The organism is Sphaerisporangium sp. NPDC004334 (assembly GCF_053602655.1).
Genome location: NZ_JBSGDZ010000002.1, coordinates 85,433 through 200,775, shown reverse-complemented (window position 1 = coordinate 200,775; position 115,343 = coordinate 85,433). Strand labels below are relative to the sequence as shown.

The following is a 115,343-nucleotide window of genomic DNA, read 5'->3' as shown; positions in this document are numbered from 1 at the left end:
ACGTGATCCCCGTCACCCACCGGGACGGGCACCGGGTCTGGATCGCGGCCACCTTCAACGGCGTCGCCGACCCCGACACCGGCCGGCGCCGCGTCGTGGGCACCCTGCACGACGTCACCGCCGAGCACTACCTCGTGCAGCGCGAGAGCGCCCTGGCCGCGCTCAGCATGCGCCTGTCCCAGGCGGACACCGTGTCCGACGCCCTGAGCGGGGCCCTCTCCTCGCTGCGGGAGGTCTGGCAGGCCCGCCGCGTCGTGGCCGCCGTCTGGAACGGCGAAAGCCCGCCACCTGTCGTCGCCGCGCCCTCGGAGGGCGGGTGGCACGACCTGCCGGAGGAGGTGCGCGAGGATCTGGAGGGGCTGCGCGACCGGCCGCCGCTGCGCCCGGCCGCCTCGGAGGCGGGCGGAGCCGGCGTCACCCTCGAGCACCCCGAAGGGCTGCTGGCCATCTGGGTCGATCTCGGCCAGAACCGGCCCTTCACCGACGAGGACCAGACGTTGCTGGCACTGCTGGCCGGCCATCTCGGTCAGGGCCTGCACCGGGTCCAGCAGCTCGACCAGCAGCGCGAGGCCGCCGTGGCCCTCCAGCGCGCCATCCTGGGCCCGTCCCAGCTCCCCGACGGCTTCGCCGTGCGCTACGAACCGGCGGGCCGGCCGCTGGAGGTCGGCGGCGACTGGTACGACATAGTGCCGCTGGCCGAGGAGCGCATCGGCATCGTGGTCGGCGACTGCGTGGGCCGGGGGTTGAAGGCCGCGGCCGTCATGGGGCAGTTGCGCAGCGCCTGCCGCGCCCTGCTGCTGCAGGACGCCGGTCCCGCCCAGGCGCTGACCGCCCTCGACCGGTTCGCCGCCCTGGTCCCCGGCGCCAAGTGCACCACCGTGTTCTGCGGCGTCCTGGACACCGCCACCGGTGACCTGGTCTACTCCAGCGCCGGTCATCCCCCCGGCATCGTCGCCCACGCCGACGGGACCACTCTGCTCCTGGAGGAGGCCCGCTCCGTCCCGCTGGCCGTACGGCCGGGGCTCGCGCGGCCCGAGGCCAGGTGCACCATGCCGGCCCGGTCGACCCTGCTGCTGTACACCGACGGCCTGGTCGAGCGCCGCCGGCGTCCGCTGACCGCCGGCATCGGCCAGGCCGGCGGAGCCCTCCAGGCGGGCCGGTCCACCCCGCTGGAGGACCTGGCCGAGGACGTCATGTCCCTGCTCGCGCCGGACGGCGGCTACACCGACGACGTCGCCCTGCTGCTGTACCGCCAGCCCGCCCCCCTGGAGGTCGCCTTCCCCGCCGAGTCCAGCCAGCTCGCCCCCGTGCGCAACGCGCTACGCGACTGGCTGACCCGCTGCCAGCTCGCGCCCTCGATGATCCAGAACGTGCTGGTCGCGGCCGGGGAGGCCTGCGCCAACGCGATCGAGCACGGGCACCGCCACGCCCCCGGCCACATGATCCGCCTGCGGGCCGTCGCCACCGTCAGCGGCCTGCGGCTGACCATCGCCGACACCGGCCGCTGGAAGACCCCGCAGCCCGAGGCCAACGCCCATCGCGGCCGTGGCGTCGCGCTCATGCGCGCCCTGATGAACGAGGTCTCCATCCACCCCGGCGCCGCCGGGACCACCGTCGACATGCATGCGAGGATTCCCTGATGGCCACCCCCCTGACACTGGTCGCCTCAGAGCGGTCCGACGGCACCCCGGTCCTCGCCGTCACCGGGGAGATCGACATGAGCAACGCCGGCGACCTGGACGAGGCGCTGACCCGCTCGGCCGCCGACGGCCCGCTGCTCGTCGACCTGAGCCAGGTGGACTACCTCGACAGCGCCGGCCTGACCGTCCTGTTCACCCACGCCTCCAACATCCGCCTGGTCGCCAACCCCATCCTCACCCCAGTCCTCACCATCTCCGGCCTCTCCGAACTCACCACCATCGAACGGAACCCGTCAGACCCGTCCTGACACCCCACCGCAGCCGGCCCTTCCAGCAGCCGCCCGCGGAAGGCCACGGCCGCCCGGCCCTCCGGTGCAACAGTTCGCCGCCGAGTCGCATCTGGGAGGTGACAGACACGACGAAGGGCGAACGCAGGTGGAAGCAGATCCGCGGTTCGCGGGGTTCGTCGCCGAGCGTGGCGAGGCGCTGTTGCGCTATGGCTACGTGCTGGCCGGGAACCACCACGACGCGGCCGACCTGGTGCAGGAGGCGCTGCTCAGGTTGCGCGCCTCCTGGCCGAGGTTGAGGGCCAAGGACAATCCCGAGAGTTACGTGCGCACGACCATGGCCAGGTTGCACACGGCCACCTGGCGGCTGCGGCGGCGCGAGCTGCTCGCCTGGGACCTGCCGGAGCAGGGCCACCACGACGTGCTGCCCGACGGCGACGAGCAGGCGATGTGGCAGGCGTTGGCGGGGCTGCCGCGCAGGCAGCGGGCGGTGCTGGTGCTCCGGCACTACGAAGGGCTGAGCGACGCCGAGATCGCGAAGACCCTGGGGATCTCCCGGGGGACCGTACGCAGCCAGGCCTCGCGAGGGCTCGACAAGCTGCGCTCGGCCATACCGGCGGGCGGTCCCGGCATTCCTGAAAGCACCAGGCGGGAGTACGAGGAGCGGCGATGAACCACCACGTCGAGGACACATTGCGCAGGACCTTGGAGAGCGCCGCGGAGAAGGCGCCCGAGTTGCCGGGCACGCTGGCGGGAGAGCTGGACATCCGCTACCGGCGGCGCAGGCAGCGCTCCCAGGCATTGCTCGCGGCGGCGGGCGTGGTCGTGGTGACCATGGGGGTCGCCGTGGGCCTGCGTCCGGGCGGCGACGGGACGACACCTCCCGCCGTCCACTCCTCCTCCACCCCCTCCGCCTCGGCCATCACCGCCGAACCGGTGGAGAAGGTATGGCCACAGGCCGTGTGGAAGGTACCCGCCAAGGCGCCGGACGGCCGGGAGCTGCGGCCGGTGGGGTTGATCGACGACCGGACGCTGCTGATGCAGGCATGGCGCGAGTTCGGCAGGACCGAGGCTCTGTACGTGTACAACAAGGCGGGTGGCGAGCCACGGAAGATCGTGGACGTGCCCGCGCCGAAGGGGACGACGCGGTACGCCTCCGACTTCAGCCTGGACGGCGGGCAGGTGGCCTGGTGGACGGCGACGAAGCACGCCGTGCGCATCTGGTCCGCGCCGCCGGACGACGGCGCGGCGCGGACGGTGGCCGTCCACAAGATCAAGGACGCCGACGCCTCCGGCGTGGACGGCTTCGGCGCGACCGGCGGCAACGCCGTGTTCTCCCTGTCGACCGGCGGGGTGTTCACCGTTCCGCTGACCGGGGGGCCGGTGACGGCGGTCCCGCGCGGTGCCGGACTGCACCTGCTGTCCTGGCCGTGGGCGGGAACACCGGACAGAAGCGACCCGATGGCCGGGCCGCCGTTCACCCGGCTGGTCAACCTGGAGACCGGGCAGACCAGCACGGCCGTCTCCCACGAGGGCGAGCGGGTGTACGCCTGCGGCGTGCGGTCCTGCATGGGCACCACCGCCGACGGCAAGGGCTTCACCAGGGGCCGCGACGGCTCGCGCCAGAAGAGGATCCCGGTCGGCTACCTCATCCCGGAACCACCGGTACAGAGCCGATTCTACGTCCGCGACCTGGCCGAGAACGGCGGCGGACTCGGCCTCTACGACGTCACCAGAGGCAAACTCGCCGACACGGGCATCCGCGATGAGGTGGCCACCCGCGGCGAGATCCCCGTCCCCGACCGCACCGGCCGCCTGATGACCTACCGCCTTGAGAACACCTACTACGTAATAGACCTCTCCAAGATCCCCTGACCGGTCGGCGGTGGCGCCACCGCCGACCGTTCCTGTCGTCGTCCGGCAGGCGATCAGGACTTGAAGGCAGGGCCCCACGCATGCCAGTTGTCGACCGATGCTACCGGCCGCGAGCTTCGCGCTCCGCGAACCGCGACCACGACCGTCACCGTCACCGTCACCGTCACTCAAGCGTGCTTTCGGCGCACCATCTCGGTGATCCAGATGGGCGCGAACGGAGACGTGCAGCCCGGAGGGGTCGGATAGTCCTTGAGCACCTCCAGGCGCTCACCGATGTCGATGGCACGGGCGCGGTGCTCGGCGTGCTCGATCCCGATCTGAGCCAGGCAGTGGTTCATCTCCCACTGCAGGCGATACGGGGCGTCTTTCATCTCCGCCTCGATGATGTCGAGTAGCCCGCCGAGGTCGAGGTCCTCGGGCCTCCTCGTCACGCGTTCGGCGGTCAGCGCCCAGCCGGCACTCGCGACCACCGCGTCCGGATCGGCGAACCAGGCCAGGCGCAGTTCCTCGGAGTGCGGGTTCTTCTTCACCACGTAGTTCACGAGCCAGTCGCGCACCTTGGGCGCGTGCGCCTCGCGCACCATGACGTCCAACTCGTCACGCCGGAACGCCTTCGGGCGGCAGATCAGGATCGCGAGCAGTCTCGCCGCGGTGTCATCGGTCTCCCAGAGCCGGCACGCGAGTTCCTGCTGCACCTTCAGCCGCTTCGCGAGCGCGCGCAGCTTGCCGAGGTTCACTCCGTGATCGTCACCGCGTCTCTCGTTCACCTCGCGTATCTTCGGGTCCTCGAGCTCGGCCAACTCGGCCAACACCTCGGCCACCCTCGTCTCACTCAGCGTCGTGTCGGCCACCGCGGCTCCTGTCCATCACCGGCGAGTTCACCCTACGCAGGAAGTCCGCCTCCTGTCAGTGCATACCGGTTCACCGGCGACCGCCCCGCCTGGGTGACCGGGTCGCGGGGGGGTGAGACAGTGACGGCATGTCTCACGGGGCGGAATCCACGGTGTGTCTCACGTTCGACTTCGATGCGATCTCCTCATGGTTGGCGCGTGGGCAGGCGTCGCCTGGGCCGGTCTCGCGCGGGGAGTTCGGGGCGCACGCAGTGCCCCGCATCCTCAAGATGCTGCGCGAACGCGCGATCACCGCCACGTTCTTCATACCGGGGCACACCGTCGAGACCTATCCCGAGCAGTGCGCCGCGATCGCTGAGGCGGGGCACGAGATCGGTCTGCACGGCTACCTCCACGAACCGGTCTCGAAGCTGGACCCCGAGACGGAGCTCGCGACGGTGCGCCGGGCCCGTGACGCGATCCGCGAGGTGACCGGCTATGAGGCCGTGGGGAACCGCACTCCGAGCTGGGACTTCACCACCTCGACCGTCGACGTGCTGCTGGAGGTGGGCTGCGAGTACGACTCCAGCCTCATGGCGGCCGATCACACCCCGTACTACGCGCGGCGCGGGGACGTGGCCGCCACCGACGGCCCCTACCGGTTCGGCCCGCCCACCTCGCTGGTCGAACTGCCGGTGGCGTGGTCCCTGGACGACTACCCCTACTTCGAGTTCCGGTCGACCGACAGCGGGATTCTCCCCGGGTTGCGCAGGCCGGACGACGTCTTCGCGAACTTCCTCGACGACATCGACTACATGCTGCGCGAGGCGCCCGGCGGGGTGTGCGTGCTCACCTTCCACCCACAGGTGATCGGCCGTGGCCATCGCATGCTGGGTTTGGAACGCCTGCTGGACGCCTGCCTTGAGCGGCCGCTGGCGTTCCGCACGTGCCTGGAGACGGCCCGCGCGTTCAGGTCGGCGACGGGAGGAGGGCCGGAAGAGGCCACGTGAGGGCCGGAACAGGGCGGCTCGTGATTGCCCGCTGGACGGGACATCGTCTGCCGCCGTGCGACGGTCCATCTCGCTTTCCGCCCAGGCCGCGAAGCGGTCAGATGCCGCGCATGCGGAGGACGTGGAGGGCGAGGGTGAGGTTGAGGCGAAGATGGGGGTCTTCGGTGAAGTTGCCCAGCATGCGTTCGAGTTTGCCGATGCGGTAGCGCAGGGTGTTGTAGTGGAAGTGCAGGCGGCGGGCGGTCTCGGCGACGTTGAGGTTGGTCTCCAGGAGCACCTGCAGCGTGCGGCGCAGGTCGGCGTTCTCGGCGTCGTCGTCGGAGGCGAGCGGGCCGAGGGTCTCCTTGACGAAGGCATGCAGCTCGGCGGTGTCGTTGACCAGTGAGAGAAGCCGGTAGACGCCGAGCTGGTCGAAGTGGGCGACCGCGCCCGGCCCATGGAGCTGGCGGCCGACGCGCGCCGCCTTGAGCGCCTGGCCGTAGGCGTCGGGCAGCGAGTCGGCGCCCTGGGCGACCCTGCTCATGCCGGTGGAGAAGGTCGCGGGCCGGCAGTCGGCGAAGGACGCCACGGCGTCCTTCGCCAGGCGCGCCATGTCGACGCCCGAGCCGACGACGGCGACGACCTCGTGGGAGAAACCGGCCACGGCCCCGTTCGCGTCGTGGCGGCGCAGCGCGGTGACCCAGGCGGCGAGCAGCCGGTCGGGCGGGATGTCCCACTCGGGGTCGATCTCGGCGACGAGCACGCCGACGGGCCGTTCGAGGTCCCATCCGAACGCCCGGGCGCGGGCGGCGATGCGCGGCCCGCCGCGGCCGGTGAGGACGTCGCGCAGGAAGTCGGCCCGATACTTGCTCTCGACGGCGGTGACGGCCTCCTGGCGGGTGACGACCAGGGCGGCGACCGTGGCCGCGCGCTCGAGGATGCCGATGTCGCCGTCGCGCAGGACCCCGGTGGGGCTGTGGGCGACGATGCGCCCGTGGTGGTGGCCGCCCGCGACGACGGGGACGACGGTGTGGTCGCCGCCGGACACCGCGGGCGCGGCGCGCAGCGCGGCCTCGTCCCCCGCCGCCGACAAGATGTGCCCGGAGGGATCGACCACGGCCACGGCCACGTCGAGCAGCCCGGCGACCTCGGCGACGACCTCGCTCAGCCCGCCGCCGGCGAGCACGATCTGCACGAGGGCCTTGTGCGCCTCCTCGGTGCGGGCGAGCAGCGCGGCCTGGCGGTTGAGGATGTCGGTGAGGACCTGGTTGAGGATGTCGTCGAAGCCGACGTCGTTGGGCAGCAGGATGAGCGGGAAGCCGAGCCGGTCGGCCTGCTCCACCATCTCGGCGGGCAGTTCGTCGACGTACCGGCCGAGCTTGATGCCGAGCGCCGCCAGGCCGCGCTCGTCGAGGTCGGCCACGAGCCTGCCGAGCGACTGAGGGGTGTTGCGCAGCGGGTATCCGGTGGTGAGCAGCAGTTCATGGGGTTTGACCCAGGCCAGGATGTCGGGGACCTCCATGACGTTGAGCCGTTGCACGATGCGGTCCAGGCCCTTTTCGCCGCCGATCAGGCGGGCTCCGGCCAGGGTGGAGACGCCGAGCACCTCTCCCACGGAGATGCCGTGAATGATGGTGCCCGTGGAGGCCGAACGCATCGCCGGGGGTGATGGGTCAGCAGTCATGGTCATGCTCCAGGGTGAAACGCCTTTTCAGTGATTCTGACGGAACACTTCTCCTGTCAACAAGAGCCAACTACAAGCGGAAGTGTTGTCAGCTTTCTCCGTACGTCGGGCTTCGGGACCGTTCTACGTTCTCCCCAGACTCGCGGGGAGGCCGAGTAGTGACAGTGGGGACGCGCACATCGATCCGACACCGCCCGCCGGCGCCGTCCACGGTGTTCGGGGCGGCGAGCACGGCGTTGCGCCCTGCGCTGGAGTCGCCGCGGCGGCCGGCCAGGGTGCTGGCGGCCTTCCCGCTCGGCCTCTACCTGGAGATCCGCACCGACATCGAGCCGCTGGTGGTGGCCGTCGTCGCCGGCGACGCCACCCGGCTGCCCAACGCCGTGGTGGTGGGCGACCCCTTACCCGCGGTCTCCGGCGGCGACGAGGCCGCCGTGGGCGACGGCTGCGTCGAGATCGGCCGCGTCACCGTGCACGTGCGCCGCTGGTGGGATCCGGCTCCCGCGCTCGGGCCCGTGGGCCTGGACCGGGTGGCGGCGGCGCTGCCCGCGTTCGGCGAGGTGTGCCGGGCCGCGGGCAGGCAGCCCGGCCTCGATCCGGAGGGCGCGGGCGCCCTGCTGGCCGAAGGCTGCGCCTCGGGCTCGCTGCTGAGCGCCATCACGGCCGCCGAGCGCCTGATGGGACTCGGCCCTGGCCTGACGCCCAGCGGCGACGACATGCTCGCGGGCATGCTGGTCGCGCTGCGGCGCCTTGGCGGGGCGGCGGACGTGGAGCGGGCGGTGTGGCTGGCCGACTGGCTGGCGGCGACGGTGGCCTTCGACGCGCGCACGCGCACCACGCCGATCTCGGCGACCCTGCTGCACTGCGCCGCGCAGGGCCAGGCGTGCGCGGAGGCGCTCGCCGTGCTGCGCGCGGTGGCGGGCCACCAGTCGCTGGAGCCGGCGGTGCGCGGGCTGCTGCGGCTCGGCCACACCTCCGGGGCCGATCTGGCCTGGGGGCTGCGGGCCGGCATGGCGGCGGTGCTGCGCCTCGGGGGCGCGGCGCCGTACGCGGACGATTCACCACAGCGATAGACGAGCACCGGCCGGCGGCGGGCACGGCCGCGAGCGCCGGAACCGGCAGCCGGTCGGCGGTCGATCGGCCGGACGGCGGTCAGCCGGTCAGCGGTCAACCGGTCGTCAGTCGGCCGGCTGCGACATCGGCGCGGGGTCTGGACGACCGGACGACCACGTGCCACAGAGCCTGTCAGAAACCGTGTGAGAAAACGCCTGAGATGCGGTGAGTGAGCATTGAGAGTAGAGCGGACGTCATGCGAGGGGCGGTGAGCGACCGTTGACGACGAGCACCGATCGGGTCGAGGTGCGCGCCGGGCTCTATCACGACTCGGTGAGCCTGATGCGTGTCAGCCAGGCGCTGAGCTCGCGCCCGGGCGTCACCGTCGCCGTGGTGGCCATGGCCACCGGCCTGAACGTCGAACTGGCCAGGGACGCCGGCTTCGCGGTCCCCGCGGCCGGTCCCACCGACCTGCTGGTGGCCGTCCGCGCCGAGAGCGCGGACGCGCTGGAGGACGCCGCCGAGGAGCTCGACCGGCAGTTCGCCGCGCTCGCCAGGGGCGGGCGGGCGGCGGACGCGCCCGGTGAGAGCGCGCCACGCACCACACGTGCCGCGGCCCGGGCGTGGGACGCCTCGCTCGTGCTGGTGTCGGTCCCCGGCGAGCACGCCTTCGCCGAGGCCATGGACGCCGTCGAGGCCGGCCTGTCGGTCATGATCTTCAGCGACAACGTGCCCGTGGAGCAGGAGGTCCTGCTCAAACGCCGGGCGCGGGAGCGCGGCGTGCTGGTCATGGGCCCCGACTGCGGCACCGCCGTCGTCGGCGGCGCCGGGCTTGGCTTCGCCAACGTGCTGCGTCCCGGGCCGGTCGGCGTGGTGGCCGCGTCCGGCACCGGCGCCCAGCAGGTGACGTGCCTGCTCGACCACGCGGGCACGGGTGTGAGCCACGTCCTGGGGGTCGGCGGCAGAGACCTGTCCTCGGCGGTCGCCGGGGCCTCCACCCTGGCGGCGCTGTCCGCCCTGGACGCCGACCCCGCCACCGAGCTCATCGTGCTGATATCCAAGCCCCCGGCCCCCGAGGTGGCCGAGGTCGTGCGCCGGGCCGTCGACGGGCTGTCCACCCCGGTCGTCACCGCCCTGCTCGGCCCCGGCCAGGACGATCTGACCGCCGCCACCGAGAAGGCCCTGCGCGCCCTCGGCGTGCCGGTCCCCGAATGGCCCTGCTGGACCACGCCGCAGCAGGCCCGCGACGCCGGGCTGCGCGGGCTGTACTCCGGCGGCACCCTGTGCGCCGAGGCGGGCATCATCGCGGGCGACGGGACGTTCACCGACTTCGGCGACGACGAGTACACCCTGGGCCGCCCGCACCCGATGATCGACCCCACGGTGCGGCTGGAGGCGCTCGAACGGGCCTCCGGCGTCGTTCTGCTCGACGTGGTCCTCGGCCACGCCGCCGACCCCGACCCCTCGGCCCGGCTGGCCCCCGCGATCGCCCGGGCGGCCGGGCGGGGCGCGGCCGTGGTCGTGGCCCTGGTCGGCACCGGCTCCGATCCGCAGGGGCTGCACCGGCAGGCCGGTGCCCTGGTCGAGGCCGGGGCGTCGGTCTTCACCTCCAACGCGGCGGCCGCCCGGCACGCCGTGAGCCTGGCCAGGAGGGCACTGTGAGGCTGTCCATGCTCGACGGCGAGCCCCGGGTGATCACCGTGGGCGCCGCGGTGCTGGCCGAGTCGCTCGACCAGCAGGCCGTCCCGCGCCTCGGCGTCGACTGGCGGCCCCCGCTGCCGGGCACGTCGCAGGCCCTGGCGAAGGTCCTGGCCGACCCCCGCCGCGAGCGGGCGAACGAGGCCGCCGTCGGCCGGCTGCTGTCGGCCCGGCCCCGGCTGGTCGGGGTGCGCCCGGCCCGCGAGGTGCTCGACCTGCCGCCCCGCACGTTCCTGCACGCCGGGCCGCCCATCGAGTGGGAGCGCGCCTCGGGGCCGATGCGCGGCGCGCTCATCGGGGCCGCCGTCTTCGAGGGCCTGGCCGCGGACGCCGAGGAGGCCGAGCGCCTGCTGGTCTCGGGCGGCGTCCGGCTCGACCCCTGTCACCACCACCGCACCGTGGGCCCGATGGCGGGCGTGGTCAGCCCGTCGATGTGGATGTTCGAGGTCGTCGACGAGGAGCACGGCGGCACGGCCTACTGCTCGCTGAACGAGGGCCTCGGCAAGGTGCTGCGCTACGGCGCCTACGGGCCCGAGGTGGTCGAGCGGCTGCGCTGGATGGGCGAGGTCCTCGGCCCGGTGCTCGCGGCGGCTCTGGCGCTCACCGGCCCGGTCGACCTGCGCTCGCTCATCGCCCAGGCGCTGCAGATGGGCGACGAACTGCACAACCGCAACCGCGCCGCCACCTCCCTGTTCGCCCGCGAGCTCGCACCGTCGGTCGTGGACGCCTCACCCGCGCACGCCGCCTCGGTGCTGCGCTTCATCAACGGCAACGACCACTTCTTCCTCAACGCCGGCATGGCCGCCGGCAAGGTCAGCGCGGACGCGGCGCGCGGCGTCCCGGGGTCGTCGCTGGTGGTGGCCATGGCGCGCAACGGCACCGACTTCGGCATCCAGGTGTCCGGGCTGGGCGACCGGTGGTTCACCGGCCCCGCGGGGGTGCCGGACGGCCTCTACCTGGGCGCCTACGGGCCCGATGACGCCAACCCCGACATCGGCGACTCCACGATCACCGAGACCTCGGGCCTCGGCGGGTTCGCGATGGCCGCCGCTCCGGCGATCGTCCGCTTCGTCGGCGGGGACGTGTCGGACGCCGTCGCGGCGACCCGCTCGATGTACGAGATCACGCTGGCCGAGCATCCCGCCTACCAGATTCCCGGGCTCGGCTTCCGGGGCACGCCCACGGGCATCGACGTCGCCCTGGTGGCCCGCACCGGGCGGCTTCCGGTGGTCAACACCGGCATCGCGGGCCGCGTGGCGGGGACGGGGCAGGTCGGAGCGGGTCTGGTCACTCCGCCGGCCGAGGCGTTCACCAAGGCGCTGGCGGCCCTTGTAGAACTTTAAAGGAAGACCGAATTCCCATTGACCCTTCCTTGACCCTAATATCAGTGGCCAGTCTCACAGTCCAGATGATGCCGATGATCTTTACATGATCCATAACTGGGGATATGACGCGGACGAGCGTGAATTGGGGACCGCGGTATGACGACCGATGGCGCGGTCGGGAGGGCGCCCTCCATGGCCGAGGGTAAGAGCCCCCTGGGGGATGCCGGCGTCGCGCCGGAGGGGCAGGGGCGACTGGTGGGCCGGCGATACCGCCTGCTCTCGCCGGTCGGCCGCGGCGGCATGGGCATGGTGTGGCATGCCCATGACGTGCTGCTCGATCGCGACGTCGCGGTGAAGGAGCTGATCCTGCCATTCGGGCTGGACAGCGCGGGCAAGCAGGTCGCCCACCGGCGCATGCTGCGCGAGGCGCGCTCGGCCGCCCGGCTGAGCCATCCCGGCATCGTCACCGTCCACGACGTCGTCGAGGAGGACGGCCGTCCCTGGATCGTCATGGAGCTGGTGCGCGCCTGGTCGCTGGAGCAGGCCGTGCGCCAGAGCGGGCCGCTGCCGGTCGTCCAGGCCGCCGAGATCGGCATCCGCGTGCTCGACGCGCTGCGCCACGCGCACGCCGCCGGCATCCTGCACCGCGACGTCAAGCCGGGCAACGTGCTGCTGACCGCCGACCGCGTCGTGCTGACCGACTTCGGCATCGCCGCCATCGAGGGCGACGTCACGATCACGCAGACCGGCCTGCTCATGGGCTCGCCCGCCTACATCCCGCCGGAGCGGCTTCAGGGCCGCCCGATCACCCACGCGGCCGACCTGTGGTCGTTCGGCGCCACGCTGTACGCCGCCGTGGAGGGCCGCCCGCCGTACGAGGGGCCCGACGCGGTGGCGGTGCTCGGCGCCGTGCTGACCCAGGAGCCCAACCGCCCGCAGCGCGCCGGCGCGCTGCTGCCGGTCATCGAGGGGTTGCTGCGCAAGAACCCCGCCGACCGCATGCCCGCGGCGCAGGCCGCCGACCTGCTCGAAAGGGTGCTGCGCACCCACGGCTCCGGGCTGCCGCTGCGGGGCGGCGAGCGGCCGAGCGCCGTCCTGCCGGCGCAGAACGAGACCACGCCGGTGCACATGTTGCCCCCGCTGGACACCCCCTCCGGGCCGATGCCCTCGCGCATCATCGAGACTCCGTCCGGCCCGGTGCGCGTGCCCGTCGACCGCAACGCCGCGGCCCAGGCGGGCGACCGTCCCGACCTGATCCAGCCCGGCGGCACCGGCCCGCACAGCGCGCCCTACCCCGCCCGGCCCGGGTACGACGCGCTCGCGAGCCCGTCGGGCGGGCGGCCCAACCCCTACGACGCCCTGCGCAGCCCCTCCGGCGCGCAGCCGTTCGACCCGGGCAGGGACGCGACCGGCCCCCGGCCCAACCCGTACGACGCGCTGCGCAGCCCCTCGGGCCCGCAGCCCGACCCTTATGACGCTCTGAGAAGCGGCTCGGGCGCGCAGCCGGCGGGCCCTTACGACGCCTTGAGAAGCGGCTCCGGGTCGCAACCCGCAGGCCCATACGACGCGCTCAGAAGCGGTTCCGGGTCGCAACCGGCGGGGCCCTACGACGCGCTCGGGAGTGGTTCGGGGCCGCAGCCCGCCGATCGGTACGACGTCCTGCGCGGCGCCTCGGGGCCGCGGCCGGCCGACCCCTACGACGCGCTCAGGAGTCCGTCGGGCGCGCAGCCCGGCGGCTCGTACGACGCGCTGCGCAGCCCGTCCGGCCCCCAGACGGGGGCGCGTCCCGGCGGCCCCAAGCCCGACCTCTACGACGCGCTGAGAGGGCCTTCGGGGCCGCAGACGGGCGACGGGTACGACGCGCTGCGTCCCCCCGATCACCCGTCGGGGCCCTACGCCGCGCTGAGCGAGCTGTCCGGCGCCGACCCGGGCGAGGAGTCCCTGGTCGCGGGGACGCCGGGGTCGCGGGTCTGGCCGCCCAGCGCCTCGCCGAACCTGGCCGCCGAACTGGCGAAGGACCTCGCCGGCGGCGACCCGTTCCCCGGTCCCGGCGGCAGGCCCTCGGACGGGCGGCCGGAGGGCGGCTCGTACGGGCGCGGGCGCCGGGGCAGGCCCGAGAACGGCCAGGACGACGACGCCCGCGAGGGCCGCTCCCCCGTGCTGCTCGTGCTCGCGGGCATCGGGGTCATCGGCGTGGTGGCGGCGCTGCTGTTCGTGCTGTGGCCCGCCGGGTCCCCCTCCGACGACAACGTCGCGGCCCCGTTGGTGACCTCCGGCGGCGACACCGGCGCGGCCTCGCCGGCGCCGGTCGAGAGCGCCGACACCCTCGACGCCCCGGCGATCCCCGACGGGTACCGCACGCAGACCGCCGCCGGGGTGTCGGTGTCGATCCCCAAGGACTGGACGACGTCCGCCTCCGACGCGGCGGTGACCTACACCGGGCCGAAGAACACCGGGCGGCGCATCCAGATCAAGCGGGTCGCCCCGACCGGCGACGACGGCCTGGACCTGCTCACCAAGGCCAAGGACGAGGCCACGCTCACCGACTACGCCCAGACGCGGCTGGAGTCCTCCGCGCTCGGCGACGGCAAGTGGCAGGGCAGCGTCTGGGAGTACACCTACACGGCGCTCACCAACGTCACCACGCACGCGGTGACGCGGTACGTGGCGCTGGACGACAAGTCGGCCTACGAGGTGACCTTCACCGCCCCGGACGCCGAGTGGGACGAGCCGGACAACCGGCAGGCCATGTCCGTCCTGTGGAGCAGCTTCAAGCCCGCCGGCTGACCCCGGACTCCTGGGCTCCCGGCCGCACGACTCCGGGAGCCCACCAACGCCAGGCCCACGTCACGCACCGGCCGCACGCCCCGGGAGCCCGTCAATGGTGCGAGGGTCAGGCGCCGCCGGCCGGCGGGAGCGGGGTGAGCGGGATGGCGATCTCGTCCTCCAGCGGCGGCTGGATCTCCTGGGGGCGGCAGCCGGTCGCCGCGAAGCAGCGGATCTTCAGCACGCCGGCCTCGACGGACACGTGCAGGAAGCTCTTGAAGAACGGCGGGGTGTCCCAGTCGGACAGCTCGGAGAACCACCGGTGGAAGGTGCGTCCCACCGGCAGGCGGAACGGCATCGAACGGCCGCCGAGCAGCCTGGCGGCCCACTTCATCCGCGCCGTGATGGGCGGCACGGGTTCGGCCGCACCCACGCCACCGCCCGCCCCGCCGGCCGTGCTCGCGGCGTCCGCCGCGCGCCGCGCCGTGCCGCCGTCAGCCGCCGTAGCAGCGCCGCCGGTCATGCCTGCGCCGCTCGCCGTGCCCGCGTCCACGACCGTGCTCGCGCCGGTCGCCGGGGTGCCGGAGCCCGGGGGGACGGGGTCGCCGGCCGTGCCGTCGCCGGTGCCGACCGGGCGCGGGGGCAGGTTGCCGATCTGGTCGGACATCAGCACCAGGCCCTCGTCGGGCGTGAGGTACAGCCAGCGCATGCCGTACCGCTCGCTGTAGAGCTTGCTGTAGAACGACAGCGAATCACCGCGCAGCGGGTAGCACTTGAAGTCGTCCTCGTGCACGCCGCCGACGTCGACGCGCGGGATGGTGTGGGTGGCGTGCATGAACGCCCCTCCGCCACCGGCCACGATGTACTGGATGACACGGTCGCCGACGCGCACCGGGTAGCGCTGGTAGTTGTGGGTGTCCCCGCCGATCGCGGCCACGTAGTTGCAGGCCGGGTCGCGGACGATCTCGTCCACCGTGCCGCCGCCCTCGATCGGGCAGGGGTGGTGGTCGTTGCGGTCGTAGATCGGCTTGCCGGTGATCAGCACCTTGGGGCGGGGGTCGGCGGAGACCCGTCGCAGCCAGGCGCCCTGGTCGCGGTCGATGGTGCCGCGGATGCCGGTGTCGATGCCCACCAGCAACAGGCCCGGCAGGTCGATCACCCAGTACGGCCCGGGCTGCGTCGCACGCTGGCCGGGCAGGGAGCGACGGCGGCGCGCTTCGGCCAGGCGCGGCTCGTCGATGGTCTGCGGCCGCTTCCACAGCAGCCCGCGCAGGCCGGAGGGTGAGAAGGAGAACCCGCGGCGCTCGGCCTGGAGCGCCGGGGCGTCGCAGAACACCCGCATGAACCCGCCCAGCCCGTCGTACCAGTCGTGGTTGCCGGGAATCGCGTAGATGGGGCCGGGATAGTCCTTGTACGCGCGGAAGAACTTGTCGTCGTACTCGTTGCCCGATCCGGTGGGGTAGATCACGTCGCTGGCGATGACGGCGAACGACGTGCCCGCGCCGACGTTGAGCATGCCCGGGACGACGGCGTACTGCGAGGCGTCGCCCTCGCCGGTGTCGCCGAGCAGCAGGAAGCTGTAGTCGGGCCCGGGGTCGATCGCGATGCGGCGGTCGGGGTCGGCGCCCTGGCCGGCGCGGGAGGCCATCCACCGCCGGCGCACCTCGTTGGACGGGTCGCCGAACAGCTGGGCCAGGACCTCGTTGCGCGAGCGGATCAGCGTCGCGATCTTGAGCCAGGAGAACGACCTGGTGTCGGGACGCAACTCCTGGAACGTGCCGACCTCCTGGCAGGACCATCCGGCGCCCTCTTCGGAGACCCGGGACGACGCCCGCCTGCCGCGTTCGGCCGCCCGATCGACATCCACCATGTCCCCCATCTTTCCGGATCATGCTGGACGGCGCGGCGGAATCGCCGACCGGAATGGACCGGGACACAACGGGCCGCCGCAGAACGAGAGGCGCCCACGACCGGACCCGATCCGCCCCCGGCGAACCGGACGCCGGGCGGCCCCGGACCGCGGCGACCCGGGGGCCGGGCGGGAGGGGTGGGGGTCAGGGGATGAGGATGCCGGGGTTGAGGATGCCGGCCGGGTCCAGGCGTTGCTTGACGGCGCGCAGGATCTCCACCCCGAGCTCGCCGATCTCCTCCGCGTAGGCGGCGCGGTGGTCGGTGCCGACCCCGTGGTGGTGGGAGATGGTGCCGCCGGCCAGCACGATGGCCTCGTTGACCGCCCGCTTGGCGGTGGCCCACTGCCCCACCGGGTCGTCGTTCTGCGCGGCGACCACGGTGAAGTACAGCGAGGCGCCGGTCGCGTACACGTGGGACAGGTGGCACATCACCAGCGGAGCGGCGGCCTCGCCGGCGGGGTCGGCCGGGCCGAGGGCCACGCTGAGCACCAGCCGCACGGCGTCGTACAGCCGCGGGATGCCCGACCAGAAGCACGCCGTCTCCAGCGTCTCCACCGTCGCACCGGCCGACAGCAGCGCGTCGCGCAGGTACGGGGCGGCGAAACGGCCGTGCGCCCACGCCTCGCCCGGCTCGGGACCGAGGTAGACGCCGCCCAGCGACGACAGCGTGCCGGCGGTGCGCTCGCGGCGGTGGGCGACGTCGTCGTCCTCCCCCTCGTACCCCAGGATGGCCAGGCAGCCGGCGTCGGCCTGGACCCCGCCGATCTCGCCGGGCTTGGCCAGGCCCACCATGGTCTCGGTCTCGTCCGACAGGCGCAGCACGGTCGGCGTCGGCCCGTCCTGCGCCAGGCGCCGCAGCGCCGCCGTGCCGGCCTTGAACGAGGCGAACCGCCAGCCCTCGTACACCTTCGCGACCGGCGCCCGCCGCACCCGCAGCCGGAGCGAGGTGATGACCCCGAAGGCGCCCTCGGAGCCGAGGACGAGCTGGCGCAGGTCGGGCCCGGCGGCCGACTTCGGGGCGCGGCCGAACTCCAGCGTGCCGCGCGGGGTCGCGACGGTCACGCCGACCACCATGTCGTCGAACCGGCCGTACCCGGCGGAGGCCTGGCCGCTGGACCTGGCCGCCGCGAAGCCGCCGAGGGTGGCGTACTCGTAGGACTGCGGGAAGTGCCCGAGGGTGAGCCCGTGACCGGCCAGGAGCTGCTCGGCCTGCGGGGCGCGCAGGCCCGGCTCCAGCTCGGCGATCATGGACTCGGTGTCCACCGACACCAGGCGGTCGAGCCGGGCGAGGTCCAGGGCCACCACGCCGGCGAAGCCCCGGCGGTCGGCGGCGAGCCCGCCGACGACCGAGGTTCCCCCGCCGAACGGCACCACGGCGACCTGGTGGCGCTCGCAGACGCGCAGCACGTCCAGCACCTCTTCGTGCGAGCCGGGCAGCAGCACGGCGTCCGGGGCCTGCGACCCGTCGCCGGCGCGCATGCGCAGCAGGTCGGGGGTGGACTTGCCCCGCGTGTGGCGGATGCGCGTGTCGTCGTCGAAGCGCACGTGGTCGGCGCCGACGGCCTTGCGCAGGTCGGCCAGCACCAGCGGCGACAGGGCCACCGGCCCCAGCCTGACCTCGCCGAAGCTCGCCGGGGGCGCGGCCGGCTCGCGGACGCCGAGCAGCTCGCGCAGGAGCTTGCGGACGGACTGCGGCAGCTCGGCGGCCTTGGCGGGGTCGCCCCAGCCGGACCAGAGCATCGGTTCGGCTGCGGTCTTGGGAGTTTCCACGCCCTACACTGTGACACGCCCGGCCGTGGCATCCCGGCGGGCGCCCCTCTCGGAGGTGCCGCACCGTGACGATCTCCCCCGGCTCCCCCGGCTCCCCCCGCTCCGGCTCCCGGGGCTCCCGGCCCTGGTCTCCGTCCGCGGGTGTGGTCCCCGGTTCGTCGCTGAACGCGGCGCGGCGGGCGCGCGAGCTGGCCGAGGCGCGCGAGAGGGTCGTCGACCTGCTGGTCGTGGGGCTCGGCGCGACCGGCGCCGGGGTGGCTCTCGACGCGGCGTCCCGGGGGCTGTCGGTCGCGGCCATCGACGCCCACGATCTGGCGTTCGGCACCTCCCGGTGGAGCTCCAAGATGATCCACGGAGGGCTCCGCTACCTGGCCAAGGGGCAGGTGGGCGTGGCGTGGGAGAGCGCGGTCGAACGGGGGGCGCTGCTCGCGCGCACGGCCCCGCACCTGGTGCGCGCCCAGCCGTACCTGCTGCCGCTGACGCCGGAGGTCTCCCCCGCCCAGGCCGCGACCCTGATGACCGGGTACCGTCTCGGCGACCTGCTGCGGGCCTCGGCCGGAACCCCGCGCGCGCTGCTGCCCGGCCCCTCCACGGTGACCCCGGCCCGCGCCCGCGCCCTGTTCCCGGCGCTGCGCCCCGGGGGCCTGCGCGGCGGGCTCGCCTCGTTCGACGGCCGGGTGATCGATGACGCCCGGCTGGTGGTCGCCATCGCGCGCACGGCCGCCGCCCACGGCGCGCTCGTGCTCACTCGGTGCCGTGCCTTGTCGCTGCGCGGCGACGGCGCCGAGGTGCGCGACGAGCTGTCCGGCGAGGTCTTCGCGATCCGCGCGCGAAAGGTCGTCAACGCGGCGGGCGTGTGGGCCGGAGAGCTTTCCCCGTCGGTGCGGTTGCGGCCCTCCCGGGGGACGCACCTGGTGCTGCGTCCGGGCGTCCTCGGCGCGCCGCGGGCGAGTCTGCACGTGCCGATCCCGGGACGGGGCGCGCGGTTCGCGCTCGTGCTGCCCCAGGCCGACGGCCGGGTGTACGTGGGGCTGACCGACGAGCCGCTGGACGGGCCGGTCCCGGACGTCGCCGAGGCGCCCGAGGCCGACATCGCCTTCCTGCTGGACGTGCTGAACTCCGTCCTGGCGACGCCCGTGTCCCGCGGGGACGTGGCGGGCGCCTACGCGGGCCTGAGGCCGCTTCTGGGCGGCGATGGGCGCACGGCCGACCTCTCCCGAAGGCACGCGGTCGTCGCGGCTCCTGACGGCGTTCTGACCGTCGTCGGGGGCAAGCTGACCACCTACCGGCGCATGGCGCAGGACGCCGTCGACGCCGCGTTCCCAGACGCCCCGCCGAGCCCCACGGCGCGGCTGCCCCTCGTCGGTGCGCCATTGCCGGGCGGCGGCACGCCCGGCTTCGACGCCGCGGGCGGGCCGCCGCGGCGGCTGGTGGAGCGCTACGGGGCGGAGGCGGCGGCGGTGCACGCCCTGGCCGGGCGGGACCCGGCGTGGGCCGAGAGGCTGCCGCTCGGCGTGACCGTCGCCGAGCTGGTGTGGGCGGTGCGGCACGAGGGGGCGCTCGACGCCGGCGACCTGCTCGACCGGCGCACCCGCATCGGGCTGGTGGCGGACGACCGCGCCGCCGCCCTCCCCGCCGCCGAACGCGTCCTGCGCGACCACGCGGAGCGGACCGCCTCCGGCTGAGGCCCCCGGCGGGCCCCGGCCGGCCCCCGGCCGGGCGTCGCGCCCGAACGGCTTGCCGGGATGCCGGCTCGGGGTGTCAGGCGAGGATGCCGCGCGGAGGTGGCGGTTAACGCGTCGCGGCCCGCCCAGGCAAGCCGGCCGAGGAAATCGGTCCGTGATGAATCTCACACCGACAAAGCTGTATATGTCCTCCCGAATCGGACACCGGGCGTACCTGACCCCTCGCATGAAGGGTTCTACGCCGTTAGGTTAGTCTTACCTAAGTGATCGGGGAGGAAGCGTGACGACAGAGCGGGCACGGGGGTGTGACCACCCCGCGGGCTGCCATACGGGCGGGGTGCCGGTGCTCGCCAGCGCCACCACCGGCGCGCGGTTCTGGCTGCTCGTCGAGCATTCAGGTCCCTGGGCTTCCCATCTTCCCGACTGCGAGCTGCCCGAGGCGGTCCACGCGCTCATCCGGCGCGCGGCCGATCTGGGCGTGCGCGCCCAGCTCATCCGCCGTCCGCTGCACCGCCGCGCCGCTCCGGGCCCGGTCCACGTCATGGTCGCCGACAGCACGGCCGAGGTCCCGTGGCTGGCCGAGGGCCACTTCGACGACCCGAGCGATCTTGACCTGGGATCTCTTGTGCGCGGAGTGGTTCCGGAGTCCTGCATACTGGTGAAGGAGCCGGTGTTCCTGGTCTGCACGCATGCCAGGCGCAACGCGTGTTGTGCCCGCATTGGCCTTCCCATCGCGCGGGTTTTGGGTGAGAGCCAGCCGGGAAGAGTGTGGGAAACCACTCATGTGGGCGGCGATCGCTACGCCGCCAACCTCGTGTGCTTGCCACACGGGCTTTACTACGGCAGCATGTCTCAGGCTGCCGCGATCGCGGCGGCAAACGCGTACCGGCACGGCGAGATCGTTCTCGACCGTTTCCGGGGACGCGCGGGCATCCCTGAGCCATCGCAGGCCGCCGAGCATTTCGTCCGGGTACAAACGGGCGAGCTCTCGGTAGGCGGAGTGGCCGTGGAATCCACCAGGTCGGACGGTGACGTCACCGAGGCGATTGTGCGCCACGGGGACGTCCGGTTCCGGGTTGTGGTCGAGCGCGCGGCGTTCACGCCGTGCGGTACGGCGTGCGCCGACACGATCGCGACCTACAGGCTGGCGGCGCTGGAGCTTTTCCGGTGCGGCACGCCCGTTCTGACCTGAGGCTCCGACGGAGCCGGGAACACCGCGGCCTATCACGGCGTTGGAACGAGGGACGTCATATGCGTCCAATGCGGCACAAACACGAAATACCTCTCACCTACTCACCTAAGGTGGTTTCTCATGTCTCAGGTACGTCGGCAGATCGCCCGCCCGCGCCCCAGCTGGGGTTGGCAGGATGACGCCGCGTGCCGGGGAGAGGACCTTGTGCTGTTCTTCGGCCCTGACGGCGAGCGTCAGCCGGAGCGCGACATCCGTGAGCGCAAGGCCAAGGCCATCTGCGCCCAGTGCCCCGTCCGTGCGGAGTGCCTCGACTACGCCCTTTCACGTCCCGAGAAGTACGGCACGTGGGGTGGGCTCAACGAGGACGAGCGGGCGTCCGAGCGCCGTCGGCGCATGCGGCGTGCCGCCAGCGCGGGCATCAGTGCTGCCTGACCCTCCACCGGCATGATCCCTCCAGCATGATCATGCGGCTTTTCCGCTCCTGTACGCCTCCAGGGCCGCAATTGCCGCATGATCGTGCGGATGCCCTTCCCCCGGAAGGCATCCCCCGCTCCACCGCCCCCTGACAAGGGCACCCCTCGCGAAGCATCGCTCTGGCGGGGGCGCCGCGCCGCCGCCCCCGCCGAGCCCTCGCTCCCTGCGCTCCAGCGTGACGCCACCGCTCGACGCGAGCACCTTCCGCGAGCGTCCAGACCTCACCGCTCGACGAGCCTCCCGCTCCAGTCCCGCATCGTCACCGCTCGCGTCTCAGCAGGGCCAGGACGTCGGCGTCGGTGAGCTGGTCGAAGCGCTGGTACCACTGTCCGACGGCGTAGAAGCCCGCCGGTGTGGCGAGGGCGACGACCTGGTCGGCCTCCTCGCCGAGCGCCTTCACCGTCCGCGACGATCCCACCGGCACGGCGAGCACCAGCCGGCGCGGCCCGCTCGCCCGCACGGCGCGCAGAGCCGCCCGCGCGGTTCCCCCCGTGGCCAGCCCGTCGTCCACGACCACGACGTCCCTCCCTGCGGTGACGGGCGGCGGTCGATCACCGCGATAGGCCCTGACCCTCCTGGCCAGCTCGGCCCGCTCGCGCGCGACGATCGGCTCCAGCTCCTCGACGGTGGTCGTGAGCTGGGACAGCAGCTCGGCGTCGAACACCGGCTCGCCGCCCTCGGCGATCGCCCCCATGCCCAGCTCCGGCTGCCAGGGGTGGCCGATCTTGCGGGTCACCAGGACCTCCAGCGGCACACCGAGGCGTTCGGCGACCGGCGCCGCCACCGCCACGCCTCCGCGCGGCAGGGCGAGCACGACCGGATCGGACAGACCGGCCTCGGCCAGCGCGTCCGCGAGCAGGACCCCCGCCTCCGCCCTGTCGGCGAAGGGCAGGAAGACCCCCCTGCCAGCGCCCATACCTCCAACCTACGCCTCGGCCGACCCACGCCTCGACGCCGTCCCGGGGAGGGCCCTCCCCGGCGGGAGGGGCGGCCCGCCCCCGTCCTGCGGGGCGGGCCGCCGTGAGCCGCCACAAGGATCAGGGGCGTCCCCGGCCGCGCACCGACTTGTGGATGATCTTCCACTTGCGCGTCTCCTCCGCGCGGAGCCGGGCGTCGCCGCGCCTGGCCATCCACGCGGCCTCGCGCTGGAGCTTGCGCCAGCTCTCCAGGCGGCGCTCGGGCAGCTCGCCCGACTCCAGCGCCGACAGGACCGCGCAGCCGGGCTCGCTCTGGTGCGCGCAGTCACCGAAGCGGCAGCTCTCCGCCAGTTCTTCGATGTCGGAGAACACCAGGTCGACGCCCTGGCTCATCTCGTACAGACCCACCCGGCGGATGCCGGGCGTGTCGATGATCAGGCCGCCGCCGGCGAGCGGGATCAGCTCACGGTGCACCGTGGTGTGCCGGCCCCGGCCGTCGCCCGCGCGGACCTGCTGGGTCTCCATGACCTGCTCGCCCGCCAGCGCGTTGACCAGCGTGGACTTTCCCGCGCCCGACGCCCCGAGGATCACCGCGGTGCGGGAACCGGCGAGGTGGTCGCGCACGACCTCCACCCCCTCGCCGGTGATCGAGCAGACGGCGTGCAGGTCGACCCCGGGCGCCGCGGCGGCCACGTCGTCCAGCAGACCGGCCAGGTGCTCGCCGACCAGGTCGGCCTTGGTGATCAGGACGACGGGCCGCGCCCCGCTCTCCCAGGCCAGCGCGAGCAGGCGCTCGACCCGGCCGAGGTCGGCGAAGTCGGTGGCGTGCAGGGCCGGCTCGGCGACGAACACCACATCGACGTTGGCGGCGAGCACCTGCCCCTGGGAGTCGCCGGACAGCCCGCCCCGCGAGTCGCGGCCCACCCCGCCGCGGACGAGGCTGGTCCTGCGGGGCAGGACCGCCTGCAGCTCGTGGCGGCCCTCGGGCAGCCGGGTGAGCGCGGCCCAGTCGCCCACGCAGGGAAGGGCGACGGGGTCGGCCGCCGCCGCGCGGCGCAGCGGGGCGGCGTACTGGGCGTGGTGGTGGCCGTCGGCGGTGATGACGTCGGCGGCCCCGCGGTCGACGCGGGCCACGCGGGCGGGGACGGCGCCGCCCGGAAGATCTGCGGCCAGGGAGTCGTCCCAGCCCAGAGAGAAAAGATCATGACCTGAGGCGGTCAACTGAGGCACCTTTCGAAGACCGGGCGCCTCGCGGCTTCAGCGCGCGACGGCCACCCGGAGGGAATCGGACACGGGCATGCCTAGAAAGACCCGCATGATCCTCACCTCCATTCGAACGATGCCGCCGTCCTGCAACGGCGAAGCCGGGCCCACCTTATCGCGGGCCCGGCTCGCCAGGGCAACACATTTAACCTCCGGCGCCGCGCGGCGCCGGAGGGCGGCTCAGCTCAGCCCGGGGGCCGGGAACTTGGCGGTGAGCTCGCTGACCTCGCCGTGGACGCGGGCGATGACCTCCTCGGCGTCGCCCTTGGCCAGGGCGGTGACGACCTCGTCCATCCACGCGCCGATCTGCCGCATCTCGCTCTCGCCCATGCCGCGGCTGGTGATCGACGGGGTGCCGATGCGCAGGCCGGAGGGGTCGAAGGGCTTGCGCGGGTCGAACGGCACGGTGTTGTAGTTGGTCTCCAGGCCGGCCCGGTCGAGGGCCTGCGCGGCCGGCTTGCCCGCGACGCCCTTGGAGGTCAGGTCGATCAGGATGAGGTGGTTGTCGGTGCCGCCCGAGACCAGCTCGAAGCCGCGGCCCGCCAGCTCCTCCGCCAGCGCCTTGGCGTTGCGGACGACCTGGTGGGCGTAGGCCTTGAAGTCCTCGCCCGACGCCTCGCGCAGCGCGACGGCGATGGCGGCGGTGGTGTGGTTGTGCGGGCCGCCCTGCAGGCCCGGGAACACGGCCTTGTTCAGCGCCTTGGCGTGCTCGTCGTCGGTGGCCATCAGCATGGCGCCGCGCGGGCCGCGCAACGTCTTGTGCGTGGTGGTGGAGATGACGTCGGCGTGCCCCACCGGCGAGGGGTGGGCGCCGCCGGCGACCAGGCCCGCGATGTGGGCGATGTCGGCGGCCAGGACGGCGCCGACCTCGCGGGCGATCTCGGCGAAGGCCGGGAAGTCGATGGTGCGCGGGATGGCGGTGCCGCCGCAGAAGATGAGCTTGGGACGGTGCTCGAGGGCGAGCGCGCGCACCTCGTCCATGTCGATGCGGCCGGTGTCCTGCCGCACGCCGTACCTGACCGGGGTGAACCACTTGCCGGTGGCCGAGACCGACCAGCCGTGGGTGAGGTGGCCGCCGAAGGGCAGGCCCATGCCCATGACGGTGTCACCGGGGTTCAGGAAGGCCATGTAGATGGCGAGGTTCGCCGGGGAGCCGGAGTACGGCTGCACATTGGCGTGGTTCACGCCGAACAACGACTTGGCGCGCTCGATGGCCAGGGTCTCGATCTGGTCGATCACCTGCTGGCCCTCGTAGTAGCGCTTACCGGCGTAGCCCTCGGAGTACTTGTTGGTGAGAACGGTGCCGGTGGCCTCGAGAACGGCCCGGGAGACGTAGTTCTCCGAGGGGATCAGCTTGACGGTGTCGGCCTGACGGCGTTCCTCCGCTCTGATCAACTCGGCGATCTCCGGGTCGACGTCCGCAAGAGAACTCATGGCCCTACCCTTCGTTGGCTCCGGCGGAGACCCAGGCGCCCGGCCTCCGACCTCTTCGCTCCCTGGTGGTAGCCCCCACCCAGACGCGCCGGTCACGTCGCGTTCCGACGGTTAGACGATAGCGGACTCGCCGTTTCTGCCGAGCCCGCCACCCGGCCACGACCGGTCGACCTCGGCGTTCAGCGTGGCCCCGATGAGCACCGCCAGCGCCGTGATGTAGAGCCACAGCAGCACGGCGATGGGCGCGGCCAGCGAACCGTAGATCGACAGCGGCGTGAACCACGCGGCCAGCACCTCGCGCAGGACCGCCGCGCAGGCGATCCAGATCACCAGCGCCAGCACCGCCCCGGGCACCTCGCGCCACCAGCGGGTGCGCACCGGCACGCTCACGTGGTACAGCAGCGTGAGCACCAGCACCGACCCGATGGTGACCACCGGCCAGTACAGCACGCTCACCAGGCCGCTGTACTGCGGCAGCGCGTTGGACAGGATCGTCGGCCCGACCACCAGCACGGGGATGACGAGCAGGCCGATGAGCAGCGCCGCCAGGTACAGGCCGAAGGACAGGATGCGCGTGCGGATGATGCCGCGGGTCTCGCCGAGCCCGTAGGCGATGGAGATCAGGTCGACGTAGACGAACAGGGCGCGCGAGCCCGACCACAGCGCGAGCAGGAAGCCCACGGAGATGAGCGACACCTGGCCGCCGCGCAGCACGTCGTCCAGCAGCGGCCGCACCACGCGCTCGATGGTGTTGCCGGTGAACAGCAGCCGCGACTGCTGCAGGACCCATCCGCGGGTCTCGGCCACGGTGCCGGGACCGAGCACACCGCTCATGTGCCCGAGCAGGCCGATGAGCCCGAGGACGAACGGAGGGAGCGACAGCAGCGCGAAGAACGCCGCCTCCCCGGCCAGGCCGGTGACGCGGAAGTTGAACCCCGCCACGGTGGTCGCGCGCACCAGCGCCCACAGGCGCGACTCGCGCAGGCTGCCCCAGGTCTTGGATCCGCGCACGGCCGAGAGCCCGGCGGCGGCGTTCCGCTTGGCCCGGGACCTGACCAGCCTCCAGCGGGGCGTGCGGCCGGAGGGTCCGGGCGACCTGGCAGGAGCGCCGGTGGACGTCATGGCATCCAAAGGTATTCGCAACATGGCCCTACCACGACCCCACCGTGTAACGATCGCCTTGCGTGGCGTCTACCCCGTGAAGTGCCGTCCTATCTGCCCCGGCATGGGCGACCTTCAATGGTATCCGGCGAATCTTCGGAAACGGCGGTGAAAGCGCAGGTCAATGGCCGGTCAAGCCCTCGCGGAGATCGGCGGATCACGGCGAGGATCATCCGTCCAGCGCGATGGCGTTCTTGGCCAGGTCGACGGACTCCTGGGAGGCGGGGCCGCCCGGGTTCTCGGTGGCCAGCGCCTGGTTGCGCTCGGCGAAGGGGCGCATGCGCCGCTCGTACTGGGCGAACGCCCGCCGGTGGTCGCCGTCGGCCGCGGCGAGCTCGGCCGCCAGGACGTACGCGCCCACCAGGGCGAGGCTGGTGCCCTGGCCCGACAACGGCGAAGCGCAGTAGCCGGCGTCGCCGGCCAAGGTGATCCGCCCGCGCGACCAGGACGGCAGGTGGATCTGGGCCATCGCGTCGAAGTAGAAGTCGGGCGCCTTCCACATGGCCGAGAGCAGCCGCGGGATCTCCCAGCGCATGCCGCCGAGCCGCTCGGCGAGGATCCGGCGCTGCGCGTCGAGGTCGCGGTGGTCGAAGGCGAGCGGCTCGGAGGCGAACCCCAGGTTGACCCGCAGCTCGGTGTTGCCGCGGGCCGGGTAGATCCCGCCGCCGGCGTCGCCGTCGCGGATCCACACCTGCCAGTCCGCGAGGCCCAGCAGGTTCTCGGCGGAGAAGACGGCCACGTACATCCCGAGGTGGCGGGTGAAGCCCGCCTCCGGTCCGAACGCGAGCCGCCGCACGGTGGAATGCAGCCCGTCCGCGCCGATCACCAGGTCGAAGGTGCGCGGTGCGGCTCGCTCGAACTCCACGCGGACGCCGTGCTCGTCCTGCTCGAGCGCGGCGATCGAGTCGCCGAACAGGTACTCGGTGCTCGCGGCGGTCCGCTCGTACAGCAGCCCGGTGAGATCCTCCCTGAGCACCTCGATGTCGTCACCGTCCAGCGGGCCGCTGCTGTAGGTGTGCTCGGTCGTGCGCATGATCTCCGCGCCGTCGCCGTCGAGCACGGACATGCCGCGCATCCGGGTGCGCACGCGGCGCAGCGGCTCCAGCATGTCCATGCGCTCGGCCACGTCGAGCGCCACGCCGCGGACGTCGATCGCCTGGCCGCCGGGACGCGGCGCGGGCGCGCGCTCGACCACGGTCGGGGTGAGGCCGTGGCGGTGCAGCCAGTACGCCAGCGCCGGGCCGGCGACGCTCGCCCCGGAGATGAGCACGGTGGTCATCTGATGTCTCCTCGTCGTGTCGTCACGTTGTACGCAAAAGTGAATGTACAACGTACGCATGAGAACACACAAGCCTGTGACCTGTGATTATGTACTAGTACAGCAGGTATGGCAGTCGCGGTCTGCTAACGTCTGTCCTAGTACAGATAGGGAGGTGGCGGGGCCGTGACCGTGGAGCCGCCGTACCGGCGCATCGTCGCCGACATCCGCCGGCAGATCGCCGAGGGCCGGCTCACGCCCGGCGACCGCGTGCCGTCGACCCGGCAGATCGCCCGGCAGTGGGGCGTGGCCCTCGCCACCGCCACCAAGGCGCTGACCACGCTGAGGCAGGAGGGGGTGGTCAGCGCCCTCCCCCGCGTCGGCACGGTCGTGGCCCCCCGCGCCGGCGAGGACCCGCCGCCCGGCCCGGCCGCGGCGCGCGGCTCCGGCGGGGACGGGGCCGAGGGTGCCCACCAGGGGCACGAAGACGCCCTGCTCGAAGCCGGTCCGGCGCATGACCGCACCCTGCTCGAAGCCCGTCCGGCGCATGACCGCACCCTTCGCGCGGCCCGTCCAGGGCATGACCGCATCCCCCGCGGGGGGCGGTCGTCCCCCGCGCCCGGACAGGCCGGGCACCGCGAGCCGGAGCTGACACGCGAGCGCGTCGTGCGGGCGGCGATCGAGATCGCCGACGCGGAAGGGCTGGACGCGCTGTCCATGCGGGGCGTCGCCGCCCGGCTCGGCGTGGCCACCATGTCGATCTACCGTCACGTCCCCGGCAAGGACGAGCTCACGCTCCTGATGGCGGACGCCGCCTTCGGCGAGCACTCCTACCCGCCCGAGCGCCCGGCGGGATGGCGGGCCCGGCTGGAGGAGAGCGGCCGCGCCCTGTGGGGCCTGCACCGCCGCCACCCCTGGCTGGCCCAGCTCAGCCCGCTCACCAGGCCGCTGCCGCTGCCCAACCTGCTCACCCACGGCGAGCACATGCTCGGCGCGCTCGAAGAGCACGGCCTGACCGCCTCCACCATGCTGGACCTGCAGGTGATGCTCTACGGGTACGTCCAGGGCCTGGCCGTGCACCTGGAGCGGGAGGCCCACGCCCTGGCCGCCACCGGGCTGTCGGAGGACGAGTGGATGGATCTGCACGGCCCCGCCATGGGGTCCATCGCCGCCGACGGGGGGCATCCGGCCTTCGCCAGGCTCATGGCCGCCTTCGCGGATGGCGGGTACGACCTCGACCTCGACGCGATCTTCGAGCTCGGGCTGCGCGTGCTGCTCGACGGGCTGGCCGTCTTCCTCGGGCGGGCGCCGGGCTCCGATGACGGCACACGGGACGCGGGGGCCCCGGGCCGGAACGCGCCGGGCGCGGGGGCCGCGCGTTAGACCACGCGGAACGCGCCGGGCGCGGGGGCCGCACGTTGGACCACGCGGGACGCCGGAGCCGGCGGGTCAGGGCTGGGCGCACCGGGGCCATGTGCTAGCCAGTGCGGTGACCACATACGTTCACCGGGCGCGGCTCTCCACCCCCGGCCACGTGCTGCAGTGTCGGCGCCGGGTCGGCGGGTCGTGGTACGGCGATGCCGCGCCTGCTACGGCGCCCGAGCCGGTGAACGTCCGTGGACAGCGCACTGGCTAGCTGGTGTGGGACCAGACGAGAACGCTCTCGTGCGGCTCGTCGGCGGGCCGATGCTGGCAGTCGCACCAGGAGCCGCCCCGGCAGTCGTCGTGCCGGTGATCTTTGCACTCTTCGCAGATCACCCGCCCCATTCTCCTCCTGTTCCTCCCAGAACAACACTCGGTTACGCTGACGCCAGCACATGCGAAGCGGAGGTGCCCGTGGCCGTCTCCATGCCCGAGCTGCTGGCCGATCTCCGGGCGGAGGGCGCGGAGCTCACGGCCATGATCCGGACGCTGGACACGGCGGGCTGGGAGCTGCCGACCCCCGCCGAGGGTTGGGCGGTCCGCGACCAGATCAGCCACCTCGCGTGGTTCGACGACGCGGCGACCACGGCCGCCACCGATCCCGAGTGCTTCCGCGCCGCGCTGCCGGCCCTGACGGCCCGCGGGGACACAGCGGTGGACGAGATCGCCGTCGCGGCGCGCAGCCTGTCGCCCGGCCAGGTGCTCGCCTGGTTCCGCGCGGCGCGCGCCCGCAGCCTCGACGCCTTCGGGAAGCTCGACGCCAAGGAGCGGCTGCCGTGGTACGGGCCCGACATGTCGGCCGCGTCCTTCGTCACCGCCCGGCTGATGGAGACCTGGGCGCACGGCCAGGACGTGGCCGACGCGCTCGGCATCGCCCGGGTGCCGACGGCCCGGCTGCGGCACGTGGCCGCCCTCGGCGTGCGCGCGATGCCGTACGGCTTCACCGTCCGCGGTCTCGCGCCGCCGCGGGACCCGGTGCGGGTGGAACTGACCCTCCCGGACGGCACGCCGTGGACCAGCGGTCCCGAGGATGCGGCCGACCTGGTGCGCGGCCCGGTGCTGGACTTCTGCCTGCTGGTCACCCAGCGCTGCGACCTGGCCGACACGTCACTGGAGGTGCGCGGCGACACGGCCGGGGCCTGGACGGCGGTCGCCCAGGCGTTCGCCGGCCCGCCCGGCGACGGCCGCCCGCCCGGCCGGGCGCGGGCCCTCACGTGACCGGGGCCGACGGGGACCCTCGCGTGACCGGGATCCAAGGGGGGCCCCGCGTGACCGCGGCGGGCACCCCTTCTGGGGTGGGCGGCAACCCCTACCTGGGGACGGACACCCCAGCCAAAAGGGGCACCATATCCCAAAGTGTGGACCCGATATTGGACATCGCCCACACGCCGGGTATCGTTTGGGACATGCCAGCGGACCCGCTTCTCGTCGTGCGACGTCACGTCGATTTCCTGCGTGTCCGCAGTGCCATCTGTTGTGACGCTTGTTGACCGTCGCCCCCTGTTGACTCTCGCCAGCTCGGGCCCGTGACAGGCGTCCTTTTTCATGCGCTCACGTCTCAAATCATGAGACGTCAGGCGGCCTGCTCACGAGCGTCCGTGCGATCCGACGACCATTCTCGGCAAAGGACGCCCCATGACCAGCCCGCCCCGGCCTGCCAGCCGCCACCACAAGCGCCCGCGTGGTGAAGGTCAATGGGCTCTCGGTTACCGCGAGCCGCTCAACAAGAACGAGGAGAACAAGAAGAACGATGACGGGCTGAACGTCCGTCAGCGGATCATCGACGTCTACTCCAAGCAGGGCTTCGACTCCATCGACCCCGCCGACCTGCGCGGCCGGTTCCGCTGGTTCGGCCTCTACACCCAGCGCAAACCGGGCATCGACGGCGGCAAGACGGCGATCCTCGAGCCCGAGGAGCTCGACGACCGCTACTTCATGCTCCGCGTCCGCATCGACGGCGGCCAGCTGAGCCTCGAGCAGCTCCGCACGATCGCCGACATCGCCAACACCTACGCCAGGGGCACGGCCGACGTCACCGACCGGCAGAACATCCAGCTCCACTGGATCGAGGTCGAGGCGGTCCCGGCGATCTGGGAGGCCCTGGAGGCCGTCGGGCTGTCGACAACCGAGGCCTGCGGCGACACTCCGCGCGTCATGCTCGGCTGCCCGCTGGCCGGCATCGACGCCGACGAGGTGATCGACGCGACGCCGCAGATCGACGACACCGTCGCCCGCTACATCGGCGACAAGGCGTTCTCGAACCTGCCCCGCAAGTTCAAGTCGGCGATGAGCGGCTGCCCTGCCCACTGCACGGTGCACGAGATCAACGACATCGCCTTCGTGGGCGTCGTCGACGAGCAGGGCGACAGGGGCTTCGACCTGTGGGTGGGCGGCGGCCTGTCCACCAACCCGATGCTCGCCAAGCGCCTTGGCGCCTTCGTCCGCCCCGAGCAGGTCCACGAGGTGTGGGCCGGGGTGATCGGCATCTTCCGCGACTACGGCTACCGCCGGCTCCGTCACCGCGCCCGCATCAAGTTCCTGGTCAACGACTGGGGAGTCGAGCGGTTCCGCGAGGTGCTGGAGAAGGAGTATCTCGGCTACCCGCTGCCGGACGGGCCCGCCCCCGAGACGCCGCGCGGCGGCCGGCGCGACCACGTGGGCGTGCACCCGCAGAAGGACGGCAACTTCTACGTCGGCTTCGCGCCCAAGGTGGGACGGCTGGACGGCGACAAGCTGCACCTGATCGCCGACATCGCCGAGCGGTACGGCTCGGCCCGCGTCCGCACCACCGTCGAGCAGAAGATGGTCATCCTGGACATCGCGCCGGACAAGGTCGAGGGCATCGTGGCCGACCTGGAGGCCGCGGACCTGCAGGTCAACCCGAGCACCTTCCGCCGCCAGACGATGGCCTGCACCGGCATCGAGTTCTGCAAGCTGGCCATCGTGGAGACCAAGGGGCTGGCCTCGGACCTCATCGACGAGCTCGAGCGCCGCCTGCCCGATTTCCGGGAGCCGCTCACGATCAACGTCAACGGCTGCCCGAACTCCTGCGCCCGCATCCAGACGGCCGACATCGGCTTGAAGGGCCAGCTCGTCGTCGACGCCGGCGGCAACCAGGTGGAGGGCTTCCAGATCCACCTCGGCGGGTCGCTCGGCGTCAAGCCCGGGTTCGGGCGCAAGGTCCGAGGACTCAAAGCGACGGCCGACGAGCTGCCGGACTACATCGAGCGCGTCCTGAAGAACTACCAGAGCCAGCGGGACGACGAAGAGACCTTCGCCGACTGGGTCCAGCGCGCCGAGGAGGCGGACCTCACGTGAGGGCCCCCGGCGCCCCCGCCGCGGGTGAGGGGAGGCACGCGTGAGCGAGCGCGCGGTCCCCTTCCACTGCCCGTACTGCGGCGAGGAGGACCTCGAACCCTATGAGGGCGACGGCGGCTGGTACTGCCGCTCGTGCGCCCGCGCCTTCAAGCTGAGGTTCCTCGGCATCGGCGTGCGTTCATGAACGGCGGTGAGTCCTGGGCGCCCCCGCGCCCGGCGGCCGCACACACTGAAGATCGAGGAGTAGTGAGCGAGTCATGACACTGGTGGAGATCGAAGCCGTACTGGAACGACAGCGCGGCGTGCTCGACCTGCGTGGCATCGTCGAGTCCGCGGCCCAGTTCCTCGAGGACGCCCCCGCCCGCGAGATCATCCGCTGGGCCGCGGCCACCTTCGGCGACCGGTTGTGCCTGACCTCCTCCATGAGCGACGCCCTGCTGATCGACCTGGTGAGCCGGGTGAAGCCCGGGGTCGACGTGCTGTTCATCGACACCGGGTACCACTTCGCCGAGACCATCGGCACCCGTGACGCCGTCCAGCAGGTGTACGACGTCAACGTGATCAACGTCAAGCCGTCCCGCACGGTCGAGGAGCAGGACCGCGACCTCGGCCCGCGCCTGCACGGCCGCAACCCCGACCTGTGCTGCTACCTGCGCAAGGTGGAGCCGCTGAACCGCGCGCTCGAGCCCTACCTCGCGTGGATCTCCGGCATCCGCCGCGACGAGTCGCCCAGCCGGGTGGGCACCAAGGTCGTGGAGTGGGACGCCAAGCGCCAGATGGTCAAGGTCAACCCGATCGCCCGCTGGACGCAGGACGACGTCGACAACTACATGTCCGACAACGGCGTGCTGATCAACCCGCTGCACTACGACGGCTACCCGTCGATCGGCTGCGGCCCCTGCACGCGCCGCGTCGCCCCCGGCGAGGACCCCCGCAGCGGCCGCTGGGCCGGCCTCGGCAAGACCGAGTGCGGCATCCACCTGTGACCCGCCCGGGGCACGGCCGCGCGCTCGCGAGGCCGCTTGGCGGCTCAGGCCCATCGAGCCGCCGCGCCCGGGGGTACGGCCATCCCGCCCACCCGTCCGACTCGCGGGCCCGCCACGACCCGCGACCGACCGCACACGAGGCCCGGTTCTGAACACCGTTCCCGGCCCCTTCCGGATCCAGGTCCGGCACGGGCTCCCGATCGTCCTCCCGGGGCGTGTCCCGCCGCTGGTGGCGGTGGCGCACGGGTCACGCGACCCGCGCGCCACCGCCACGGTGGAGGCACTGCTAGAACGTGTGCGCCTTGCCCGCCCTGGTTTGGCCGTCCACGCCGCCTACCTGGACCACGCGCGGCCGTCCCTGCCCGAGGTGCTGGCCACTCTGGACGAGGCCGTCGTCCTTCCCCTGCTGCTCACCGACGCCTACCACACCCGCGTCGACATCCCCGCCTTCCTGCGGGAGGAGGCCGCGCGCCGCGACGCGCACCCCGAGAGGTCCAGGCGCCCCGAAGGGCCCGCACGCCTTGAAGGGTCCGCACGCCGCGAGGGGTCCACCCGCCCCGAGGAGTCCGCGCGCCCGTCCCGCTCCCCCGGCCGCGCCTCCGCGCCGCCGGCCCGGACGCGCCCGCCGCTCGTGGTCCAGCAGGGCGCCGCGCTCGGCCCCCACCCCCTGCTGATCACCGCGCTGGAGCGGCGGCTCGCCGAGGCGGGCGTCGAGATCGGCGACCCGGAGACCGCCGTCGTCCTGGTGTCCGCGGGGTCCAGTGACCGCAGGGCGATCGCGGTGATCGACGAGATGGCCCGTGACTGGGCGCTCGCGCGCGGCTGGCATTCGGTGACCCCCGCCTATGCCTCCGCCGCCTCCCCCACCCCCGAGGAGGCCGTCCTGCGCCTGCTGGCCGCCCACCCCTCCCCTTTGAGGCCCGCGCTCGGCGCCGGCCGCCGCACCTCAGCGCGCCATGACCCTCCAGCACGTCATGACTCTCCGGCGCGCCATGTACGCCCGGCCCGCGTGGTGGTGGCCACCTACCTGCTCGCCCCCGGGTACTTCGCCGACAAGGTGCGGCGCACCGCCCTGGCCGCCGGCGCGGACACGGTCGCCGCCCCCCTGGGCCCCGCCCCCGAACTGGTCACCGTCCTGCTCGAACGCCACGCCCAGGCCCAATCCCTCCTCCGAACGACCACCCCCGTACCGACCCCCGGCTGACCCGTCCGCTGGTTCGGCGCGCAGGGGCGGCGGCGCTCTCACGGGGTCATCGTGGGGCTGCCGCCTGTTCCAGGGTGTCCAGGATGGTGCCGGTGAGCAGGGCGGTTTTGTAGGCGTTCTGGTTCGTGGGGGTGCACCGGGCGGCGGCGCGGGCGGCCGCCTGTTCCAGGGGCTCTCCTGCCAGTAGGGCGCGCTCGACCTCGGGGAGGCGCAGGGGGACGCGCGCGACGCCGCCCACCGCCACCCGGGCGAACCTCACCCGGCCGTCGTCCACCACGAGCCGCGCCGCGGCCTCGGCCAGCGGCCATTCGGCGTGCGCGCGGGCGGTCGCCCGGTGGTAGGCGGCGCGCTCCCCCGCGCGCGGCGGCGGCAGGACGACGGCGGCGAGGATGGCGCCCGGAGGGAGCAGATGGTCCCGCGTGGGGTCGGCGCCGTCCCCGTACAGATCGCCGACGGGGAACGGGTCCGTCGCGTCGTGCGTTTCCACCGACGCCTCGCAGGCGAGCAGCGCCACGGCCAGGGACGAGGGATGCGGGGCGAGGCACGGACCGGTTCGCACGACCGCGGCGCGCAGGGTGAGCCCGTCCTGGGCCGGGCAGTCGTGGCCGCCGTCCTGGAAGCAGGAGAACGCCGGGCTGCGGAAATAGGGGCACCGGTTGCGCTGCAGCAGGTTGCCGCCGAGCGTTGCCACCGCGCGGATCTCGGGCGTCGCCACGGCCGCCGCGGTCCGCGCCAGGCAGGGGTGGGCGGCGGCGAGACGCGGGTCGGCGGCCAGATCGGCGATCGTGGTCAGCGCGGCGACGCGCACCGTGCCGTCCTCCCGCCAGACGACCCCGGACAGTTCCGGCCGGCCGCGCAGGTCGATGTGCGGTCCGGCGGCGGGGCGGGACATCAGGTCGGTGCCGCCCGCGCGGGGTTCCCCGCCGCGCCGCGCGCCCTCGGCGATGCCGGTGAGCGAGGTGGTCATCGGGCGGTGATCCCTTCGAGGAGCCGGTCGGGGCGGATGGGCAGGTCGCGGGGGCGCCAGCCGGTGGCGTTGTGGACGGCGTTGCCCACCGAGGCGGCAACGCCGATGGTGGAGACCTCACCGATGCCGACGCCCCGCCCGTTGACGTGGTCCCACCCCTCCTGGTGGAAGTACACCTCGATCTCCGGACAGTCGCCGATGCCGGGAAGGTGGTAGTCGTCCAGGCCGGTGGTGAGCACCACGCCGGTCGCCGGGTCGACGTGGCGCTCCTCGTACAGTGCGTAGCCGACGCCCTGGACGACGCCGCCTTCGCACTGGCTGCGCGCCAGGCGATCGGCGTAGATGTGCCCGGCCGCGATGCCGGCCCACACCCGCAGCGGCCGGACCACGCCGAGGCGGGTGTCCACCTCCACCTCGGTGACGTGGACGGCGCCGCTGAGCCCGCGACCGAGCGCCATGCCGGCGACGGCGAACGGGGTGAGGTAGCCGCGCCGGTCGCCGCGGCGTCCGCCGACCACGCGGGCCCCCTCGGTCAGGCCGAGCTCGCGGAGCCGCCGGGCGGCGTCGCGCGCCGCGGGCCCGACGGAGGCCGTGCCGCGGCTGCTCATGGCGCCCGGCCCGTGCACGGTCCCGGTCCGGCCGATCTCGACGCGCACCGCCCCGGCGGGCAGGCCGAGCTCCTCGGCCACCACGGCCGCGATGACGCCGCGGACGCCGGTCCCGATGTCCTGGGTGGCGGTGCGGGCCACGACCAGGCCGTCCTCGACCCGCAGCTCCACCTCGGTTCCCGGGTCCACGACGTAGATCCAGTTGGCGGCGGCCACGCCGACGCCGCGGCGGAAACGGCCCGACCCGGCGCCGGTGGCCGGCCGGCCGGTCCACAGGGGCAGCGCCGCCGCCCGGTCGTACAGCGCCCGCCGCTTGGGGTTGCCGTCCCAGCGGCGGCGCAGGGCGATCGGGTCCTCGCCGCGGCGGTGCGCGGCCTCGTCCACCGCCTGCTCCAGCGCCCACAGCAGGGGCGGCGCCCCGGGGCCGCGGAACGGCGCGCCGGGCGGCTCGTTGGTGACCACGTCGTAGTCGCGCAGCCGCCGCGGCGCCTTGCCGTACATCATGCGGGCCTGCAGGGCCACGGCCGAGCCGACGGCCACTCCCCCGCGGCCGTACACGTCCACGGTCAGGGCCGCGAGGTCGCCGGCGTCGTCGGTGAGCAGGGCGATCTCGGTGCGGGTGCCGGGGCGGTTGCCGGCGTCGGCGAGCTCCTCGTCGCGGCCGAGCACCACGCGCACCGGCGCGCCGCAGGCCCGCGCGAGCTCGGCGGCCGCGACGGTCTCGACGGTCACGCCGACCTTGGCGCCGAACCCGCCGCCGACGTGCTCGGCGACGACGTGGACCCGGCCGGCGGGCAGCCCCCACCGCTTGGCGGCCTGCTCGGCGACGACGCCGACGGCCTGGGTGGAGACGTGCAGGTGCAGGTCGCCCGAGTCGTCCCAGCGTGCCACGCAGGCGTGCGGCTCCAGCGGGGTGTGCGCCTGGACGGCCGTGGTGAACCCGCCGGTGACCAGCCGGGGGTCGGCGGCGGCGCGCGCGGCCTCCACGCGCCGGGCGGCGGCGCGGCCCCGCCTGCTGAGCAGGCCGACGGGGCCGCGCACGTTGCCCTGCCAGCCGGCGGGCGGGGACATGCCCTCGCTGTGGCTGGGGGCGCGCTTCCGCGCGGCCTGGTCCTCGTAGACGGGCGGCGCGGCGGGATCGTCGTCCAGGGCGGCCGGGAGGGGGTCGTAGCCGATCGCCGCGCGCCCGGCGATCGCCAGCGCCTCGGCGCGGGTGGCCGCGGCGACCGCGGCGATCGGCTGCCCCGCGTAGCGGACGGTGCGGTCGGCGGGCAGCAGGTCCACCACGTGGGCGGCCGGCAGATCGACCGAGGTGACGCGGGCGTGGGCTCGGGCCGAGCGGACGATCACGCCTTCCAGCAGGCCGGGCGGCCGCACGTCGGTGGTGTACCGGGCCCGGCCGGTGACCTTGTCCATCGCCTCCACCCGGGCCGGCGGGGCGGTGGCGGCGCCGTCGTGCTCACCCCGGCAGGCCGCCGCGATCGCCGCGTGGATGCCCTCGTAGGCACCGCATCGGCACAGGTGCCCCGCCATGGCGGCGGCGACGCGCGCGCGAGGCGGGGCGGTGTCGCCGTTGCGGGCCCGCCAGTCGTCGACGAAGGCGGCGGCCTGGACCACCAGGCCGGGAGTGCAGTAGCCGCACTGCAGGCCGTCGTGCGCGGCGAACGCCCGCTGGACCGGGTGGTCAAGGCCTTCGACGGTGGTGACCTCGCGCTCGGCCACGGCGGCGGCGGGCAGCAGGCAGCTCACGTGCGGGACGCCGTCCACCATGATCGTGCACGCGCCGCAGACCCCGGTGCGGCAGGCCGCCTTGGCGCCGGTGAGGCCGAGCCCGTCGCGCAGGACGTCCACCATCGCCTCGTCGGCCCCGGCGTCCGCCTCGATCGGCTCTCCGTTGACCACGATCTTCACGCGCGGGCTCCCGTCCGAGATGACCGACCTCGTCCGTCGCAGTCTCCGGCAGCCGGGTTGACGTTGGCAATATCACGCGGACATCGTCGGCCTCCTCCGCCGCTGCCGACCGTTCGTCACTTCTCTTCAATCGGCTCCGGGCTTGCAAAGTGATATCACTTTGCTATGGTTGTGCCATAAGCACAGACCCCCCGGAGGAAATCATGGTCAAGGCGGGAACGGTGGAAGAGGTCGCGGTGGAGATGCCGGCGGCGCACGTGAGCGAGCGGCGGCCGCTCGAGGTCTCGGGCTGGCCCGTGCTCGGGCTGTGCCTGCTGCTCGCCGCGGCGGGCGTGGCGGTGCTGGTGACCCAGGGCGAGCAGGGCTCGGGCGGCGTGATCGGCGCGGGGGTGGCCCTCCTGGTGGTCGCCGTCCTGCTGCTCACCGGCCTGATGGCGATCGCGCCCGGCCAGGCCAGGGTGGTGCAGCTTCTCGGCCGCTACCTCGGCACGGTGCGGGCCGACGGCCTGCGGTGGGTCATTCCCTTCACCCAGCGGCGCGCGGTCTCGACCCGCATCCGCAACCACGAGACCGACGTGGCCAAGGTCAACGACGCCGACGGCAACCCGATCGAGATGGCCGCGGTCGTGGTGTGGCAGGTGGAGGACACCGCCAAGGCCGTGTTCGAGGTGGACGACTTCGTGGAGTTCGTGGCCATCCAGACCGAGACGGCCGTCCGGCACATCGCCGGCAACTACCCCTACGACTCCCACGACGACGGCCAGCTCTCGCTGCGCGACAACGCCGACGAGATCACCGGCAAGCTCTCGGCCGAGATCGCCGCCCGCGTCTCCTCGGCCGGGGTCAGGGTCATCGAGTCGCGCATCACCCGCCTGTCCTACGCCCCCGAGATCGCCCAGGCCATGCTGCGCCGCCAGCAGGCGGGCGCGATCGTCGCCGCCCGGCGGCAGATCGTGGAGGGCGCGGTCGGCATGGTGGAGGCCGCGCTGCACCGCCTGGACGCCGCCGACGTCGTCGACCTGGACGACGAGCGCAAGGCCACCATGGTCAGCAACCTGCTGGTCGTGCTGTGCGGCGACAAGGACGTGCAGCCGGTCGTGAACACCGGCTCCCTGTACCAGTGAACGAACGCAAGAAGATCCTCCTGCGGCTCGACCCCGCGGTCCACGACGCCATCACCCGCTGGGCCGGGGATGAGCTGCGCAGCACCAACGCCCAGATCGAGTTCCTGCTGCGGCGGGCGCTCGCCGGCGCGGGGCGGCTCCCCGGCGACGTGGGCGGCATGCCCAAACGGGGCCGTCCCCCGAAGGACCCCGGCGACTCCGCACCGACCGGCGCGGCCGCCGAGGCCGGCGGGACCGCCCCGGACGCCGGAGCCGAGTGACCTGAGACGCCGCACGCGGCCCGCGCGGCCCCCTCAGCGGGGCCGGGCCGGCCGGACCCCTCGCACGACACGACCGAGAGGAGCGACCGGTGGACCTGCCCGGCTCCCTGCCCCAACGGCTCTACCTGCTGGCCTACGACATCGAGCGCGGGCGGCCGACCGCCCGCTGGAAGCTCGGCTACCTGATGCGCGCCGGGATCCTGGCCGAGCTGCTGCTGCGCGGCTGCCTGGACGACGCGACCGGCGGCCCGGTCGCCTCCCGGCCCGCCGTCCCGGACGACGCCGTGCTCGACGCCGCCCTCCAGCAGATCGCCGCGTCCCGGCGGCGCACCTGGCAGCACTGGGTGAACAAGGGCTCGCACCGCGCCGTCCGCCAGGTGCGCGACCAGTTGGAGGCCGGCGGCTGGATCCGCGTGCGGCGCACCCGCCTGCTCGGCGTCATCCCGCTGGCCAAGGTGACGGTCCGCGACACCCGGGTGGTGCGGCGGCTGACCTCGACGGTCTCCTCGGCCATGCGCGGCGGGCAGCCCCTGTCACGGGTCGAGCCCCGCGACGCCGCGCTCACCGCCCTGGCGTCGGTGATCAGGCTCAGGACCGTCATGCCGTGGCGGCAGTGGCGGGCCGTCCGCGAACGCGGCGAGGCACTGGGCGTCGTCGTGGCCCCGGTGCCCCGGGCCCTGCACAAGGCCATCCAGGCCGCCCAGGCCGCGGCCGCCGGTTCCTGACCCGGCGCTCCCCCGGCGACCGGGCCGGGCTCTCGCGCGGCAGCTCGGCCCGACCTGGACCGGGACCACAAGCTCGGCGCGACCGTACGAGGCCGGCGACCCGGCCCGGCGGAAGCGGTGGTCAGCCGTAGGGGGGCGGCGGCGGGGGCGGAGGGAAGGAGCCGTCGCGGCGGCCGTCACGGCGGGAGTCGCGGCGGGCCTGGCGCAGGCCGTCGCGGACCTCGCGCATCGCCTCGTGGTGGGCGCGCCGCACCTCCTCGTGGGCCCGGTGCAGCTCATGGCGCTGCTCGCGCATCCCGAGCAGGTGGTCGCGCCGTCCGGCGTGCATCTCGCCGCGCCTTTCCTGCCACCACTCGCTCCAGGCGAACCACGCTCGCTGGATCGGTTTGGCCTGGGAGTCTCCGATGACCCTGACGTCGCCCATCACGGCGTACGCCCGGACGCGCACCACGGGGACGTGCTGCCCTGGCGGGGCCTCAAGGACGTCCACCCGCTTGTCCCCCATGACCGCGATGCCGGTGAGGTCGACGTCCACGCCGTCGGGCACGATGATCTTGACGTCGCCCATCACCGCCGTGGCGACGATGTCGACCTCGTTGGAGCGCACCTCGGCCTCACGCAGGTCGATCGTCACATCGCCCATCACGGCGACCGCGCCGATCTCCTGGTCGACGCGCCACTTGCCGCGCCGCTTGGTGTCGCCCATGACGGCGACGTACCAGCGTCGGGCCCTGCCGGTACGCGGGGACGGGGAGGGGGACGACGGGAAGGGGCCGGCGGCGGCGTGCGGCACGCCATCCGGCAGGTCGGCGGTGATCTGGGCCAGTTCGGCGTGGGTGGCGGCCAGGTAGGCGGCCTCGGTGCGCTCGGTCAGCTCGGAGAGCGTCAGGCGTCCTTCGACGGAGGCCTCTCTGAGCCGTTCGACGACGGCCTCGCGCTCGGCGTCCGAGGCGCGCATACCACCCGGATCATTCATGGCACGAATCTAGCGCGGCATCACGCCATGTCACGATCCTCCGTAAGGAGGATCTCGCCGCGCGCCTCCACCCGCCGGACGACCGGCGGAACCGGCGCAACGGGCGGGAACCGGCGCGAGGCGAGCGCGCGTCAGGGTCCGGAGAGGGCGGGGGCGGCGTGCAGGACGTCGCGGACCAGGCCTGCGTCCCCCTCCACCTCCGCGGGGAACTCGGCCGGGGCGCCGCGTCCGCCGAGCAGGAAGCAGAAGGCCACGGCCTCGCAGGTGATCGCGGCCTGGACGGGCGAGCCGTCGTCGGGCACGGCCGGACGGGCCACATCGAGCGGAACGTGCCACGCGCCGCCCCCCGGACCGGTCAGCGTGAGGCGGATCGCGCGGTCGCCGCCCTGCATGCCCGACAGCAGCATCGTCCACGGCACCAGCCTGGCGCAGAAGTCGGCCGTCGGGTGGATGTGCCCGTCCAGCGGCAGGGGAAGCGGGCGGCCCAGCACCGCCGCGGTGTCGTCGGTGTGGATCCAGGTCTCCAGCATGCGGGCGAGCAGGTGGTCGGAGACGGGGAAGCCGATGCCGCCCGGCGCGATGACCGTGGCCGGGTCCATCGAGGCGGCGTGCGCGCAGATCGCCTCGGCCTGGAGGCGCCAGTCGGCCCGGGTGCGCTCAGGGTCCTGCCCGGCCGCGAACGCGATCATGTCGGCCGTGCGGGCCAGGACCTCCTGGGAGGCGACCGCCGGGCCCGCGACCGGCGCGCCGATGGCGTCGGCGACCAGGCTGTCGGTGGCGGCCAGGTGGGCGATGAGCTGCTGCAGCGTCCAGCCTTCGACGATGCGCGCCGACCAGTCGGCGGGCGCCGCCGAGGCGAGCAGGGCGTCCATGGCGGCGACGCGCGCGGCGTACGGCGCGGCGACCCCCGTGGTGGCGGCGGGGCGGCGCGCCGACCGGGCGGCCGTCATCAGCCGGGAGAGCGCGCCGCCCGGGGCATCGGCGGCGGCCTCGACCAGCGCGTCCAGGCTCAGCCGGGTCACCGGGTCGGAGGCGACGGGCACGCCGTACGCGCCGAGCTCGCCGCCCGGCGCGGGCGCGTGGCCGTCGGCGGCCTCGCCGTGCGAGGCGGGCACCGGCGGGCCGTGCCGGGTGGAGGAGGTCGCGGACGTGGACGACGTGGAGGGGGGCGTGGGCTGCGCGGATGACGTGGAGGACGTGGAGGACGTGGCGGGGCCGGAGGGGTCGCCGGACGGGCCGGAGTGGTGGTCCACCGTCACACCTCCTTCTCGGCGAGCTCGTCGGCGAGCCTGCGCAGGCCCAGCCGGATGCGGGACTTGACGGTGCCCTCGGGCAGCCCCAGCTCGGCGGCCGCCTGACGATAGGTACGGCCACGGTAGTACGCGAGTTCGATCGCCTCCCGGACCTCGCCGGGGAGCCGGCTGACGGCCAGCCGCACGCGGGCGGCCTCGTCGGCGGCCAGGACCCAGTCTTCCAGCGGGCTCGGCTCGGGATCGGTCAGGCGGGGGCCGAGCGCCGAGACGCGGTGGCGTTCCTCGGTGCGGACGTGGTCGACGGCCCGCCGGTGCGCGATGGTGGCGAGCCACCCGCGCAGCGACCCCCGGTCGGGGTCGAACGCCAGCGGGCGCTCCCAGAAGGTGACGAAGACCTCCTGCACGATGTCCTCGGCGACGACCCGGTCGCGCGTGACCCGCAGCGCGAGCCCCAGCACCAGCGGATACAGCCGGTCGTGCACCTCGCTCAGCGCGCTCTCGTCCCCGCCGACGACGCGCTGGTGCAACAGCCGGTCGTCGGTCGTTCCAGGGGCCTCCACCGGTCCCACCCTTCCTTGGTCAGCGACCCGAGCATCCCACTGTTCCGGGGAAATGTTGAGATGGATGCCTGAGCGCGCATGCAAGAGGCGTTCGGCACCGGACCGCACCGCACCGCCACGCACCGACATGCACCGACACCGCCCGGAGGCTCTCTTGACGCACGACGTCACCAACCAGGTCCCCCCGCTCACCGGCCACGACGTGTCCGCCGACCCCGGCATGGTGGAAGGCGTGCGACGGGAGGGCGCCGACTGGGCCCTCGGGGAGCTGCGCACCCTGGGAACGCTCGCCGGATCGGCCAGGGCCCAGGAATGGGGGCGGCTGGCCAACGAGTACCCGCCGGTGCTGCGCACCCACGACCGGTACGGCAACCGCGTCGACGAGGTGGAGTTCCATCCGGCCTGGCACGAGCTGATGGCCGTGGCCGTCGAGCACGGCCTGCACGCCACGCCGTGGGCCTCGCCCCGGCCGGGCGCCCACGTGGCGCGCGCGGCCAAGTTCTACGTGTGGTCGCAGGTGGAGGCGGGCCACGGCTGCCCGATCTCGATGACCTACGCCAGCGTGGCGGCGCTGCGGCACACCCCGGCCCTGGCGGCGGAGTGGGAGCCCCTGCTGACCTCCCGCGGCTACGACTTCGGGCTGCGCCCGGCCGCCGCGAAGCGCGGGGTGCTGGCCGGGATGGCGATGACCGAGAAGCAGGGCGGCTCCGACGTGCGCGCCAACACCACCCGCGCCGAGCCGCTGGGCGACGGCACGTACGCGATCACCGGCCACAAGTGGTTCAACTCGGCGCCGATGTGCGACGTCTTCCTGGTGCTCGCACAGGCCCCCGGCGGGCTGTCGTGCTTCCTGCTCCCCCGAGTCCTGCCGGACGGCTCGCGCAACGCGATGCGGATCATGCGCCTGAAGGACAAGCTGGGCAACAGGTCCAACGCCTCGGCCGAGGTCGAGTACGAGGGGGCGGTGGCCCGCCTGGTCGGCGAGGAGGGCCGCGGCGTGCGCACGATCATCGAGATGGTCAACATGACGCGCCTGGACTGCGTCATCGGCTCGGCCGCCGGCATGCGGTACGGGGTGACGCAGGCCGTCCACCACGCCACGCACCGCAGGGCGTTCGGCGAGGCGCTCGCCGATCAGCCGCTGATGCGCAACGTGCTGGCCGATCTGGTCCTCGAGTCGGAGGCGGCGACCGCGGTCATGCTGCGCCTGGCCGGTGCGACCGACCGCGCGATCCGCGGCGACACCGGCGAGGGGGCGTTGCGCCGCACGGCCCTGGCGGCGGCCAAGTACTGGGTGTGCAAACGGGCTCCGGCGCACGCGGCGGAGTCGCTGGAGTGCCTGGGCGGCAACGGGTACGTCGAGGAGTCGCAGATGCCGCGGTTGTTCCGCGAGTCCCCGCTGAACGGCATCTGGGAGGGCTCGGGCAACGTGGCCGCCCTCGACGTGCTCAGGTCGATGGCGAAGGATCCGGACAACCTGGACGCCTTCTTCGGCGAGGTCGACCTCGCGAAGGGCGCCGACTCCCGCCTGGACGCGGCCGTGCGCGAGGCGAAGGACTCCCTGGCCGACCCCGCCGCCCTCGAACACCGCGGCCGCCGGATCGTCGAGCGCGTGGCCCTGGTCTTCCAGGCGTCCCTGCTGGTCAGGCACAGCCCGCCGGCCGTCGCCGACGCCTTCTGCGCCTCCCGCCTGAGCCCTGATCGCGGTCTCGTGTACGGCGGCCTGCCGCCCGGCGCGGACCTCGACGCGATCATCGGACGGGCCCAAGTGAGGTTCGCCTGAAAAGTACGGGTGATCCGAAAGGAGATCATCCGCCGGCGGATCGCCCGGTGTCCCGGTCTCCGGCGGCCAGGACGATCCGCGGCATGCTCGCGGGCGCCGTGGGGCCGTGGGGCCGTGGTGCCGCGCATGCTCGTCAGGCCGCGCCCAGCCCAGGATGAGCACTCATCGGCCGGCCACCGGGTAGCGGCTGAGGATCTCGGCTCGCCGCGTCGCCGACGGCCGGTGGAAGTAGAGCAGCTCGCCCAGGGTGTCCATGCACTGGACCGGGCCGGACAGCTCGGCGCCGCGGGTCTCGTCGATGATCAGAAGATCGCTCGTCGCACCGCGGGCCGCCAACTCCGCCATCGCGGCGTCGACCGTGTCCTCCTCGACCACCATGAGCCGGTAGGTGACGGGCACCGGCGGCCGGCCATCGAGGGCCCGCGCGGCGACCTCGAAGCAGCGCATCGCCTCCACCCAGCCGATCCGCCCGCCGGCGGGGTTCATGGCGAGGCCGACGATCGACTGGATCGCCACTTCGGGCGCTTGGTGCTTGGCCATCATGTAGGCGAGATTGCGGACCCAGTCGTCGTACATTCCGGCGTCTATCCCCCGGCGCCGCTGGTGGTAGGCCACGGCCGAGGCGCTGAAAGCGAAGGCCAGTCCCGCCTGCCGCAGCCGATATCCGAGGTCGGTGTCCTCGAGTCCCCAGCCGAGAAATTCCTCGTCGAAACCGCCGATGCGGCGCAGGTGCTCGACGCGCACCGAGGCGTTGCAGGAGAACAGGAGATGCCAGCAGATGGCGAGCCGGTTCATGTTGCCCGAGAATTCGGCCAGCACCTTCTCGCGTGGATCACCCCAGGCGACGGCGGGCATGGCGTCGAAGGCGAATTCGCGGCCGAGGCGCTCCTCGTCGAAGTCTCCGTCTCCGAGGTCCGGGCGGGCGCCGATCACGACGAGGTCATTCCTGAGCCGGTGGTAACGGACGTGTTCGGCGAGGAAGTTCGGCCCCACCACCGTATCGGCGTCGACCATGACGACGAGCTCGCCGGTGGCCTTGGCGATGGCCGCGTTACGGGCGGCGGCCCGGCTCGACCGTTCGGTGCGCGGGAGGTAGAGATAGGTCAGATCGTCATGGCCGGACAGCTCGGCGACCATCTCGCCGGTACCGTCGGTGGAGCCGTCGTCGGCGACGACGAGCTCGAAGGAGTCCTCCGGATCGAGCACGCTGTGCGCGAGCGTGTATAGCAACAGGCGCAACTTGCTCCGCGCGTTGAAGGCTGGAATGACGACGCTGACCTTCACGGAACCTCCTGTGAATGGGCGGCAAAGGACGACCGACACGGTCACGGACACATCGAACGCCGTCGCGACCAGAATTATCAACCGTCCGCAAGTCCTATGCAACGATTGTGGGAGCGGTATCCCTCGTGCTAAAGTCGGCCGACCGATGCCAATACGCTCTGCAAAGCCCATTGTCGGCACAATCGCGTGGCAGACGGCTCACGGACGGTAGCGCCGGGCGGCCCGCCGTCCCATTTCGCGACAAACTCCACTACATATGCGGCGCATTATGGCTATTTCTTCTCGTGGAGTGCGAATCGACGTTGAGAACACGAAGACCTCCGGTGTGGTGGATATGACATCTCCACCACCCCCGGAGGTCTTCCGAGCCGCCGTTACCTCAGGCCGCCGACCGACAGGCCGCCGCGCCAGTGCCGCTGGAGGGTGAAGAAGGCGATGATGAGGGGGACCACCGACACCAGGGCGCCCATGATGATGAGGCTCCACAGGGAGGTGCCGCCCGAGTTGTTCGCCGAGGCGATCCCCTGCCAGACGCCGAGGCCGACGGTGACCGGGAACAGGCGGTTGTCGGAGAGCATGGCGAGGGGCAGGAAGTAGTTGTTCCAGGACGCCACGGCGGACAGCAGCAGCACGGTCACCACCGCCGGCCGCATCAGCGGGAAGGCGACCCGGAAGAACGTCCGCATCTCCCCCGCGCCGTCGACACGCGCCGCGTCGAGGATCTCGTCGGGGACGGCGTCGCGCGCGTACACGTGCATCAGGTAGACGCCGAACGGGTTGAGAAGCGACGGCAGGATCACCGCCCAGATCGTGTTGGTCAGTCCGAGCCCGGAGAACATGATGAAGGTGGGGATCACCAGCGCCGTTCCGGGCACCATCAACGCGCCGAGCAGCACCGAGAAGGTGAAACGCCGGCCGGCGAACCGGTATTTGGCGAACCCGTAGCCGGCCATGACGGCGAGGATGGTGGCCCCGATCCCGCCCGCCAGCGCGTACAGCGTGGAGTTGAGGATCCACCTGCCGTAGATGCCGCCGTCGTAGGTGAACAGGCGCTCGAGGTTGCCGAAGTAGTCGACGTTGTCGGTGAACCACAGCGTGTTGCCGCCGCCGAACAGGCCGGGGGCGTCCTTGGAGCTGTTGACGATGACCCACCAGAACGGGATGAGGAAGTACACGACCAGGAAGCCGAGGAGCACCTGCAGGGGAAGGTGGCGTTGCGGCCTTCGGCGTCCGGCGGCGCGGGAGAGGGTGGTCATCAGAGGAAGCTCCTCCGCTTGCGGGTGAAGAACAGGAAGGCGTAGACGCAGACGAAGACGATGCCGCCGAGGGCGAAGGAGATCGCCGACCCGTAGTTGAAGTTGGCGAGCTTGAACGCCTGCGCGTACGCGTACATGTTGGGGGTGAAGTCCGGTGTGATCGTGCCGGCCGCGAGGTAGCGCAGGATCTGCGGCTCGTTGAAGAACTGCAGGGTGCCGATGAGCGAGAAGACCAGGATGAGGAAGATCGCGGGGGCGATCAGCGGGATCTTGATCCGCAGCGCGGTCTGCCATCTCCCGGCGCCGTCCATGCGGGCGGCCTCGTAGAGCGTCGGGTCGATGCCCTGAAGGGCCGCGTACAGGATGATCATGTAGTAGCCGGCCCACTGCCAGGTGACGACGTTGATCAGGGCGTAGAAGATCAGATTCTTGCTGAAGAAGTCGGGCGCGGTGCCGCCGAACAGTCCGAAGATGTCGGTGAGCGGCCCGAAGCTCTTGCTGTACAGAAAGCCCCACATGACGGCGCCGATGACTGTGGGGATCGCGTACGGCAGGAAGATCATCAGCCGGGAGAAGCGGGTGAACAACGTCGTCACGGCGTCAAGGATGAGCGCCATGGCGAGCGCGATGACGATCTGCAGCGGGATGGCCACCAGCGAGAAGCGGATGACGAACCACGCCCCGGACAGGAAGCTCGGGTCGGTGAACGCCTTGGCGTAGTTGTCGAACAGGACGAAGCTGGTGCCGCCGATCAGCTTCTTCTGGAACAGGCTGAGGTACAGCGCGTAGGCGAGCGGCGCGATGAGCAACGCCAGGAAGACGATCCAGAACGGCCCGACGAACAGCCACCCCATCAGATGCTCGCGCAGGCGCACCTTGCCGTGGATCTTGGATGTCTTGTCTTCAGTGCGCGGTGCGCTCTCCTCGATCAGGAGGGTCATCTTGGGCTCCGGGAATGTCGACGCTGGGAGATCGTGGGCGGGCCGGCCGGCCGAGAGGACGGCACGGCCCGCCCGTGGTGTCACTGGACGGTGAATCCTTGTTCCTTGGCGTACGCCGCCACGTCCTCCTGCAGCCGGTCGGCGGCCTGGGCGCCGGTGACCGAGCCCTCGATCATCGCGCTGACCTGCTTGGTCATGGCGTCGAAGTAGTACTGGCCGAACGGGCTGTAGGTGACGCCCTTGTAGGCGTCCGCCGCGGGGACGTAGACCTCCTTGTTCGCCTGCTGGCCGTTGAAGAAGCCCACCTTGGCGTCCACGAACTCGGGGGACTTCAGCGCCTTGAGGTTCAGCGGGAAGATGACCTGGTTGGTCCAGCCGTCCTTGAGCGAGTCGTCGTCGGCGTACAGGCCGTAGGCCACCTTCGCCGCGAGTTCGGGGTTCTTCGCCTGGCTGGTCACCGAGAAGGCCGACCCGCCCCAGTTCACCTGCACCGGGTTGGCCGGATCCCACTGCGGGAGCGGCGCCACCGCGAACTTGCCGGTGTCCTTGCCCTTGCCGACGCCGGCGCCGGTGAGGTAGCCGGGCGCCCAGGCCGCCGAGATGTAGGTGGCGTACTTGCCGTTGATCACACCTGAGATGTACTCGGGAGTGAACTGGTCCTGGGTCCCGACCAGGCCCTTCTTCGCCAGGCCTCCCCAGTAGTCGAACACGTCCTTGGACGCCTGGTCGTTGAGTTTGACCCCGATCGACTTCGGCTGCGCCGGGTCGTAGGTGAACGGAGCGGCGCCCTTCTGGATCTGCAGCGCCATCAGCAGCGCCGGCACGTTGGCGCCGAGGTCACCGAAGTGCGGGCCCCCCGCGTCCTTCACCTTCTGCGCGGCCTTCTCGTACTCGTCCCAGGTCTTCGGCGGCGTGATCTTGTACTTGTCGAAGACGTCCTTGCGGTAGATCATCGCCAGCGGGCCGCCGTCGACCGGCACGCCGTAGACGGCCTCACCGACCGAGACGTCCTTCCACGCGCCCTCGCTGTAGTTGGCCTTGACCGCGTCGAAGCCGTACTTCCTGATGTCGACGAGCGCGTTCTGGATCTGGAAGGTCGGAATGCGGTCCATCTCGACCATGATCACGTCGGGCGCGCCGGTGCCCGCGGAGATGGCCGTCTGGAACTTCTGGTACTCGTCGCCGCCCTGGCCGACGTTGGTCCAGCAGACCTGCACCTCGTTGTTCTGCTTGTTGAAGTTGTCGACGACGAGCTGCGTGTTGGGGTACCAGCCCCACATCGTCACGACCGGCAGATCCTTCTTGGTGATCGTGTTGGTGCAGCTGCTCGCGTTGTTCCCGCCCGGGTTGGCCGTGCTCTTGCCCTGGTCGGGGGAGCAGGCCGCGAGCGCGCCCGCGGCGGCGAGCAGGGCCGCCGCGGTTATGAGGGACTTTCTCTTCATTGGATGTTCTCCCTTTGGGGGGTCGTGGCGCACAAGGTCCATGCGCCACCGCTGAGGCCGGATGATCGGCGGAACCGGGCACGGGTGACACACCCCGTGCCCGGTTCCCATTGCCGATCCTCCGGTGAGCGCTCGGCACACTCCCGTGCCCGGCGACCACCACCGGGGCCCCCGATGCCCCGGCGGCGCCGCCTCGGACGAGATCGCCTAGCGCTTGAACAGGCGCGGCGCGAGGTCGATGAGGTTCTTCTGCCACACGTCCCAGCCGTGCGGTCCAGGGGTGACCCCGTCGAACTCGTAGTGGACGCCGAGGGTGTTCATCGTGGTCAGTCCGGCCATGAACGACGGGTACACGAAGTCGGTCACGTCGCCGACGTACACGCGGAACAGCTTGGTCCCGTTGTTGATCGCCGCCACGTCGACGCCGGTGCCGCTGCCGAACCCGGCCGAGAACGCCGCGACGTAGGCGAACCGGCCCGGGTAGGCCTTGAGCACGCCGATCGCCTGGCCGCCGCCCATCGACAGGCCGGCGAGGGCCTGCTGGGAGGAGTCGCTGGAGATGTGGTAGGCGGCACGGGCCGCCGGGACGATGTTCTCCAGCAGTTCCTTGGTGAAGTTGGAGGAGTTGCCGTTGCCCATCACGACCACCATGGGCACGATGTCCCCGTCGAGGAACTCGTGGTCGAGGATCTGCTTGGCGCGCCCCATCTCGGTCCAGTCGGTGTAGTTCTGGCCGCTGCCGTGCTGGAGGTAGAGGACGGGATAGGGCTCCGCGCGGTTCGGGTCGTACCCCGGCGGGGTCCACACCAGCGCGGTGCGCTCGGCGTTCGCCACGGTGCTCTGGTAGGTCAGGCTCTCGACCTTCCCGCCCTGGCCGGCGGGAACGTCGGACAGCAGGCGCGACCTCTCACCGGGGATGAAGAAGGAGCTCCAGGCCGGCTCGGAGGTGATCTTCGTCGGGTTCGACGCGTCCTTGACCCCCACCGTGTCCACGATCCACCGGTAGTAGTAGAACCACGGCTCCAGCGGTCCCACGGTCGCCCGCCACCGGTCGCCTTCACGCGACATCGGCACGCGCAGCCAGCTTCCACCGGGAGCGATGTTCGCCCACACCGTGACGTGCTTGGCGTCCTTGTAGTCGGTCGTGGTCTCGAAGGTGACGAAGCCGTCCTTGGTCACGAACGGCGTCGGGGTGGTGCCGGGCGCCGGCGGGGTGAACTCGCCCTTCAGCGGTCCGTGACCGGCGCTCGGACCGTGGTCGCCCACCTTGCGGAACAGCCGCGGCAGGAAGTCGATCAGGTTCTCCCGCCAGGCGTTCCAGTTGCCTCCCGCGTCGGGGTTGACGCCGTCGAACTCGTACTTGACCCGGGCGCGGTCCAGCGCCCTGGTCAGGGCGACGGTCGCGTTGTAGGCGGGGTCGGTCACGTTGCCGGTGTACAGGCGCACCAGCTTGGCGCCGTGGCCGGGGCCGGGCTTGGGACCCGGTCCCGGCACTCCGGCGGGGAGCTGCGTCAGCGGACTGGAGAACGAGCCGGCGTAGGCGAACCGGCCGGGGCCGGTCAGGGCCGCGCGCAGCGCCTCAGATCCGCCCTCGGACACACCGGCGATGGCCTGGTGCTCCCGGTCGCGGTGGACGCGGTAGGCGTCCCCGACCGCCTTGCCGAGGTCGTTCAGCTCCTTGTCGCCGTCCGCGGCGCGGCCGTCGGAGATCACGACCACCATCGGCTCCATGGCGTGACCGGCCGACAGGTTGTCGAGGATCTGCTTGGCACGGCCGAGGTCGAGCCAGTCGGTGGCGCCGCCGTCCGCGCCGGACCGCAGGTACAGCACCGGGTACGGCTTGCCGCCCTTGGCTGCCGCGTACCCCGGCGGCGTCCACACCAGGGCCGACCGCTCCTGGTCCTTGGTGCGGTAGGTCAGGGTCTCGATCTTGCCGCCCTGCCCGTCGGGCGCGTCCGCGAGCAGCCGCGCCGAGTCGCCCGGCACGAGGAAGGTGCTCAGGAGCGGCTTGGACGCCACGCCGGCGCCGTTGGTCGGGTCCTTGATGCTCTTGGTGTCATCGGCGGTGACCTGGTAGTAGTACAGCCCCGGCTTGAGCGGGCCGAGAACCCCCGACCAGACGTCTCCCCGACGGGTCAGTCCGTACTCCGTCAAGGCCGCGGAGGGGCCGAAGTTCCCCACGATCATGACCTGCGACACCTGGCCCAGGTTCGCCTGGATGTAGGCCGCCGGGACGCTGAACGACGCGTAGCGGTCCTCCGAGACGCTCAGCCACGGCGTGTCCGCCGCCGCGGCCGGTCGCGGTGCGAGCAGCATCGTCGTGATCGCCAGCACTCCGGCGGCGACCATCGCCGAGAAACGGCGTACGCCCTCGTGGCGCACGCTCCCATGGTAATCTTTCACTTGGTTTCACCCTTCCTTAAATGGTCGGCGGCGGATGCGACCCGCCAGCCGATCAGCTCTTCAGTGGGTGCGCCGTGGTCTCCCTGTGTCACCTCCGTCACGGGCAGGCCATGCCCTCCTGACCCTTCGGTGCGTCTCGATATGGTCTGCGTGGTGTGCCGGTCATAAGCCGGGCGTGCTCTTCGGTGGCGCGGTGGAGCCGCGCACCACCAGGCGGGTCGGAATCTCGATGCGGCGGTGGCCCTCCCACTCACCGGTGACCAGTGACTTCAGCAGGTGCGCGGCCTCGTATCCGAGCCGGTACATCGACTGGTCCACCGTGGTCAGCCCCGGCTCGGCCAGCGCCGACTCCGGGATGTTGTCGAATCCGACCACCGACAGGTCGCCGGGGACGCTGAGCCCACGCCCCTTCGCGACCTCCAGAACCTTCAACGCCATCCCGTCGCTCGCCGCGAAGATCGCCGTCGGACGGTCCGCGCCGGCCAGCAGGGCGTGTGCCAGCGGGGTCGCGGACTCGGGGTTGAAATCCCCTCTGCCGATCAGGGCCGGGTCGAACGGGACACCGGCCGCGGCCAGCGCCTTGCGGTATCCCTCCTCGCGCGACCACGCGGACTCCAGGCTGGAACGGCCCGCGATGAATCCGATGCGCCGATGCCCGAGGCCGAGGAGATGCTCGACCACCGAAGTCGCGCCCGCGAGGTTGTCCGCCGTCACCGAGGGAACCGTAGAGCCCCGGACCGGGTCGATGACCACGACCGGAGTGCCGCTGCGGACCTCGTCCCAGGGCGTGACCACGATGCATCCGTCCGTGAGCGTGCCCGACAGGCGGGTCAGATGCCGCTGCTCCCAGCCCTCCGCGTACGTCCCATAGAGGTCACTGTTGGCGTAGATGATCAGGTCGAAGCCCGACCGGCTCAGTGCCTGCATCACGCCCTTGAGCACCTCGGCCGTGTAGGACTGGAAACTGTGGGCCACCAGGCCCAGAACGTTGGTGCGACTGCGCCGCAGGCTCGTCGCCACCAGGCTCGACTCGTAGCCGAGCTGCTCGATGGCCGAACGCACCTGCGCGATGGTGCTGGCGCTGACGCCGTAACGCCCGTTGACGACCCGCGACACCGTCGCGGTGGAGACGCCCGCCACTCGCGCGACATCGCTCATCGTCACCGGCGCACCGACATCGGCCATGCGGCCCTCTCCATTGCAAACGTTTTCGATCACGTTTCCGGCGCTTAACGTAACTGACAATGTTTGCGCACACAAGACCCTTTTCGGCCTTGCGGACACGCACTAAAGGGCATGGCCGCGTGGTGCGGACCGACCGGGAAACCGCCCCTGCCAGGGCGAACTCGGAAGCCACGGTCGGGGTAGCGGACACGGCGGAGGACGGCGAGCGTCACCGGTGATGTGAGCGTGCTCATGAGAGTACGGGGGCACCCCGGAGAACTGACCAGGGTGGCCGTCGCCGGGAGTGCCGCGTGGCAGCGCCGGACGGCCGGAGTTCGCCGCGGCGCCCGCGGCGGGGCGCTCATGAGCCGTCCGGGGGGCAGGAGGCCTCGGACGCGGGGGGACCGCGGATTCCACCGCCGTATTGGGCCCCGTCCGGCGCCGTTCTCCACCGGCGGAATCCCGCCGGCGGCACACATTTCCGTGCGAGCATTTCGACCCGTGTCCCCCGCGATGAGCCCGTCATCGCATTGTCCGGAATATCACCCGAGAATTCTCTTTATAGGGCCGGGTCGGCCGCCATTCCGCCGCCGTTCTCCGGAGCACCCCGGACATGCCCGCGCGTCATGACGGGTCGCCTCGCGCCCCAGGTCACAGCGGTGCTCGCGCCGTCAGACACACTGCCGGCCGTCGCCGCGCGTGAGCCGCCTCGCGCGCCCTCGGCCCGCTTCCCCCCGGCCGGGCCGTCAACTCCGCCACGAACGCGCCGTGAACCGGGCCCTGACACGCGGCGAATCCGGAAAACCGCCGCGCGCCTCGCGGTGTATCCGCTGGATCGCCTTCGCGCGAGGGAATGCCGCCGTCCATCTCCGGCCGCCGGGTACGCCGCCATGGCAGGCCCGCCTGGCCGTGATGCGGCCGTGGTAGGGCCATGGTGGGGCCAGCACTACCGTGTACCCGCCTGGTACCAGGATGTCGAAGGACATGGTGGCCCGGACAGTGTTGATCGGGCCTGCCCGATTCGTCCGGCGCCGCGTGCGGTGGCCGCACGGCGCGGGGACGGGCGGCCGATCCGCCACCACGTCAGGAGAGCCGTGACCGAAACCTCCACCATCGACGCCGCCACGCGCGGCAGCGACTTCGCCCGGCTCTCCCGGCGGGTGGCCGAGGCCGGACTGCTGGACAGGCGTCCCGGCTACTACGCCCTGCGCCTCGGCCTGGTCACCGGCCTGTTCGCGGGCGGGTGGGCCGCCTTCTTCGCCCTCGGCGACTCCTGGGCCCAACTGCTGGTGGCGGCGGGCCTCGCGGTCGCCTTCGCGCAGGTGGCGCTCATCGCCCACGACCTGGCCCACCGGCAGGTCTTCCGGTCCAGGCGGCTGAGCCAGGGCGCCGGATGGCTGGCGGGCAACCTGGCCATCGGCATGAGCTACGGCTGGTGGATGGACAAGCACACCCGGCACCACGCCAACCCCAACCACGAGGACCACGACCCGGACGTCTCCCCCGACGTGCTGATCTGGTCCTCGCGGCAGGCCGCGTCGAGCCGGGGCGCGGCCCGGGTCATCGGACGGTGGCAGGCGTTCCTGTTCTTCCCGCTGCTGACGCTGGAGGGCTTCAACCTGCACCTGGCGAGCTTCCGTGCGTTGCGGCGTCCCCGGCTCAAGCACCGCGGGGTGGAGGCCGCGCTGCTGACCGCCCACGTCGTGGCCTATCTCGGAGCGGTGTTCGCCGTGCTCCCCCTGGGCAAGGGGCTGCTGTTCGTCGCCGTCCACCAGGCGATCTTCGGGGTGTACCTCGGGTGCACGTTCGCGCCCAACCACAAGGGCATGCCCATGCTGACCGCCGAGGACCGCCTGGACTTCCTGCGGCGTCAGGTGCTGACCTCCCGCGACGTGCGCGGCGGCCTGATGCTGGACATCGCCCTCGGCGGCCTGAACCACCAGATCGAGCACCATCTGTTCCCGAGCATGCCGACGCCCAACCTGCGCCGGGCCAAGCCCCTGGTGCGGGCCTACTGCGCGGAGCTCGGCATCCCGTTCCACGAGACGGGCCTGATCGCCTCCTACGCCCAGGCCCTGCGCCACATGCACACCGTGGGGGCGCCGCTCCGCGCGGGGAGCGCGTCCGACTGACCCCCGAGGCGGGTCGCCCGCGCCCCGTGCCGCAGGGCTGTGCGTAGTACGTCACCGATCCGCTACGGACGGGAAACCCGGAGGAAACAGGCCGCGGCTGTCATGAAGGGGACTCACCGCCCCCGGTGAGGCGCACCTAGGGTTCCGCCCTCGCCGGCCGGCGAGGGGCTGGTCCGAGAGGTGCAGGCGGCCTGCGGCCGTTCCACGGCGGGACAAAAACCCGGGAGACAGTCATATCGGCTGCCTCCTGTGTGAGGCGTTTCCGAAAGGGAGTGCCGTGGGTCACCTTCACGACAACTACGGACCCGAGGCCCGCCGCGCCGTCGAACGCGAGGCCGAGCTTCCCCTGACGATGCACCGCCGCGAGATCGAGCGCGGGCTGGAGTACGGCCTGCCGGGCGCCGAGTCGATCGTCGACCGCACCATCCCCACCTTCTCGCGAGGAGAGCTGCCGCACTTCGCCGGGATCAACACCTTCCTCAAGGCGCCCTACGTGGAGGACGTGCGGCGCTGCGGCGAGTACGACGTGGCCGTGCTGGGCGCCCCGTTCGACGGCGGCACGACCTACCGCTCGGGCACGCGGTTCGGCCCGCAGGGCATCCGCAAGATCTCCGCGCTGTACGGGCCGTACAGCTTCGAGCTGGGCGTGGACCTGCGCGAGTCGATCACCATCGCCGACCTCGGGGACGTCTTCACCATCCCGGCGAACATCGAGAAGACCTTCGACCAGATCAGCAAGGCGGTGTCGCACGTCTACGCCAGCGGGGCCTTCCCGGTGGTGCTCGGCGGCGACCACTCCATCGGCTACCCGACCGTGCGCGGCGTCGCCGAGCACGTCTCCGGCAACGTCGGCATCATCCACTTCGACCGGCACGTCGACACCCAGGAGACCGACCTGGACGAGCGGATGCACACCACGCCCTGGTTCCACGCGACCGACATCCCGAACGTGCCGGCCAAGAACCTCGTGCAGATCGGCATCGGCGGATGGCAGGCGCCCCGGCCGGGCGTGAAGGTGGGCAGGGAGCGCGGCACCACCATCATGACCGTCACCGACTGCGTCGAGATGGGCATCGAGGCCGCCGCCGAGCGCGCCCTGGAGGTCGCCTGGGCCGGCGCCGAGGCGGTGTGGCTGTCGTTCGACGTCGACTGCCTGGACGCGGCGTTCGTCCCCGGCACCGGCTGGCCGGAGCCGGGCGGCTTCCTGCCGCGCGAGGTGCTGAAGTTCATCCAGCTCATCGCGGACGCCCGGCCGCTCGCGGGCATCGAGGTCGTCGAGTGCGCGCCGCCCTACGACAACGCCGAGATCACCGCCCTCATCGCGACCCGGGTCATCTGCGACACCCTCGGGTGCCTGGTCCGCGCCGGCCACCTCCCCCGGCGCGCCGCCGCCCGGGCGGACGGCTCCGGGCCCGCGGGGGCGCACGTCAACGCTTCGCAAGCCTGAGAGGGGAGCCTTCGATGCTCCGACGCCTCATCCTGCCCGCCGCCGTCGTCCTGGTGCTGGGCACCGCGTGCGCCGCGGCGCCGGACTCCGCGCGGCCGGCCGACCCCGGGGGCGCCCCGGCGGTCAGGCTCGGGTTCAGCGCCTGGCCCGGCTGGTTCCCCTGGCAGGTCGCCGAAGAGAAGGGGCTGTTCGCCAAGAACGGCGTCACGGTGGAGCTGAAGTACTTCGACAGCTACACCGACAGTCTCAATGCGCTGGCGACCGGCAACATCGACGCCAACAGCCAGACGCTGAACGACACCCTCGCCTCGGTCGCCGGCGGCGCCAAAGAGACCGTCGTGCTGGTCAACGACAACTCCACCGGCAACGACCAGATCATCGCCAAGCAGGGCGTGAAATCCCTGGCCGACCTCAAGGGCGCGACCGTGGCGGCCGAGCAGGGCACCGTGGACCACTATCTGCTACTGCTCGCCCTGCGCAAGGCCGGCCTGACCGAAGCGCAGGTGAAGTTCCAGCCGCTGCCGACCGACGCAGCCGCCGCCGCGTTCGTCGCCGGCCGGGTGGACGCGGTCGGCGTCTTCGCCCCCTTCACCACCACCGCGCTCAAGCGGCCCGGCAGCAGCGCGATCACCAGCTCCGCGGACTTCCCCGGCGCCATCCCCGACCACCTGGTGGTCACCAGGGACCTGCTGGCCAAGAACGACAAGGCCGTGCAGGCGCTGGTGAAGACCTGGTTCGACACCATCGCCTGGATCGGCGCGAACCGGGCCGAGGCCGTGCAGATCATGGCCGGGCGCGCCGGCGTGAGCGCCGCCGACTACGAGACCTACGACAAGGGCACGACGATCTTCACGTTGGAGCAGAACCGGGCGGCGTTCACCGGCGAGCTGCCCGCCCGGGCCAAGGAGATCTCCGAGTTCCTGGTCTCCAGCAAGCTGGTCGACGCCGCTCCCCCGCTGGACGGACTGCTGGAGCCCCGGTTCGTCCAGGCGGTGCAGCCGTGACCCCGGCCTCCGCGCCCGCCGGGGCCCCGATGTCCCGGCCCGCCGGCGCCGCCGGCCCGCTCGAGCCGTCCCTCGCGCTGGGCGCCGTGCCGGGCGGGCGCGGGCGGCGGGTGCGGCTGCTGTCCAGCGCCGTCTCGCCCCGGACGGCCTGGGTGCTGCGCGCCCTTTCCGTACTGCTCCCGCTCGCCGCCTGGCAGGCGGTCAGCGTGAGCGGCCTGACCGACCCCACCTTCCTGCCCTCGCCCGCCGCCGTCCTCGCGGCCGGCCGGGAGATGGCGGTCCGCGGCGAGCTGTGGTCCGACCTCGCCGCGAGTCTCGGCCGCGTCGGCCTAGGTTTCGCGCTCGCGGTGCTCATCTCGGTGCCGCTCGGCTTCGCGATGGGCGCGCTGCCGTGGGCGCAGGCGCTGGCCGAGCCGTTGATCGGCCTGCTGCGCTACCTGCCCGCCTCGGCCTTCATCCCCCTGCTGATCATCTGGCTGGGCATCGGCGAGGCGTCCAAGGTCGCGCTGCTGGTGCTGGGGGTGGTCTTCTTCAACACGCTGATGACGGCCGACGTCGTCCGGCAGGTGCCCCGGCGGCTGCTGGAGGTCTCCGCGACGCTCGGCGCGCGCCGTCTCAGGGTCGCCTTCCGCGTGGTGTTCCCCTACGCGCTGCCCGGCGTCATCGACGCGATGCGGGTCAACGCGGCGGCGGCGTGGAACTTCGTGGTCGTGGCCGAGCTGATCGCGGCCACCTCCGGGCTCGGGTACCGCGTCATCCGCGCGCAGCGGTTCCTGCAGACCGATCGGATCTTCGCGATCCTCGTGGTGATCGGCCTGATCGGCCTGGCCATCGACGTCCTGCTCCGGCTGTTGCGCGCACGGGTCGGGAGGTGGGCCGCGTGACGCTGCGCCTTGAGTCGGTCGGCAAGGAGTTCGCGCCCGGGCGGCCGGTGCTGGCCGATCTCGACCTCACCGTCGCGCCCGGGGAGTTCGTCTGCGTGGTGGGGGCCAGCGGTTCGGGCAAGTCGACGCTGCTCTCGCTGATCGCCGGGCTGACCCGCCCGACGTCCGGCCGGGTGCTGCTGGACGGCGAGGAGGTCACCGGGCCGGGCCCCGAGCGCGGCCTGGTGTTCCAGACGGCGTCGCTGTATCCATGGCGCAGCGTCGCGCGCAACGTCGCCTTCGGGCTGGAGTCGCTGGGGCTGCCGCGCGCGCGGCGCGAGGAGCGGGTGGGCCGGCTGCTGGCGGAGGTCGGGCTGTCCCACCTCGCCGGCGCGCTGCCCGGGAGGCTGTCGGGCGGGCAGCAGCAGCGCGTGGCGATCGCCCGGGCGCTCGCGTGCTCTCCGCGCGTGCTGCTGCTGGACGAGCCGTTCGGAGCGCTGGACGTGCAGACCAAGGAGGACATGCAGCTGTTCGTCCGCCAGATGTGGCAGGAGGAGCCGACCACTGTGATCATGGTCACCCACGACGTCGAGGAGGCGGTCTTCCTCGGCCGGCGCGTGCTGGTGCTGTCCTGCGACCCCGGCCGGGTCGCCCGCGACCTCACCGTCGGCCTGCCCGCCGAGCGGCCGCTCACCGTGAAGCGCTCGCCCGCGTTCCTGGCGCTGCGCGCCGAGGTGGAGGACTTGGTCCGAGCCGAGCACCGCGCGCATCAGGCGCGCGTGTAGGTTCGGGCATGCAACCATCTCAGCGTTGAAAGGGAAGATCGCCATGGCGACGACACGTACCGCGACGACCCAGTGGAAGGGCGCGCTGATCGACGGCTACGGCACCGTCGAGCTCAACACCTCCGGCGTGGGCACCTTCGACGTCACCTGGGCCTCGCGCTCACAGGAGGCCAACGGCAAGACCAGCCCCGAGGAGCTGATCGCGGCCGCGCATTCCTCCTGCTTCTCCATGGCGCTGTCGCACGGGCTCGCCCAGGCGGGCACGCCGCCGCAGGAGCTGGAGACCAGGGCCGAGGTGACCTTCCAGCCCGGCGAGGGCATCACCGGCATCGTGCTGTCGGTGCGCGCTCAGGTGCCCGGCATCTCCGCGGAGGACTTCCAGACCGCCGCCGAGACCGCCAAGGCCGGTTGCCCGGTGAGCAAGGCCCTCGCGGGCACGACGATCACGCTCAACGCCGAACTGGTCGGCTGACCGGACGGCTCACGGCCCCCGCGCGACGTCCGCGTGGGGGCCTCACCATGTCCGGCATCCGTTTTCAGCGCAAAGTAAACCTTTACAGCGGACATGTCCACATTTGACCAATTTGCAGTATGTTGATGGAGCTTCCGGCGGCACCCTCACCACCGTCGGCCGCGAGCCCCCCATATGGCCGGAAAGATCTGGTAAATCAGATGCGCGGCCCTAAAATCGACGGTAGAGCCGGAACGCAAGCATCCAGGTCTGCGGCGGCGGAGCCCCCGGACGAGAGGAGATCACGGGAGCCCGGATCACGACAGAGCAACGAGCCGCGCGATCAAGCTGCACCGCGAAACGTTCCACGACCACAATGAGGCTACATGCGTGAGGTCTGGCCTGGTGAGCCGTACCCTCTGGGCGCCACCTGGGATGGCGTGGGTACGAGCTTCTCGCTCTTCTCCGAAGTCGCCGAGCGGGTCGAGCTCTGCCTTTTCGACGACGCCGGTCAGGAGAGCCGTGTCGACCTGCCCGAGGTCGACGGCTTCGTCTGGCACGGCTACCTGCCCGGCATCATGCCCGGCCAGCGGTACGGCTACCGCGTGCACGGGCCCTACGACCCGGCCGCCGGGCACCACTGCGAGCCGAGCAAGCTGCTGCTCGACCCCTACGCCAAGGCGATCGAGGGCGAGGTCCGCTGGGACCAGTCGCTGTACGCCTACCAGTTCACCGACCCGTCCCGGCGCAACACCGACGACAGCGGGCCGTACATGCCGAAGAACGTGGTGGTCAACCCGTTCTTCGACTGGGGCGACGACCGCCCGCCGCGCACCCCGTACCACGAGACGGTGATCTACGAGGCGCACGTGCGCGGGCTCACCATGCGCCACCCCGACGTGCCCCGCGAGCAGCGCGGCACCTACGCCGGCCTGGCGCACCCCTCGGTGATCGACCATCTGGTGAGCCTCGGCGTGACGGCCGTCGAGCTGATGCCGGTGCATCAGTTCGTCCCCGAGCACGCGATGGTGGCGCGCGGCCTGACCAACTACTGGGGCTACAACACCATCGCCTTCCTGGCCCCGCACAACGCCTACGCGAGCGCGGGCCAGCGCGGCGAGCAGGTGCTGGAGTTCAAGGGGATGGTCAAGGCCCTGCACGAGGCCGGCATCGAGGTGATCCTCGACGTGGTCTACAACCACACCGCCGAGGGCGATCACATGGGCCCCACGCTGGCCTACCGCGGCATCGACAACGCCTCCTACTACCGGCTGCTGGACTCCGACCGGCGCCTGCTGCTCGACTACACCGGCTGCGGCAACTCGCTGAACGTCCGCTCGCCCCACGCGCTGCAGCTCATCATGGACTCGCTGCGCTACTGGGTCATGGAGATGCACGTCGACGGCTTCCGCTTCGACCTGGCCGCCGCGCTGGCCCGCGAGCTGCACGACGTGGACCGCCTGTCGGCCTTCTTCGACCTGATCCAGCAGGACCCGGTGATCTCGCAGGTCAAGCTCATCGCCGAGCCGTGGGACGTCGGTCCGGGCGGCTACCAGGTGGGCAACTTCCCGCCCCTGTGGACCGAGTGGAACGGCAAGTACCGCGACAGCGTGCGCGACTTCTGGCGGGGCAGCCCGTCGGGGCTGCCCGAGTTCGCCTCGCGCCTGGCCGGGTCCTCCGACCTGTACGCGAACAGCGGACGCCGCCCGGTCGCCTCCATCAACTTCGTCACCTGCCACGACGGCTTCACCCTGACCGACCTGGTCTCCTACGACCACAAGCACAACGAGGCCAACGCCGAGAACAACCGCGACGGCACCGACGACAACCGCTCCTGGAACTGCGGCGCCGAGGGGCCGGTCGAGGACCCCGCGATCGTCCGGCTGCGCCGCCGCCAGCGCCGCAACCTCCTGACCACGCTCTTCGTGTCGCAGGGCGTGCCCATGCTGCTGCACGGCGACGAGATCGGCCGCACGCAGCTCGGCAACAACAACGCCTACTGCCAGGACAACGAGGTGTCCTGGGTCGACTGGTCGCTGCTGCGGTCAGAGCCCGAGCTCCTCGACTTCGCCCGCGCGCTCGCCGCGTTCCGCAAGCGGCATCCGGTGTTCCGGCGCCGGCGGTTCTTCCTCGGCCGGGTGCCCGAGGGCGACGTGCGCGACATCGTGTGGCTGACGCCGTCGGGCAAGGAGATGACCTCGGGCGACTGGCACAGCGGCTTCGGCAAGGCGATGGCGGTGTTCCTCAACGGCGAGGCGATCAGCGAGCCGGGGCCGCGGGGCGAGCGCATCAGCGACGACTCCTTCCTGCTGCTGGTCAACGCCCACCACGAGAACATCACCTTCGCCCTGCCCGGCGGCGAGTTCGGCCCCGGCTGGCGGCCCGTCCTGGACACCGCCGAAGAGCGCGTCGACCTGCGCACCCCCTCCCACGCCCTGCACCTGCCCGGCGCCCTGGTCGCCGTCACCAGCCGGTCCATGCAGATCCTGCGCGCCACCACCGGTTCCTGACCGCCGGGGGCGGCGCCGCCCGTCCGGGGCGCGCCTAGAGCATCGCGGCGGTGAGCAGCACCAGCACGAAGGTCGCCAGCGCCGCGAGGCCGTGCAGGAGCACGGCGATGACGGGGAAACGCTGTTCGGCGCCCTTGGCGTGCCGCCCGCCGCCGATCCAGCGGGTGAACATGGTGAAGCCGAGCAGCAGGGCCGCGCACAGCAGGCTGAGCGACAGCCACAGGTAGCCATGACGCCCGCTGACCAGGAAGCCCAGCCACGAGGCCAGCGAGCAGACTCCCAAGGCGGGGTGCAGGAAGACCAGAGTGGCCGGGAACCGGGTCACCTTGGTCTTCTGCTGGCGCAGCCCTCCCCCGGTCAGCCACAGGCACAGGAGATAGACCCCCAGGCCCGCCGCCACCACCCATATCGCCACCGCCGCCAGCCGCACCAGGCCCTCCATTCGCCGCCGCGTGTTCCTCATCCCCTACATCTGAGCCCGGGGGCGTAACGCTACGCATCCCATGTCTCACAAATGGCTATATATGGCGAGCTATTGCTTCGGCGACCTTGCCGCCCCCTCCGCGACCCGGCGTTCCCCTTGTGCCAAGGTAGGAAGCGTGCGACGCATCCTTCCCAGCCCCGCGGACGACGTCGATCTCGCCCACGCCTACGCCTACCCCCGGTCCGGCTGCCTGCGCCTGAACATGGTGGCCGGCGCCGACGGCGGCGCCTGGCTCAAAGGCGTGTCGGAGGGCCTGTCAGGCAAGGGCGACCGACGCCTGTTCGGCGTGCTGCGCGGCCTGGCCGACGTGGTGCTCGCCGGCGCCGCCACCGTGCGCACCGAGGCCTACGGGCCGGCCCGCCCGCGCCCGTCCTGGCGCGAGCTGCGGGTCGGACGGCCGCTCTCCCCGCCCATCGCCGTGATCACCCGGCGCCTGGACCTCGACCTGGCCAGTCCGCTGTTCACCGAGGCCGAACCGTACGCCAGGACGATCGTGATCACCACCGAGCGCGCGCCCAAGGACCGCCGCGACGAGGCCGCCCGGCACGCCGAGGTGATCGTGGCCGGCGACGAGCGGGTCGACATGTCCCTCGCCGTGGCCTCGCTGCGCGAGCGCGGCCTCGGCCGCATCCTGTGCGAGGGCGGGCCGAGGATCAACGGGCAGCTCGCGGCGGCCGGACTGGTGGACGAGCTGTGCCTGACCGTCAGCCCGGTTCTGACCGGCGGCGACTCCGCGCGCATCCTCAACGGGCCCGCCTCCCACGTGCCCCTGCGCCTCGCGCACGTCCTCACGGAAGAAGACTTCCTGTTCTGCAGGTACACCCGGGAGCCGAAATGACCCTCCCCGAACAGCCGAGCCGTCCCGGCCGTCCCGCCCCGCCGGAGCCGCCGCCCGAGATGGACCTGCCGGTGCCGCCGCCGGTGGCGCCGATGCTCGCCAAGGCCGTCAAGGCCCTGCCCGCGCAGGACGGCACCCTGCTGTACGAGCCGAAGTGGGACGGCTTCCGCTGCATCGTGTTCCGCGACGACGACACCGTCTACCTGGGCAGCCGCAACGAGCGGCCGTTCAACCGCTACTTCCCCGAGCTCATCGAGGCGGTGCGGCGCGAGCTGCCCGAGCGCTGCGTCGTCGACGGCGAGATCGTCCTGCGGCAGGGCCAGATCCTCGACTTCGACGCGCTGCAGCAGCGCATCCACCCGGCCGCCTCGCGGGTCAAGCTGCTCGCCGAGCGCACGCCCGCCTCGTTCGTGGCCTTCGACCTGCTCGCGATCGGCGGCGACAGCCTGATGGACACCCCGTTCGGGGAGCGCCGCGCCCGGCTCGCCGAGGCCCTGGCCGGCGCGGGCGACCGCGTCCGGCTCACCCCCGTCACCGCCAGCGACCAGCGCGCGGGCGAGTGGTTCGAGATGTTCGAGGGCGCCGGACTGGACGGCATCGTGGTCAAGCGCACCGACCAGCCCTACGAGCCCGACCGGCGCACGATGTTCAAGGTCAAGCACGAGCGCACGGCCGACTGCGTCGTCGCCGGCTACCGCGAGCACAAGTCGGGCCCGGTCGTCGGGTCTCTGCTGCTCGGCCTGTACGACGAGGCCGGTGTGCTGCACCACGTGGGGGTGTCGGCGTCGTTCCCGATGAAGCGCCGCGCCGAGCTGATCGAGGAGCTCAAGCCCTACCTGCTGGAGGACCTGGGCGGGCATCCGTGGAGTTCGTGGACGTCGCAGGACGAGAACACCGCCCAGCGCATGCCCGGGGCGATCTCCCGGTGGAGCGCGGGCAAGAACCTCGCGTTCATCCCGCTGGATCCCCGGCTGGTGGTCGAGGTCGCCTACGACCACATGGAGGGCAACCGGTTCCGGCACACCGCCCAGTTCCGGCGCTGGCGCACCGACCGCACCCCCGAGTCGTGCACCTATGCCCAGCTCGAGACCCCGGTCGGCTACAACCTGGACGACATCCTGGCCCGCTGATCGGCCGGCCGGAGCGGATGACCGCGCCGCTCACCGCTGGGCGACGCGCGCAGGCCGGCGACCAGGTCGGCGATCAGCGGGGTCGGGCGCAGGCCGAGCTCGTAGGACAGCAGGCGCTCGTAGCGCTCGAAGACGCGCAGGGCCTCCGCCTGGTTGCCCTCGGCCAGGTGGGCGCGGATCAGCGCCGCGTGGGCGCTCTCGCGCAGGGGCTCGGCGCGCACGGCCGTCCCCGCGGCGGCGACGGCGTCGGCGAACCTGCCGGCCTCGACGAAGTCGTCGGCGAGGGCCTCCAGGGCGTGCAGGCGCAGTTGGTGCCACTCCTCGGCCTCGCGGACCACCCAGTCGTCGTACCAGCCGGGCAGCAGGTCCACCGACAGGGCCTCCACGGCGGCGGCGCTGAGGTCCGCGCCGGCCGGCCGCTCGCCCGGGTCCAGGACGCGCCGGGCCAGGGCGCGCGCCTCGCCGATGTCGACGCCGGCGGCCGGGCTCAGCCGCACCTCGGTGGAGCCGATGTCCAGGACCAGCCGGCCCGCGGCCTCCAGGCGCGCCAGCGCGGAGCGCAGGCTGGCCTGCGCCCGCCGTTCGGGCCGGTCGGGCCACAGCGTGCCCGCCAGCAGCGTGCGGGGCACCGTCTGACCGCAGAGGGCGGTGAACGACACCAGGCGCTCGGTGCCGCCCGAGACCGTCACCTGTTCCCCTCCGGCCAGGAGGCGGAAGCCTCCCAGAAGATCGACCCGCAGCGCGGGCCGCTCGCCGCTCCCCATAGTTCTGCTGCCTCCCACGTGGAAAGCGAGTCGTCTGGTAAGCAGCCCTCCCGTCGCCGTCCCTCCCGGCTATGTACCCGGCATGTACGCATTTGTCCCGTTCTTCGGACGCTCCGGCGCGCTATTTCCACCCGCCCACCGGTCACCCTGCGTCCCGGCGGGCGCCCCTGGCCGGCGGCCGTCCGGCCGGGTCAGGTCCCGTGCCGGTTCACGAACGCCATGATCGTGTCGAGCACCTGGGGCCCGTGCGGGGTCTCAAAGAGCGACGAGGCGTGCGCCGACTCGTCCGGGACGACGACGACCTGCCGGTCGGGCGCCAGGACGGCCGCGTCGTCGGACTCGCGCATGCGCTTGGCGCGGTCGCCGTCATAGACGCCGGCGATCTGCAGCAGCGGGACCCTCAGGCGGGCCGCCTCCTCGGGAAGCGGCGGGCCCGCCAGGGCGACCACGGCCGCGACGCGGTCCCCGAGCTTCAGCGCCGCGCTCACCGACAGCGTGCCGCCCATCGAGCCGCCGGCCAGGACGATGCGCCCGACACCGCGCTCCTTGTCCAGCCGCCTGGCCATGTCCACGATGTTGTCCTCGGGAACGGCGTCCAGATCGCGGGCGTAGAGCAGCACGCGGTAGCCGGCCGAGACCAGCCGGTCGGCGAGGGGCCGCCAGGTGCAGGCGTTACCGCCGCGCTCGTAGGAGATCACCACTCCGGTGGCGCCCTTGCCCATGACGACGCCGGGCAGCTTCTCCTTGCCGTAGGTGAAGATCTTCCCGTCGTCCCTGGTGTAGCACCCCGACAGGTTCGGCCCCTTGAGGAGCGGGCGCTTCGGGGACGGGGAGAGCGTGGGGGCGGGCGCCGCCGACGGCGTGGCGGCGGGCGTCCCGGACGCCGATGGACCGGCGCTCGCGCCCCGCCCGCCCGCGGCCGTCGCACCGGTCGCCCCCGTCTCGCCCCCGCACGCGCTCAGCGCCATGACCAGTGCCGCCAGCCCGACGATCGCTCGCATGACCACCACCATCTCGCTCTATGTCTGAACTGACATAGTGCCGCACACTACACTCGGGGTGCGATGCCATCAACACTTGGTTTCGCGATCCTGGCCGCGCTCGCCAAGGACGCGAGGACCGGCTACGAGCTCACCGCCGTCATGAACCGCCCGGTGGGCTACTTCTGGACGGCCCGCCACAGCCAGATCCACACCGACCTGCAGAAGCTGCTCGCCGACGGCCTGGTGCGGTTCGAGGCCGAGCACGGGCCCGGGCCGCAGGGCAAGAAGGTCTACCACCTGACCCCCGAGGGCCGGGCGGCGCTGCGCGACTGGGTCACCGAGCCGCCGCGCGCCCGCACCGAGCGTGATGAGCTGGTGCTGAAGACCTACGCGTCCTGGCTCGCCGACCCCGCCGAGATGGCCGAGCTGTTCCGCGCCCAGCTCCTGCTGCACGAGGAGCGCATCGCCCAGTACGAAGGGCAGCGGGCGGGCTTCACGGGCGTCCCCGACCCCGGCGATCCGGCGTTCGGCAACTACGCGGCCCTGTGGTGCGGCCTGAACTACGAACGCCACCGCGCCGAATGGTGCCGCTGGATGATCGAGCGGCTGGACCCGTCCGCCTGACGCCGCGCGGCGCCGCCCGAGAACCGAGCGGCCCTGCCGGTCCGCCTGACGCCGCGTGGCGTCGCCCGGTGACCGGGCGGGCCGGGCCGCCCGCCTGACCCGCCGGGGCGGCGGGCATCCTCACCGGGCGCTTCAGGGCCGCGACCTGCGGGAACGGCGGGCCGCGCGGGCGGGCACCGGCTTGATCACCCTTGATCTGGGTGGGCGAAACATGCGAGAGTGCGCACATCTTCGCACGTCGAGGGGGAGCACCACCGTGTCAGTCCAGCCATACGATCCGCTAGCCGACCAACGCGGCCCGGAGGGGCCCGAGTTCGACGTCTTCACGGCGGGCACCGTCTTCCTCGACATCGTCTTCACCGGCCTGCAGGCCATGCCGGCCGCCGGCACCGAGGTGTGGGCCGAGGGCATGGGGTCGTGCCCGGGCGGCATCGCCAACCTCGCCATCGCCTCCAGCCGGCTCGGGCTGCGCACCTCGATGGCCGCCGCGTTCGGCGACGACGACTACGCCGACTTCAACTGGCGCATCCTGTCGGAGCAGGAGTCGGTCGACCTGTCGCGCTCGCGCCGGTTCCAGCGGTGGCACTCCCCCGTGACCGTCTCGATGGCCGTCAACCGCGACCGCAGCATGGTCACCCACGGCCACCCCGCGCCCATGTCACCGACGCAGATGATCGGCCGCCCGCCCCGCTCGCGGGCCGTCATCGCGCCGCTGTCGCTGGAGGAGCCGCTCGGCGACGACGAGGCGTGCACCTGGGCCGACCTCGCGCGCAAGGACGGCGCGCTGATCTTCGCCGACGTCGGCTGGGACCCCTCGGAGACCTGGTCGGCCTCGGTGCTCGACCAGTTGTCGGTCTGCCACGCCTTCATGCCCAACGCCGTCGAGGCCATGGCGTACACCGGCACCGAGACCCCGCGCGAGGCGCTGTACGCCATCGCCGACCGGGTGCCGCTCGCGGTGGTGACCGACGGGGCCAACGGCGCGATGGCCATCGACTCCACCACCGGCGAGGAGGCCTACGCCCCGGCGCTGCGGGTGACCGCGCTCGACCCGACGGGCGCCGGCGACGTCTTCGGGGCCGGCCTGGTGCTCGGCACGCTGTCGGGCTGGCCGCTTGCCGACCGCCTGTCGTTCGCGGGGGTCTGCTCGGCCCTCGCCGTGCAGCAGTTCGGCGGCTCGCTCGCCGCCCCCGGCTGGGGGGACATCGCCGACTGGTGGCACGACGTGCGGGCCGCCGCCGCCAGTGGCCACAGCGGCGCCTACATCGACTCGCTGGCCCGCCGGTACGCCTTCCTGGACAAGCTCGTGCCCGCCGTCCCGGTGGGCGCCGTGCGCCGCGCCGCCGCCACGATGTCGCGGCACGCCGACGTGGCCGCCGGCGCAGCCGTGACGACCCCTCCGGTCGAGAGCGAGTGAGACCCCGGCGGCCCTGATGCGGCACGCCGTCGTCGGCGATGTGGCCAGGACGTCACCTTTGTCTACTCATACGTAAACCATCCGATGCGAGCGGCGGTCAAAGGATCTACCGTCGGCGGCCAACCGACCGACAGGCAAGGTGAGCCCATGCGCGTGCTGACCAGGTTCCTCTCCACCCTCCTTAGCACATCCCTGTCCGCCGTCCTTTTCACCGCAGGTTCCGCGAGCCCCGCCATGGCCGGGAGCGGGCCCGCCCCCGCCGCGGTGGACGTGACCTACCAGCGAGCCTCCTTCCACCAGGGCAGGGCCGAGGGCGTCGCCCCCGGCAGGACGCTGTCCTTCGCCCGCCCCGTGGGGACCACCGTCTACACCGACGCCCTGGGCACCAAGACGTGGGAGTACGCCCGGTGGACCGGCACGGAGCGGCAGATCGGCTTCGCCGCCACCGAGGCCGTCGCCTCGTGGAACGCCGACGTCCCCGCCGGGAGCTGGCTGCAGGTCGAGATGCGCGGCCGCAACTCCACCGGCCAGACCAAGTGGTACGTGCTCGGGCGCTGGTCCTACGCCGAGGGCGACATCCTGCGCACCTCGGTGCCGAGCCAGGGCGACGACAACGGCTACGTCTCCGTGGACACCTTCGTCGCCGCCGACGACCGGCCGATCACGAGCTACCAGCTTCGCCTCACGCTGTACCGCACGCCGGGCTCCCACGTGGTGCCGAAGGTGCGGGCGCTCGGCGCGATGGCCTCGGCCGCGCCCGACCGCGCCACCGTGCCGGTCAGCCCCGGCGGCGCCGCCTGGGGCGTCGAGCTGAACGTGCCGCGCCGCTCGCAGAACGTCCACGCCGGCCACTACCCCGAGTGGGACGGCGGCGGGGAGGCCTGGTGCAGCCCGACCTCCACCACCATGGTCCTCGGCTACTGGGGCAAGTGGCCGAGCGCGCAGGACACCGCCTGGGTGGACCCCGCCGACCCCGACCCCGAGGTCGACTACGCCGCCCGGTACACCTACGACCACGACTACGAGGGCGCCGGCAACTGGCCGTTCAACACCGCCTACGCCGGCCGATACGGCATGGAGGGGTTCGTCACCCGGCTGCGCTCGCTCACCGAGATGGAGCGCCTGATCGCCGCGGGCATCCCCGTCGTGACCTCCCAGTCGTTCAAGAAGGAGGAGCTGCCCGGCGCCGGGTACAGCACCAACGGCCACCTCATGGTGATCATCGGCTTCACCGCGACCGGCGACGTGATCGCCAACGACCCGGCCTCGCCGAACGACGACGCGGTGCGCCACGTCTATCCGAGGGCGAACTTCGAGAACGTCTGGCTGCGCGGCTCCAGCAGCCGCGGCGTGGTCTACGTCATCCACCCGCCGAACCGGCCGCTGCCCCCCACCACCCCGGGCCTGCCCGCCAACTGGTGACCCGCTCGGGTCTCACAGCTCTGGCCTCACCGCTCGGGCTTCACAGCCCGAGCCTCACAGCTCCGGCCGCCGTCCCTTCCGGACGGCGGCCGGCCGCGTGCGGGCGCGGCGGATCAGCCCGCCCCGGGCTGCTCCCCCTCGGGCCTGGCCTTGCTCGGCTGGACGCGCTTGGGCTCGCCGGGCATTTTGGGGTAGTTGGGCGGGTAGGGCATGTCGCCGCGCTCGTCCTTGGCGTACCACTCGAGCAGCGGCTCGATGGAGAAGGCCCGGTCGTCGATCTCGGCGTGCACGTCGCCGAGCTCGGCGAAGCGCGGGGGGACGGTGCGGATGTCGAAGTCGCGCGGATCGGCCTGCGCCAGCTCCTCCCAGGTGACCGGCGTCGAGACCGGGGCGTGCGGCCTGGCCCGGACGGAGTAGGCGCTGGCGATGGTGCGGTCGCGGGCGTTCTGGTTGTAGTCGATGAAGACCTTCTCGCCGCGCTCCTCCTTCCACCAGGCCGTGGTGGTGAGGTCGGGACGGCGGCGCTCGACCTCGCGGGCGAGGGCGATGGCGCTCTGGCGGACCTCGGTGAACGACCAGTGGCGCTCGATGCGCACGTTGATGTGGATGCCGCGCGTGCCGGAGGTCTTGGGGAAGCCGCGCATGCCGAGCTCGTCGAGGACCTCCCGCACGGCGAACGCCGTCGCCCGGGCGTCCTCGAAGCCGGTGCCCGGCTGGGGGTCGAGGTCGATGCGCAGCTCGTCGGGGCGCTCGACGTCGTCGGCGCGGGTGGGCCAGGGATGGAAGTCGATGGTGCCGAGGTTGGCGCAGTAGGCGATGGCGGCGACCTCGGTCACCCGCAGCGCGTCGGCGCTGCGCCCGCTCGGGAAGCGCACCGTGACGGTCTGCAGCCAGTCAGGGTGCCGGGGCGGGACGCGCTTCTGGTAGATGGCCTCGGTCAGCACGCCGTCGGGGTGGCGCTTGAGGTAGGTGGGCCGGTCTCTGAGCGCGCGCAGGGCGCCCTCGCCGACCGACACGTAGTACTCGACCAGCTCGCGCTTGGTCGCACCGATGTCAGGGAAGTAGATCTTGTCCGGGTTGGTGACCTTGACGGTCCGGCCCCCGACGTTGAGCTCGATGAACGGCGACGCCATGCCTTCGACCGTACCCCGCGCCACCGACAGGAACCGGGGCGGGCGGGCGCGCCCCGAGGGCCGCTGACGAAGTGCTTACGTCATCGGTCCGAGCGATCCCCATCGCCTGCGCCCGCATAGGCTTGGGGCATGGAAAAGGTGGTCAAGAGCGAGGCCGATTGGCGCGTCCAGCTGTCCCCCGAGGAGTTCCGCGTGCTGCGCCAGGCGGGCACCGAGCGCCCGTGGACCGGCGAGTACGTCGACACCAAGGCCGAGGGGGTCTACTCCTGCCGCGCCTGCGGAGCCGAGCTGTTCCGTTCCGACACCAAGTTCGACTCGCACTGCGGGTGGCCGTCGTTCTTCGAGCCGTCGGAGTCCGAGGCCGTCACCCTGATCGAAGATCACTCTCTGGGCATGCCCCGGGTCGAGGTCCGCTGCGCCCGCTGTGACTCCCACCTCGGGCACGTCTTCCACGGCGAGGGGTACCCGACGCCCACCGACGACCGCTACTGCATCAACTCCGTGTCCCTGCGGCTGGTCCCCGCCGACTCCTGATCGATCGCCCGGCTCCCGCGACTCGTCCGATATGCCCGCATTCGTCACGGAAAGCCAGCGGAATGTCACCGTCAGCGAGTGGTCATGCCGCCGTGCGGGTAGACCCATCCCGGGCACACGCCTTCGCGCGGGCCCGGGTCGGGGTTCGTGCGGGAGCCGTGTGCACCTTCGTCACAGGTGGGAGACGATCGAGACCATCGGCCAGGTGGTCACACAGCGCTGCGCGGTCTGCGGCCGGACGCGCGTGCGGGTGCGGCGGCTTCCGCCTCCGGGCAGGGCGGACACCGCTCAGTCCGGAGCGGGATGGGTGAGCCGGCACGACTTGTCGCCCGCGCCGATGATGTTGGCCAGCACCGGGTTGCCGTTCTGACCGAACTCCGCCTGCACGAAGACCACGGGGTGCTCGTCCCCGACCTCCTGCACGAGGTACTCAAGCCCGCGCTTGCACAGGTCGATCGCCGGCTTGGAGTCGTGCGCCGACTCCGGCAGGTCGGTGTAGATGCGCAGGTACTTCCCGACGGTCCTGATGTCGGTGATGCGCTTGATCGCCTTGTCGTCCACCCAGCGCTGCTTGAAGTAGCTCACCGCCTTGGCGTCGGTGTGCTCGGAGGGACCCGACGCCGTCTTGGCCGGGTCGCGGGCCTTCTTGGCCTTGGCTCCGGCGGCCCTGGCCTGGGAGCCGCCACCGGACTCCACCGGCGCGGCGGGAGGCGCCGCCGCCACCCGCGGTGGGGGCGGCGCCAGGCCGGCGACGGCTTGGCCGCCGTCCGGCCGCAGGAACACCGCACCGACCGCCAGAGCCCCCACCGTGACGGCGGCCAACCCTAAGAAACCCTCGAGAACGCGCGCACGGCGGGCCTTGCGCCGCCGGTGCCCCCCTCGCCTGGACCGTGCCAGACTCTTGCCCCTGGTCACCCTCTGCCTCACTTCGACACGGGAATCCCCACGAGTATGCCAAAGATCGCATCCTCGCGGCGGTTGTTCCCCAAAAGTAACAGATGTGTCCTTTGAGGCTTGAGTGACAGATGTCGCGATTGTCCGGCTATGCAGGCTTAAGGGAGGGCGGTCAGCAGCTCTCCGACCGGCTTGCGGGTGCCGGTGTAGAAGGGCACCTCCAGGCGGGTGTGCCGCCGGGCGTCGGCGGCCCGCAGGGCGCGCATCAGGTCGACGATGCGGTGCAGCTCGTCGGCCTCGAAGGCGAGGATCCACTCGTAGTCGTTCAGCGCGAACGACGAGACGGTGTTGGCCCGCACGTCGGGGTACCCCCGGGCGAGCGCGCCGTGCTCGGCGAGCATCCTGCGGCGCTCGGCGTCCTCCAGCAGGTACCACTCCAGTGAGCGCACGAACGGGTAGACGCAGACGTAGCCGCGCGGCTCCTCCTCGGCCAGGAACGCCGGGATGTGCGACTTGTTGAACTCGGCGGGGCGATGCAGGGCCATCGCCGACCACACCGGCTCGCTGGCCCGGCCCAGGGACGTCCTGCGGAAACGCCCGTAGACCTCCTGGAGGTCCTCGGCGGTGGGCGCGTGCCACCAGAACATGTAGTCGGCGTCGGCGCGGAACCCGGCCACCTCGTAGGCGCCGCGGGTCACCACGTCCTTCTCGGCGGCCTGGGCGAACAGGGCCTCGACCTCGTGCGCCAGATCCTGCCGCTCGCCGGGCAGCTCCTCGCGCACCCGGAAGACCGACCACATGGTGTAGCGGATCACCTCGTTGAGATCGCGCGCCTTGGGCCGCGCCCGCTCCTCACTCACAAGTCCACGCTCGCTTCCGTCGTATGCTCTGACCGGCGCGGCACCTCAGCGGGTGCCGGCCGCCGGCTGGTCCTCACGCCATTCTCCCCCGCGCTCCTCCCGCAGGTGCGCGAGGATGCTCGCCGCGGCCGCGCGCGCGGAGGCGACGCAGGCGGGGATGCCCACCCCGTCGTAGGCCGCGCCGCACACGGCCAGGCCCGGCTGGACGGCCACGGCGGCGCGGATGCGCGCCACGCGGTCGAGGTGGCCCACCTCGTACTGCGGCAGTGCGCCGCCCCAGCGGGTCACCCGGGTGTCCAGCGGCAGTCCGCGAACGCCCATGACCTCGGCCATCTCGGTCATGGCCAGGGCGACCAGCTCGCCGTCGTCGCGCTGCAGGACGGCCTCCTCGCCCAGCCGGCCGATGGAGCAGCGCAGCACCAGCACGCCGGGGTCGGCCTCGGCCAGATGGGGCCACTTGACCGTGCTGAAGGTCACGGCCTTGACGGCCCGGCCCTCGACCGGCGGCACCAGGTAGCCGCTGCCGGAAGGCTGCTCGGGGAAGGCCGCGCGCGGATAGGCCAGGGTGACGATCGCCATGCTGGCGTACTCCACCCGCGACAGCTCGGCGGCGGCCTTGGGCACCTCGCCGGACAGCAGCCGGCCGGCCGCCGGCGCGGGCACCGCGAGGATCACCGCGTCGGCGTCGACGGTCTCGGGGGCGCGCGCCGGGCCGGTCACCAGGCGCCATCCGGCGCGCGTGCGGCTCAGCTCGCGCACCATGACGCCGGTGCGCACCTCGGCGCCGGACGCCGCGGCGACCGCCTCGGGCAGGCCGCCCATGCCGCCCCTCAGCGTCGTGAACACCGGGCCGGCGTCCTTGGGGGCCTTCTCGGCGATGGCGCGGGCCGCCTGGAGCAGGGAGCGCTCGGTGCGGGCCGCCGTGGCGACGGCGGGCATGGTGGCGTCCAGCGAGAGCATCTCGGCGCGCCCGGCGTAGACGCCGCCGAGCAGCGGCTCGACCAGGCGGTCGAGGACCTCCCCGCCCATGCGGGCCCGGATGTAGGCCGCCACCGAGACGTCGGAGGTGATCAGGGTCGCGGGCAGCACCTGGTCGAACGGCACCCGGACCAGGCCGCCGGGCGACAGGACCCCGGAGCGGGCCAGCTCGGCGAGGTCGGAGGGAACGCCCATGACCTGCCCCTTGGGCATCGGCCGCAGCGCTCCCCTGCTGTAGATGGACGCCCCGACGGAGGCGGGATGGACCAGATCGACGCCGGCGCCGGCCATGCGCGCCAGCTCCTTGCCCTCCGGACGCCGGGCCAGCATGGCCTCCGCGCCCTCGTCCACCGGGATGCCCGCGACCTGCGAGGCGTGCAGCTTGCCGCCGATGCGCGAGGCGCCTTCGAGCACGGTGACCGCCACGTCGCCGTCCTCCTGGCGGAGGTGCAAGGCCGCGGCCAGCCCCGCGATGCCCCCGCCGACGACCACGACGTGCCGCCGAGTAGGTTCCATGCCCCCAGACGTTACCCTCCGGCACCGCCGGTGCGGGCCGCGGCTCCGCCGGGCCCCTGGTGCAGACCGTGACGGCATTGTGACGCGGCACGTCAAACCCGCCGAGAGGCCGCGTCGTCAACCATGACATGAGCAGATTACGATGCCGCCCGGCCCTCGCGGCGGCCCTGGCGGCGGCGGCCTTCGCGCTGTCCGGCTGCGGGGGCTCGGGCTCCTTGTCGGACGCGGCCGGGGCACCGGCGGTCGCCCAGCGGGACCAAGGCGAGGCCGGCCAGGCCGGCGACTCCACGAAGGTGGCGCCGCAGAAGGCGGCCCCCACCCCCGACGCGCTCCAGGCCGGCCCGCGGGCGATCGTGTACACGGGCGAGATGACGGTGCGGGTGAAGGACGTCACCGCGGCCTCCGACACCGCCAAGAGGATCGTCGCCGACGCCGGGGGCCGGCTGGACGGCGAGCAGGCGGCCGCCCTGGCGCGCCAGGACACCTCGACCCTGGTGTTCAAGATCCCACCGGACCACTACGCGACGGTGACCGACCGGCTCGGCAGGGAACTGGGCACCCGCGTGTCGCTGCGCCTGTCCACCGAGGACGTCACCGAGGAGATCGCCGACGTCGGCAGCCGCGTGAAGTCGGCCGAGGCGGGCCTGGACCAGCTCCGCTCTCTGCTGAAGAAGGCGAAGAACGTCTCGGAGGTGCTCAAGGTCGAGCGGGAGATCTCCGGCCGCGAGGCCGACCTGGAAGCCCTGCAGGCGCGCCGGCGCAGCCTTGCCACGCGCGTGGCCGACGGCACGCTCACCGTGCACGTGGAGGGGCCGGTGCGCCGGGAGCCCGTGGTGTACCGGCCGAAGCCCCAGCCGCCGAACTTCTTCACCGGCCTGCGGTCGGGGTGGACGACGCTCAAGCAGACGGCGCGGGTCGGCCTCGCGGTCTTCGGAGCGCTGCTGCCGTGGCTGGCGGTGCTCGCCGTGCTGTGGGCGGCGTACGTCGGCGCCCGCCGGGGGATCAGGGCGCTGCGCCGGGGGCGCGGCGGCGATGACGGCCCCGGCGTGGCCGTCCCGCCCGCGCCCCACCCCGGCGCGCCGCCAGAGCACACCCTCCCGGGGAATCGGTCGCCCGAGTCCCAGGACCCCCCGAAGGCGCCGGAGACGCCCGGAGGTGGGGCCGAGCCGGCCGACCGCCCTGTATGGCCCTTCTCCGGCCCCGCCGGACAGGGACACCCTCCACACTCCGGCGAACCGGGCCGGCCTGAGTAGTTCCCCTGTGCCCCTGTGCCCCTGTGACCCCGTGACCCGCGAACGTGCACCGGTCGCCCGCCGCGCGACGGCGCCGGCTTCGCCGCCCTACGTCCCGGCGACCCGGCGCCGCGGAGGGTCCCCCAGGGCGGAAAGAGCACCGAAGGCCCGACCGGGGCGTCTGCGGGGCCGGGGCCTCATAGACGAGGCCGGCCGAGGTCTCGTGGGGGAAGCCGGGCGGCCGGGGCTCGGGGACGCGGTCAGCGGGTTGAGGCTTCGTGGACGAGGTCGGTGAGGCGGGCGAGTTGGTCGGGGTCGGTCGTGGGGAGCACGCCGTGGCCGAGGTTGAACACGTGGCCGGCCGCCGCCCGCCCCCGGGCGAGGATGTCGCGGGCGCGCCGCTCGACGACCTCGAAGGGGGCGAACAGGATGGCCGGGTCGAGGTTGCCCTGCAGGGCCTTGCCCTCGCCGACGCGGCGCGCGGCCTCGTCCAGGGGGACGCGCCAGTCGACGCCGACCACGTCCGCGCCGGCCTCGCCGAGCAACCCGAGCAGCTCTCCGGTGCCCACGCCGAAGTGGATGCGCGGCACGTCGAGGTCGGCCAGGCCGGCGAAGATGCGGCTGGTGTAGGGCAGGACGAACTCGCGGTAGTCGTCGGGGGCCACCGCGCCGACCCAGGAGTCGAACAGCTGGAGGGCCGAGGCGCCGGCGTCGGCCTGGACCCGCAGGTAGGCCAGCGTGATCTGGGTGAGGCGGTCCATGAGCGCGTGCCACAGCGCCGGCTCGCCGTACATCATGGCCTTGGTGTGGTCGTGGTTCTTGGACGGGCCGCCCTCGATGAGGTAGGACGCCAGCGTGAAGGGGGCTCCGGCGAAGCCGATGAGCGGCGTGGGGCCGAGCTCCTTGGTCAGCGCGCCGATGGCCTCGGCGACGTAGGGCACGTCGCCGGGCGACAGGTCGCGCAGCGCGGCGACCGCGGCGGCGTCCCTGATCGGGGCGGCGACGACGGGGCCGACGCCGGGCTGGATGTCCAGGTCGACGCCGATGGCCTTGAGCGGCACGACGATGTCGCTGAAGAAGATCGCCGCGTCCACGCCGTAGCGCCGCACGGGCTGCATCGTGATCTCCACGATGAGGTCGGGCGTGGCGCAGGCCGTGAGCATGGGCACATCGGCGCGCACGGCGCGGTACTCCGGCAGCGCGCGCCCCGCCTGACGCATGTACCAGACGGGCGTGTGCGGCACGGGCAGACCTCTGCACGCGCGGATGAACGGGGACTCGGCGGTCTCGGGATTCACCTGACCAGAGTGCCACGCCGGTCACGTGGTCGGCGCATCGCCTGGCCGGGGGAACAGGGGGGCCGCGCCGCGCGGAAGGGGGCCGGCGGCCGCCCGCAGGGGCCGCGCCGCGCGGAAGGGGACCGGCGGCCGCCCGCAGAGGCCGCGCGGCCGTCGGAGGCGGCGCCGGCGGGCCCGGCGGAAACAAGTCCGCCGCCTTCCTGGAGGTCGACGGCAAAGTTTGCCGCGAAAAAGTTACCTACCAGGCCGATGTCCGGTCATGGTGAACGACGTGGCGATCCGTACAATATGTCTGGTTCAGTAGGGGCAGTCTGCGGCCCGGACGGCCGCCGACCGCGCCAATCAGCGGCCAAGCGCAGGTACAGTACGTCTCACGCGAGGTTCGTGATCATGTCACGGCTAGTTCAAATGCTCCCCAAATCACCGCGCGGCGCTGATTCGGTGACCACTTTCGGGACACGCCGAGCGCGTTGCGGGGAAATGTCGCCGTGACGTGTCAACGTCGGACCAGCCCTCGAGTTCACGGACATGGCGCGCGCGGGGATGCGCCGGCCAGGCGGCGGCGCGCGCTCCTGTCCGTGCGAGCACTCGATCTTGGGACCCGACGAAAGGCCCGCGATGACCGCGATGTGGAGTTCCTCCGAGCACCGCACTGTGCATTGTGCGCTCCGTGCCGGCGAGCAGGGGTTCGAGGAGCAACCCCGCCACCACCTGCGCCACGGCCGGGTCTCCATGGAGCGTGGCGGCGCACCGGTGATGACAACTTGATCACCTTCGGTGTCCTCCGCGCATACCCCCCTGCTTCCGGCCCCGCCCGCTCCGTCCTACGCTGCCATCATGACCATCGGTGACGCGCCACCGGCCCCCGCCGCATTCCGGCGGGCGCTGGAAAGCCTGCGTCCCGCCGAGGTCAGGCCCGAAATCGAGCTGGAGGACATCCCCGCCCCCCAGCGGCTGGCCCCCTACTCCGGCGCGGTTGGCGCGTCGGTCTACCGCGACGACGACGAGCTCGCGGTCGGCCGGCTGATCATGCTGTTCGACCCCGACGGCCAGCGCGGGTGGGACGGCCCCTTCCGCCTGGTCGCCTACGTGCGCGCCGACATGGAGCCGGAGATCACCTCCGACCCGATGCTCGGCCCGGTGGCGTGGAGCTGGCTGACCGAGTCCCTGGACTCCCACCAGGCGCGGTACGCCGCCGCCGGCGGCACCGTCACGCGCGCGGTGTCGGAGGGCTTCGGCAACAAGGCCGACGACCCGGTCACCACCGAGCTGGAGCTGCGGGCCTCGTGGTCCCCCCTGGAGGAGGACCTGTCGGCCCACGTCGCCGCCTGGTGCGACCTCATCTGCCTCGCCGCGGGCATCCCACCCCTGCCACCTGACGTCGCGGCCCTGCAGCCGCGGACCGCGCGTCGCGAAGACCCGGAGTCCTTCAGGACGTGACCGACGAAGAGATCATCCCCGCATCCGAGATAGTGCCGCTTCTGGAGCCCCGCGAGGGAATCCCGCCGGTCATCGAGGACCCCGCCGCGCTCGCCGCGGCCGTCCAGGCGTTCGCCCAGGGCACCGGCCCGGTCGCCGTCGACGCCGAGCGCGCCTCCGGCTACCGCTACAGCGGCCGCGCCTACCTGGTCCAGCTGCGCCGCGCCGGGGCCGGCAGCGCGCTGATCGACCCCATCTCCTGCCCCGACCTGTCGCCGCTGGACGCCGCACTGGACGGCGCCGAGATCGTCCTGCACGCCGCCACGCAGGACCTCGCGTGCCTGGCCGAGCTGGGCCTGGTCCCCCGCAGGCTCTTCGACACCGAACTGGCCGGGCGGCTGCTCGGCTACGAGCGCGTCGGCCTCGGCACGATGGTGGAGAACGTCCTCGGCCTGCGCCTGGAGAAGGGCCACTCGGCGGCCGACTGGTCCCACCGCCCGCTGCCCGAGGACTGGCTGCGCTACGCCGTGCTGGACGTCGAGGTGCTCATCGAACTGCGGGACATGCTCTACGCGGAGCTGGAGAGCAGCGGCAAGCTGCCCTGGGCGCAGGAGGAGTTCGCCGCGATCCTCGCCGCTCCCCCGGCGCCGCCGCGCGTCGACCCGTGGCGGCGCACGTCGGGCATCCACCGGGTGCGCTCGCTGCGCGGCCTGGCGGTGGTGCGCGAGCTGTGGACGCTGCGCGACGAGCTCGCGCGGGAGGCCGACCTGGCCCCGGGCCGGGTGCTGCCCGACTCGGCCATCGTCACCGCCGCGCTCGAGCAGCCGCGCACGACCAAGGCGCTGACCGAGATCCCCCCGTTCACCGGGCGCAGCGCGCGGCGCCATCTGCGCGACTGGCTGAACGCCATCGGCCGGGCGCGCGTGCTGCCCGAGGCGGAGCTGCCGCAGCAGAGCGGCCCCGGCGACGGTCCGCCGCCCGCCAACCGGTGGGCCGACCGCGACCCCGCCGCGGCCAGGCGGCTGGCCGCCGCCCGCACGGCCATCACCGCGCTCGCCGACGCCAACCACATGCCCACGGAGAACCTCCTGCAGCCCGAGGCCGTGCGCCGTCTCACCTGGGAACCGCCGGACGACCTCGGCGACGACGCGGTGGCCGAGCGGCTGCGCCGGCTCGGCGCGCGCGAGTGGCAGATCGCCCTGACCGCCCACCCGCTGTCCAAGGCGCTGATCCGCCTGGCGGCCAAGGAGGACCTCGGCGGCTGAGCGCCGCCTCCGCAGGCCCGCCAGGGCGGCACCCGAGCAGGCGGGGTGTGCGCCGCCTCAGGGAGTGACCGGGGTGTGCGCCGCCGGGGCCGTGGTGGTCGCGGCCGTGCCCGGGGTGTCCAGCTTGCGGACGCTCTCGCGGAGCACGACCTGCCCGGCCACCGGCTCCACGCGGGGCGCGTCCTCGCTGGAGAGTGCGAGATCAAGGGCCATGGACCCCATGTGCGACAGCGGCAGCCGCACGGTGGTCAGCGAGGGGACCACGTCGCGCAGGGTGGGGATGTCGTCGAAGCCGGCCAGGGACAGCTCGCCGGGCACCTCGACGCCGCGCGCGCGGAAGGCGGCCAGCGCCCCCATCGCCATGACGTCGTTCACCGCGAACACGCAGGTGACCTCGGCGCCCATGTCCAGCAGCTCCTCGGCCGCGGCCTGCCCGCCGTCGCGGTCGAACCCGCCGTGCACGACGACGGGCGCGGGCAGGCCGAGCTCCGACAGCCCTTCGAGAAAGCCCAGCGTGCGGTCGGCGGCGGTGAACAGCCGCTTGGGGCCGGCCAGCACGGCGAACCGGCGGTGGCCCTGGCCGGCGATCGCGTGGGCCAGCTCGCGGGCGCCCTCGCGGTTGAGCGGGGCCACGGTGTCGGTGCCGAGGAGGTCCTGCCCGATCATGGCGACCCGGCCGCCGGAGGCGCGGTACACCTCCAGCTCGGCGCGCAGCCTGCCGAGCAGGTAGGCGTCGTCGACGCGGGACCCGGTGATCAGGACCGCGCGGGCCCGCTGGGCGTTCAGCGTGGCCACCAGGGCGATCTCGCGCTCGGGGTCGCGGTAGGTGGTGCCGAGGGTCACCACCATGTCGTGCAGGTCGGCCGAGCGGATGGCGCCGTCGGCGATGGCGGCGAAGTAAGGGTCGGTGAGGTCCTGGATGATCACACCCACGACGTTGCTGGCGCCCCGTGCCAGCGTCTGGGCGGCGGCGTCCACGCGGTAGCCGAGCTTGGCGGCCGAGGACTCGACCCTGACGCGCAGGGCCGCGCCGACCTGGCGGCTGCTGCCGTTGAGCACCCGCGACGCCGTGGCCAGTGACACCCCCGCGTGCCTGGCGACGTCCTCAAGCGTGATCATGGCGGTACTCCTCCTGCCTGCCGCCCCTCCCTCAATTGTGCGGCGCTTGGGGAGTGCCCGGTCACACGCTCCGCCGTCCTACCCGGCCATGCACTCCGCGACGTGGAGGAGCGGGTCCTGCCGGTACTGCCGGAACTCGGGCTCGCCCTGGTGCCGTTCGCGCCACCCGGCCACGGCTTCCTCACCCACAGCCGGACCGCATCGGCGGCGGGGCCGCCTTCCGGAGCGGAAGGCCCAGTAGGCGGTCGACCAGCGTGCCGACGTAGTCAGGCGTGAGTGCGCCCATCCCGAACAGGATGCGGATGTACATCGGGGCCAGGAGGTGGTCGAGGATGTCCAGCGTCTCAGGCGGGTGCTCGCCCCGTTCGCGGGCGCGGTCCAGCATGCCCTGGATCTGGCGGGCGCGCTCGGCCAGGAACTCGTCCCGCGCCTTGGCCCCGTTCTCGCCCGCCGTGGAAAGGGCGATGACCAGACGCAGCACCGCGAGCCCGTCGGGGCCGGTGACGTCGCGGGCCACGCCGGCGGCGTAGCTGCGCAGGTCCTGCTCCAGGCTGCCGGTGTCGGGGATGGGGGAGGTGGTGGTGAGCCAGGTGATCGCCACGTCCATGAGCAGCGCCTCCAGCGTGCCCCACCGGCGGTAGACGCTCGTGTCGGCCACGCCTGCGCGGGCGGCGATCTCTCCGACGGTGAAGTTGCCGTAGCCGCGCTCGGCGATGAGGGCGGTGACCGCCTGGTGCACCGCCGTACGGACGCGGGCGCTGCGCCCGCCGGGCCGCCTGGCTCGCTGCTGTTCCACCATGCGCCCAGCTTAACGCAGTCCGGACTTGCGTTTATGCGGATCTCTGCCCTACATTCCTTAACGCAGTCAACGCCTGCTTTTGGAGTGATCATGAAGCCGCTGTTCTTTCCTGACGACCACAGCTTCTGGTACGAGACCCTGCGCATCCTCGGCCACATCGCCTATGGCGGAGCCGACTTCGGCGAGGTGGCCGTCACCTGCGAGCGGATCGCCCCAGGCGACTACGAGAGCTGGTACGACGAGTGGCTGGCCACCGCCGACCGCGTGGCGGGCGAGGCTCGGTCCTCACTGACGGCGGGGCACCGCGTCAGCGCCCGCGACGCCTTCCTGCGTGCCTCGAACTACTACCGCGCCGCCGAGTTCTTCCTGCATGGCGACGCCGCCGACCCGCGCATCCGGCACGCCTACGACGCCTCGGTGGCCTGCTTCCGGGGCGCCGCGGCGCTCTTCACCCTGGCCGTCGAGCCGGTCGAGATCCCGTACGGGGACACCACCCTGCCCGGCTACCTGTACCGGGCCGACGGCACCGGCGCCGCCCGGCCCACCGTCGTGATGCACAACGGGTTCGACGGCACGGTGGAGGAGATGCACTTCTTTGGCGCCGCCGCGGCCGTCGAGCGCGGCTACACGGTGCTCGCCTTCGACGGGCCCGGGCAGCCGGGCACCCGCCATCACCAGGGCATGACGTTCCGCCCGGACTGGGAGAACGTGGTCGGCCTCGTCCTGGACCACGCCGTGACCCTGCCCGAGGTCGATCCCGCCCGCATCGCCCTGCTCGGCGTCAGCATGGGCGGCCTGCTCGCGCCCCGCGCCGCCGCCTTCGACCGGCGCGTCGCCGCCCTCATCGCGCTGGACGGCGTCTACGACCTGGGCGACATCACCACCTCGAGCATCCCCCTGCCGCGTCCCGAGGCCGAGCGCCGCCTGCGTGCGGAGCACGACCCGGAGCTCGACGCCATGATGCGGGCGGCCATGGCGTCCAGCCCCACGCTGCGCTGGGCCATCGAACACGGCATGTACTCCATGGGCGCCGCCAGCCCGCGCGCGTTCGGCGCCTCCTACCTGGACTACCACCTGCGCGACGGCATCGCCGAGAAGATCTCCTGCCCCACCCTGGTCTGCGCCGGAGCCGCCGACGGCTTCTTCGACGGCCAGCCCGAGCAGCTGTACGAGCACCTCACGTGCCGCAAGACGCTCATGACCTTCACCGAGGACGAGGGCGCGGACGCCCACTGCCAGTCCGGGGCCCAGCGCCTGGCCTTCGCCCGCCTCTACGACTGGCTCGACGACACCCTGACCGCCGGCGCTCCCGCCTGAATCCGCACCCCTGACCTCCGGCGTCCTCACCGGCACCCGGCCCCAACCCTCCCGCCCGCCCCCTTCGCACCCGATGGAGACCCCGATGACCTCCGTGATCGACCAGATCGACCGTGCGCTCGACATGACCGGCGCCATCGTCAAGGGCATCAGCGACGACCGGCTCGCGGCGCCTGCCCTCTGCCCCGGCTGGGACGTACGCACCGAGCTGAACCACCTGGTCGGCGGCATGCGCATCTTCGCCGCCGAGCTGACCGGGACCGACCCCGGCGGCGCCCACGAGGACGACTGGCTCGGCGCGGACCCGGCGGCCGCCTACGCTCTCGCCGCCGGCCTGGACCGGGCCGCCTGGCACCGCCCGGGCGCCCTGGACGGCACCGCGCGGCTGGGCTTCGGCACCGTCTCCGGACCGATGGCCGCGCTCATCCACCTCACCGAGGTCCTCGTGCACGGCGCCGGCCTGGCGCTGGCCACCGGTCAGGAGCGGCTCGTCGAGGACGAGCCCTGCGGCGAACTGCTCGGCGTCATGCTGGGCATGGACTTCGACGCCTTCCGCCGTCCGGGCATGTTCGGGCCGCCGGCGCCCGCCGCCGATGACGCCCCCGCCCATCGGCGGCTCCTGGCCTTCCTTGGCCGAGATCTCACTCAGCACTGACCCCTCCCGCGCCCAGAAGCGGTGCACGGCAAGACGAGGAGAACGGGAAGGGCCTACCCGGCGCGGGCCGCGGAAGGCTCCTCGACCCGGCTGTGCCGCCGCCCGTAGGCGAAGTACAGCACGATGCCCAGGGCCATCCAGACCAGGAACCGCACCCAGGTCTCGACCGGCAGGTTCAGCATCAGGTAGAGGCAGGCGAGCACCGACAGGACGGGCACCACGGGCACCAACGGCGTGCGGAACGCCCTGGGCAGGTCGGGCCGCGTCCGCCGCAGGATCATCACCCCGGCCGAGACCAGGATGAAGGCGAACAGCGTCCCGATGTTGACCAGCTCGGCCAGCGCGGACAGCGGGATGAACCCGGCCAGCAGCGCGGTGACCACGCCGATGATGATCGTGATGCGGTAGGGGGTGCCGAACCGCGGGTGCACGGTGGCCAGGCCGCCGGGAAGCAACCGGTCGCGGCTCATGGCGAAGAAGATGCGGCTCTGGCCCAGCATGAGGATCATCACGACCGTGGTCAGACCGGCGAGCGCGCCGATGCTGATGATGGTGGCGAGCCAGTCCTGGCCGACGACACGGAAGGCTCCGGCGAGCGGGGCCGAGCGGCTGAGCCGGTTGTACGGCTGCATCCCGACGACCACCAGCGAGACCGCGACGTACAGGACGGTGCACACGGCCAGGGAGGCGATGATGCCGATCGGCAGGTCGCGCTGGGGCCTGCGGGTCTCCTCGGCGGCGGTGGCCACCACGTCGAAGCCGATGAAGGCGAAGAACACGACGGCCGCCCCGACGAACACCCCGAGCAGGCCGTAGGCGACCGGGGTGATGCCGAAGACCACCTGGATCAGGGGCGCCTTGAGGCCGTGCACGGCCGGGGTCGGCTGGGCGTCCGGGACGAAGGGGGTGTAGTTGGCGCCCTTGACGAAGAACAGGCCCGCGACGATGACCAGCAGGACCACGGCCACCTTGACCGTGACGATGACCAGGTTGAACCGCGCGGACAGCTTGATGCCGGCCACCAGCACGGCGGTCAGCGCGAGCACGACGACGACGGCGGGCACGTTGAACGTCGCGTGCTCGCCGGCGAGGGAGTCCGGCAGGTGCACCCCGAGCGTCGCCATCAGCTCGGAGAAGTACCCCGACCAGCCGACGGCGACGACCGCGGCGCCGAGCGCGAGCTCCAGCATCAGGTCCCAGCCGACGATCCACGCGGGGAACTCGCCGATGGTGGCGTAGGAGAAGGTGTAGGCCGACCCGGCGACCGGCACGGTCGAGGCGAACTCGGCGTAGCAGAGCGCCGCGAGCGCGCAGACGACGCCCGCGACGACGAACGAAAGCGCGACGGCCGGTCCGGCGGTGTCGCGGGCGACCTGGCCGGTCAAGACGAAGATGCCGGTGCCGACGATCACTCCGACCCCGAAGACGGTCAGGTCCAGCGCGCTCAGGTTGCGCCGGAGCCGGTGCTCGCCCTCGGTGTCCTCGATCGACCGTTCAACAGACTTCGTCCGGAAAATCGACATCCGCGCCCCTTTTCCTCGACAACCGCCCGAGGACGCCTTCCCCTGAAAGCGCAGGTCATGCCTACCGTTACCTCAAATGTGGTCGAATGTGAGCACATGTCAGGCAGCCGTGGCCTTGCGGCCCGGCGTTCCCCGTTTCAGGGGTTCCCGTTTCACCGGTGCGCGCCCGGCGCGGGGGCCGGGTCTTACCGCTCCTCCACGGGCGGCGCCGGTCGGGCCCGGGGGCGGGAGCCGTGCGGACGTTCACCGAGGTCATGAGGGGCGGGCCGTCGGCCGCCGGGGGGGCGGCCGGGGTGGGGGGTCACCGTGCGGGGTCGGCCTCCAGGGCGGGTGAGCGCCGTGCGACGGCTTCGGTGATCGCGCGGGCGAGGTCCTGCCCGGTGAGGCCGATCTCGGCGAGGATCTTGGCCCGCTTGGCGTGGTCGAGGAACCGCTGCGGGATGCCGAAGGTGCGCACCGGGACGTCGACCCCGGCGTCCCTGAGCAGGCGGGCGACGGCGTCGCCGACCCCGCCGACCCGGCCGTTGTCCTCCACCACGGCGACCAGCCGGTGGGCCGCGGCGGCCTCGGCCAGAGCCTCGTCCAGCGGCTTGACCCAGCGCGGGTCGACCACGGTGGCCGAGATGCCCTGCGCGTCCAGCAGCACGGCGGCGTCCAGGGCGGGCTGGGCCATGGCACCGGCCGCGACCAGCAGCACGTCGGCGTCCTGGCCGCCCGCGCGCAGCACGTCCATGCGGCCCAGGCGCCCGGCGGCGGGGATCTCGGGGCCGAGGGCGCCCTTGGGGAAGCGCACCACGGTCGGGCCGTCGTCGATTTCGACGGCCTCGGCGAGCAGTTCGCGCAGCCGGGCGGCGTCGCGCGGGGCGGCGATCGACAGCCCCGGGACGACCTGGAGGATGGACATGTCCCACATGCCGTTGTGGCTGGGCCCGTCGTCCCCGGTGACCCCGGCGCGGTCGAGCACGACGGTGACCGGCAGGCGGTGCAGGGCGATGTCCATGAGGAGCTGGTCGAAGGCCCGGTTGAGGAAGGTGGCGTAGACGGCGACCACGGGGTGCAGCCCGCCGAGGGCCAGGCCGGCGGCGCTGGTGAAGGCGTGCTGCTCGGCGATGCCGACGTCGTAGGTGCGGTCAGGGTAGGCCTCGGCGAAGGCGGCCAGGCCCGTGGGGTGCAGCATGGCCGCGGTGATCGCCACGATGTCGCGCCGCTCGGCGCCGAGGCGCACGAGCTCCTGGCCGAAGACGTTGGTCCAGCTGTGCGGCTTGGGCTGCTCCTCGCCGGTGAGGGGGTCGAACGGCGCGGGCGAGTGGAAGCGGTCCTCGTCGTGGTTCTCGGCGTGGGAGTAGCCGTTGCCCTTGATGGTGAGGACGTGCACGATGACCGGCCCGCGGAAGGCGCGGGCCTTGCGCAGCGCGGCCTCGACGGCCTGCTCGTCGTGGCCGTCGATCGGGCCGACGTACTTCAGGCCGAGGTCCTCGAACATCACCTGGGGCGCCAGGACGTCCTTGATGCCCTTCTTGACGCCGTGCAGCGTCTCGTACAGCGGCGGGCCGACCACGGGCACCCGGCTGAGGTTGTGCTTGACGGACTCCAGCAGGTGTTCGTACCTCTGGGTCATGCGCAGGGACGCCAGGTGGGAGGCGAGCCCGCCGATGGTGGGCGAGTAGGACCGGCCGTTGTCGTTGACCACGATGACCAGCGGCAGGTCGGGGTCCTTGGCGTGGCCGGCGATGTTGTTGAGCGCCTCCCAGGCCATGCCGCCGGTCAGCGCGCCGTCGCCGATGACCGCGACGACCGTGCGGCCGGCCTCGCCGCGCAGCTTGTAGGCCTTGGCGAGGCCGTCCGCGTAGGACAAGGCGGTGGAGGCGTGGGAGTTCTCGATGACGTCGTGGTCGGACTCGGCCTGGCACGGGTATCCCGACAGGCCGCCCTCCTGACGCAGGGTGTCGAAGTCGCCGGAGCGGCCGGTGAGCATCTTGTGGACGTAGGCCTGGTGGCCGGTGTCCCACAGGATGCGGTCGCGCGGGGAGTCGAAGACCCGGTGCAGCGCGATGGTCAGCTCGACGACGCCGAGGTTCGGGCCGAGGTGGCCGCCGGTGCGGGAGGTGATGGACACGAGCAGGTCGCGGATCTCGGCCGCCAGGGCGGGCAGCTCGCCGACCTCCAGGCGCTTGAGATCTCCCGGACCCTTCACCGATTCCAGCAGGCCGGCCTTGTCCGCGCCCGAACCTTCGGTTCGCTGGGTCCGCTCGCTCACGGAATCATCTCCTCCGCCTCTTACCGACGCCCGTCGAGTCTATTCACCGGAGGGGTCCGCCCCTCCGGCTCGCCCCCAGGGTCCCACCCCTGCGGCGCCTTTGGGACATGCACGGAAAACCTCCACAACTTGTCCACATTAGATCGGTTTTACGCCAAGCGCGCAGCTCGCGTACCCTCACGGAACCATGCGAACTTCGTCGCTGCCTGTGCTGTTCATGCTTATTGCCGGATTGATCGTCGGCAGTGGGCCGGCCGCCGCCGCCCAGGCCGCCCACCCGGCCGCCTACCCGGTCGGCGACACGGGCGTCCTGACGCGAAATCCGCTGTACACGACGGGCCGCCTGCCGTGGAGCTCCTGCCCGGAGCGGCCGGTGCGGCCCGGCGACGTGGCCTCGGTGCGCGCCTACCTCGCGCCGCTGCTGCGGTGCCTGGACGCCGTGTGGGCGGTGCAGCTCCAGAAGGCCCGCATCCCGTTCAGCACGCCGACTGTGAGGTTCATCACCAAACCCGAGCGGACGTGCGGCGACAAGTGGGGCCACGACGTCCAGGCGCTGTACTGCGGCCGCGACCGGCGGATCACCGTGCTGCTGGACAAGGACAGCGTGGCCACCCCTCAGGACCTGTTCCTGCTGGACGTGATCGCCCACGAGTACGGCCACCACGTGCAGTACCTGGCCGGCATAGCCCGCGCCTACGACGGGATGGACAGCCGCGGCAGGGCGGAGGCCGAAGAGCAGGACCGCAGGCACGAGCTTCAGGCCGAGTGCCTGGGCGGGGTCTTCATCGGCGGCGTGTGGCCCTCCCTGAAGCGCACCGGCGCGGAATGGAAGGACCTGCTGGCCATCGAACGCCGCAGCGGCGACGAGAACTACAAGGTGCGCGACCACGGCAAGGGCGCCAACATCGCCGGATGGCTGGACCGCGGCTTCCGCGCCGCCTCGCCCTCCGCCTGCAACACCTGGAGCGCCTCGGCGTCCGCGGTCTCTTGAGACGGGCCACCGGACGCGATCTGCCTTATTTATCGGCCCTTACGCATACATAGCGGCTACTCTCCTCTGCTGTGATCAGTCGAAAGCGCTCCACCACGCTGTCGGCCGGACTACTTGCGGGTATCTGCCTCGCGGCCTCGGCGCCGGGCATTCCCGCGACAGCGGCGTCCTACCCGGTGAAGCGCGCCGCGCTGACCCGCAGCCCCCTGTACACCTCCGGAAGGCTCCCCGCGGCGCGGTGCCCGGAGAAGCCCGTGACACCCGGCAGCGTCGCCTCCGCCAAGAGATACGTGCTGCCGCTGCTGGACTGCCTCGGCGCGTCGTGGAAGACCCAGCTCGCCAAGGCGCGCATCCGCTTCTCCGAGCCGGGTGTGCAGTTCATCACCCGGCCGGGGCGCGTGTGCGGGCACAGCTGGCCCAAGAACGCCCAGGGACTGTACTGCCCCTCGCAGCGGCGCATCGTCGTCATGCTCGACAAGCACCTCACCCGGCAGGCCGAGGACCTGTTCCTGATGGACGTGATCGCCCACGAGTACGGCCACCACGTGCAGAACCTGTCCGGCATCGAGGCCGCGTTCAACGGCCTGGCCTACCGCGGCAAGCCGGAGTACTACGAGCAGTACCGCCGCCTGGAACTGCAGGCCGAGTGCTTCGCCGGGGCGTTCATCGGCAGTGTCTGGGACTCCCTGGACCGCACCTCCGACGACTGGGACTATCTGCTGGAGGCCACCCGCGAGAGCGGCGACGAGCGCACCAAGGTGCGCGACCACGGCAAGGGGCGCAACATCGCCAACTGGCTGAGCCGCGGCTTCAAGGCCGCCGGCCCCGGCGCCTGCAACACCTGGGGCGCCGGCGCGGCGATGGTCGCCTCCGCGCCCGCGTAGCCCGGACGCCCCCGCTCAGGCCCCGACTCGGGCCAGGGCGTCCAGGGGGTCGGCGAGCACCTTGGCGAACGCCAGCTCGGCCGCGCCCACGAGGGTGGTGTCGTCGCCGAGCATCGGGGTGCGCAGGCGCAGGGTCTCGCGGGAGGCGTACAGCACGTCCGTGGTGATGCGGCTGCGCACCTGCGCCGCCGCCCCCAGGTAGATTTCGCGCAGCATGCCGCCGAAGATGACGATCTCGGGGTTGAAGATGTTGACCAGGTTGGCCACGCCCAGGCCGAGCCAGTCGCCGACGCGCGCCAGCGCCTCCTGGGCGATGCTGTCGCCCCGGTCGGCGGCGTCCACGACCGCGCGCACGGCGTCGCGCCCGATCTGCGGGCCGAACCGGCCGGCGGCCTCCAGCAGCGCGCGCTCCCCCACCTCGGCCTCCAGGCAGCCGTGCGACCCGCACCCGCAGGGCCGGCCGCCCGCGTTGACCACCATGTGGCCGACCTCGCCGCCGTAGCCGCCGTGCCCGCCGAGCAGCTGGCCCGCGGTGATGATGCCGCCGCCGACGCCGACGTCCCCGTGCAGGTAGATCAGGTCACGGCTTCCGACGCCGACCCCGCGGGCCTGCTCCGCGAGCGCGCCCACGTTGGCGTCGTTGCCCACGACGACCGGCACCCCGAGCCCCAGCCTGCGTTCCAGCTCCTCGCCCAGCGGAATGTCGAAGACCCCCAGGTTGGGACTGAAGCGGACGAACCCATCAGAGTGCCGCACCCCACCGGAGAAGGCCACGCCCGCGCCGACGCACACGGTGTCGGAGCGGGTCTTGCCCAGCATCTGGCCGGTGAACGCGACCAGGCGCTCGACCTCGTTCTCCATCGCGAACACGCCGCGCCGGCGGGTGGTCTCGCACCGGTCGAGTATCACCCCGCCGAGCCCCACCCGCGCGGCCACCAGGCGGTCGACCCCGATGTCGTACGCGAGCACGTACACGCGCGCCGACTCGGGCCGCACCACGAGGGAGGGGCGTCCGGCCCTGCCGGTCTCCCTGGGCAGCTCCTCCCGCACCAGGCCCGCCGCCGTCAGGTCGGCGGTCAGGGCCATGATGGTGCTGCGGTTGAGCCCCATCCGCGTGGTCAGCTCGGCGCGGGACGTCGGGCCGCCCAGGTGCACGTGACGCAGCAGGGCTCCGAGGTTGTGGCGGCGGATCTCCTCCTGCGAGGGTCCCGCGCGCATCATCGGCGTTCCTCTGCTCGTTGCTCGTCCGGTCCGGGTGGGGGGTCAGGTGGCACCGGACCGGCGATCACCTGAGCCCAGAGGCGGCCGCCCGCTTGCGCGACAGCGCGTCGACCCCGGCGGCCAGCAGCAGCACCAGCCCGGTGACGATGTACTTGACGCTGGCGCTGTAGCCCATCAGGCCCATGCCGTTGTTGATCACGGCGACGACGGCGCCGCCGAGGATGGCGTCCAGCACCCGGCCCTTGCCGCCGAACAGGCTCGTGCCGCCGATGACCGCGGCGCCCACGGCGAACAGCAGCACGTCGCTGCCGCCCGTGCTCGGGTCGACCGAGCTGGCCTGGGAGGCCAGGATGATGCCGCCGATCGAGGCCATGCCCGAGCAGATGACAAAGGCGCTGACCCGGATGCGGTCCACGTTGATGCCCGCGCGGCGGGCCGCCTCGGCGTTGCCGCCGACCGCGTAGATGTGCCGCCCGTAGGCGGTGCGGCGCAGGATGAACGTCCAGAAGATCAGCAGGGCCAGCACGACGGGCACGACGATCGGCACGCCCTTGAGCGACACCAGCAGGGCGTTGCGGCTGCGCTCGAGGTTCAGCGCGTAGACGGCCAGACCGCCGAGGATCGCCAGGGCACCAACCCTGACGGCGATGATGCCGGCGGTGTCGGCGGCGAGCCCGCGCCCGGCGCGGCGGCGCGCCCGTACGACCTGGATGGCGGCGTAGACCACGACGCACACCACGTAGAGGATCCAGCCCAGGGACGTCGGCAGGTTCTTGTTCTCGATCGCGATGATCACCGGATCGCGGATGGCGATGTTGTTGCCCTCGTTGACCAACACCAGCAGCAGCCCCTGGAAGCCCAGGAAGGCGGCCAGGGTCACCACGAACGAGGGGATGCCGAGCTTGGCGACCAGCGCGCCGAGGATCAGTCCGATCACGACGCCGGTGAGGATCGCCGCCCCGACGCTGATGTACCACGGCTGCCCGTTCTGGGTCATCATCACCGCGAGCACCGCGGCGCACACGCCGCTGGTGTACCCGGCCGACAGGTCGATCTCGCCGAGCAGCAGGACGAAGACCAGCCCCATGGCGATCATGCTGATCGCGGCGCCCTGGGTGAACAGGTTGGCGAAGTTGATCGCCGAGAGGAACACCGGCCGCAGGATGGCGAAGGCCGTGCACAGGACCAGGAGCCCGAGGATGGCGGGCAGCGCGCCCATGTCACCGCCCCGCACGCGTCCGATGTAGGCGCGGGCGTTGCCGCTGACGCTCGGGGCCGGCGCCGCGGTCTGCTTGCCGGGAACCATCGTCGTACTCATGCGGTGACTCCGTTGACGTTCTGCAGGCCGAGCTCGCCACTGCGTCCCGAGGTGATCAGCTCGACGACCTGTGAGTGGGTGACATCGGACGCCTTGACCTGGGCGGCCATCCGGCCCAGGTAGAGCGCCGCGATGCGGTCGGAGACGGCGAAGACGTCGTTCATGTTGTGGGAGATGAGGATCACGGCCAGGCCGTTGTCGGCCAGGCGGCGCACCAGCTCCAGCACCTGGGCCGTCTGTGCGACGCCGAGCGCCGCGGTCGGCTCGTCCAGGATGACGACCTTGCTGTTCCACAGCACGGCCTTGGCGATGGCCACGGTCTGCCGCTGGCCGCCGGACAGGCTCGACACGTGCTGGCGGATCGACTTGACGGTGCGCACCGAGAGGCTGTCGAGCGTCTTGGCCGCCATCTCCTCCATCGTCGCCTCGTCCAGCACCAGGCCGCTCTTCTTCTCGCGGCCGAGGAACATGTTCTGGACGATGTCGAGGTTGTCGCAGAGGGCGAGGTCCTGGTAGACGATCTCGATGCCGAGGTCGGCGGCCTCGCGGGGGCTGTTGACGTGCACGGGCCTGCCGTCGAACAGGAACTCCCCCGCGTCGGCCGTGTAGGTGCCGCCGATGCACTTGACCATGGTGGACTTGCCTGCGCCGTTGTCGCCGACCAGGGAGGTGACCTCGCCGGCGTAGGCCGAGAAGGCGACATTGTGCAGGACCTGCACGGGACCGAAGCTCTTGTCGAGCCCCCGGATCTCCAGGACGGGTTGGGATGACACGTTGCTCCTCAGGGACTGACGGTACGTCACCCGCATCCCCGCGGGGAGGCCCCTTGCCGGGACCTCCCCGCGGGAGCGTGAGCCGTGCCGAACCGCGGTTCTACTGGACTCCGGCCTCGGTGCACTTGGCGGCGTACTCGCCCTTGCACAGTTCGTCCTTGGTGACGAACCCGTCCGCGACGACGTCCTTGACGTTCTCGAAGGTGACCGCGAGCGGGTCGAGCAGGACGGCGGGGACGTCCTGGCCGGTCTGGGTGTCCTTGGTCGTGCCGCTGACCGAGGGCTTCTCCCCCTTGGCGAGCGCGACGGCGAGCTGGGCCGCGGCGTCGGCCTCCTTCTTGACCGCCTTGTAGACCGTCATGCACTGGTCGCCGACCAGGATGTTCTGCAGGCCCTGGACGCCGGCGTCCTGCCCGGTCACCGGGACCTTGCCGTTGAGCTTCTGCTTCTTCAGCACGGTGATGGCCGCGTTGCCCAGGTTGTCGTTGGCCGCGAGCACGCCGCCGATCTTGGGCTCGGAGGTCAGCATCTGCTCGAAGATCGTGTTGGCCTTGCGCGGGTCCCAGTCGGGAACCGACTGGTCGGGACCCTTCTTGTAGTCGCCCGAGTCGTACTTGGGCTTCAGGACGCCGTCGTAGCCCTCCTTGAACTGCGTGGCGTTGTTGTCGGTGGGCGAGCCGTTCAGCTCGGCGATGATGGGCTTGTCGACCTTCTTGTCGGTCAGGCACTTCACCAGGCCCTCGCCCTGCAGCTGGCCGACCTTGACGTTGTCGAAGCTGACGTAGTACGAGGCGCCGCCGCCGAGGGTGAGGCGGTCGTAGTCGATGACCGGGACGCCCTGGCCCTTGGCCTTGTCGATGACGGCCTTGCCGGTGCCGCTGTCGAGGTTGACGATCAGCAGGACGGTGGCGCCGCTGGTGATCATCTGGTCGGCGATCGTCTGGAACGCGGTCTTGTCGTTCTGCGCGTTCTGGATGTCGTACTCCACCCCGGCGGCCTTGAAGGCCTCTTCGAGGTACTTGTGGTCCGCGGTCTCCCAGCGGGGCGAGGACTTGCTGTCGGGCAGGATGACGCCGATCTTGCCCGCCGGCTTGGCGGCGGCGGACGACGCCGGGGCGCTGCCGCTCGGAGCCGCGCCGGAGTCACCGCTGTCGCCCCCGCAGGCGGTGAGACCGAGAGAGAGCGCCGCCGCGGCGGCGGTCAGGCCGAGGATCCCCTTGCGCATGGATGCACCGGGTCCTTTCTACAGAGATGGCCACTGACGGCGTGGCACGGGGGTCTGTTCGGGAGGTGCCCGGCCGAGCTCTGACCGGGGATGGCACGGCTGTCACCGGGTCGCGGATTTTGCCGTTTCCTTGAATGTTGTTTGCGGCAACGTATTCCGTCCCGGAGCCGGATACCAGACCTGGAAGGGTCAAGATTTGTTGTCTCCGGTAACAATCGGGAAACGCGCCCTTAACTGCCCAGGCTCTGCCCGATCAACACAAGAGCTGACATGGCGGCTACCGCGAGGATTCCCGCCCTGACCCGGCCGCCGTCCAGGAACCGCCGCAGCGGGCCGGAGACGGCGAAGCCCGCGACCATGAACGGGATGAGCACGGCCCCGGCCACCGCCGACCGGGCGGGCAGCTTGCCGACGGCGGCGAGCAGGGCCAGCGACTGCGCGGCCGACAGGAAGAAGTACAGGGCGAGCGTCGCCCGGATCTGCGGCCCCTTGGCGTGCTGGTAGACGATGCCCATGGGCGGGCCGCCGATGCCGGTCGCCGTGCCGGTGATCCCCGAGATGAACCCCGCGCCGGCCAGCGTGGCCCCGTTGCGCGGGACGGCGACCGCCGAGGCGGTGACCGCCACCGCGACCAGCACCATGAGGCCGACGAACAGGCCGAGAACGCGGGTGCTGACGTACACGACGACGAGGGCGCCGAGGGCGCTGCCCGGCAGCCGGCCGAGCAGCGCGAACCCCAGCCCCCTCCAGTCGACCCTGCGCCACTCGGCGGCCAGGGTGAACAGCGGCAGCGTCACGTTGACGATCTGGACGGCCCCCGGCATCACGCTCGGATCGAGCACCGTGATCAGCGGCGCGGCCACCAGGCCGAGGCCGAAGCCCACCCCTCCCTGCACGATGGCGCCCACGAACACCGCCACGCCGGCGACCAGCACGTAAAAGCCCTCGACACCCATGCGTGGCACAGTAGAGGCAGGCCGCCCACCCGCCGCAACGGATTATCGGCCGCCCGCAACCGCTGATCGGGGCCTTGCGGAGGTCACCAGGCGACCGGGAGCCGGTGCACCCCGTAGATCGCCATGTCCGACCGCGTCGCGACCTGCTCGGGTTCGATGGCCAGGCGCAGGCCGGGGAAGCGCCGCAGCAGCGCGGGATAGCCGACGCGCATCTCCGCGCGGGCGAGCTGCTGGCCGATGCACTGGTGGACCCCGTGCCCGAAGGCCAGGTGCCCGGTCGCCGGGCGGGTGACGTCGAAGGCGTCGGGGGCCGGGAACTGCGCGGGGTCGCGGTCGGCGGCGGCGACCGACACCGTCACCGTCTCCCCCGCCCTGATCATGTGGCCCTCGACCAGGACGTCCTCGGTGGCCGAGCGGAGCAGGCCGATGTGGATGATGCTCAGGTAGCGCATCAGCTCCTCCACCGCGGCCCCGGCCCGGCGGCCGGGGTCCTCCCGCAGCGCGGCGAGCTGCCCGGGGTTGCGCAGGAGCGCGAAGGTGCCGAGCGCCAGCATGTTGGCGGTCGTCTCGTGGCCGGCGATCACCAGCAGCATCGCCACGCCGGCGATCTCCTCCTTGGTGAGCTGCCGGGTCGCCACCAGGTTGCCGATCAGGTCCTGCGCCGGCCGCGCCCGTTTGCCGTCCACCAACTCCAGCATGAACCGCATCAGCTCGTCCTTCGCCCGGCGGACCATCTCCGGGGTGGAGGCGAGATCGAGCATCACCTCCGACTGCCGCTGGAAGTCCTCCTGCGCCTCGACGGGCACCCCGATCAGCTCGCAGATCACCAGGGAGGGCAGCGGCAGGGCGAACGCGCGCACCAGGTCGGCCGGCGGGCCGGCCTGCTCCATCCCGTCCAGCAGGTCCTCGGCGATCTGGGCGATCCTCGGTTCCATCTCCTTGGCCCGGCGCAGGGTGAACTGGCCGGTGAGCAGTTTGCGGACGCGGGTGTGCTCGGGCGGGTCCTGGTGCAGGAAGAAGCCGGGCACGTCGGCGAACATCGCCTGGGTGAGCCGCCCGCCGACCGGCGGGTGCAAAACCTTAAGGTCGGTGCTGAACCTCGGGTCGGCGAGCACGGCGCGCGCGGCGGCGTAGCCGGTGACCAGCCATCCCACGTGCCCGTCGGCGTACAGCATCGGCCGGATCGGGCCCTCCTCGCGCCACCGGGCCAGCTCCCCGGGCGGGTCGAAGGGGTTCGGGCGTTCGAGGGAAAGGGTAACCGGCCGTGACATCGCGTGCGTCATGATGCGCTCCTCCCTTTCTCCCAGACCCTACAAGCGGGGACATTCCGCTATATGAAGGGAGTTATCGGGCGGAGTAAAGATTCGACAGGACGCCGTGCGGCCCGGGGCGCCAGGCGCCGCCGGGCCGCACGGGACGCGACGTCCCGTCGGCGGGGCCCCGACGGGCCCCGCGTCCGCCAGGCCCGCGGGCCCGGCTCGGGGTCTCAGCTCTTGGCGAGCAGCGAGCGCAGGACGTACTGCATGATGCCGCCGTGGCGGTAGTACTCCGCCTCGCCGGGGGTGTCGATGCGCACGACGGCCTGGAACTCCTTGTCCCCCGCCTTCACCGTGACGGTGGCCGGGGTCGTCCCCGCGTTGAGTTCCTCGACGCCGGTGATGTCGAAGGTCTCCTCGCCGGTGAGGCCGAGCGAGGCGGCGCTCTCGCCCTCGGGGTACTGCAGCGGCAGCACGCCCATGCCGATCAGGTTGGAGCGGTGGATGCGCTCGTAGGACTCGGCGATCACCGCGCGGACGCCGAGCAGCGCCGTGCCCTTGGCGGCCCAGTCGCGCGAGGACCCCGAGCCGTACTCCTTGCCCGCCAGCACCACCAGCGGGACGCCCGCCGCCTGGTAGTTCGAGGAGGCGTCGTAGATCGTCGAGACCGGGCCGTCCTCCTGCGTGAAGTCGCGGGTGAAGCCGCCCTCGGTGCCGGGCGCGATCTGGTTGCGAAGGCGGATGTTGGCGAAGGTGCCCCGGATCATCACCTCGTGGTTGCCGCGGCGCGAGCCGTAGGAGTTGAAGTCCTTGAGCTGAACCCCGTGCTCCTTGAGGTACAGCCCCGCGGGCGAGTCGGCCTTGATCGAACCGGCCGGGGAGATGTGGTCGGTGGTCACCGAGTCGCCGAGCAGCGCGAGCACGCGGGCTCCGGCGATGTCGGTCACCGGCTCCGGCTCGCTCGGCATGCCGTCGAAGTAGGGAGCCTTGCGGACGTAGGTCGACTCGGGGTCCCACTCGAAGGTGTCGCCGGTCGGGATCGGCAGCGACCGCCAGGTGTCGTCGCCCTTGAACACGTCGGCGTAGTCGCGCCGGAACATGTCCTCCCCGATCGAGGAGTTGACGACCTCGGCGATCTCCTCGGCCGAGGGCCAGATGTCCTTGAGGAACACCGGCTCGCCGTCGGTCCCGGTGCCGAGCGGCTCGGTGTTCAGGTCCAGGTCCATCGTGCCGGCCAGCGCGTAGGCGACGACCAGCGGCGGCGAGGCCAGGTAGTTCATCTTGACGTCGGGGTTGATGCGCCCCTCGAAGTTGCGGTTGCCCGACAGCACCGCGGTGACGGCCAGGTCGCCCTCCTGGACGGCGGCCGAGATCTCCTCCGGCAGCGGGCCGGAGTTGCCGATGCAGGTGGTGCAGCCGTAGCCGACCAGGTTGAACCCGAGCTTGTCCAGGTAGGGCGTCAGGCCTGACCGCTCGAAGTAGCCGGTGACGACCTGCGAGCCGGGCGCGAGGGAGGTCTTCACCCAGGGCTTGCGGGTGAGGCCCTTGTCCACGGCGTTCCTGGCGAGCAGGGCCGCGCCGATCATGACGTACGGGTTGGAGGTGTTGGTGCAGGAGGTGATGGCGGCGATCACCACGGCGCCGTGGTCCAGCTCGAAGGAGGCGCCGTCGGCCAGCGTGACCGGGATGGGGCTGCTCGGCCGGGCGGAGCCCTCGGCGGCCGCCGCGGCGTGCGGCCTGTCCTGCTCCTTGTCGTGCCCGTCGGCCTGGGCGTTGGAGGCGGGGGCGTCGGAGGCCGGGAAGGACTCCTTGCCCTCCTCGTCCACGCCCTCGGCGTCGGGGACGAAGACGCGCACGTCACGGCGCCAGGTCTGCTTGGCGGCGGTCAGCGCGATGCGGTCCTGCGGGCGCTTGGGGCCGGCGATGGCCGGGACGACCGTCGACAGGTCCAGCTCGATGTACTCGGAGAAGACCGGCTCGCTCGCGGGGTCGTGCCACAGGCCCTGCTCCTTGGCGTACGCCTCGACCAGGGCGACCTGCTCGGGGGCGCGGCCGGTGAGCGTGAGGTACTTCACCGTCTCGTCGTCGATCGGGAAGATCGCGCAGGTGGAGCCGAACTCGGGGCTCATGTTGCCGATCGTCGCGCGGTTGGCCAGCGGCACCGCCGCGACGCCCTCGCCGTAGAACTCGACGAACTTGCCGACGACGCCGTGCTCGCGGAGCATCTCGGTGATGCGCAGCACCAGGTCGGTGGCGGTCGCCCCGGCGGGCAGCTCGCCGGTGAGCCGGAAGCCCACCACCCGGGGGATCAGCATGGAGATCGGCTGGCCGAGCATGGCGGCCTCGGCCTCGATGCCGCCCACGCCCCAGCCGAGCACGCCGACGCCGTTCTCCATGGTGGTGTGGGAGTCGGTGCCGACGCAGGTGTCGGGGTAGGCCTTGCCGTCGCGGGTCATGACCACGCGGGCCAGGTGCTCGATGTTGACCTGGTGCACAATGCCTGTGCCGGGCGGGACGACCTTGAACTCGTCGAACGCCGTCTGGCCCCAGCGCAGGAACTGGTAGCGCTCGCGGTTGCGCTCGTACTCGCGCTCGACGTTGCGCTGGAAGGAGTCGGGGCCGCCGAAGAAGTCGACGATGACCGAGTGGTCGATGACCATCTCGGCCGGCGCCAGCGGGTTGATCCTGGCCGGGTCGCCGCCCAGGTCGCGCACGGCCTCGCGCATGGTGGCCAGGTCGACGACGCAGGGCACGCCGGTGAAGTCCTGCATGATCACGCGGGCGGGCGTGAACTGGATCTCCACGCTGGGGGCCGCGGTGGGGTCCCACCCGCCGAGCGCCCGGATGTGGTCGGCGGTGATGTTGGCGCCGTCCTCGGTGCGCAGAAGGTTCTCGAGAAGGATCTTCAAGCTGTACGGGAGGCGCGCCGACCCCTCGACGGCGTCCAGCCGGTAGATCTCGTATGCCGCGTCACCGACGCGGAGTGTGTCACGGCTGCCGAAGCTGTTGGCGGACACGGAGACTCGCCTCCCTCATTTCACACTCATCGCCACTGATGATGGGTCGCAGACTGTGCCTGGTTCGCCCCATAGATCCTGCCGCACCGGCGGAGTGCCGCCGCCAGTTAGGTACTCCTAACCGAACACGGCCTCTCGGATCTCTCGACATCAAGATATCGGGTGTTATATCTCGACATCAAGTTACTCATGGGTAGCGAGGAGCGCGACGAGGGCCCGAGACGGGACGCGAGGCAGTGCGGGACGGCGGGACGGTCCGCGGCGAGGCGAGCGGGAGACGCTAGAGGGACGGCATGAGACGTGCCGCGAACAGGCCGATCACGACCACCGACAGCACCGGGCCGAGGATCTTGATCTCGAACACCCTCCCGGTCTTGATGCCGATCTTCCACGGCAGCAGCCACCGGTGCCGCAGCGGCCACAGCACCGGGCACCCGCGTTCGGTCAGGCAGTCGCCCACCACGTGCGCCAGGCAGCCGATCGAGATCGCGAAGCCGAGCCACAGGTACCCGACGTGGGCGGAGCGGAGCAGGATGAACGCGATGGCGGTCAGGCCGATGTTCACCATCGCCGAGGTGATCGTCTTGCCGGGGATGCCGATGCCGATCGACCGCAGCGCGAGGCCGATCATCAGGATGACCACGACGTCGCGGCCGATGGAATAGTGGTCGGCGAGCAGGTGCGCGCCGAGGCCGGCGGCGATCGCGAACGCCAGCGAGTGGGTGGCGTGCCGGTGCCCGCCGCTCGCCCAGTTGACCGCCTTGCTCAGCACCCAGGTGGCCGGGCCGAAGGTCTGGGCGATCGTCGCGTGCGGGTGGTCGAGATCGGGGAGCATCGCCGCGCCCGCGCAGACGAGCGTGCCGGCGACCAGTTCGGCCGGGGACAGTGCGTTGGCCACCACCGGCGTCAGGTCGCCGGTGAGGCCGGACAGCGCCGTCAGGCCCGGCAGCGCCACCAGACCCGGCGCGACCAGCAGCCAGGCCGCCGCCCCGCTGAGTGCGTGCGTATGCCCCATCATGCGTCGATCACGATCGGGCACCCTATGGCAAAAACCTCACCAAGCGGCGGAGGTGTCCCGCCGGGGGCGCGGCGTGTCGCCTCGCGCCCGGCGACCGGCGCGCGCCGGGAAGCGCGGGGAGAACCGCCCGAGGGCCGTGGAAAAAAAGAAGGACGGGGCCGTTCCGCTCCAAGAGCACCCCCCAGCCCTCTCAGAGCGGAACGACCCGTCCGAATGCTGTTAACGCTCGCATCCCGGCATGTGTTCCCCGGTGAGCGTGATGTGTGTCACTGATTTCTCCGAGCCTCGGCGCCGTCGGCGCTCCTCTTCACCCGCGAAGTGGGCGAGTTGGTTTCGAGGGGTTGTTCTAAGAACGCTAACGATATATCTTTGAAGCATCGAGAACGGTCGAAGGTCGATCGTCGATGTGAGGAGAGAACGATGACGGGATTCGCGATGGGAGCCGCGCCCTGGGGAACCCCCCGAGGCGGGCGGCCCATGACACTCGGCCTGCTGGGCGCCATGGCCGCCCTGCACCAGGCGCATCACCACCACCAGCACCGCCATGGCGTGCCCGGCGAGGACGACGAGGCCGGGCCCGAGCGCCGCCACCGAGGCGGCCGGGGCGGCCGCAGGGGCCCCGGCCCGTGGGACTTCGGCGGCGGGCCGTTCCGGCCCGGCTTCCCGTTCGGGGGCTTCGGCGGCGGGCGTCCGCCGTTCGGCAGAGGCGGGCGCAAGGCCAAGCGCGGCGACGTCCGCGCAGCGATCCTCGCCCTGCTGAGCGAGGAGCAGCGCAACGGCTACCAGATCATCCAAGAGATCGCCGAGCGCAGCGAGGGCGGCTGGAAGCCCAGCCCCGGCGCGGTGTACCCGGCGCTCCAGCAGCTCGCCGACGAGGGCCTCGTGCGCGCCGACGAGACCGAGGGGCGCAAGACCTTCCAGCTCACCGACGCGGGCCGCGACTACGTGGCCCAGCACGCCGATGAGCTGCGGGCACCCTGGGAGGACATGACGCCGAACATGGAGGAGGGCGTCTACGAATTGTTCGATCTGAGCCGCCAGGCCGCCGCGGCGCTCTTCCAGATCGCGCAGACTGGGAGTGACGCCCAGGTCGCCCAGGCGAAGAAGATCCTGGCCGAGACCCGGCGCAAGCTGTACCAGATCCTGGCCGACGGCGACACCCCGGAGGAGTGAGCCTCGATGACATCGCGGGACGATCTGCGCATCGGCGACGCGGAGCGCGACGAGGTGATGGCCGCCCTGCGCGAGCACTTCGCGCAGGGCCGGCTCACCCACGAAGAGCTCGACGAGCGGCTCGACACGGCGCTCGCCGCCCGCACCGCGGGTGAGCTGCGGCGGGTGACGGCCGACCTGCCCTCCCCCGCGCGGCGCGCCGCGGCCGAGGGCGATCATCCCGCGATGGACGGCCCCCGCGGCCCGTGGGCGGGTCCCCGGCCGGCTCCGGGGTCGTGGGACGGCGGGCACGGGTGGCCTGCGGGCGGCTGGCCGTCGCCGCAGGACGGGCCGGCGGTGTGGGCCGGGCACATGGCCGCCGTCCGCCGCGAGCACCTGGCCCGCCGGGGGCGTCGCCGGCACGGCGTGCCGGCGGTCCCGCTCATGATCCTCGCGGTCATCCTGATCGCCGCGGCGGTCTCGGGCTCCCTGGCGCCCATCTTCGGGGTGCTGAAGGTGCTGTTCCTGGTCTGGATCGTCATGGCCGTGCTGGGGCTGGCCCACCACCGCCACCACCGTCACCACCGCGGGCGCCTCGGCCGCCGCCTCTGAGCCGGCCCGGCCGGCGCCCCTCTGACGCACCGCCGCGGGGGTCCTCCCGGCCGGGTCTCGCGGACCGGCCGGGAACCGCCGGCGCTATTTGGGCCTTGACGCCTCCAGTCAGCCGTTTCATGATCGGCCTGTCTTCCCGACCGTCGTCATTCCCGGGTTTCGGCTCGCGCGCACCCGGGCATGGTGGCGCACGTTGCCCGCGATCAGCGCGCCACCGGCCCTGTGGAACCGCCACGGGCCCGGCCCCCGACGACGAGGAGTAGCCCATGGGCCCGATCACGGACGATCAGCTTGATCACCGTGTGTTCCAGAGGGTGCGCGACGTCGACGCGGTGGTCCTCCCCCCGGAGGTGTACGGCCCGGAGTTCCGCCGGGCGTACGAGAGCGCCGAAGGCGTGGTGTGGAAGCTCGAGCGGGCCCAGCACTTCCACGAGCCCTACGAGCCGAGCTGGGAGGCGATGGCCGCCGGCGATTGGGACCGTTCCCTCCTGCTGATCGACGACCTGCGCGGCTCCCTGACCGCCGACTACGCCGGATACGCCGAGTTCCGCAGGGTCCGTGTCGTCGACGCGCCGCTCACCCCCTACATGCAGTGGGAACTGCACGTGCTCGCCGCCCGCGCCGAGGCCGGCGAGCAGGCCCGCGTGGTCCCCGCTTCGGCCGTCCACGCCCTGGAGCGGTACGGCCCGCTGCCCGAGCTGCTGGTGTTCGAGTCGGGGCTGATGTACGAGGTGCTGTACGACGGCTCGGGCGCCCACCTGGGCGGCCGCCGCGTCACCGACCCCGACGCCGTCGAGCCGTGCCTGGCCGCCGTGGTGGCGCTGTACGAACGGGGCGAGGACCTCGGCGCGTACTTCCGCCGCGAGGTCCTGCCCCTGCCGGCCCCGCGCCAGCGCCCCCTCAGGTCCGCCTGAGCGCCCCACCCGGGCGGGACGGGAGAGGGTCAGAGCCGGGGGTCGACCGGCTCGGACTCCAGGGCGAGGACGGCGAAGACCGCCTCGTGCACCCGCCAGAGCGGCTCGCCGCCGGCCAGCCGCGCCAGCGCCTCCATGCCCAGCGCGTGCTCGCGCAGCGCCAGCGACCGCTTCTTGCCCAGGAAACGCCCGCGCAGCCGGTCCAGGCTGCCGGTGTAGTCGGGCCCGTAGATGATGCGCAGGTACTCCCGCCCCCGCACCTTGACGCCCGGCTGCACGCGGCCGGCCGCCGGATGGGCGGGCTTGACCACCATGCCCTCGCCACCCTCGCCGGTCAGCGACTCCCACCACGCGGTGGCCGCCTCCCGGGACTCCGCCGAGCCCGTCGAGACCACGACGTGCCTGGTCGGGGTGATGAGGTCGCCGGACAGGCGCCCGAGCGCGTCCAGGTGCCAGGCGTGCGGCTCCTCCGCCGCCGTCGCCCGCCCCTCCACCGCGAGGATCTGGAACGGGGCGAAGCTCACTCCCGACAGGCCGGACACCGGCCGGCAGTACCGCGCGTAGGCGTCCCTGAACCGCGCCGCGTTGTCCGCGCGCGCCCGGGTGCGGTGCAGCAGGTCGCCCACGTCCAGCCCTCGCCCCGCCGCCGCGGCGAGCGCGGCGACCGCCTCGGGCAGCGCGGCGCGGGCCGCGGCCCCCACCGACGCGTACTGCTCGCGGATGAGCCCGCCCGCCTTGGCCGACCAGGGCAGCAGCTCGCCATCGAGCACGATCCAGTCGGTGCGCAGCTCCTCCCACAGGCCCGCCGCCGACACCGCCGCCCGCAGGCCGTCCACCAGGCCGGCCATGAGCGCCGGGTCGTCGAAGAACGGGCGCCCGGTGCGCGTGTGCACCATGCCGCGCGTCCCGTCGCCGACTCCGAACCGGGCGGCGGCGGCCTCGGGCGTGCGCGCCAGGACGGCGATGGCACGCGAGCCCATGTGCTTCTCCTCGCACACGACCTCGGCCACCCCGGCCTGGTGGAACTCCTCGAACGCCTCGGCCGGGTGCTCCAGGTGGCCCTCCAGCGGCGAGGTGGCGGCCGGGGCCATGGTCGGGGGCAGGTAGACCAGCCAGCGCGGGTCCACCGCGAACCTGCTCATGATCTCCAGCGCCGCGGCGGCGTTCTCCTCGCGGATCTTCACCTTGCCCCCGGCGCGGGTCTCGACGTACCGGGTGCCCTGGACGTCGCCGATGTCCAGCACGCCGGGGTCGCGCCGCGCCTCCGCCTGGAGCGGGCGGACCGGCTCGTACCAGACCTGCCGGGCCGGGACGGCGACCAGCTCGCGCTCGGGGTAGCGCAGCGCGGTGAGCCTGCCGCCGAACACGCAGCCGGTGTCCAGGCAGATGGTGTTGTTGACCCACTCGGAGTCGGGGATCGGGGTGTGGCCGTAGACGACCATGGCCCGGCCCCGGTAGTCCTTCGCCCACGGGTAGCGCACCGGCAGCCCGTACTCGTCGGTCTCGCCGGTCGTGTCGCCGTACAGCGCGAAGGAGCGCACCCGCCCGGAGGCGCGGCCGTGGTAGGCCTCCTTCAGGCCCGCGTGCGCCACGACGAGCCGGCCGCCGTCGAGCTGGTAGTGGCTGATCAGCCCGTCCATGAACGCCCGCGCCGCCTCGCGGAAGTCCTCCGGCTCGGCGGCGAGCTGCTCCAGCGAGCGCTCCAGGCCGTGCGACACCGTGACCTTGCGGCCGCTCAGCGCCCGCACCAGCTTGTTCTCGTGGTTGCCCGACACGCACAGCGCCGTGCCGGCCGCGACCATGCCCATGACCAGCCGCAGCACGCCGGGCGAGTCCGGGCCCCGGTCGACCAGGTCGCCCACGAACACGGCCGTCCTGCCCTGCGGGTGGGCCGCGCCCACCGGCCGGCCTGCCTCGTCGCGGCGCAGCTCCCACCCCAGCTCCGTGAGCAGGTCCTCCAGCTCGGCGCGGCAGCCGTGCACGTCGCCGACCAGGTCGAACGGGCCGGTGAGCTCGCGGCGGTCGGTCCACGCCTTCTCGCGGACGACCGTCGCGGCGTCGATGTCCTCGCCGCGCAGCACGTGCACCCGCCGGAACCCGTCCCTTAAGATCTTGGACAGCGAGCGGCGCAGGTCCTTGCGCTGACGGGTGATCACGTGCGCGCCGAAGTCGCGGTCGGGGCGCAGGGCGTTCCTGGCCACCGCGACGTCCTCGGGCACGTCGAGCACGATCGCGTCCACCAGCACGTCGTGGCTTCTGGCGAGCTCGACCAGCCGCTTGCGCGCCTCCCACTGGACGTTGGTGGCGTCCACGACGGTGAGCAGCCCGCGCCGCAGGCGGGTGCCGACGATGTAGTGCAGCACGTCGAAGGCGTCCGGGGTCGCCGCCTGGTCGTTCTCGTCGTCGGCGACCAGGCCCCGGCAGAAGTCAGAGGAGATGACCTGCGTGGGCGGGAAGTGCTTGCGGGCGAAGGTCGACTTGCCGCTGCCCGACACCCCCACCAGCACGACCAGCGACAGCGCCGGGACGCTGATCTCAACCACGGCTGAACACCCCCATCTGCGTCGGCGGGCCCACCTCGGGGTCCGGTTCGCCGACCGGCCGGTACGCCACGCGGTAGCCGTACTCCCGGGCCACGGCCTCGGCCCAGGCGGAGAACTCCGCGCGGGTCCACTCGAAGCGGTGGTCGGGGTGCCGCATGCCGGTCAGGAACTCGTAGCGCACGTTGTACTCGCTGTTGGGCGTGGTGACCACCACCACGCCGGGCCTGGCCTCGCCGAAGACGACCCGCTCCAGCGCGGGCAGCCGCGGCGGGTCCACGTGCTCGACGACCTCCATCAGCACGGCCGCGTCGTACCCGGCGAACCGCGCGTCGGTGTAGGTCAGGGCGCCTTGGAACAGCTCCAGCCGTCCTCTGCGCGTCTCGGGCATCCGGTCGAGCCTGAGCCGGCGGGCGGCCAGGGCGAGCGCCCGCGCCGACACGTCGACGCCGGTGACCCGGGTGATCTCGGGCTTGGCGAGCAGCTCGGCGAGCAGTTGCCCGGAGCCGCAGCCGAGGTCGATGACGCTGCGCGCCCCCGCATCGGCCAGCGCCTGGACCACCGCGTCCCGCCGCACCAGATTCAACGGCCGCGCCGCCCCGCCCGCCGCCGGCGGCGCCTCCGCGGCCGGCGCTTGGGCGAGCGAGGCGTCGAAAACCGGCGCGTCCGCGGCCTGCCCGTCGCCGGTCGGCACCGCGCCGGTCGGCACCTCGCCGGTCGGCACCTCGGCGGTCGGCACCTCGGCGGTCGGCACCTCGGCGGTCGGCACCTCGGCGGTCGGCACCTCGGCGGTCGGCACGTCGGCGGCCGGCGTCCCGGCGCCCGGTGCGTCAGCGGCGTCCAGGGACGCGGTCTCGGCGGCCGGCTCCTCTTCGACGGGTGGCTCCAGGTCCTCCTCGACGTCGTCTCCCAGCTCGGCCAGGCGCGCGAACGCGGCGCGGGTCAGCCCGGTCCGGCGGCCCAGGTAGCGGCGGGTGATCCACGCGCGCTCCGGGTGCGTGGCCAGCCACCCCTCCCCCGCGCGGATCAGCTTGTCCACCTCGTCGGAGGCCATCCAGTAGTGCTTGGCGTCGTCGAGGACCGGGAGCAGGACGTACAGATGGTTCAGCGCGTCGGCCAGCCGGACCGCCCCGCGCAGCGCGAGCCGCACGTACCGCGAGTCGCCCCACTCGGGGAAGCCCTCGTCGAGCGGGACCGGTCGCGCCTCCACCTGCCAGCCGAGCGGCTCGAACAACCGGTGCGCCACCTCCGGACCGCCCCGGCAGGGCAGCGCGGGCACGACGACCGCAAGGTCGATCGGCCCGGCGGCCAGGTCTGGACGGGACGCGCAGTGGCCGGCGCGCGCGGTGCGGAAGACGTCGGCGAGCGCCACCGCGAGCATCGAGGAGGCCGCGTACGGGCGGTCGTTGACGTACTGGCCCAGGCTGAAGTCGGGCGAGGAGTGGCCGCGCGAGCGAACCAGGCGCACGGCGTCCACCTCGAGCAGCAGCGCGGCCGTGCAGCGCTCCTCGGCGGCCTCGGGATAGAAGACGCGGGCCACGCCGAACGACTGGCCGAACTCCTGCACCCGGCCGGGGTGCTTGTGGAGCAGGAAGCCGAGATCGGTGGCCGGCCGCGTGGTCGTCGAGATGGTCAGCAGCACGCTGCCCGATCTTTCCCCATTCGCGCCCCACCGGCCACCGATTTCGGGTGCGCCCGCCCCGAGGCGGGTCAGCCTGCTCAGACGTGGGGCAGGATGTCGGCGGCGACCAGTTCGAGGTGATCGAGGTCGGACAGGTCGAGGACCTGCAGGTACAGGCGCTCGCAGCCGGCCTCGGCGAACGTCGCGATCTTGTCCAGGACCTCCTGCGGGGTGCCGGCCAGGCCGTTCTGCCGCAGCTCGCCGACCTCCCGGCCGATCGCCGCCGCCCTTCGGGCGAGCTCGGCCTCGTCGGCGCCCACGCACAGCACCTGGGCGGCCGACAGGACGATCGGCTCGCGGCCGGCCGCCGAGCACGCCTCCCGCACGCGGTCGTAGGCCGCCGCGGTGTCCCCCAGCCCGTGGAAGGGCACGTTGTACTCGTCGGCGAAGCGGGCGGCCAGCCGGGGCGTGCGCTTCGCGCCGGTGCCGCCGATGATCACCGGCGGACGGGGGCTCTGCGCGGGCTTGGGCAGCGCGGGCGAGTCGGCGACCCGGTAGTAGGCGCCCTCGAAGGAGAAGGTGTCACCCGGCTTGGTGGTCCACAGCCCCGTGATGATCTCCAGCTGCTCCTCGAACCGGGCGAACCGCTCGCCGAGCGGCGGGAAGGGGATGCCGTACGCCTTGTGCTCGGCGTCGAACCACCCCGTGCCGAAGCCGAACTCGACCCGGCCGCCGCTCATCTGGTCCACCTGCGCGACGCTGATCGCGAGCGGCCCGGGAAGGCGGAAGGTCGCCGCGGTGACCAGCGTGCCGAGGCGGATCGTCGTGGTCTCGCGGGCCAGCCCCGCCAGCGTCACCCAGGAGTCGGTGGGGCCGGGCGAGGCGTCGCCGTCCCCCATGCGCAGGTAGTGGTCGGAGCGGAAGAAGGCGTCATATCCGAGCCGCTCGGCGGCCTGCGCCACGCGGAGCTGGTCCTCGTAGCCGGCGCCTTGCTGCGGCTCCGTGAAGATCCTTAATCTCATACGCCCATTATCCCGATGTCACCCGATGAATCTCCGGGGTGGGATAGGGGTTCGGACAGCCCCCGCATCAGGGTAAGAAAACGCCCATGGGGGGACTTCCTACCTATACTCCGATGCTCGCCCAGCTAGGCACGCTGCCGCCGCCGGGCGACGACGCGAGCTGGGGCCATGAGATGAAGTGGGACGGCGTGCGCGCCCTCGCCTACGTCGAGAACTCCGCACTCCGGCTCATCTCGCGCAACGGCAAGGAGGTCACCGTGGCCTACCCCGAGCTGTACGCGCTGGCCGGCGCGGTCGGCGGTCACGACGTCGTGCTCGACGGAGAGATCGTCGCCTTCGACGACGCCGGCCGCCCCAGCTTCTCGGCGCTGCAACCGCGCATGCACCAGCGCCGCGAGGAACGGGTGCGCAAGCTGGCCCAGACGATCCCGGTGACGTTCATGCTCTTCGACATCCTGCACCTGGACGCCGAGCCGGCGATCAACCTGCCCTACGTCCAGCGCCGGGAACTGCTGGAGGACGTGGTGACCGCGGGCGCGCGCTGGCAGGTGCCCGCCTGGTTCCACGACGACGGCGCGCACGCCATGCGGCTGAGCCGGCAGCTCGGCATGGAGGGCGTCGTCGCCAAGCGCCTGCAGTCGCCCTACCGGCCCGGCCGCAGGTCACCCGAGTGGACCAAGGTCAAGAACTTCCGCGCGCAGGAGGTGGTGATCGGCGGCTGGACGACCGGGCGTGGCCGCCGGTCGGCGACGATGGGCTCACTGCTGGTCGGCGTCTACGAGGCCGGACGGCTGGTGTACGCCGGCAACGTCGGCACAGGGTTCACCGAGGAGACGCTGCGCGAGCTGGGCGAGGTGCTCGGCCCGCTCGGACGACCGGCCTGCCCCTTCGACGACCTGGTGCCCCGAGAGCAGGCCCGAGGCGCCCACTGGGTGGATCCGGTGCTGGTCGGCGAGGTCCAGTACGCCGAGTGGACCCACGACCGGCGGCTGCGCCACCCGTCCTGGCGCGGCCTGCGCGACGACAAGCGCCCCACCGAGGTCACCCGCGAAGGAGAGCCTCCCCAGCTGGCGAGCTGACCCCCGCGGCGGTCGGGTGAACCGCGGGTCACGAGCATTCGGCCACCGCTACGGGGCCCGGTAACCCAGCGAGTAGGAGCCGGACCCGCTCGCGGCGTCCACCCGGTAGCGGTAGTAGCCCGCCGTGCCGGTGTAGCTGATCCTCTCGTCGGGGTTCGGTCCCGCGGCCGAGGCGACGGTGACCCAGCCGAAGCCGTTCCACTTCTGCAGGTGGAGATCGAAGTCGGCGCCGTCGGGACCGTCCAGGCAGGCCGAGTGCACCCCGCTCACGGCCGAGTTGTAGTAGAGGTCGTCCGGCTCGTAGGCGTACCGGCCGCCGGTCAGGGAGCCGGTGACGGTGTGCGGGAAGGCGGTGCAGGAGCCCGTCGGCGGCGGCGGGTTGCCGGCGGTGGTCACCAGGCTCAGGCCGTAGGTCGACAGGATCTCGCTCACCGGCTGGAAGTAGGTGATCCCGCCCGAAGTGCAGTCGCCCGTCCCGCCGGAGGTGACTCCTTGCGCCTGGTCGATGGAGATGAAGGGGCCGCCGGAGTCACCGGGCTCGGCACAGACGCTGGTCCGGGTGAGCTCGTAGACGGTGCCCTGGGAGTAGGTGACGCTGGCGTTACGCTGCCGGATTATGCCGCAGTGCCAGTCGGAGGTGGATCCGGACCGGCATACCGAGGCGCCCTCGATGGCCTCCCTCGCCCCCGCGACGTTGACCACGCCGCCGCTGCCGTTGTTCACCGATGGCCTGGGCGTCCAGTCGCCGTTGACGCCGACCCAGGAGAAGTCGCTGACGGGGAAGACCGACGCCTGGAAGGTGCCCTGGGCGACCCGGTTGAAGCCGAAGGTCGCCTGGCCTGCCCTGCCGCAGTGACCGGCGCTGACGAACCCCTTCTGGGCGCCGCGCACGACCGGGAAGCCGATCGAGCAGCGGGTCGTCGTCCCGATGTAGTAGGCGTCACCGCCCATCAGGTCGTAGAGGGGCCGGGGCCGCTCAGCGGACGCAACGACCCGCACCGCCGATCCGTCCAGTCCGATGCTCTTGATGACGGCCTGGGTCTTGCCGGGCTCCTCGGACAGGACCGTGACGCTGTTGGTGCGCACGTCGATGAAGCGCACGCCGCCCACGGTGGCCGGATGGGCGGGCAGTGCGGCGTCGAGCTTGTCCTTGATCATGTTGAGGTGGGCCAGCGACCCGCTGACCACCTGCGGCCGCGCGCCGGCCGCGAGGATCTGGGGGATGTCGGCGGAGCTGGTGGTGGCGACCATGAGCGTCTGCGCGGTGGCCCCCGTGAGCCAGGACCCGCCGTAACGGTCACCGAGTCCGCGGGCGAGCCGGGCCGCGATCGGTGTCAGGCGGATCTCGTTGAGCATGCGGGCCTGAGCCTGCGCGGCGGTGAGATGAAGGTCACGCTGAAGTGCCTCGATCATGCCCGGCAGCGGTCTGTGGGCGTCCGCGGTGACCGCGATGCCGGCCGTCCGGGGCTGGGCGACGGCCGGAGCGACCGCCACGACAAGAGCGCTGACCGTCAAAGCGCATCCCATGAGGGCTGTGCGTCTGCACGACATGATCTCTCCTCGACCTCGACCGCCAAAGCTGGGGGGAGATCGCCGCGCACCGCTCGAAGATCACCGGATGCGGGCTACGCCACCTTAAGGCAGCTCATGGAGATCAGGGCTGAAAAGCCCCGCGCCACGCCGGAAGCGATCGCGGGGACGATCGACGTGCCGGACCGCATCCGGGCACAAAGTGAAGGCGGCGCTTCCACGAGTACGACTCGTGAAAGCGCCGCCTGTCTTCCTGCTAGGCAGGTCAGAGGCCGAGACCCAGCCCCAGGCCGAGGCCCAGGCCCAGGCCGCGGCCGCCGCCGCTGCCGTAGCCGACGCCGACGCCGTAGCCGCCGCCGGACCCGTAACCGGCGCCGTAACCGTAGCCGGACCCGTAACCGGCGCCGTAGCCGTAGCCGGCCCCGTAGCCGACGCCGTAGCCGACACCGGCGCCGTAGTAGCCGCCCGGGCAGGCGGAACCGACGATCGTCGGGACCACCGTCGGGACGACGCCCACGCCACAGGGGCAGCAGTTGGCCCGAGCGGAGGTCTTGGCGCTCTTCGCGTGCACCGCGTCGGCGGAGGCGGCGGCGGCCGGGGCGATGACGGCCATACCGACGCATGCCGTGGTGACCAGAAGGCGGCGAATCATTCTTGAATTCTCCCTATTAGTAAATCGCCGCAACAGCCCGTCCGTACGCGGACTGCGTTGAACGGCGATTACCGAATGTGACCGCTCAGAGAGTACCCAACGCCCGATCAGCCATAAGGGTGCGGGAGAGTCAGATGACGGTAAAGATAGAGGCGCCGCGACCAATGGCGCCTTCGCTCAACGCAACGCCTTGCCAGGGGATCCACGTGGCTTCCACCGGGCATTTCCACAAAACCACAGGTCATGGCCATGATCACGGGGTGGCATACCCTCGGCTCAGGCCCTCGCGCCGAATGCCTCCGCATCCGGCGGACGCGTTCATCCCAATTCACCGGCAGCGCGACGGATTATGACATAACATTCTCACTCCGGCCGGCCGAGAGGAAATCCGGACTTTCAAGGCGCCCCCCAGAATGCCCCTGCAGCGAGATATGTCATAAATCGCGAACCGCCGTCGACTGATCCTCCGCAAGTCCTCGGGATCGTTCGCACCCACGAATCCGAAGAGAAGGCGAAGGGCGAAAGCACACCGGGCCTCCACGGCTCGGGGGAGGACACGCCGGACGTCCACGGGTCGGCGGGCGAGACCGCCGGGGCCGCTGCTCGGCAGCCGGAACTCCTCGCACGTACGAAAGAGGTGTGCGCCGCTCGCGGCGCACACCTCTTCGGCTCATCTCAGTTGTCGGGCATCGATGGCGATCAACCGCACACGGAGTAGGCCAGCCCGTACCCCAGTGCTCCCGGGCACGAATCCGGATACACGGTGAACCCGGTGACCTGCGGGGCGACGACCGGGAAGACCGTCAGACCAGAAGGGCCGGAAATGCCGGAAGAACCGGGAGGGCCGGGAGGTCCGGCGGGACCTTCAGGACCGGCGGGGCCCTCCGGACCTTGCGGACCCACAGGACCGGCAGGGCCTTCAGGACCGGCAGGGCCCCCGGGACCCTCGGGACCTTGGGGACCCGCAGGCCCCTCGGGACCGGCAGGACCGCCGGGACCCTCAGGGCCGGCGGGACCCTCCGGACCCGCAGGACCGGCGGGACCTTCAGGACCGGCAGGACCCCCCGGACCCTCGGGACCTTGGGGACCCGCAGGCCCCTCGGGACCAGCGGGACCTTCAGGCCCCTGGGGACCAGCCGGACCCTCAGGCCCCTCCGGACCGGCGGGCCCCTGAGGACCGGCGGGGCCGGCGGGGCCCTCAGGACCTGCGGGACCTTGCGGACCGGCGGGACCTGGGGCGCCGTCCGTCCCCGGTCGTCCCGGGAGACCGCTGGGTCCGGGCGGACCGGGCGGACCGGGCGGCCCGGGAGGACCGGCGGGACCCGGCGGCACCTTGCAGAGTGATTGGGGAAGACCGAGCCAGGCGCACAGCGGGATCGCGCCGGGCGCGACCGGAGCGGCCTGCGGCCTGACCACCTGAACGCTCGCCGGCGGGCAGAGCGTGGGAACACAGGTGCGTTGAGCCACAAAATGGCCCCACATCGGTGCTCCGAAGTATGTGCCGCTCATCGTATAGTCGATGACCGCCTGACCTGGTGGCCAGGGGGTCTTTGCCTCGGCACCTGCCACGGCAGGTGAGTAAACGATAACGACCCCGGCGAGCGCGCCGCTCAGCAGGGTCCGTTTCATCAATGTAGCCACTCTTCATTCTCTCCTCGGAATTCGAGGTGAAGCGCTCGCACGCGCGGCTCTTTGCCAGGATGATGATGTCATTAAGTTCGCTTTCCCCGTGCGGCCGGATCTCCTGCCCGACATCGCGGACTTCTCCGCCCGACCCGTCGATGACCGCCGCCGCAAGCTCGTCATATCGATATTCGCGGCGTGTCGCCCTGATTGCACAGATCAACGGCCCTCGCGAAATGCCACCGCTCACTTCTCCGGCGTGGCCATGGAAGCGCAGGACAGGTAAGCGGTCGCGAGGCGCCGGCCGGTGAAGTGCCGCACGCGCCGCGAAGTCGTGCACAGGCGGCCGACGGCGCCGAACACCCGGAAAACGCACCGCGACGTCGGCCGCTCACAATGCCGGGCCGCCGGTGCGGCGTTCGCGACGGCTCCCGGAGGTCCTCGGCGGATGCCCCGATTCCGATGACCGCACGTCGGAGTGGACATCCTGTCCGGAGGCGCTCCACCACATTCGGGCTATCCCACTTATCTCACGGCGAGAAGGACATCGAATTCCTCGTTCTGCGCGCCGTTCGTCGCGGCGTGGGGCAGATGTCATAATGACGCCTCCCGCCGAAGGGGCCGGAAACTCGGTCTTCGCCGGTCGACGCCTCGGGAATAGGCCGCGTGTCGCGGGAGATACCGTCCAGCGCCGGTCCGACCGTCACGGTCCCGACCAGGCGGTCCCGACCAGGCGGACCCGGCCAAGCGGACCCGGGCCCTTCCGACGTCGCATCGGAGACCATTGCCTGCGTCTCCACAAATAGCGTATTCGACCAAAGCGCCTACGTTCCCGACAATCCGTACATAGCGCTGGGTGCGGTTCGCGGCAGCCGGGCTCTGTTCAGGTAACCGCCATTCTTACTGTTTCCTGGTCCCGGTGATGGCGTGGCTGCCAATGGATTCCGGTCGCCGAATGCGACGATCTCGGTAGGCCGCGAGGCCTGTCACGAGATACCGGCGAATCCACGGTTGCCCGGCGGGTTCGCGCGGGGTTGCACCGGGGGAACCAAGAAGGGTTCAGGGATTCATCATGATCCGAATAACGTTCGTCATCACGGCGGCTCTGGCGGCGCTGCCGTTCTCCGCGTTGGCCGCCTCGGCCGACGCGGGCAGCCTTGCCGCCACCGGGTCTACGATGGCGTCGGCATCGTCCGCCACGGCTTCGGCCCCGAAGGCCCCGTGCTCCAAGCAGGGCTGCGGCGACGTAGTGTGCCCGCCCGGCTACACCTGCGTGTACTCGCCCAAGCAGTGCTTCACACTGCCCTGTCCGCAGTATGAATGCGTCGCCGTCGGAGGCGGCTATCCCGTGACCCCTCCGTACGTCCTGCCGTACCCGTATCCGTACCCGTACTCCCGGCCGGGCTGGTGGCCGAGGCCGTACCCGCACTACCCGCACTACCCGAGGCCGATCCCCGGTCCGCACTACCCGTCAGGGCCGCGACCGCACATCCTTCCGGCGCCGGCCCTGCCGATCGCCGGCGGCCCGCACGGGCCGAGCCAGCCGGGCGTGCGTGACGCGCAGCCTCCGATCCAGCAGCCACCGATCCAGCAGCCACCGGGCCGACCGGGCGTATAACGGCCCCCCTCGGGCCCGGCGCCGGCCACGTGCCTCACTGGACACGTGGAAGGTCCCTCGCGGTCCGGCGAACCCGCGACGGCTTGACCGGGCGAGCCGTGAAGCACCACGGTGAGCGGGCGCGTACGACCAGCTCGTGATCACCAACAGGCAAACGGGGCACGCGGATGTGCGGCCGCTTCGCGACGATGTGGTTCCACTGAGGACCCGATCCGAGCGAGCGGCCGCCAGGGTCCCGGCCACCGTCTTCTGGTACGGCTCCCGGCGCTCAGTTCCGGCCGCCGGTGGCCGCCTGCGGCAGGATGACCAGCTCGACCAGCTCGTCCAGGTCCACGATGGACGCCACCTCGGCGACCGAGCGGCAGTAGGCGATCAGCACTCCGTGCTGGCGCACGCGGAGCAGCGTGTGGCCGTCCAGCCTGATCGGCTCGACCTCGTATCCCTCTCCCCCGACCCATTTCGACATGCCGGAAATGATAAGAAACCGCAGGTCAAGGCGCAGCAAAGCCCTTCGTCGCCCAGGTCCCGCTCGCCCGGGGCAACACGCCCCACGCGGGATTCGCGAGCCCGTCCAGGGGTAGCGCCCAATTAGACCGGACATCCCAGGGACTTCGCGTTCGGGCCATAGGAGGAACGCGTGCAGCGACATGGACAGCCCCCACACCAGCAGGGCGATGTCACGCGGGTCCATACGGCCGTACAGGCGAAGACGGAACCGGCCCAGCCGTCCGGACGAGGAGAACGCGAGCCGAACCGGCCGCACGGGCAAGGCGAGAGCGAGCCGAACCGGCCGCACGGGCAAGGCGAGAGCGAGCCGAACCGGCCGCACGGGCAAGGCGAGAGCGAGCCGAACCGGCCGCACGGGCAAGGCGA

General features: G+C 72.3%; 93 protein-coding genes and 2 riboswitches (1 of these 95 cut by a window edge). Of the genes, 46 read left to right on the top strand and 47 right to left on the bottom strand.

Annotated elements, in window-relative coordinates; genetic code table 11:
- From ACWEN6_RS02840 to ACWEN6_RS02825, 4 genes are all read left to right on the top strand, one after another.
- A protein-coding gene (locus tag ACWEN6_RS02840; protein WP_452568658.1) for a SpoIIE family protein phosphatase crosses the window boundary here: on the top strand, positions 1–1,640 show its 3' end. It extends 2,530 nt beyond the left edge of the window; 1,640 of the gene's 4,170 nt are visible here — the last part of the coding sequence; its start codon lies off the left edge, out of view; the stop codon is at positions 1,638–1,640.
- The gene (locus tag ACWEN6_RS02835; protein WP_452568657.1) at positions 1,640–1,948 is read left to right on the top strand and encodes an STAS domain-containing protein; all 309 of its coding nucleotides are present in this window, start codon (positions 1,640–1,642) and stop codon (positions 1,946–1,948) included. The genes ACWEN6_RS02840 and ACWEN6_RS02835 overlap by 1 nt, the downstream gene beginning before the upstream one ends.
- A 127-nt stretch (positions 1,949–2,075) precedes the next feature.
- A complete protein-coding gene (locus tag ACWEN6_RS02830; protein ID WP_452568656.1) occupies positions 2,076–2,600 on the top strand; it encodes a SigE family RNA polymerase sigma factor in 525 nt (174 codons plus the stop codon).
- A complete protein-coding gene (locus tag ACWEN6_RS02825; RefSeq protein WP_452568655.1) occupies positions 2,597–3,802 on the top strand; it encodes a hypothetical protein in 1,206 nt (401 codons plus the stop codon). Before ACWEN6_RS02830 ends, ACWEN6_RS02825 begins: the two co-directional genes overlap by 4 nt.
- A 167-nt stretch (positions 3,803–3,969) precedes the next feature.
- On the opposite strand, the gene ACWEN6_RS02820 is transcribed toward ACWEN6_RS02825, so the two are convergent.
- The gene (locus ACWEN6_RS02820) at positions 3,970–4,638 is read right to left on the bottom strand and encodes a DNA alkylation repair protein (RefSeq protein WP_452568794.1); all 669 of its coding nucleotides are present in this window, start codon (positions 4,636–4,638) and stop codon (positions 3,970–3,972) included.
- Between the two features lie 143 nt (positions 4,639–4,781).
- On the opposite strand from ACWEN6_RS02820, the gene ACWEN6_RS02815 reads away from it, so the two are divergent.
- Complete coding sequence (locus ACWEN6_RS02815; RefSeq protein WP_452568654.1) at positions 4,782–5,642, top strand: polysaccharide deacetylase family protein; 861 nt, start codon at positions 4,782–4,784, stop codon at positions 5,640–5,642.
- Positions 5,643–5,739: 97 nt separating this feature from the next.
- Here the strand turns inward: ACWEN6_RS02815 and ACWEN6_RS02810 are convergent, their stop codons facing one another.
- Positions 5,740–7,305 carry a PucR family transcriptional regulator gene (locus ACWEN6_RS02810; RefSeq protein ID WP_452568653.1) on the bottom strand — a complete coding sequence of 522 codons (1,566 nt, stop codon included), beginning with the start codon at positions 7,303–7,305 and terminating at the stop codon, positions 5,740–5,742.
- A 164-nt stretch (positions 7,306–7,469) separates the two neighbouring features.
- On the opposite strand from ACWEN6_RS02810, the gene ACWEN6_RS02805 reads away from it, so the two are divergent.
- The 4 genes from ACWEN6_RS02805 (at position 7,470) to ACWEN6_RS02790 (ending at position 14,165) form a co-directional block, all read left to right on the top strand.
- Positions 7,470–8,375 (top strand): DUF2877 domain-containing protein, encoded by a 906-nt coding sequence (locus tag ACWEN6_RS02805; RefSeq protein WP_452568652.1) that lies wholly within the window; start codon positions 7,470–7,472, stop codon positions 8,373–8,375.
- A gap of 259 nt (positions 8,376–8,634) precedes the next feature.
- Positions 8,635–10,017, top strand: a complete 1,383-nt coding sequence (locus ACWEN6_RS02800; protein ID WP_452568651.1) for an FdrA family protein — start codon at positions 8,635–8,637, stop codon at positions 10,015–10,017.
- Positions 10,014–11,396, top strand: coding sequence for a DUF1116 domain-containing protein (locus ACWEN6_RS02795; protein WP_452568650.1), 1,383 nt, complete (start codon positions 10,014–10,016; stop codon positions 11,394–11,396). The genes ACWEN6_RS02800 and ACWEN6_RS02795 overlap by 4 nt, the downstream gene beginning before the upstream one ends.
- A 174-nt stretch (positions 11,397–11,570) precedes the next feature.
- A complete protein-coding gene (locus tag ACWEN6_RS02790) occupies positions 11,571–14,165 on the top strand; it encodes a protein kinase domain-containing protein (RefSeq protein ID WP_452568649.1) in 2,595 nt (864 codons plus the stop codon).
- 106 nt (positions 14,166–14,271) lie between these two features.
- Here ACWEN6_RS02790 and ACWEN6_RS02785 read toward each other — a convergent pair whose 3' ends face one another.
- Positions 14,272–16,014 (bottom strand): metallophosphoesterase family protein, encoded by a 1,743-nt coding sequence (locus tag ACWEN6_RS02785; RefSeq protein ID WP_452568648.1) that lies wholly within the window; start codon positions 16,012–16,014, stop codon positions 14,272–14,274.
- A gap of 184 nt (positions 16,015–16,198) precedes the next feature.
- Positions 16,199–17,794 carry an FAD-binding oxidoreductase gene (locus tag ACWEN6_RS02780; RefSeq protein WP_452568793.1) on the bottom strand — a complete coding sequence of 532 codons (1,596 nt, stop codon included), beginning with the start codon at positions 17,792–17,794 and terminating at the stop codon, positions 16,199–16,201.
- A 173-nt stretch (positions 17,795–17,967) separates the two neighbouring features.
- Here ACWEN6_RS02780 and ACWEN6_RS02775 point away from each other — a divergent pair, with 173 nt between their 5' ends.
- The 3 genes from ACWEN6_RS02775 (at position 17,968) to ACWEN6_RS02765 (ending at position 21,133) form a co-directional block, all read left to right on the top strand.
- Positions 17,968–19,509 carry a glycerol-3-phosphate dehydrogenase/oxidase gene (locus ACWEN6_RS02775; RefSeq protein ID WP_452568792.1) on the top strand — a complete coding sequence of 514 codons (1,542 nt, stop codon included), beginning with the start codon at positions 17,968–17,970 and terminating at the stop codon, positions 19,507–19,509.
- A gap of 280 nt (positions 19,510–19,789) precedes the next feature.
- Entirely contained in the window at positions 19,790–20,701 is a 912-nt protein-coding gene (locus tag ACWEN6_RS02770; protein ID WP_452568647.1) for a sucrase ferredoxin, read from the top strand.
- A gap of 120 nt (positions 20,702–20,821) precedes the next feature.
- Positions 20,822–21,133 carry a WhiB family transcriptional regulator gene (locus tag ACWEN6_RS02765; protein WP_093171423.1) on the top strand — a complete coding sequence of 104 codons (312 nt, stop codon included), beginning with the start codon at positions 20,822–20,824 and terminating at the stop codon, positions 21,131–21,133.
- 301 nt (positions 21,134–21,434) lie between these two features.
- Here ACWEN6_RS02765 and ACWEN6_RS02760 read toward each other — a convergent pair whose 3' ends face one another.
- The 5 genes from ACWEN6_RS02760 to ACWEN6_RS02740 all read right to left on the bottom strand — a co-directional run bounded on the left by ACWEN6_RS02760 (position 21,435) and on the right by ACWEN6_RS02740 (position 27,229).
- On the bottom strand, positions 21,435–22,091 hold the full coding sequence (locus ACWEN6_RS02760) for a phosphoribosyltransferase (protein WP_452568646.1): 657 nt from the start codon (positions 22,089–22,091) through the stop codon (positions 21,435–21,437).
- Between the two features lie 121 nt (positions 22,092–22,212).
- On the bottom strand, positions 22,213–23,322 hold the full coding sequence (rsgA, locus tag ACWEN6_RS02755; RefSeq protein ID WP_452568645.1) for a ribosome small subunit-dependent GTPase A: 1,110 nt from the start codon (positions 23,320–23,322) through the stop codon (positions 22,213–22,215).
- Positions 23,323–23,535: 213 nt separating this feature from the next.
- Positions 23,536–24,789 carry a serine hydroxymethyltransferase gene (glyA, locus tag ACWEN6_RS02750; protein WP_452568644.1) on the bottom strand — a complete coding sequence of 418 codons (1,254 nt, stop codon included), beginning with the start codon at positions 24,787–24,789 and terminating at the stop codon, positions 23,536–23,538.
- A 22-nt stretch (positions 24,790–24,811) separates the two neighbouring features.
- Positions 24,812–24,895, bottom strand: a riboswitch (ZMP/ZTP riboswitch).
- Positions 24,896–24,900: 5 nt separating this feature from the next.
- Positions 24,901–25,911 carry a YihY/virulence factor BrkB family protein gene (locus ACWEN6_RS02745; RefSeq protein WP_452568643.1) on the bottom strand — a complete coding sequence of 337 codons (1,011 nt, stop codon included), beginning with the start codon at positions 25,909–25,911 and terminating at the stop codon, positions 24,901–24,903.
- 208 nt (positions 25,912–26,119) lie between these two features.
- Positions 26,120–27,229, bottom strand: coding sequence for an FAD-dependent monooxygenase (locus ACWEN6_RS02740; protein WP_452568642.1), 1,110 nt, complete (start codon positions 27,227–27,229; stop codon positions 26,120–26,122).
- Between the two features lie 165 nt (positions 27,230–27,394).
- On the opposite strand from ACWEN6_RS02740, the gene ACWEN6_RS02735 reads away from it, so the two are divergent.
- The 6 genes from ACWEN6_RS02735 (at position 27,395) to ACWEN6_RS02710 (ending at position 34,138) form a co-directional block, all read left to right on the top strand.
- Positions 27,395–28,591, top strand: coding sequence for a GntR family transcriptional regulator (locus ACWEN6_RS02735; RefSeq protein WP_452568641.1), 1,197 nt, complete (start codon positions 27,395–27,397; stop codon positions 28,589–28,591).
- A gap of 453 nt (positions 28,592–29,044) precedes the next feature.
- Positions 29,045–29,848, top strand: a complete 804-nt coding sequence (locus ACWEN6_RS02730; protein WP_452568640.1) for a TIGR03084 family metal-binding protein — start codon at positions 29,045–29,047, stop codon at positions 29,846–29,848.
- A 417-nt stretch (positions 29,849–30,265) separates the two neighbouring features.
- Positions 30,266–31,948 (top strand): nitrite/sulfite reductase, encoded by a 1,683-nt coding sequence (locus ACWEN6_RS02725; protein WP_452568639.1) that lies wholly within the window; start codon positions 30,266–30,268, stop codon positions 31,946–31,948.
- A gap of 40 nt (positions 31,949–31,988) precedes the next feature.
- The gene (locus tag ACWEN6_RS02720) at positions 31,989–32,132 is read left to right on the top strand and encodes an Insertion element protein (RefSeq protein ID WP_354838959.1); all 144 of its coding nucleotides are present in this window, start codon (positions 31,989–31,991) and stop codon (positions 32,130–32,132) included.
- A 73-nt stretch (positions 32,133–32,205) separates the two neighbouring features.
- Positions 32,206–32,934, top strand: a complete 729-nt coding sequence (locus ACWEN6_RS02715; RefSeq protein WP_380824324.1) for a phosphoadenylyl-sulfate reductase — start codon at positions 32,206–32,208, stop codon at positions 32,932–32,934.
- 235 nt (positions 32,935–33,169) lie between these two features.
- Positions 33,170–34,138 (top strand): sirohydrochlorin chelatase, encoded by a 969-nt coding sequence (locus tag ACWEN6_RS02710; RefSeq protein ID WP_452568638.1) that lies wholly within the window; start codon positions 33,170–33,172, stop codon positions 34,136–34,138.
- Between the two features lie 46 nt (positions 34,139–34,184).
- Here the strand turns inward: ACWEN6_RS02710 and ACWEN6_RS02705 are convergent, their stop codons facing one another.
- Both ACWEN6_RS02705 and ACWEN6_RS02700 read right to left on the bottom strand, forming a co-directional pair.
- Entirely contained in the window at positions 34,185–35,105 is a 921-nt protein-coding gene (locus tag ACWEN6_RS02705; protein WP_452568637.1) for an FAD binding domain-containing protein, read from the bottom strand.
- Positions 35,102–37,624: a molybdopterin-dependent oxidoreductase gene (locus ACWEN6_RS02700; protein ID WP_452568636.1), complete on the bottom strand. Its 2,523-nt coding sequence runs from the start codon at positions 37,622–37,624 to the stop codon at positions 35,102–35,104. The genes ACWEN6_RS02705 and ACWEN6_RS02700 overlap by 4 nt, the downstream gene beginning before the upstream one ends.
- A gap of 203 nt (positions 37,625–37,827) precedes the next feature.
- Between ACWEN6_RS02700 and ACWEN6_RS02695 the strand changes: the two genes are divergently transcribed.
- From ACWEN6_RS02695 to ACWEN6_RS02685, 3 genes are all read left to right on the top strand, one after another.
- Positions 37,828–38,748, top strand: coding sequence for an SPFH domain-containing protein (locus tag ACWEN6_RS02695; RefSeq protein ID WP_452568635.1), 921 nt, complete (start codon positions 37,828–37,830; stop codon positions 38,746–38,748).
- Positions 38,745–39,008 carry a hypothetical protein gene (locus tag ACWEN6_RS02690; RefSeq protein ID WP_452568634.1) on the top strand — a complete coding sequence of 88 codons (264 nt, stop codon included), beginning with the start codon at positions 38,745–38,747 and terminating at the stop codon, positions 39,006–39,008. Before ACWEN6_RS02695 ends, ACWEN6_RS02690 begins: the two co-directional genes overlap by 4 nt.
- An 89-nt stretch (positions 39,009–39,097) precedes the next feature.
- The gene (locus tag ACWEN6_RS02685) at positions 39,098–39,733 is read left to right on the top strand and encodes a GOLPH3/VPS74 family protein (RefSeq protein ID WP_354919753.1); all 636 of its coding nucleotides are present in this window, start codon (positions 39,098–39,100) and stop codon (positions 39,731–39,733) included.
- A gap of 121 nt (positions 39,734–39,854) precedes the next feature.
- Here ACWEN6_RS02685 and ACWEN6_RS02680 read toward each other — a convergent pair whose 3' ends face one another.
- The 3 genes from ACWEN6_RS02680 to ACWEN6_RS02670 form a co-directional block, all read right to left on the bottom strand.
- The gene (locus tag ACWEN6_RS02680; protein WP_452568633.1) at positions 39,855–40,709 is read right to left on the bottom strand and encodes a DUF1707 SHOCT-like domain-containing protein; all 855 of its coding nucleotides are present in this window, start codon (positions 40,707–40,709) and stop codon (positions 39,855–39,857) included.
- A 131-nt stretch (positions 40,710–40,840) separates the two neighbouring features.
- Entirely contained in the window at positions 40,841–41,962 is a 1,122-nt protein-coding gene (locus tag ACWEN6_RS02675) for a maleylpyruvate isomerase family mycothiol-dependent enzyme (RefSeq protein ID WP_452568632.1), read from the bottom strand.
- A gap of 2 nt (positions 41,963–41,964) precedes the next feature.
- Positions 41,965–42,522: a sigma-70 family RNA polymerase sigma factor gene (locus tag ACWEN6_RS02670; RefSeq protein WP_354838929.1), complete on the bottom strand. Its 558-nt coding sequence runs from the start codon at positions 42,520–42,522 to the stop codon at positions 41,965–41,967.
- Between the two features lie 127 nt (positions 42,523–42,649).
- Between ACWEN6_RS02670 and ACWEN6_RS02665 the strand changes: the two genes are divergently transcribed.
- Positions 42,650–44,305 (top strand): isovaleryl-CoA dehydrogenase, encoded by a 1,656-nt coding sequence (locus ACWEN6_RS02665; protein WP_452568631.1) that lies wholly within the window; start codon positions 42,650–42,652, stop codon positions 44,303–44,305.
- 162 nt (positions 44,306–44,467) lie between these two features.
- Here the strand turns inward: ACWEN6_RS02665 and ACWEN6_RS02660 are convergent, their stop codons facing one another.
- The 6 genes from ACWEN6_RS02660 to ACWEN6_RS02635 all read right to left on the bottom strand — a co-directional run bounded on the left by ACWEN6_RS02660 (position 44,468) and on the right by ACWEN6_RS02635 (position 52,816).
- Positions 44,468–45,760 carry a glycosyltransferase family 2 protein gene (locus tag ACWEN6_RS02660; protein ID WP_452568630.1) on the bottom strand — a complete coding sequence of 431 codons (1,293 nt, stop codon included), beginning with the start codon at positions 45,758–45,760 and terminating at the stop codon, positions 44,468–44,470.
- A gap of 203 nt (positions 45,761–45,963) precedes the next feature.
- Complete coding sequence (locus ACWEN6_RS02655; protein WP_452568629.1) at positions 45,964–46,845, bottom strand: carbohydrate ABC transporter permease; 882 nt, start codon at positions 46,843–46,845, stop codon at positions 45,964–45,966.
- The gene (locus ACWEN6_RS02650) at positions 46,845–47,786 is read right to left on the bottom strand and encodes a carbohydrate ABC transporter permease (protein WP_452568628.1); all 942 of its coding nucleotides are present in this window, start codon (positions 47,784–47,786) and stop codon (positions 46,845–46,847) included. The genes ACWEN6_RS02655 and ACWEN6_RS02650 overlap by 1 nt, the downstream gene beginning before the upstream one ends.
- Before the next feature lie 80 nt (positions 47,787–47,866).
- Positions 47,867–49,228, bottom strand: coding sequence for an extracellular solute-binding protein (locus tag ACWEN6_RS02645; protein WP_452568627.1), 1,362 nt, complete (start codon positions 49,226–49,228; stop codon positions 47,867–47,869).
- Between the two features lie 207 nt (positions 49,229–49,435).
- Positions 49,436–51,610 carry an alpha/beta hydrolase-fold protein gene (locus ACWEN6_RS02640; RefSeq protein WP_452568626.1) on the bottom strand — a complete coding sequence of 725 codons (2,175 nt, stop codon included), beginning with the start codon at positions 51,608–51,610 and terminating at the stop codon, positions 49,436–49,438.
- Between the two features lie 183 nt (positions 51,611–51,793).
- Positions 51,794–52,816 (bottom strand): LacI family DNA-binding transcriptional regulator, encoded by a 1,023-nt coding sequence (locus ACWEN6_RS02635; protein ID WP_354838908.1) that lies wholly within the window; start codon positions 52,814–52,816, stop codon positions 51,794–51,796.
- Between the two features lie 1,073 nt (positions 52,817–53,889).
- Between ACWEN6_RS02635 and ACWEN6_RS02630 the strand changes: the two genes are divergently transcribed.
- The 7 genes from ACWEN6_RS02630 to glgX all read left to right on the top strand — a co-directional run bounded on the left by ACWEN6_RS02630 (position 53,890) and on the right by glgX (position 61,987).
- The gene (locus ACWEN6_RS02630; protein ID WP_452568625.1) at positions 53,890–54,927 is read left to right on the top strand and encodes a fatty acid desaturase family protein; all 1,038 of its coding nucleotides are present in this window, start codon (positions 53,890–53,892) and stop codon (positions 54,925–54,927) included.
- 125 nt (positions 54,928–55,052) lie between these two features.
- Positions 55,053–55,156, top strand: a riboswitch (guanidine-I (ykkC/yxkD leader).
- 48 nt (positions 55,157–55,204) lie between these two features.
- Entirely contained in the window at positions 55,205–56,374 is a 1,170-nt protein-coding gene (locus ACWEN6_RS02625) for an agmatinase family protein (protein ID WP_452568624.1), read from the top strand.
- A gap of 14 nt (positions 56,375–56,388) precedes the next feature.
- A complete protein-coding gene (locus tag ACWEN6_RS02620) occupies positions 56,389–57,378 on the top strand; it encodes an ABC transporter substrate-binding protein (RefSeq protein ID WP_452568623.1) in 990 nt (329 codons plus the stop codon).
- The gene (locus ACWEN6_RS02615; protein WP_452568622.1) at positions 57,375–58,262 is read left to right on the top strand and encodes an ABC transporter permease; all 888 of its coding nucleotides are present in this window, start codon (positions 57,375–57,377) and stop codon (positions 58,260–58,262) included. The genes ACWEN6_RS02620 and ACWEN6_RS02615 overlap by 4 nt, the downstream gene beginning before the upstream one ends.
- On the top strand, positions 58,259–59,026 hold the full coding sequence (locus ACWEN6_RS02610; RefSeq protein ID WP_452568621.1) for an ABC transporter ATP-binding protein: 768 nt from the start codon (positions 58,259–58,261) through the stop codon (positions 59,024–59,026). The genes ACWEN6_RS02615 and ACWEN6_RS02610 overlap by 4 nt, the downstream gene beginning before the upstream one ends.
- Positions 59,027–59,069: 43 nt before the next feature.
- Positions 59,070–59,498 (top strand): OsmC family peroxiredoxin, encoded by a 429-nt coding sequence (locus ACWEN6_RS02605; RefSeq protein ID WP_452568620.1) that lies wholly within the window; start codon positions 59,070–59,072, stop codon positions 59,496–59,498.
- Positions 59,499–59,863: 365 nt separating this feature from the next.
- Positions 59,864–61,987 carry a glycogen debranching protein GlgX gene (gene glgX, locus ACWEN6_RS02600; RefSeq protein ID WP_452568619.1) on the top strand — a complete coding sequence of 708 codons (2,124 nt, stop codon included), beginning with the start codon at positions 59,864–59,866 and terminating at the stop codon, positions 61,985–61,987.
- Between the two features lie 34 nt (positions 61,988–62,021).
- On the opposite strand, the gene ACWEN6_RS02595 is transcribed toward glgX, so the two are convergent.
- Positions 62,022–62,450, bottom strand: coding sequence for a hypothetical protein (locus tag ACWEN6_RS02595; protein ID WP_452568618.1), 429 nt, complete (start codon positions 62,448–62,450; stop codon positions 62,022–62,024).
- 136 nt (positions 62,451–62,586) lie between these two features.
- Here ACWEN6_RS02595 and ACWEN6_RS02590 point away from each other — a divergent pair, with 136 nt between their 5' ends.
- Both ACWEN6_RS02590 and ACWEN6_RS02585 read left to right on the top strand, forming a co-directional pair.
- On the top strand, positions 62,587–63,309 hold the full coding sequence (locus tag ACWEN6_RS02590; RefSeq protein WP_354838881.1) for a pyrimidine reductase family protein: 723 nt from the start codon (positions 62,587–62,589) through the stop codon (positions 63,307–63,309).
- Positions 63,306–64,439, top strand: a complete 1,134-nt coding sequence (locus ACWEN6_RS02585; RefSeq protein WP_452568617.1) for an ATP-dependent DNA ligase — start codon at positions 63,306–63,308, stop codon at positions 64,437–64,439. The genes ACWEN6_RS02590 and ACWEN6_RS02585 overlap by 4 nt, the downstream gene beginning before the upstream one ends.
- On the opposite strand, the gene ACWEN6_RS02580 is transcribed toward ACWEN6_RS02585, so the two are convergent.
- Entirely contained in the window at positions 64,409–65,203 is a 795-nt protein-coding gene (locus tag ACWEN6_RS02580; RefSeq protein ID WP_452568616.1) for an AfsR/SARP family transcriptional regulator, read from the bottom strand. The two genes, ACWEN6_RS02585 and ACWEN6_RS02580, sit on opposite strands and share 31 nt — an antisense overlap.
- Positions 65,204–65,394: 191 nt before the next feature.
- Positions 65,395–66,204: an alpha/beta fold hydrolase gene (locus tag ACWEN6_RS02575; protein ID WP_452568615.1), complete on the bottom strand. Its 810-nt coding sequence runs from the start codon at positions 66,202–66,204 to the stop codon at positions 65,395–65,397.
- A gap of 63 nt (positions 66,205–66,267) precedes the next feature.
- On the opposite strand from ACWEN6_RS02575, the gene ACWEN6_RS02570 reads away from it, so the two are divergent.
- From ACWEN6_RS02570 to ACWEN6_RS02560, 3 genes are all read left to right on the top strand, one after another.
- Entirely contained in the window at positions 66,268–66,810 is a 543-nt protein-coding gene (locus ACWEN6_RS02570) for a PadR family transcriptional regulator (RefSeq protein WP_452568614.1), read from the top strand.
- Between the two features lie 256 nt (positions 66,811–67,066).
- Positions 67,067–68,227 (top strand): carbohydrate kinase family protein, encoded by a 1,161-nt coding sequence (locus tag ACWEN6_RS02565; RefSeq protein WP_452568613.1) that lies wholly within the window; start codon positions 67,067–67,069, stop codon positions 68,225–68,227.
- A gap of 147 nt (positions 68,228–68,374) precedes the next feature.
- Entirely contained in the window at positions 68,375–69,649 is a 1,275-nt protein-coding gene (locus ACWEN6_RS02560; protein WP_354919698.1) for a C39 family peptidase, read from the top strand.
- 113 nt (positions 69,650–69,762) lie between these two features.
- On the opposite strand, the gene ligD (ACWEN6_RS02555) is transcribed toward ACWEN6_RS02560, so the two are convergent.
- Positions 69,763–70,782: a non-homologous end-joining DNA ligase gene (ligD, locus tag ACWEN6_RS02555; protein WP_452568612.1), complete on the bottom strand. Its 1,020-nt coding sequence runs from the start codon at positions 70,780–70,782 to the stop codon at positions 69,763–69,765.
- A gap of 129 nt (positions 70,783–70,911) precedes the next feature.
- Between ligD (ACWEN6_RS02555) and msrB the strand changes: the two genes are divergently transcribed.
- Complete coding sequence (gene msrB / locus ACWEN6_RS02550) at positions 70,912–71,316, top strand: peptide-methionine (R)-S-oxide reductase MsrB (protein ID WP_452568611.1); 405 nt, start codon at positions 70,912–70,914, stop codon at positions 71,314–71,316.
- Positions 71,317–71,604: 288 nt separating this feature from the next.
- Here msrB and ACWEN6_RS02545 read toward each other — a convergent pair whose 3' ends face one another.
- The 3 genes from ACWEN6_RS02545 to hemG all read right to left on the bottom strand — a co-directional run bounded on the left by ACWEN6_RS02545 (position 71,605) and on the right by hemG (position 74,564).
- Positions 71,605–72,138, bottom strand: coding sequence for a hypothetical protein (locus ACWEN6_RS02545; RefSeq protein ID WP_380824277.1), 534 nt, complete (start codon positions 72,136–72,138; stop codon positions 71,605–71,607).
- 230 nt (positions 72,139–72,368) lie between these two features.
- Positions 72,369–73,010 (bottom strand): hydrogen peroxide-dependent heme synthase, encoded by a 642-nt coding sequence (hemQ, locus tag ACWEN6_RS02540; RefSeq protein ID WP_452568791.1) that lies wholly within the window; start codon positions 73,008–73,010, stop codon positions 72,369–72,371.
- Between the two features lie 105 nt (positions 73,011–73,115).
- Positions 73,116–74,564, bottom strand: a complete 1,449-nt coding sequence (gene hemG, locus ACWEN6_RS02535; protein WP_452568610.1) for a protoporphyrinogen oxidase — start codon at positions 74,562–74,564, stop codon at positions 73,116–73,118.
- Positions 74,565–74,692: 128 nt separating this feature from the next.
- Between hemG and ACWEN6_RS02530 the strand changes: the two genes are divergently transcribed.
- Positions 74,693–75,817 carry a DUF4349 domain-containing protein gene (locus ACWEN6_RS02530; RefSeq protein WP_452568609.1) on the top strand — a complete coding sequence of 375 codons (1,125 nt, stop codon included), beginning with the start codon at positions 74,693–74,695 and terminating at the stop codon, positions 75,815–75,817.
- 239 nt (positions 75,818–76,056) lie between these two features.
- Here the strand turns inward: ACWEN6_RS02530 and hemE are convergent, their stop codons facing one another.
- On the bottom strand, positions 76,057–77,094 hold the full coding sequence (gene hemE / locus ACWEN6_RS02525; protein ID WP_452568608.1) for a uroporphyrinogen decarboxylase: 1,038 nt from the start codon (positions 77,092–77,094) through the stop codon (positions 76,057–76,059).
- 837 nt (positions 77,095–77,931) lie between these two features.
- Between hemE and ACWEN6_RS02520 the strand changes: the two genes are divergently transcribed.
- Together ACWEN6_RS02520 and ACWEN6_RS02515 are read left to right on the top strand one after the other, a co-directional pair.
- On the top strand, positions 77,932–78,534 hold the full coding sequence (locus ACWEN6_RS02520; protein ID WP_452568607.1) for a DUF3000 domain-containing protein: 603 nt from the start codon (positions 77,932–77,934) through the stop codon (positions 78,532–78,534).
- Positions 78,531–79,778: an HRDC domain-containing protein gene (locus ACWEN6_RS02515; protein ID WP_452568606.1), complete on the top strand. Its 1,248-nt coding sequence runs from the start codon at positions 78,531–78,533 to the stop codon at positions 79,776–79,778. The genes ACWEN6_RS02520 and ACWEN6_RS02515 overlap by 4 nt, the downstream gene beginning before the upstream one ends.
- A gap of 57 nt (positions 79,779–79,835) precedes the next feature.
- Here the strand turns inward: ACWEN6_RS02515 and ACWEN6_RS02510 are convergent, their stop codons facing one another.
- Both ACWEN6_RS02510 and ACWEN6_RS02505 read right to left on the bottom strand, forming a co-directional pair.
- On the bottom strand, positions 79,836–80,897 hold the full coding sequence (locus ACWEN6_RS02510) for a LacI family DNA-binding transcriptional regulator (protein ID WP_452568605.1): 1,062 nt from the start codon (positions 80,895–80,897) through the stop codon (positions 79,836–79,838).
- Between the two features lie 181 nt (positions 80,898–81,078).
- Complete coding sequence (locus ACWEN6_RS02505; protein WP_452568604.1) at positions 81,079–81,696, bottom strand: TetR/AcrR family transcriptional regulator; 618 nt, start codon at positions 81,694–81,696, stop codon at positions 81,079–81,081.
- A 90-nt stretch (positions 81,697–81,786) separates the two neighbouring features.
- On the opposite strand from ACWEN6_RS02505, the gene ACWEN6_RS02500 reads away from it, so the two are divergent.
- Both ACWEN6_RS02500 and ACWEN6_RS02495 read left to right on the top strand, forming a co-directional pair.
- Positions 81,787–83,013 (top strand): alpha/beta hydrolase family protein, encoded by a 1,227-nt coding sequence (locus ACWEN6_RS02500; protein WP_452568603.1) that lies wholly within the window; start codon positions 81,787–81,789, stop codon positions 83,011–83,013.
- Positions 83,014–83,098: 85 nt separating this feature from the next.
- Entirely contained in the window at positions 83,099–83,668 is a 570-nt protein-coding gene (locus tag ACWEN6_RS02495; RefSeq protein WP_452568602.1) for a TIGR03086 family metal-binding protein, read from the top strand.
- A 53-nt stretch (positions 83,669–83,721) separates the two neighbouring features.
- Here ACWEN6_RS02495 and ACWEN6_RS02490 read toward each other — a convergent pair whose 3' ends face one another.
- Together ACWEN6_RS02490 and dxs are read right to left on the bottom strand one after the other, a co-directional pair.
- Positions 83,722–85,191 (bottom strand): amino acid permease, encoded by a 1,470-nt coding sequence (locus ACWEN6_RS02490; protein WP_354919659.1) that lies wholly within the window; start codon positions 85,189–85,191, stop codon positions 83,722–83,724.
- A gap of 301 nt (positions 85,192–85,492) precedes the next feature.
- Complete coding sequence (dxs, locus tag ACWEN6_RS02485) at positions 85,493–87,397, bottom strand: 1-deoxy-D-xylulose-5-phosphate synthase (protein WP_452568790.1); 1,905 nt, start codon at positions 87,395–87,397, stop codon at positions 85,493–85,495.
- 238 nt (positions 87,398–87,635) lie between these two features.
- On the opposite strand from dxs, the gene ACWEN6_RS02480 reads away from it, so the two are divergent.
- Complete coding sequence (locus ACWEN6_RS02480) at positions 87,636–88,439, top strand: neutral zinc metallopeptidase (RefSeq protein WP_452568601.1); 804 nt, start codon at positions 87,636–87,638, stop codon at positions 88,437–88,439.
- A gap of 71 nt (positions 88,440–88,510) precedes the next feature.
- The gene (locus ACWEN6_RS02475; RefSeq protein ID WP_452568600.1) at positions 88,511–89,323 is read left to right on the top strand and encodes a neutral zinc metallopeptidase; all 813 of its coding nucleotides are present in this window, start codon (positions 88,511–88,513) and stop codon (positions 89,321–89,323) included.
- A 15-nt stretch (positions 89,324–89,338) separates the two neighbouring features.
- Here the strand turns inward: ACWEN6_RS02475 and ACWEN6_RS02470 are convergent, their stop codons facing one another.
- From ACWEN6_RS02470 to ACWEN6_RS02435, 8 genes are all read right to left on the bottom strand, one after another.
- Positions 89,339–90,541, bottom strand: coding sequence for an ROK family transcriptional regulator (locus ACWEN6_RS02470; RefSeq protein WP_452568789.1), 1,203 nt, complete (start codon positions 90,539–90,541; stop codon positions 89,339–89,341).
- Positions 90,542–90,608: 67 nt separating this feature from the next.
- Positions 90,609–91,862, bottom strand: coding sequence for a sugar ABC transporter permease (locus ACWEN6_RS02465; protein WP_452568599.1), 1,254 nt, complete (start codon positions 91,860–91,862; stop codon positions 90,609–90,611).
- Positions 91,859–92,635 (bottom strand): ATP-binding cassette domain-containing protein, encoded by a 777-nt coding sequence (locus tag ACWEN6_RS02460; protein WP_452568598.1) that lies wholly within the window; start codon positions 92,633–92,635, stop codon positions 91,859–91,861. The genes ACWEN6_RS02465 and ACWEN6_RS02460 overlap by 4 nt, the downstream gene beginning before the upstream one ends.
- A gap of 100 nt (positions 92,636–92,735) precedes the next feature.
- Positions 92,736–93,860 (bottom strand): sugar ABC transporter substrate-binding protein, encoded by a 1,125-nt coding sequence (locus ACWEN6_RS02455; protein ID WP_452568597.1) that lies wholly within the window; start codon positions 93,858–93,860, stop codon positions 92,736–92,738.
- 230 nt (positions 93,861–94,090) lie between these two features.
- Entirely contained in the window at positions 94,091–94,816 is a 726-nt protein-coding gene (locus ACWEN6_RS02450) for a sulfite exporter TauE/SafE family protein (protein WP_452568596.1), read from the bottom strand.
- 83 nt (positions 94,817–94,899) lie between these two features.
- Complete coding sequence (locus tag ACWEN6_RS02445; protein WP_452568595.1) at positions 94,900–96,099, bottom strand: cytochrome P450; 1,200 nt, start codon at positions 96,097–96,099, stop codon at positions 94,900–94,902.
- Between the two features lie 203 nt (positions 96,100–96,302).
- The gene (locus ACWEN6_RS02440) at positions 96,303–99,089 is read right to left on the bottom strand and encodes an aconitate hydratase (RefSeq protein WP_452568594.1); all 2,787 of its coding nucleotides are present in this window, start codon (positions 99,087–99,089) and stop codon (positions 96,303–96,305) included.
- A 280-nt stretch (positions 99,090–99,369) separates the two neighbouring features.
- Positions 99,370–100,107, bottom strand: coding sequence for a metal-dependent hydrolase (locus ACWEN6_RS02435; RefSeq protein ID WP_452568593.1), 738 nt, complete (start codon positions 100,105–100,107; stop codon positions 99,370–99,372).
- 420 nt (positions 100,108–100,527) lie between these two features.
- On the opposite strand from ACWEN6_RS02435, the gene ACWEN6_RS02430 reads away from it, so the two are divergent.
- The 3 genes from ACWEN6_RS02430 to ACWEN6_RS02420 all read left to right on the top strand — a co-directional run bounded on the left by ACWEN6_RS02430 (position 100,528) and on the right by ACWEN6_RS02420 (position 102,785).
- Positions 100,528–101,280, top strand: a complete 753-nt coding sequence (locus tag ACWEN6_RS02430; protein ID WP_452568592.1) for a PadR family transcriptional regulator — start codon at positions 100,528–100,530, stop codon at positions 101,278–101,280.
- A 6-nt stretch (positions 101,281–101,286) separates the two neighbouring features.
- Entirely contained in the window at positions 101,287–101,871 is a 585-nt protein-coding gene (locus ACWEN6_RS02425; protein WP_452568591.1) for a DUF1707 SHOCT-like domain-containing protein, read from the top strand.
- A 266-nt stretch (positions 101,872–102,137) separates the two neighbouring features.
- Positions 102,138–102,785, top strand: coding sequence for a DUF6879 family protein (locus ACWEN6_RS02420; protein ID WP_452568590.1), 648 nt, complete (start codon positions 102,138–102,140; stop codon positions 102,783–102,785).
- A gap of 29 nt (positions 102,786–102,814) precedes the next feature.
- Here ACWEN6_RS02420 and ACWEN6_RS02415 read toward each other — a convergent pair whose 3' ends face one another.
- From ACWEN6_RS02415 to ACWEN6_RS02405, 3 genes are all read right to left on the bottom strand, one after another.
- The gene (locus tag ACWEN6_RS02415; RefSeq protein ID WP_452568589.1) at positions 102,815–105,328 is read right to left on the bottom strand and encodes a polynucleotide kinase-phosphatase; all 2,514 of its coding nucleotides are present in this window, start codon (positions 105,326–105,328) and stop codon (positions 102,815–102,817) included.
- Positions 105,321–106,967, bottom strand: coding sequence for a 3' terminal RNA ribose 2'-O-methyltransferase Hen1 (locus ACWEN6_RS02410; RefSeq protein WP_452568588.1), 1,647 nt, complete (start codon positions 106,965–106,967; stop codon positions 105,321–105,323). Before ACWEN6_RS02410 ends, ACWEN6_RS02415 begins: the two co-directional genes overlap by 8 nt.
- Positions 106,968–107,044: 77 nt before the next feature.
- Entirely contained in the window at positions 107,045–107,968 is a 924-nt protein-coding gene (locus ACWEN6_RS02405; protein ID WP_452568587.1) for an LLM class F420-dependent oxidoreductase, read from the bottom strand.
- 113 nt (positions 107,969–108,081) lie between these two features.
- Between ACWEN6_RS02405 and ligD (ACWEN6_RS02400) the strand changes: the two genes are divergently transcribed.
- Positions 108,082–109,047 (top strand): non-homologous end-joining DNA ligase, encoded by a 966-nt coding sequence (gene ligD / locus ACWEN6_RS02400; protein ID WP_452568586.1) that lies wholly within the window; start codon positions 108,082–108,084, stop codon positions 109,045–109,047.
- A gap of 48 nt (positions 109,048–109,095) precedes the next feature.
- Here ligD (ACWEN6_RS02400) and ACWEN6_RS02395 read toward each other — a convergent pair whose 3' ends face one another.
- The 4 genes from ACWEN6_RS02395 to ACWEN6_RS02380 form a co-directional block, all read right to left on the bottom strand.
- The gene (locus ACWEN6_RS02395) at positions 109,096–110,598 is read right to left on the bottom strand and encodes a S1 family peptidase (RefSeq protein ID WP_452568585.1); all 1,503 of its coding nucleotides are present in this window, start codon (positions 110,596–110,598) and stop codon (positions 109,096–109,098) included.
- A 244-nt stretch (positions 110,599–110,842) separates the two neighbouring features.
- Positions 110,843–111,229, bottom strand: coding sequence for a hypothetical protein (locus ACWEN6_RS02390; protein ID WP_452568584.1), 387 nt, complete (start codon positions 111,227–111,229; stop codon positions 110,843–110,845).
- Positions 111,230–113,911: 2,682 nt separating this feature from the next.
- Positions 113,912–114,052 carry a hypothetical protein gene (locus tag ACWEN6_RS02385; protein ID WP_452568583.1) on the bottom strand — a complete coding sequence of 47 codons (141 nt, stop codon included), beginning with the start codon at positions 114,050–114,052 and terminating at the stop codon, positions 113,912–113,914.
- A 686-nt stretch (positions 114,053–114,738) separates the two neighbouring features.
- A complete protein-coding gene (locus ACWEN6_RS02380) occupies positions 114,739–114,936 on the bottom strand; it encodes a transposase (RefSeq protein WP_452568582.1) in 198 nt (65 codons plus the stop codon).
- Positions 114,937–115,343: the final 407 nt, after the last annotated feature.

Coding starts and splice junctions, on each gene's coding strand:
- ACWEN6_RS02835 (WP_452568657.1), top strand. CDS start 1,640: ATGGCCACCCCCCTGACACTGGTCGCCTCAGAGCGGTCCGACGGCACC.
- ACWEN6_RS02825 (WP_452568655.1), top strand. CDS start 2,597: ATGAACCACCACGTCGAGGACACATTGCGCAGGACCTTGGAGAGCGCC.
- ACWEN6_RS02815 (WP_452568654.1), top strand. CDS start 4,782: ATGTCTCACGGGGCGGAATCCACGGTGTGTCTCACGTTCGACTTCGAT.
- ACWEN6_RS02810 (WP_452568653.1), bottom strand. CDS start 7,305: ATGACTGCTGACCCATCACCCCCGGCGATGCGTTCGGCCTCCACGGGC.
- ACWEN6_RS02790 (WP_452568649.1), top strand. CDS start 11,571: ATGGCCGAGGGTAAGAGCCCCCTGGGGGATGCCGGCGTCGCGCCGGAG.
- ACWEN6_RS02785 (WP_452568648.1), bottom strand. CDS start 16,014: ATGGTGGATGTCGATCGGGCGGCCGAACGCGGCAGGCGGGCGTCGTCC.
- ACWEN6_RS02780 (WP_452568793.1), bottom strand. CDS start 17,794: ATGCTCTGGTCCGGCTGGGGCGACCCCGCCAAGGCCGCCGAGCTGCCG.
- ACWEN6_RS02765 (WP_093171423.1), top strand. CDS start 20,822: ATGTCTCAGGTACGTCGGCAGATCGCCCGCCCGCGCCCCAGCTGGGGT.
- ACWEN6_RS02760 (WP_452568646.1), bottom strand. CDS start 22,091: ATGGGCGCTGGCAGGGGGGTCTTCCTGCCCTTCGCCGACAGGGCGGAG.
- glyA (WP_452568644.1), bottom strand. CDS start 24,789: ATGAGTTCTCTTGCGGACGTCGACCCGGAGATCGCCGAGTTGATCAGA.
- ACWEN6_RS02745 (WP_452568643.1), bottom strand. CDS start 25,911: ATGACGTCCACCGGCGCTCCTGCCAGGTCGCCCGGACCCTCCGGCCGC.
- ACWEN6_RS02740 (WP_452568642.1), bottom strand. CDS start 27,229: ATGACCACCGTGCTCATCTCCGGGGCGAGCGTCGCCGGCCCGGCGCTG.
- ACWEN6_RS02725 (WP_452568639.1), top strand. CDS start 30,266: ATGACCAGCCCGCCCCGGCCTGCCAGCCGCCACCACAAGCGCCCGCGT.
- ACWEN6_RS02715 (WP_380824324.1), top strand. CDS start 32,206: ATGACACTGGTGGAGATCGAAGCCGTACTGGAACGACAGCGCGGCGTG.
- ACWEN6_RS02705 (WP_452568637.1), bottom strand. CDS start 35,105: ATGACCACCTCGCTCACCGGCATCGCCGAGGGCGCGCGGCGCGGCGGG.
- ACWEN6_RS02695 (WP_452568635.1), top strand. CDS start 37,828: ATGGTCAAGGCGGGAACGGTGGAAGAGGTCGCGGTGGAGATGCCGGCG.
- ACWEN6_RS02680 (WP_452568633.1), bottom strand. CDS start 40,709: ATGAATGATCCGGGTGGTATGCGCGCCTCGGACGCCGAGCGCGAGGCC.
- ACWEN6_RS02665 (WP_452568631.1), top strand. CDS start 42,650: ATGCACCGACACCGCCCGGAGGCTCTCTTGACGCACGACGTCACCAAC.
- ACWEN6_RS02660 (WP_452568630.1), bottom strand. CDS start 45,760: ATGGGCTTTGCAGAGCGTATTGGCATCGGTCGGCCGACTTTAGCACGA.
- ACWEN6_RS02655 (WP_452568629.1), bottom strand. CDS start 46,845: ATGACCACCCTCTCCCGCGCCGCCGGACGCCGAAGGCCGCAACGCCAC.
- ACWEN6_RS02650 (WP_452568628.1), bottom strand. CDS start 47,786: ATGACCCTCCTGATCGAGGAGAGCGCACCGCGCACTGAAGACAAGACA.
- ACWEN6_RS02645 (WP_452568627.1), bottom strand. CDS start 49,228: ATGAAGAGAAAGTCCCTCATAACCGCGGCGGCCCTGCTCGCCGCCGCG.
- ACWEN6_RS02635 (WP_354838908.1), bottom strand. CDS start 52,816: ATGGCCGATGTCGGTGCGCCGGTGACGATGAGCGATGTCGCGCGAGTG.
- ACWEN6_RS02620 (WP_452568623.1), top strand. CDS start 56,389: ATGCTCCGACGCCTCATCCTGCCCGCCGCCGTCGTCCTGGTGCTGGGC.
- ACWEN6_RS02605 (WP_452568620.1), top strand. CDS start 59,070: ATGGCGACGACACGTACCGCGACGACCCAGTGGAAGGGCGCGCTGATC.
- glgX (WP_452568619.1), top strand. CDS start 59,864: ATGCGTGAGGTCTGGCCTGGTGAGCCGTACCCTCTGGGCGCCACCTGG.
- ACWEN6_RS02595 (WP_452568618.1), bottom strand. CDS start 62,450: ATGAGGAACACGCGGCGGCGAATGGAGGGCCTGGTGCGGCTGGCGGCG.
- ACWEN6_RS02585 (WP_452568617.1), top strand. CDS start 63,306: ATGACCCTCCCCGAACAGCCGAGCCGTCCCGGCCGTCCCGCCCCGCCG.
- ACWEN6_RS02580 (WP_452568616.1), bottom strand. CDS start 65,203: ATGGGGAGCGGCGAGCGGCCCGCGCTGCGGGTCGATCTTCTGGGAGGC.
- ACWEN6_RS02575 (WP_452568615.1), bottom strand. CDS start 66,204: ATGCGAGCGATCGTCGGGCTGGCGGCACTGGTCATGGCGCTGAGCGCG.
- ACWEN6_RS02570 (WP_452568614.1), top strand. CDS start 66,268: ATGCCATCAACACTTGGTTTCGCGATCCTGGCCGCGCTCGCCAAGGAC.
- ACWEN6_RS02560 (WP_354919698.1), top strand. CDS start 68,375: ATGCGCGTGCTGACCAGGTTCCTCTCCACCCTCCTTAGCACATCCCTG.
- ligD (WP_452568612.1), bottom strand. CDS start 70,782: ATGGCGTCGCCGTTCATCGAGCTCAACGTCGGGGGCCGGACCGTCAAG.
- msrB (WP_452568611.1), top strand. CDS start 70,912: ATGGAAAAGGTGGTCAAGAGCGAGGCCGATTGGCGCGTCCAGCTGTCC.
- hemQ (WP_452568791.1), bottom strand. CDS start 73,010: ATGTGGTCGGTCTTCCGGGTGCGCGAGGAGCTGCCCGGCGAGCGGCAG.
- hemG (WP_452568610.1), bottom strand. CDS start 74,564: ATGGAACCTACTCGGCGGCACGTCGTGGTCGTCGGCGGGGGCATCGCG.
- ACWEN6_RS02530 (WP_452568609.1), top strand. CDS start 74,693: ATGAGCAGATTACGATGCCGCCCGGCCCTCGCGGCGGCCCTGGCGGCG.
- ACWEN6_RS02520 (WP_452568607.1), top strand. CDS start 77,932: ATGACCATCGGTGACGCGCCACCGGCCCCCGCCGCATTCCGGCGGGCG.
- ACWEN6_RS02510 (WP_452568605.1), bottom strand. CDS start 80,897: ATGATCACGCTTGAGGACGTCGCCAGGCACGCGGGGGTGTCACTGGCC.
- ACWEN6_RS02505 (WP_452568604.1), bottom strand. CDS start 81,696: ATGGTGGAACAGCAGCGAGCCAGGCGGCCCGGCGGGCGCAGCGCCCGC.
- ACWEN6_RS02500 (WP_452568603.1), top strand. CDS start 81,787: ATGAAGCCGCTGTTCTTTCCTGACGACCACAGCTTCTGGTACGAGACC.
- ACWEN6_RS02495 (WP_452568602.1), top strand. CDS start 83,099: ATGACCTCCGTGATCGACCAGATCGACCGTGCGCTCGACATGACCGGC.
- ACWEN6_RS02490 (WP_354919659.1), bottom strand. CDS start 85,191: ATGTCGATTTTCCGGACGAAGTCTGTTGAACGGTCGATCGAGGACACC.
- ACWEN6_RS02480 (WP_452568601.1), top strand. CDS start 87,636: ATGCGAACTTCGTCGCTGCCTGTGCTGTTCATGCTTATTGCCGGATTG.
- ACWEN6_RS02470 (WP_452568789.1), bottom strand. CDS start 90,541: ATGCGCGCGGGACCCTCGCAGGAGGAGATCCGCCGCCACAACCTCGGA.
- ACWEN6_RS02465 (WP_452568599.1), bottom strand. CDS start 91,862: ATGAGTACGACGATGGTTCCCGGCAAGCAGACCGCGGCGCCGGCCCCG.
- ACWEN6_RS02455 (WP_452568597.1), bottom strand. CDS start 93,860: ATGCGCAAGGGGATCCTCGGCCTGACCGCCGCCGCGGCGGCGCTCTCT.
- ACWEN6_RS02450 (WP_452568596.1), bottom strand. CDS start 94,816: ATGGGTGTCGAGGGCTTTTACGTGCTGGTCGCCGGCGTGGCGGTGTTC.
- ACWEN6_RS02445 (WP_452568595.1), bottom strand. CDS start 96,099: ATGACGCACGCGATGTCACGGCCGGTTACCCTTTCCCTCGAACGCCCG.
- ACWEN6_RS02435 (WP_452568593.1), bottom strand. CDS start 100,107: ATGATGGGGCATACGCACGCACTCAGCGGGGCGGCGGCCTGGCTGCTG.
- ACWEN6_RS02430 (WP_452568592.1), top strand. CDS start 100,528: ATGACGGGATTCGCGATGGGAGCCGCGCCCTGGGGAACCCCCCGAGGC.
- ACWEN6_RS02425 (WP_452568591.1), top strand. CDS start 101,287: ATGACATCGCGGGACGATCTGCGCATCGGCGACGCGGAGCGCGACGAG.
- ACWEN6_RS02420 (WP_452568590.1), top strand. CDS start 102,138: ATGGGCCCGATCACGGACGATCAGCTTGATCACCGTGTGTTCCAGAGG.
- ACWEN6_RS02405 (WP_452568587.1), bottom strand. CDS start 107,968: ATGAGATTAAGGATCTTCACGGAGCCGCAGCAAGGCGCCGGCTACGAG.
- ligD (WP_452568586.1), top strand. CDS start 108,082: ATGCTCGCCCAGCTAGGCACGCTGCCGCCGCCGGGCGACGACGCGAGC.
- ACWEN6_RS02395 (WP_452568585.1), bottom strand. CDS start 110,598: ATGTCGTGCAGACGCACAGCCCTCATGGGATGCGCTTTGACGGTCAGC.
- ACWEN6_RS02390 (WP_452568584.1), bottom strand. CDS start 111,229: ATGATTCGCCGCCTTCTGGTCACCACGGCATGCGTCGGTATGGCCGTC.
- ACWEN6_RS02380 (WP_452568582.1), bottom strand. CDS start 114,936: ATGTCGAAATGGGTCGGGGGAGAGGGATACGAGGTCGAGCCGATCAGG.